Annotated in this window: 110 protein-coding genes, 1 tRNA gene and 4 pseudogenes; 52 read left to right on the top strand and 63 right to left on the bottom strand. The window is 64.2% G+C overall.

What is annotated here, in order from left to right; all coding sequences use genetic code 11:
- Positions 1 to 151: 151 nt before the first annotated feature.
- Positions 152 to 841 carry a YggS family pyridoxal phosphate-dependent enzyme gene (locus tag IVA87_RS03100; protein WP_247294868.1) on the bottom strand — a complete coding sequence of 230 codons (690 nt, stop codon included), beginning with the start codon at positions 839 to 841 and terminating at the stop codon, positions 152 to 154.
- A 108-nt stretch (positions 842 to 949) separates the two neighbouring features.
- Here IVA87_RS03100 and IVA87_RS03105 point away from each other — a divergent pair, with 108 nt between their 5' ends.
- The 4 genes from IVA87_RS03105 (at position 950) to holA (ending at position 7224) form a co-directional block, all read left to right on the top strand.
- Positions 950 to 2647 carry a diguanylate cyclase gene (locus IVA87_RS03105; RefSeq protein WP_247294870.1) on the top strand — a complete coding sequence of 566 codons (1698 nt, stop codon included), beginning with the start codon at positions 950 to 952 and terminating at the stop codon, positions 2645 to 2647.
- A 272-nt stretch (positions 2648 to 2919) separates the two neighbouring features.
- Positions 2920 to 5544 (top strand): leucine--tRNA ligase, encoded by a 2625-nt coding sequence (gene leuS / locus IVA87_RS03110; protein ID WP_247294872.1) that lies wholly within the window; start codon positions 2920 to 2922, stop codon positions 5542 to 5544.
- On the top strand, positions 5531 to 6082 hold the full coding sequence (gene lptE / locus IVA87_RS03115; RefSeq protein ID WP_247294874.1) for an LPS assembly lipoprotein LptE: 552 nt from the start codon (positions 5531 to 5533) through the stop codon (positions 6080 to 6082). The genes leuS and lptE overlap by 14 nt, the downstream gene beginning before the upstream one ends.
- Before the next feature lie 113 nt (positions 6083 to 6195).
- Positions 6196 to 7224: a DNA polymerase III subunit delta gene (holA, locus tag IVA87_RS03120; protein WP_247294879.1), complete on the top strand. Its 1029-nt coding sequence runs from the start codon at positions 6196 to 6198 to the stop codon at positions 7222 to 7224.
- A 211-nt stretch (positions 7225 to 7435) separates the two neighbouring features.
- Here holA and IVA87_RS03125 read toward each other — a convergent pair whose 3' ends face one another.
- From IVA87_RS03125 to hemJ, 7 genes are all read right to left on the bottom strand, one after another.
- Positions 7436 to 8320, bottom strand: a complete 885-nt coding sequence (locus IVA87_RS03125) for a ParB/RepB/Spo0J family partition protein (RefSeq protein ID WP_247294881.1) — start codon at positions 8318 to 8320, stop codon at positions 7436 to 7438.
- A gap of 148 nt (positions 8321 to 8468) precedes the next feature.
- Positions 8469 to 9338 carry a ParA family protein gene (locus tag IVA87_RS03130; protein ID WP_247294883.1) on the bottom strand — a complete coding sequence of 290 codons (870 nt, stop codon included), beginning with the start codon at positions 9336 to 9338 and terminating at the stop codon, positions 8469 to 8471.
- Between the two features lie 30 nt (positions 9339 to 9368).
- A complete protein-coding gene (gene rsmG / locus IVA87_RS03135; RefSeq protein ID WP_247295052.1) occupies positions 9369 to 10010 on the bottom strand; it encodes a 16S rRNA (guanine(527)-N(7))-methyltransferase RsmG in 642 nt (213 codons plus the stop codon).
- Positions 10011 to 10151: 141 nt separating this feature from the next.
- Positions 10152 to 12032 (bottom strand): tRNA uridine-5-carboxymethylaminomethyl(34) synthesis enzyme MnmG, encoded by a 1881-nt coding sequence (mnmG, locus tag IVA87_RS03140; protein ID WP_247294885.1) that lies wholly within the window; start codon positions 12030 to 12032, stop codon positions 10152 to 10154.
- A gap of 349 nt (positions 12033 to 12381) precedes the next feature.
- Positions 12382 to 13740 (bottom strand): tRNA uridine-5-carboxymethylaminomethyl(34) synthesis GTPase MnmE, encoded by a 1359-nt coding sequence (mnmE, locus tag IVA87_RS03145; RefSeq protein WP_247294887.1) that lies wholly within the window; start codon positions 13738 to 13740, stop codon positions 12382 to 12384.
- A 310-nt stretch (positions 13741 to 14050) separates the two neighbouring features.
- Positions 14051 to 15316 carry a transcription termination factor Rho gene (gene rho, locus IVA87_RS03150; protein WP_247276610.1) on the bottom strand — a complete coding sequence of 422 codons (1266 nt, stop codon included), beginning with the start codon at positions 15314 to 15316 and terminating at the stop codon, positions 14051 to 14053.
- Positions 15317 to 15559: 243 nt separating this feature from the next.
- Positions 15560 to 15994: a protoporphyrinogen oxidase HemJ gene (hemJ, locus tag IVA87_RS03155; RefSeq protein ID WP_247294889.1), complete on the bottom strand. Its 435-nt coding sequence runs from the start codon at positions 15992 to 15994 to the stop codon at positions 15560 to 15562.
- Between the two features lie 458 nt (positions 15995 to 16452).
- On the opposite strand from hemJ, the gene IVA87_RS03160 reads away from it, so the two are divergent.
- Genes IVA87_RS03160 through dnaQ form a run of 4 tightly spaced genes read left to right on the top strand, consistent with a single transcriptional unit; the run spans position 16453 to position 19283 of the window.
- A complete protein-coding gene (locus IVA87_RS03160; RefSeq protein WP_247294891.1) occupies positions 16453 to 17292 on the top strand; it encodes a pyruvate, water dikinase regulatory protein in 840 nt (279 codons plus the stop codon).
- Positions 17293 to 17300: 8 nt separating this feature from the next.
- Entirely contained in the window at positions 17301 to 17909 is a 609-nt protein-coding gene (locus IVA87_RS03165) for a Maf family nucleotide pyrophosphatase (RefSeq protein ID WP_247332699.1), read from the top strand.
- A gap of 22 nt (positions 17910 to 17931) precedes the next feature.
- Positions 17932 to 18531 (top strand): dephospho-CoA kinase, encoded by a 600-nt coding sequence (coaE, locus tag IVA87_RS03170; RefSeq protein ID WP_247295054.1) that lies wholly within the window; start codon positions 17932 to 17934, stop codon positions 18529 to 18531.
- A 29-nt stretch (positions 18532 to 18560) separates the two neighbouring features.
- Positions 18561 to 19283 carry a DNA polymerase III subunit epsilon gene (gene dnaQ, locus IVA87_RS03175; RefSeq protein ID WP_247294896.1) on the top strand — a complete coding sequence of 241 codons (723 nt, stop codon included), beginning with the start codon at positions 18561 to 18563 and terminating at the stop codon, positions 19281 to 19283.
- Here dnaQ and secB read toward each other — a convergent pair.
- Positions 19274 to 19759: a protein-export chaperone SecB gene (gene secB / locus IVA87_RS03180; protein WP_247294899.1), complete on the bottom strand. Its 486-nt coding sequence runs from the start codon at positions 19757 to 19759 to the stop codon at positions 19274 to 19276. The two genes, dnaQ and secB, sit on opposite strands and share 10 nt — an antisense overlap.
- Before the next feature lie 401 nt (positions 19760 to 20160).
- Here secB and IVA87_RS03185 point away from each other — a divergent pair, with 401 nt between their 5' ends.
- From IVA87_RS03185 to IVA87_RS03195, 3 genes are read left to right on the top strand one after another with little or no spacing between them, the layout of a single operon-like run.
- On the top strand, positions 20161 to 20856 hold the full coding sequence (locus IVA87_RS03185; RefSeq protein ID WP_247294902.1) for a Tim44/TimA family putative adaptor protein: 696 nt from the start codon (positions 20161 to 20163) through the stop codon (positions 20854 to 20856).
- Complete coding sequence (locus IVA87_RS03190) at positions 20834 to 22375, top strand: MltA domain-containing protein (RefSeq protein WP_247294903.1); 1542 nt, start codon at positions 20834 to 20836, stop codon at positions 22373 to 22375. Before IVA87_RS03185 ends, IVA87_RS03190 begins: the two co-directional genes overlap by 23 nt.
- Entirely contained in the window at positions 22372 to 22962 is a 591-nt protein-coding gene (locus IVA87_RS03195) for a Smr/MutS family protein (protein WP_247294905.1), read from the top strand. Before IVA87_RS03190 ends, IVA87_RS03195 begins: the two co-directional genes overlap by 4 nt.
- A gap of 37 nt (positions 22963 to 22999) precedes the next feature.
- Here the strand turns inward: IVA87_RS03195 and IVA87_RS03200 are convergent, their stop codons facing one another.
- The 5 genes from IVA87_RS03200 to hslV form a co-directional block, all read right to left on the bottom strand.
- Positions 23000 to 24124 (bottom strand): hypothetical protein, encoded by a 1125-nt coding sequence (locus IVA87_RS03200; protein WP_247294907.1) that lies wholly within the window; start codon positions 24122 to 24124, stop codon positions 23000 to 23002.
- Positions 24125 to 24323: 199 nt separating this feature from the next.
- Positions 24324 to 25628, bottom strand: coding sequence for an ATP-dependent protease ATPase subunit HslU (hslU, locus tag IVA87_RS03205; RefSeq protein WP_247294909.1), 1305 nt, complete (start codon positions 25626 to 25628; stop codon positions 24324 to 24326).
- Positions 25629 to 25681: 53 nt separating this feature from the next.
- Positions 25682 to 26299, bottom strand: coding sequence for a DUF2585 domain-containing protein (locus IVA87_RS03210; RefSeq protein WP_247294911.1), 618 nt, complete (start codon positions 26297 to 26299; stop codon positions 25682 to 25684).
- On the bottom strand, positions 26296 to 26781 hold the full coding sequence (locus IVA87_RS03215) for a GNAT family N-acetyltransferase (RefSeq protein WP_247294913.1): 486 nt from the start codon (positions 26779 to 26781) through the stop codon (positions 26296 to 26298). Before IVA87_RS03215 ends, IVA87_RS03210 begins: the two co-directional genes overlap by 4 nt.
- Positions 26782 to 27144: 363 nt before the next feature.
- Complete coding sequence (hslV, locus tag IVA87_RS03220) at positions 27145 to 27705, bottom strand: ATP-dependent protease subunit HslV (RefSeq protein ID WP_247294916.1); 561 nt, start codon at positions 27703 to 27705, stop codon at positions 27145 to 27147.
- 260 nt (positions 27706 to 27965) lie between these two features.
- Between hslV and hisB the strand changes: the two genes are divergently transcribed.
- From hisB to IVA87_RS03260, 8 genes are all read left to right on the top strand, one after another.
- A complete protein-coding gene (gene hisB / locus IVA87_RS03225) occupies positions 27966 to 28559 on the top strand; it encodes an imidazoleglycerol-phosphate dehydratase HisB (RefSeq protein ID WP_091882569.1) in 594 nt (197 codons plus the stop codon).
- 63 nt (positions 28560 to 28622) lie between these two features.
- Positions 28623 to 29153 (top strand): DUF2628 domain-containing protein, encoded by a 531-nt coding sequence (locus tag IVA87_RS03230; protein WP_247276594.1) that lies wholly within the window; start codon positions 28623 to 28625, stop codon positions 29151 to 29153.
- Positions 29150 to 29800 carry an imidazole glycerol phosphate synthase subunit HisH gene (hisH, locus tag IVA87_RS03235; protein ID WP_247276593.1) on the top strand — a complete coding sequence of 217 codons (651 nt, stop codon included), beginning with the start codon at positions 29150 to 29152 and terminating at the stop codon, positions 29798 to 29800. The genes IVA87_RS03230 and hisH overlap by 4 nt, the downstream gene beginning before the upstream one ends.
- Positions 29797 to 30528 carry a 1-(5-phosphoribosyl)-5-[(5-phosphoribosylamino)methylideneamino]imidazole-4-carboxamide isomerase gene (gene hisA / locus IVA87_RS03240; protein ID WP_247295056.1) on the top strand — a complete coding sequence of 244 codons (732 nt, stop codon included), beginning with the start codon at positions 29797 to 29799 and terminating at the stop codon, positions 30526 to 30528. Before hisH ends, hisA begins: the two co-directional genes overlap by 4 nt.
- A gap of 10 nt (positions 30529 to 30538) precedes the next feature.
- Positions 30539 to 31312: an imidazole glycerol phosphate synthase subunit HisF gene (hisF, locus tag IVA87_RS03245; protein ID WP_247294918.1), complete on the top strand. Its 774-nt coding sequence runs from the start codon at positions 30539 to 30541 to the stop codon at positions 31310 to 31312.
- Between the two features lie 81 nt (positions 31313 to 31393).
- Positions 31394 to 31720 (top strand): phosphoribosyl-ATP diphosphatase, encoded by a 327-nt coding sequence (locus IVA87_RS03250; protein WP_247332700.1) that lies wholly within the window; start codon positions 31394 to 31396, stop codon positions 31718 to 31720.
- 22 nt (positions 31721 to 31742) lie between these two features.
- Positions 31743 to 32699 (top strand): type I pantothenate kinase, encoded by a 957-nt coding sequence (coaA, locus tag IVA87_RS03255; RefSeq protein ID WP_200497031.1) that lies wholly within the window; start codon positions 31743 to 31745, stop codon positions 32697 to 32699.
- Positions 32700 to 32803: 104 nt separating this feature from the next.
- Complete coding sequence (locus tag IVA87_RS03260) at positions 32804 to 33157, top strand: hypothetical protein (RefSeq protein ID WP_247332701.1); 354 nt, start codon at positions 32804 to 32806, stop codon at positions 33155 to 33157.
- Here IVA87_RS03260 and IVA87_RS03265 read toward each other — a convergent pair.
- The 4 genes and pseudogenes from IVA87_RS03265 to IVA87_RS03280 all read right to left on the bottom strand — a co-directional run.
- Positions 33125 to 33754, bottom strand: a complete 630-nt coding sequence (locus IVA87_RS03265; RefSeq protein WP_247332738.1) for a histidine phosphatase family protein — start codon at positions 33752 to 33754, stop codon at positions 33125 to 33127. The genes IVA87_RS03260 and IVA87_RS03265 overlap by 33 nt on opposite strands.
- A gap of 108 nt (positions 33755 to 33862) precedes the next feature.
- A complete protein-coding gene (locus IVA87_RS03270; RefSeq protein WP_247332702.1) occupies positions 33863 to 36088 on the bottom strand; it encodes an ATP-binding protein in 2226 nt (741 codons plus the stop codon).
- 210 nt (positions 36089 to 36298) lie between these two features.
- Positions 36299 to 36766: a hypothetical protein gene (locus tag IVA87_RS03275; RefSeq protein WP_247332703.1), complete on the bottom strand. Its 468-nt coding sequence runs from the start codon at positions 36764 to 36766 to the stop codon at positions 36299 to 36301.
- Between the two features lie 108 nt (positions 36767 to 36874).
- A pseudogene (locus tag IVA87_RS03280) lies at positions 36875 to 37783 on the bottom strand (ATP-binding protein); the annotation flags it as partial.
- 141 nt (positions 37784 to 37924) lie between these two features.
- Here IVA87_RS03280 and IVA87_RS03285 point away from each other — a divergent pair.
- A complete protein-coding gene (locus IVA87_RS03285; RefSeq protein ID WP_247332704.1) occupies positions 37925 to 38623 on the top strand; it encodes a YfbU family protein in 699 nt (232 codons plus the stop codon).
- 207 nt (positions 38624 to 38830) lie between these two features.
- On the top strand, positions 38831 to 39229 hold the full coding sequence (locus IVA87_RS03290) for a response regulator (protein WP_247332705.1): 399 nt from the start codon (positions 38831 to 38833) through the stop codon (positions 39227 to 39229).
- 268 nt (positions 39230 to 39497) lie between these two features.
- On the opposite strand, the gene IVA87_RS03295 is transcribed toward IVA87_RS03290, so the two are convergent.
- The 4 genes and pseudogenes from IVA87_RS03295 to IVA87_RS03310 form a co-directional block, all read right to left on the bottom strand.
- Complete coding sequence (locus IVA87_RS03295) at positions 39498 to 40400, bottom strand: ParB N-terminal domain-containing protein (protein WP_247332706.1); 903 nt, start codon at positions 40398 to 40400, stop codon at positions 39498 to 39500.
- Positions 40397 to 41092, bottom strand: a complete 696-nt coding sequence (locus IVA87_RS03300) for a zinc ribbon domain-containing protein (protein ID WP_247332707.1) — start codon at positions 41090 to 41092, stop codon at positions 40397 to 40399. The genes IVA87_RS03295 and IVA87_RS03300 overlap by 4 nt, the downstream gene beginning before the upstream one ends.
- Before the next feature lie 31 nt (positions 41093 to 41123).
- Positions 41124 to 41996 (bottom strand): recombinase family protein, encoded by an 873-nt coding sequence (locus IVA87_RS03305; protein WP_247332709.1) that lies wholly within the window; start codon positions 41994 to 41996, stop codon positions 41124 to 41126.
- Positions 41997 to 42036: 40 nt separating this feature from the next.
- Positions 42037 to 42681, bottom strand: a pseudogene (locus IVA87_RS03310) (magnesium chelatase domain-containing protein); the annotation flags it as partial.
- 228 nt (positions 42682 to 42909) lie between these two features.
- On the opposite strand from IVA87_RS03310, the gene IVA87_RS03315 reads away from it, so the two are divergent.
- Together IVA87_RS03315 and IVA87_RS03320 are read left to right on the top strand one after the other, a co-directional pair.
- The gene (locus IVA87_RS03315) at positions 42910 to 43155 is read left to right on the top strand and encodes a PilZ domain-containing protein (RefSeq protein ID WP_018644993.1); all 246 of its coding nucleotides are present in this window, start codon (positions 42910 to 42912) and stop codon (positions 43153 to 43155) included.
- A gap of 80 nt (positions 43156 to 43235) precedes the next feature.
- Complete coding sequence (locus IVA87_RS03320; protein WP_247294942.1) at positions 43236 to 44009, top strand: tetratricopeptide repeat protein; 774 nt, start codon at positions 43236 to 43238, stop codon at positions 44007 to 44009.
- A 79-nt stretch (positions 44010 to 44088) separates the two neighbouring features.
- Here IVA87_RS03320 and IVA87_RS03325 read toward each other — a convergent pair whose 3' ends face one another.
- The 7 genes and pseudogenes from IVA87_RS03325 to rsmI all read right to left on the bottom strand — a co-directional run bounded on the left by IVA87_RS03325 (position 44089) and on the right by rsmI (position 51160).
- Positions 44089 to 45378 carry an AAA family ATPase gene (locus tag IVA87_RS03325; protein ID WP_247294944.1) on the bottom strand — a complete coding sequence of 430 codons (1290 nt, stop codon included), beginning with the start codon at positions 45376 to 45378 and terminating at the stop codon, positions 44089 to 44091.
- Entirely contained in the window at positions 45375 to 46109 is a 735-nt protein-coding gene (locus IVA87_RS03330) for a CpaD family pilus assembly protein (protein ID WP_247294946.1), read from the bottom strand. The genes IVA87_RS03325 and IVA87_RS03330 overlap by 4 nt, the downstream gene beginning before the upstream one ends.
- A gap of 57 nt (positions 46110 to 46166) precedes the next feature.
- On the bottom strand, positions 46167 to 47684 hold the full coding sequence (locus tag IVA87_RS03335; protein WP_247294949.1) for a type II and III secretion system protein family protein: 1518 nt from the start codon (positions 47682 to 47684) through the stop codon (positions 46167 to 46169).
- A gap of 13 nt (positions 47685 to 47697) precedes the next feature.
- Positions 47698 to 48510, bottom strand: coding sequence for a Flp pilus assembly protein CpaB (gene cpaB / locus IVA87_RS03340; protein ID WP_247294952.1), 813 nt, complete (start codon positions 48508 to 48510; stop codon positions 47698 to 47700).
- Between the two features lie 357 nt (positions 48511 to 48867).
- Complete coding sequence (gene gshB, locus IVA87_RS03345) at positions 48868 to 49812, bottom strand: glutathione synthase (protein ID WP_247294955.1); 945 nt, start codon at positions 49810 to 49812, stop codon at positions 48868 to 48870.
- Between the two features lie 10 nt (positions 49813 to 49822).
- Positions 49823 to 50223, bottom strand: a pseudogene (locus IVA87_RS03350) (YraN family protein).
- A complete protein-coding gene (gene rsmI, locus IVA87_RS03355; RefSeq protein WP_247294959.1) occupies positions 50210 to 51160 on the bottom strand; it encodes a 16S rRNA (cytidine(1402)-2'-O)-methyltransferase in 951 nt (316 codons plus the stop codon). Before rsmI ends, IVA87_RS03350 begins: the two are co-directional and overlap by 14 nt.
- Positions 51161 to 51497: 337 nt before the next feature.
- Between rsmI and IVA87_RS03360 the strand changes: the two genes are divergently transcribed.
- Positions 51498 to 52718: a penicillin-binding protein activator gene (locus IVA87_RS03360; protein ID WP_247332711.1), complete on the top strand. Its 1221-nt coding sequence runs from the start codon at positions 51498 to 51500 to the stop codon at positions 52716 to 52718.
- A 4-nt stretch (positions 52719 to 52722) separates the two neighbouring features.
- Here IVA87_RS03360 and hemW read toward each other — a convergent pair whose 3' ends face one another.
- Genes hemW through rph form a run of 3 tightly spaced genes read right to left on the bottom strand, consistent with a single transcriptional unit; the run spans position 52723 to position 55223 of the window.
- Positions 52723 to 53877: a radical SAM family heme chaperone HemW gene (hemW, locus tag IVA87_RS03365; protein WP_247294964.1), complete on the bottom strand. Its 1155-nt coding sequence runs from the start codon at positions 53875 to 53877 to the stop codon at positions 52723 to 52725.
- Positions 53864 to 54499 carry an RdgB/HAM1 family non-canonical purine NTP pyrophosphatase gene (gene rdgB, locus IVA87_RS03370; protein ID WP_247294966.1) on the bottom strand — a complete coding sequence of 212 codons (636 nt, stop codon included), beginning with the start codon at positions 54497 to 54499 and terminating at the stop codon, positions 53864 to 53866. The genes hemW and rdgB overlap by 14 nt, the downstream gene beginning before the upstream one ends.
- A 10-nt stretch (positions 54500 to 54509) precedes the next feature.
- Positions 54510 to 55223 (bottom strand): ribonuclease PH, encoded by a 714-nt coding sequence (rph, locus tag IVA87_RS03375; RefSeq protein WP_247294968.1) that lies wholly within the window; start codon positions 55221 to 55223, stop codon positions 54510 to 54512.
- 167 nt (positions 55224 to 55390) lie between these two features.
- Here rph and hrcA point away from each other — a divergent pair, with 167 nt between their 5' ends.
- Complete coding sequence (gene hrcA, locus IVA87_RS03380; protein WP_247294970.1) at positions 55391 to 56479, top strand: heat-inducible transcriptional repressor HrcA; 1089 nt, start codon at positions 55391 to 55393, stop codon at positions 56477 to 56479.
- Between the two features lie 95 nt (positions 56480 to 56574).
- Complete coding sequence (grpE, locus tag IVA87_RS03385) at positions 56575 to 57192, top strand: nucleotide exchange factor GrpE (protein ID WP_247276574.1); 618 nt, start codon at positions 56575 to 56577, stop codon at positions 57190 to 57192.
- A gap of 60 nt (positions 57193 to 57252) precedes the next feature.
- Here the strand turns inward: grpE and pncA are convergent, their stop codons facing one another.
- Both pncA and IVA87_RS03395 read right to left on the bottom strand, forming a co-directional pair.
- On the bottom strand, positions 57253 to 57975 hold the full coding sequence (gene pncA, locus IVA87_RS03390) for a bifunctional nicotinamidase/pyrazinamidase (RefSeq protein ID WP_247294973.1): 723 nt from the start codon (positions 57973 to 57975) through the stop codon (positions 57253 to 57255).
- A gap of 143 nt (positions 57976 to 58118) precedes the next feature.
- Positions 58119 to 59060, bottom strand: coding sequence for a hypothetical protein (locus IVA87_RS03395; protein ID WP_247332713.1), 942 nt, complete (start codon positions 59058 to 59060; stop codon positions 58119 to 58121).
- Between the two features lie 394 nt (positions 59061 to 59454).
- On the opposite strand from IVA87_RS03395, the gene dnaK reads away from it, so the two are divergent.
- The 8 genes from dnaK to IVA87_RS03435 all read left to right on the top strand — a co-directional run bounded on the left by dnaK (position 59455) and on the right by IVA87_RS03435 (position 66754).
- Positions 59455 to 61356 (top strand): molecular chaperone DnaK, encoded by a 1902-nt coding sequence (gene dnaK, locus IVA87_RS03400; RefSeq protein ID WP_247276571.1) that lies wholly within the window; start codon positions 59455 to 59457, stop codon positions 61354 to 61356.
- Positions 61357 to 61601: 245 nt separating this feature from the next.
- The gene (gene dnaJ, locus IVA87_RS03405) at positions 61602 to 62741 is read left to right on the top strand and encodes a molecular chaperone DnaJ (RefSeq protein ID WP_247294978.1); all 1140 of its coding nucleotides are present in this window, start codon (positions 61602 to 61604) and stop codon (positions 62739 to 62741) included.
- Between the two features lie 87 nt (positions 62742 to 62828).
- Positions 62829 to 63428, top strand: a complete 600-nt coding sequence (locus IVA87_RS03410; protein ID WP_247294981.1) for an rRNA adenine N-6-methyltransferase family protein — start codon at positions 62829 to 62831, stop codon at positions 63426 to 63428.
- A gap of 57 nt (positions 63429 to 63485) precedes the next feature.
- Positions 63486 to 64064, top strand: a complete 579-nt coding sequence (locus IVA87_RS03415; RefSeq protein ID WP_247294984.1) for an NAD(P)H-dependent oxidoreductase — start codon at positions 63486 to 63488, stop codon at positions 64062 to 64064.
- A 6-nt stretch (positions 64065 to 64070) separates the two neighbouring features.
- Positions 64071 to 64781: an orotidine-5'-phosphate decarboxylase gene (gene pyrF, locus IVA87_RS03420; protein WP_247294988.1), complete on the top strand. Its 711-nt coding sequence runs from the start codon at positions 64071 to 64073 to the stop codon at positions 64779 to 64781.
- Positions 64782 to 64802: 21 nt separating this feature from the next.
- On the top strand, positions 64803 to 65114 hold the full coding sequence (locus IVA87_RS03425; protein WP_247332716.1) for a DUF1330 domain-containing protein: 312 nt from the start codon (positions 64803 to 64805) through the stop codon (positions 65112 to 65114).
- Between the two features lie 181 nt (positions 65115 to 65295).
- Positions 65296 to 66111, top strand: coding sequence for a 4-hydroxy-tetrahydrodipicolinate reductase (gene dapB / locus IVA87_RS03430; RefSeq protein WP_247294994.1), 816 nt, complete (start codon positions 65296 to 65298; stop codon positions 66109 to 66111).
- 19 nt (positions 66112 to 66130) lie between these two features.
- The gene (locus IVA87_RS03435; protein ID WP_247276564.1) at positions 66131 to 66754 is read left to right on the top strand and encodes a 2,3-bisphosphoglycerate-dependent phosphoglycerate mutase; all 624 of its coding nucleotides are present in this window, start codon (positions 66131 to 66133) and stop codon (positions 66752 to 66754) included.
- Between the two features lie 94 nt (positions 66755 to 66848).
- On the opposite strand, the gene IVA87_RS03440 is transcribed toward IVA87_RS03435, so the two are convergent.
- Together IVA87_RS03440 and IVA87_RS03445 are read right to left on the bottom strand one after the other, a co-directional pair.
- Entirely contained in the window at positions 66849 to 67745 is an 897-nt protein-coding gene (locus tag IVA87_RS03440) for a bifunctional helix-turn-helix domain-containing protein/methylated-DNA--[protein]-cysteine S-methyltransferase (RefSeq protein ID WP_247332717.1), read from the bottom strand.
- A 54-nt stretch (positions 67746 to 67799) separates the two neighbouring features.
- Positions 67800 to 68333, bottom strand: a complete 534-nt coding sequence (locus IVA87_RS03445; protein ID WP_247295000.1) for a DUF2244 domain-containing protein — start codon at positions 68331 to 68333, stop codon at positions 67800 to 67802.
- Positions 68334 to 68355: 22 nt separating this feature from the next.
- Here IVA87_RS03445 and nth point away from each other — a divergent pair, with 22 nt between their 5' ends.
- Entirely contained in the window at positions 68356 to 69108 is a 753-nt protein-coding gene (gene nth, locus IVA87_RS03450) for an endonuclease III (RefSeq protein ID WP_247332718.1), read from the top strand.
- Positions 69109 to 69125: 17 nt separating this feature from the next.
- Here the strand turns inward: nth and IVA87_RS03455 are convergent, their stop codons facing one another.
- The 3 genes from IVA87_RS03455 to IVA87_RS03465 all read right to left on the bottom strand — a co-directional run bounded on the left by IVA87_RS03455 (position 69126) and on the right by IVA87_RS03465 (position 73086).
- A complete protein-coding gene (locus tag IVA87_RS03455) occupies positions 69126 to 69866 on the bottom strand; it encodes a sulfate transporter family protein (RefSeq protein WP_247332719.1) in 741 nt (246 codons plus the stop codon).
- A gap of 239 nt (positions 69867 to 70105) precedes the next feature.
- Positions 70106 to 70558 carry a nickel-responsive transcriptional regulator NikR gene (gene nikR, locus IVA87_RS03460; RefSeq protein WP_247295011.1) on the bottom strand — a complete coding sequence of 151 codons (453 nt, stop codon included), beginning with the start codon at positions 70556 to 70558 and terminating at the stop codon, positions 70106 to 70108.
- Between the two features lie 71 nt (positions 70559 to 70629).
- On the bottom strand, positions 70630 to 73086 hold the full coding sequence (locus IVA87_RS03465; protein ID WP_247332720.1) for a heavy metal translocating P-type ATPase: 2457 nt from the start codon (positions 73084 to 73086) through the stop codon (positions 70630 to 70632).
- Between the two features lie 50 nt (positions 73087 to 73136).
- Between IVA87_RS03465 and IVA87_RS03470 the strand changes: the two genes are divergently transcribed.
- A complete protein-coding gene (locus IVA87_RS03470) occupies positions 73137 to 73412 on the top strand; it encodes a metal-sensitive transcriptional regulator (protein ID WP_247295016.1) in 276 nt (91 codons plus the stop codon).
- A 110-nt stretch (positions 73413 to 73522) separates the two neighbouring features.
- On the opposite strand, the gene IVA87_RS03475 is transcribed toward IVA87_RS03470, so the two are convergent.
- Positions 73523 to 74500 (bottom strand): YiiX/YebB-like N1pC/P60 family cysteine hydrolase, encoded by a 978-nt coding sequence (locus IVA87_RS03475; RefSeq protein WP_247295018.1) that lies wholly within the window; start codon positions 74498 to 74500, stop codon positions 73523 to 73525.
- 193 nt (positions 74501 to 74693) lie between these two features.
- Between IVA87_RS03475 and IVA87_RS03480 the strand changes: the two genes are divergently transcribed.
- A complete protein-coding gene (locus IVA87_RS03480) occupies positions 74694 to 76082 on the top strand; it encodes an NAD(P)/FAD-dependent oxidoreductase (RefSeq protein ID WP_247295020.1) in 1389 nt (462 codons plus the stop codon).
- 60 nt (positions 76083 to 76142) lie between these two features.
- On the opposite strand, the gene IVA87_RS03485 is transcribed toward IVA87_RS03480, so the two are convergent.
- From IVA87_RS03485 to infC, 7 genes are all read right to left on the bottom strand, one after another.
- A complete protein-coding gene (locus IVA87_RS03485) occupies positions 76143 to 76913 on the bottom strand; it encodes a sulfite exporter TauE/SafE family protein (protein WP_247295022.1) in 771 nt (256 codons plus the stop codon).
- Positions 76910 to 79318: a phenylalanine--tRNA ligase subunit beta gene (gene pheT, locus IVA87_RS03490; protein ID WP_247295024.1), complete on the bottom strand. Its 2409-nt coding sequence runs from the start codon at positions 79316 to 79318 to the stop codon at positions 76910 to 76912. Before pheT ends, IVA87_RS03485 begins: the two co-directional genes overlap by 4 nt.
- Positions 79319 to 79400: 82 nt before the next feature.
- Complete coding sequence (locus IVA87_RS03495) at positions 79401 to 79784, bottom strand: endonuclease domain-containing protein (RefSeq protein ID WP_247295026.1); 384 nt, start codon at positions 79782 to 79784, stop codon at positions 79401 to 79403.
- An 86-nt stretch (positions 79785 to 79870) separates the two neighbouring features.
- Positions 79871 to 80953, bottom strand: coding sequence for a phenylalanine--tRNA ligase subunit alpha (gene pheS / locus IVA87_RS03500; protein ID WP_247295028.1), 1083 nt, complete (start codon positions 80951 to 80953; stop codon positions 79871 to 79873).
- A gap of 211 nt (positions 80954 to 81164) precedes the next feature.
- A complete protein-coding gene (gene rplT, locus IVA87_RS03505) occupies positions 81165 to 81524 on the bottom strand; it encodes a 50S ribosomal protein L20 (RefSeq protein ID WP_247295030.1) in 360 nt (119 codons plus the stop codon).
- A gap of 80 nt (positions 81525 to 81604) precedes the next feature.
- Entirely contained in the window at positions 81605 to 81805 is a 201-nt protein-coding gene (gene rpmI, locus IVA87_RS03510) for a 50S ribosomal protein L35 (protein WP_008539890.1), read from the bottom strand.
- A 429-nt stretch (positions 81806 to 82234) separates the two neighbouring features.
- Positions 82235 to 82774, bottom strand: a complete 540-nt coding sequence (gene infC, locus IVA87_RS03515; RefSeq protein WP_247276617.1) for a translation initiation factor IF-3 — start codon at positions 82772 to 82774, stop codon at positions 82235 to 82237.
- Positions 82775 to 83024: 250 nt separating this feature from the next.
- Between infC and IVA87_RS03520 the strand changes: the two genes are divergently transcribed.
- Positions 83025 to 83825: an alpha/beta hydrolase gene (locus IVA87_RS03520; protein WP_247295033.1), complete on the top strand. Its 801-nt coding sequence runs from the start codon at positions 83025 to 83027 to the stop codon at positions 83823 to 83825.
- Between the two features lie 193 nt (positions 83826 to 84018).
- Complete coding sequence (locus tag IVA87_RS03525; RefSeq protein ID WP_247295036.1) at positions 84019 to 84486, top strand: nuclear transport factor 2 family protein; 468 nt, start codon at positions 84019 to 84021, stop codon at positions 84484 to 84486.
- Positions 84487 to 84553: 67 nt separating this feature from the next.
- Here IVA87_RS03525 and IVA87_RS03530 read toward each other — a convergent pair whose 3' ends face one another.
- The 3 genes from IVA87_RS03530 to IVA87_RS03540 all read right to left on the bottom strand — a co-directional run bounded on the left by IVA87_RS03530 (position 84554) and on the right by IVA87_RS03540 (position 87327).
- Positions 84554 to 85351 (bottom strand): acyl-CoA thioesterase domain-containing protein, encoded by a 798-nt coding sequence (locus IVA87_RS03530; RefSeq protein WP_247295039.1) that lies wholly within the window; start codon positions 85349 to 85351, stop codon positions 84554 to 84556.
- Positions 85352 to 85492: 141 nt separating this feature from the next.
- Complete coding sequence (gene queG, locus IVA87_RS03535) at positions 85493 to 86686, bottom strand: tRNA epoxyqueuosine(34) reductase QueG (RefSeq protein WP_247332721.1); 1194 nt, start codon at positions 86684 to 86686, stop codon at positions 85493 to 85495.
- On the bottom strand, positions 86635 to 87327 hold the full coding sequence (locus IVA87_RS03540) for a glutathione S-transferase family protein (RefSeq protein WP_247332722.1): 693 nt from the start codon (positions 87325 to 87327) through the stop codon (positions 86635 to 86637). The genes queG and IVA87_RS03540 overlap by 52 nt, the downstream gene beginning before the upstream one ends.
- A gap of 168 nt (positions 87328 to 87495) precedes the next feature.
- On the opposite strand from IVA87_RS03540, the gene IVA87_RS03545 reads away from it, so the two are divergent.
- From IVA87_RS03545 to IVA87_RS03555, 3 genes are all read left to right on the top strand, one after another.
- Positions 87496 to 88302 carry an undecaprenyl-diphosphate phosphatase gene (locus tag IVA87_RS03545; RefSeq protein WP_247332723.1) on the top strand — a complete coding sequence of 269 codons (807 nt, stop codon included), beginning with the start codon at positions 87496 to 87498 and terminating at the stop codon, positions 88300 to 88302.
- A gap of 166 nt (positions 88303 to 88468) precedes the next feature.
- On the top strand, positions 88469 to 89794 hold the full coding sequence (locus tag IVA87_RS03550; RefSeq protein WP_247295048.1) for an FAD-binding oxidoreductase: 1326 nt from the start codon (positions 88469 to 88471) through the stop codon (positions 89792 to 89794).
- A gap of 3 nt (positions 89795 to 89797) precedes the next feature.
- Positions 89798 to 90538 (top strand): SDR family oxidoreductase, encoded by a 741-nt coding sequence (locus IVA87_RS03555; RefSeq protein ID WP_247295050.1) that lies wholly within the window; start codon positions 89798 to 89800, stop codon positions 90536 to 90538.
- Between the two features lie 157 nt (positions 90539 to 90695).
- Here IVA87_RS03555 and IVA87_RS03560 read toward each other — a convergent pair whose 3' ends face one another.
- Positions 90696 to 91661 carry a complex I NDUFA9 subunit family protein gene (locus IVA87_RS03560; RefSeq protein ID WP_247303950.1) on the bottom strand — a complete coding sequence of 322 codons (966 nt, stop codon included), beginning with the start codon at positions 91659 to 91661 and terminating at the stop codon, positions 90696 to 90698.
- A gap of 150 nt (positions 91662 to 91811) precedes the next feature.
- Between IVA87_RS03560 and IVA87_RS03565 the strand changes: the two genes are divergently transcribed.
- Positions 91812 to 91898: transfer RNA gene (locus tag IVA87_RS03565), tRNA-Leu, on the top strand.
- Positions 91899 to 92011: 113 nt separating this feature from the next.
- Here IVA87_RS03565 and IVA87_RS03570 read toward each other — a convergent pair.
- Positions 92012 to 93283, bottom strand: coding sequence for an MFS transporter (locus IVA87_RS03570; RefSeq protein ID WP_247303948.1), 1272 nt, complete (start codon positions 93281 to 93283; stop codon positions 92012 to 92014).
- A gap of 349 nt (positions 93284 to 93632) precedes the next feature.
- On the opposite strand from IVA87_RS03570, the gene IVA87_RS03575 reads away from it, so the two are divergent.
- From IVA87_RS03575 to ptsN, 8 genes are all read left to right on the top strand, one after another.
- Positions 93633 to 94883 (top strand): UbiA family prenyltransferase, encoded by a 1251-nt coding sequence (locus IVA87_RS03575; RefSeq protein WP_247332725.1) that lies wholly within the window; start codon positions 93633 to 93635, stop codon positions 94881 to 94883.
- 113 nt (positions 94884 to 94996) lie between these two features.
- On the top strand, positions 94997 to 95611 hold the full coding sequence (locus IVA87_RS03580; protein ID WP_247276537.1) for a ribonuclease D: 615 nt from the start codon (positions 94997 to 94999) through the stop codon (positions 95609 to 95611).
- Positions 95612 to 95774: 163 nt separating this feature from the next.
- Entirely contained in the window at positions 95775 to 96512 is a 738-nt protein-coding gene (gene lptC / locus IVA87_RS03585; RefSeq protein ID WP_247303943.1) for an LPS export ABC transporter periplasmic protein LptC, read from the top strand.
- 5 nt (positions 96513 to 96517) lie between these two features.
- Entirely contained in the window at positions 96518 to 97231 is a 714-nt protein-coding gene (locus IVA87_RS03590) for an LptA/OstA family protein (protein WP_247332727.1), read from the top strand.
- 247 nt (positions 97232 to 97478) lie between these two features.
- Complete coding sequence (gene lptB / locus IVA87_RS03595) at positions 97479 to 98486, top strand: LPS export ABC transporter ATP-binding protein (protein ID WP_247303939.1); 1008 nt, start codon at positions 97479 to 97481, stop codon at positions 98484 to 98486.
- An 89-nt stretch (positions 98487 to 98575) separates the two neighbouring features.
- The gene (gene rpoN, locus IVA87_RS03600; protein ID WP_247303936.1) at positions 98576 to 100204 is read left to right on the top strand and encodes an RNA polymerase factor sigma-54; all 1629 of its coding nucleotides are present in this window, start codon (positions 98576 to 98578) and stop codon (positions 100202 to 100204) included.
- Positions 100205 to 100287: 83 nt separating this feature from the next.
- Positions 100288 to 100890, top strand: a complete 603-nt coding sequence (gene raiA, locus IVA87_RS03605; protein WP_247332729.1) for a ribosome-associated translation inhibitor RaiA — start codon at positions 100288 to 100290, stop codon at positions 100888 to 100890.
- 220 nt (positions 100891 to 101110) lie between these two features.
- Positions 101111 to 101572 carry a PTS IIA-like nitrogen regulatory protein PtsN gene (ptsN, locus tag IVA87_RS03610; protein ID WP_027514736.1) on the top strand — a complete coding sequence of 154 codons (462 nt, stop codon included), beginning with the start codon at positions 101111 to 101113 and terminating at the stop codon, positions 101570 to 101572.
- A gap of 425 nt (positions 101573 to 101997) precedes the next feature.
- On the opposite strand, the gene IVA87_RS03615 is transcribed toward ptsN, so the two are convergent.
- From IVA87_RS03615 to IVA87_RS03660, 10 genes are all read right to left on the bottom strand, one after another.
- Entirely contained in the window at positions 101998 to 102495 is a 498-nt protein-coding gene (locus tag IVA87_RS03615) for a type II toxin-antitoxin system VapC family toxin (RefSeq protein WP_247332731.1), read from the bottom strand.
- Positions 102492 to 102788 (bottom strand): type II toxin-antitoxin system Phd/YefM family antitoxin, encoded by a 297-nt coding sequence (locus IVA87_RS03620; protein ID WP_247303930.1) that lies wholly within the window; start codon positions 102786 to 102788, stop codon positions 102492 to 102494. Before IVA87_RS03620 ends, IVA87_RS03615 begins: the two co-directional genes overlap by 4 nt.
- A gap of 133 nt (positions 102789 to 102921) precedes the next feature.
- A complete protein-coding gene (locus IVA87_RS03625) occupies positions 102922 to 103194 on the bottom strand; it encodes a DUF1150 domain-containing protein (RefSeq protein ID WP_007598581.1) in 273 nt (90 codons plus the stop codon).
- A 50-nt stretch (positions 103195 to 103244) separates the two neighbouring features.
- Positions 103245 to 103670 (bottom strand): Hsp20 family protein, encoded by a 426-nt coding sequence (locus IVA87_RS03630; RefSeq protein ID WP_014438749.1) that lies wholly within the window; start codon positions 103668 to 103670, stop codon positions 103245 to 103247.
- 381 nt (positions 103671 to 104051) lie between these two features.
- Entirely contained in the window at positions 104052 to 105131 is a 1080-nt protein-coding gene (locus tag IVA87_RS03635; RefSeq protein WP_247332734.1) for a sn-glycerol-3-phosphate import ATP-binding protein UgpC, read from the bottom strand.
- A gap of 119 nt (positions 105132 to 105250) precedes the next feature.
- Positions 105251 to 106099: a sn-glycerol-3-phosphate ABC transporter permease UgpE gene (gene ugpE, locus IVA87_RS03640; protein WP_247303927.1), complete on the bottom strand. Its 849-nt coding sequence runs from the start codon at positions 106097 to 106099 to the stop codon at positions 105251 to 105253.
- Positions 106099 to 106980, bottom strand: a complete 882-nt coding sequence (gene ugpA, locus IVA87_RS03645) for a sn-glycerol-3-phosphate ABC transporter permease UgpA (RefSeq protein WP_247303926.1) — start codon at positions 106978 to 106980, stop codon at positions 106099 to 106101. Before ugpA ends, ugpE begins: the two co-directional genes overlap by 1 nt.
- Before the next feature lie 50 nt (positions 106981 to 107030).
- Positions 107031 to 108347, bottom strand: a complete 1317-nt coding sequence (ugpB, locus tag IVA87_RS03650) for a sn-glycerol-3-phosphate ABC transporter substrate-binding protein UgpB (RefSeq protein ID WP_247303924.1) — start codon at positions 108345 to 108347, stop codon at positions 107031 to 107033.
- Between the two features lie 307 nt (positions 108348 to 108654).
- Entirely contained in the window at positions 108655 to 109875 is a 1221-nt protein-coding gene (locus IVA87_RS03655; protein WP_247332736.1) for a CaiB/BaiF CoA-transferase family protein, read from the bottom strand.
- 177 nt (positions 109876 to 110052) lie between these two features.
- Positions 110053 to 110478 carry an organic hydroperoxide resistance protein gene (locus tag IVA87_RS03660; RefSeq protein WP_247303922.1) on the bottom strand — a complete coding sequence of 142 codons (426 nt, stop codon included), beginning with the start codon at positions 110476 to 110478 and terminating at the stop codon, positions 110053 to 110055.
- A 152-nt stretch (positions 110479 to 110630) separates the two neighbouring features.
- On the opposite strand from IVA87_RS03660, the gene IVA87_RS03665 reads away from it, so the two are divergent.
- A complete protein-coding gene (locus IVA87_RS03665; RefSeq protein WP_247303921.1) occupies positions 110631 to 111092 on the top strand; it encodes a MarR family transcriptional regulator in 462 nt (153 codons plus the stop codon).
- A 16-nt stretch (positions 111093 to 111108) separates the two neighbouring features.
- Here the strand turns inward: IVA87_RS03665 and IVA87_RS03670 are convergent.
- Positions 111109 to 111234 (bottom strand): annotated as a pseudogene (locus tag IVA87_RS03670) (GIY-YIG nuclease family protein); the annotation flags it as partial.
- Positions 111235 to 111328 lie beyond the last annotated feature (94 nt).

Consider the following 111328-nt stretch of genomic DNA (forward strand, 5'->3'; position numbering starts at 1 on the left):
GATGATCGAGCAACATCGTCGTCTCCAGGTTGAATGGATGCAACCTCAGTCTGGCCTCAGACTTGGTCGCTATCCACCCCCATGGAATCTTCGCGGAGCTCGCAATGACGAAATCAAGACCGTTACCCGCACGACGCTTCGCCTACGGCTCTCACCGGTGCCCGAAGATCGCACTTCCCACGCGGACATGGGTGGCGCCGAGCATGATCGCGGTCACAAAATCCGCGCTCATGCCCATCGACAGGTTCTTCAGGCCATTGCGCGCCGCGATCTTGGCGGTGAGAGCAAAGTGCGCCGCCGGCGGTTCGTCGATCGGCGGGATGCACATCAGGCCGGAAATCGTCAGCCCATAGGTGTCGCGGCAGCTCGCCAGGAAGGCATCGGCCTCGCCGGGCGCGACGCCGGCCTTCTGCGGCTCCTCGCCGGTGTTGATCTGGACGAACAGCTGCGGGTGCTTGTTCTGGGATTCGATTTCCTTGGCTAACGCTTGGCAAATGCTCGGACGGTCGACCGAATGGATGGCATCGAACAGCGCGACCGCCTCCTTCGCCTTGTTGGATTGCAGCGGCCCGATCAAATGCAGCGCGACGTCCGAGTAGACAGACATTAACGCGGGCCACTTGCCTTTGGCCTCCTGGACCCGATTCTCGCCGAATACGCGCTGTCCGGCGTCGATCACCGGGGTAATCATATCCGCGGCGAAAGTCTTGGACACGGCGATCAGCGTCACGGAGGCGCGATCGCGCTGCGCATCCTTGCAGGCACGTGCAATTTCGGCCTCAACTGCGGCGAGTCCGTTTGGTGAGTGGCCGGTTGCCGGCGCGGCGTTGGCTTCTGTCATGACGTCGATCAGTTGTGGTCGTAACCGCAGGTAAGTCCAATTTTACCGAGTTCAAGAAAGAGTTTTTGAACCCTTCGCTTTACCTTGCCCATGGGGTGGGTAGCGAAGATGGCAAGCGTCAGTCTCAACCGCAAACGAGCCAAACTCAAGCAGGTTCTCGGAATCCGGGCGCGGCTCGCGTTGCTCGCGGTGATTCTGGTCGCCCCCTTGATGCTCGAGCGCATCCGTTCGCTCGAAGACACGCGCGCGCGGCAGATCGCGCAGGCCGCCGCCGAATTCACCACGGTCGCAAGGCACAGCGCCGATGCGCAGCGCGAGGTGATCTCGTCGGTCGAGACCATCCTGAAATCGGAGGCCTTCATCCGGGCCTCCGCCGGCGGCATCAGCAAGAGCTGCGACGTGCTGCGTGCGAGCCTGCCGTCGAGCCTGCCCTGGATCCGCACGCTTCTGATCGCGGGCCAGGACGGCCGCATCCAGTGCGCCACCAACAACATGTATGTCGGCCTCGATCTCAGTGACCGGCCCTACTTCCTGCAGGCACAGGAAACCGGCCGCTTCGTGCTGAGCGACTTCATCCTGTCCCGGCCCGCGCCGACGCCGACCGTCATGGCGGCTTACCCGGTGTCCGCCTTCAGCGGCGTCCCGGATGCCGTCGTGCTCGCCACCGTCAACCTCGACTGGATGTCGAAGGTTATGAGCAATCTCGGCGGACGCGCCGGCATCACGGCGGTTCTCGTCGACAGCGCCGGCGCCGTACTGGCCGCGCCCGCCGACCAGCACAGCGCGGTCGGCCGTCCCCTCGACAACATGCCGCTGATGTCGGCGATCGCCGACAGGGCGCTGCGGTCCGACCAGGATGAAGGCGCGCTGTCCTTTCTAGCTGCCGACGGCTCCCGCCGCGCGGTCAGCTACATCCGCATCGCCGGCACCAATGCGCGCCTGATCGCGAGCATCGACGAGGACAAGGTGTCCGCGGCGGTGAGCCGCGACATCCGCACCGCCTATCTTCAGCTCGCCTTCGTCGTCGTGTTCGTCCTGCTCGGCGCGCTGATCGCCGCCGAGAAACTGGTGATCAAGCCGATCGAGATGCTGGCCGACATGGCCAAGCGTCTCGGCGAAGGCGATCTGTCGGCGCGGGCGGCGCGTACTCGCCTGCCCGCCGAGTTCGTGCCGCTGGCCCGCGCGTTCAATGCGATGGCCGCGCAATTGAGTCAGCGCGAGCGCGAGCTGATCGCGAGCAACGACCGCCTAACGGTGATGGCATCGATCGACATGCTGTCCGGTCTCGCAAACCGTCGCGGCTTCCAGAGCCGGCTCGATTTCGAATGGATGCGCGCCCAGCAATATGGCAGCGACCTCGCGCTTCTGATGATCGACGTCGACCACTTCAAGCTCTTCAACGATACTTATGGCCATCTCGAAGGCGATTCCTGCCTGACCCGGCTCGGCGAATCGCTGTCCGGCATTGCCGCCGACACGATGGGTTTCGCGGCGCGCTATGGCGGCGAGGAATTCTGTCTGCTGCTGCCGAACACCGACGTGGCCCGCGCCGTCGAAATCGGCGAACTCGTGCGCGCGGCCGTGTTGAAACTCTGCCTGCCGCACATCACCTCCGCGCATATGATCGTCACCGTCTCGATCGGCGTTGCAGCGACGAAGCCAAACGAGACACTGCGCCCCGGTGACCTCATCGAAGCCGCCGACGCCGCGCTCTACGCCGCAAAACACCGCGGCCGCAACAACGTCGTCGAGCACGGCGTGCAGGCGATCGAGACCGGCGCGACTGAGATCGCGATGGCAGGCTAGCCGGCCACCCGCCCCGCTCGAGCGCGCGCTCCGCAACGGCGCGATTGCGGGCGCTGAGCTTTGCAAGATAGAGCGCGCGGTTGCCGCGCGCGAGACTGGCGCTCAGCTCGTTAATTGCACCTCAAACTGGACCTACCTCGGTAGCGAACCGGAAGTTTGAAGCGGAAAACGTGAAATCTGTCGGCGTTCGGCAACCCATTGACCCCTTACAGGCTTTTATGGCCTAGTCCGCCGTCTTTAGCCGGCCGAACCCACGAAAACCCAACGATTCCATGACCTCCGAACGCTACAATGCTCGCGACGCCGAACCGCGCTGGCAACGCCTCTGGGACGAACAGGCGATCTTCGTCTCCCGAAACGACGATCCGCGGCCGAAATATTACGTCCTCGAGATGTTCCCCTACCCCTCCGGGCGCATCCATATCGGTCATGTCCGCAACTATACACTCGGCGACGTACTGGCCCGGTTCATGCGCGCCAAGGGGTTCAACGTGCTGCACCCGATGGGCTGGGACGCCTTCGGCCTGCCGGCCGAGAACGCCGCGATCGAGCGCAAGGTGGCACCCAAGGCCTGGACCTACGACAACATCGCCGCGATGAAGAAGCAGCTCCGCTCGATCGGGCTGTCGCTGGACTGGTCCAGAGAGATCGCGACCTGCGATCCCTCCTACTACAAGCACCAGCAGAAGATGTTTCTCGACTTCCTGCGCGAAGGGCTCGCCGAGCGCGAGAAGCGCAAGGTGAACTGGGACCCCGTCGACATGACCGTGCTCGCCAACGAGCAGGTAATCGACGGCCGTGGCTGGCGTTCCGGCGCCGTCGTCGAGCAGCGCGAGATGAACCAGTGGGTCTTCAAGATCACGAAGTACTCGCAGGAGCTGCTGTCGGCGCTGGACGGGCTCCACCGCTGGCCCGACAAGGTGCGGCTAATGCAGCGCAACTGGATCGGCCGCTCGGAAGGCCTGTTGATCCGCTTTGCGCTGGACGCGGCGACGACGCCGGCCGGCGAAAGCGAGCTGAAGATTTTCACGACGCGCCCGGACACGCTGTTCGGCGCGAGGTTCATGGCGATCTCGGCGGATCATCCGCTGGCGCAGGCGGCCGCCGCGAAGAACCCTGCGCTTGCGGAGTTCATCACCGAGATCAAGAAGATCGGCACCGCGCAGGAGGTCATCGACACCGCGGAGAAGCAGGGCTTCGACACCGGCATCCGCGCGGTGCACCCGTTCGATTCCTCCTGGAAGCTGCCGGTTTATGTCGCCAACTTCGTGCTGATGGAATACGGCACCGGCGCGATCTTCGGCTGCCCCGCGCACGACCAGCGCGACCTCGACTTCGTCAACAAGTACAACCTCGGCAACACGCCGGTGGTGTGCCCCGAGGGGCAGGATCCCAAATCGTTCGTCATCACCGATACCGCCTATGACGGTGACGGCCGCATGATCAATTCCCGCTTCCTCGACGGCATGACGATCGATCAGGCCAAGGAAGAGGTGGCGAAGCGGCTTGAAGGCGAGCTGCGCGGCAACGCGCCGGTCGGCGAGCGGCAGGTTAATTTCCGCCTGCGCGACTGGGGCATTTCGCGCCAGCGCTATTGGGGCTGCCCGATTCCCGTCATCCATTGCCCGAAATGCGATGTGGTGCCGGTGCCGGATGCCGATTTGCCGGTGAAGCTGCCGGATGATGCGACATTCGACAGGCCGGGCAACGCGCTCGATCATCATCCGACCTGGAAACACGTCACCTGCCCGAAATGCGGGGCTAAGGCGCAGCGTGAGACCGACACCATGGACACTTTCGTGGATTCGTCCTGGTACTTCGCGCGCTTCACCGATCCCTGGAACGAGAGCGCGCCGACGACGCCTGCGGTCGCCAACCGGATGCTGCCGGTTGATCAGTATATCGGCGGCGTCGAGCACGCGATCCTGCATCTGCTCTACAGCCGCTTCTTCACTCGCGCGATGAAGGCGACTGGACACATCGCGCTCGACGAGCCGTTTGCCGGCATGTTCACACAAGGCATGGTGGTGCACGAGACCTACCAGAAGGCCGACGGCTCCTATGTGCAGCCGGCCGAGGTCAAGGTCGAGGTTGGCGGCAATGGTCGCCGCGCCACGCTGCTCGCGACCGGCGAAGACATCCAGATCGGTCCGATCGAGAAGATGTCGAAGTCGAAGAAGAACACTGTCGATCCCGACGACATCATCGAGACCTACGGCGCCGACGTCGCCCGCTGGTTCATGCTGTCAGACTCCCCGCCCGATCGCGACGTGATCTGGAGCGACGAGCGCGTCCAGGGCGCATCGCGCTTCGTGCAGCGGCTGTGGCGGCTGGTGAACGATGCGAAGGAACTCGGCAAGGACGCGCCGGCGGCCCGGCCGGCTTCGTTCGGAGCAGATGCCACGGCCTTGCGCAAGGCCGCCCATGGCGCCCTGGACAAGGTCACGACCGGCATCGAGCGACTGCATTTCAATGTCTGCCTGGCCCATATCCGCGAATTCGCCAATGCCCTGTCCGAGGTGCTCCAGCGCCCCGGCCAGCCTGCCGCGGACCTGGCCTGGGCCATCCGGGAGGCCAGCCAGATCCTGGTCCAGCTGTTCTCCCCGATGATGCCGCATCTGGCCGAGGAGTGCTGGCAGGCTTTGGGCCAGAGCGGGCTGGTTTCGGAGGCCAATTGGCCCCAAATCGAACGCGATTTGCTGGTTGAAGACAGCGTGACCCTGGTGGTTCAGGTCAACGGCAAGAAGCGGGGTGAGGTCACAGTTGCAACACTGGCCCAGAATCCGGAAATCGAGGCTGCCGTTTTGGCCCTCGATGCGGTAAAGCTGGCCCTGGACGGCAAGCCCGTCCGCAAGGTGATCATCGTCCCCAAGAGGATCGTGAATGTTGTCGGCTAGGATCCGCATCGCAGCCCGCTTGCTGGCGGTCGCCGCCCTGGCGGCGCTGACGGCCGGCTGCTTCCAGCCGATGTATGCCGAACGCAACGACGGCACCCCTGGGCTGCGCGAGAAGCTGATGGGCGTCGAGCTGCCGCCGATCGCCAAAGCGAACGCCTCCCGCGAGGCGCGCGTTGGCGTCGAGGTCCGCAATGCCCTGGCCTTCAAGCTCTACGGCACGGCGACGGGAATGCCGCCGACCCACCGCCTGGAGATCCGCTTCACCACCTCCCGCTCGTCCCTGATCGTGAGCGCCGCGACGGGACTGCCGACCAGCGAAAATTACGGCATCGATGCGCAATACAATCTGATCGACGTCGCGACCGGAAAATCGGTGATGACCGGGACCACCTTCTCGCGTGTGTCCTACGACATGCCCGGCTCCTATCAGCGCTTCTCCCGCAACCGCGCCGTGCGCGACGCCGAAGATCGTGCCGCCAACGAGATCGCGGAGAACATCAACACCCGGCTCGCCTCGTTCTTCACCGCGGGTACCTGACCCTCGCGGTCATTCCGGGGCATGCGAAGCATGAACCCGGTATCCAGAAACTGCAGATACAGATTCCGGGTTCGGCTCTTCGAGCCGCCCCGGAATGACGCCCTTGAGGCAACATGGTCGCGCTGCGCGGAAAAGAGATCGATGCCTTCCTCGCCCGCCCCGATGCGGGCCGAGCGATCATCCTGCTCTACGGTCCCGACGCGGGCCTCGTGCGCGAGCGCGCCGATGCGCTGATCGCATCCGCCGTCGACGATCCCAACGATCCATTCTCGCTGGTCAAGCTCGACGGCGACGAGCTCTCCGCCGAGCCGTCGCGCCTCGTCGACGAGGCCATGACGGTGCCGCTGTTCGGCGGCCGCCGCGCCATCCGCGTCCGCGCCGGCTCGCGCAGCTTTACCAGCGGCATCGACACCCTGGCCGAGATGAACGTAAAGGATTGCCGCATCGTGATCGAGGCCGGCGAGCTGCGCCCGGAATCGCCGCTGCGCAAGGCTTGCGAGCGCGCCAAGACGGCGGTCGCGATCGGCTGCTATCCCGACACCGAGCGCGACCTTGCCAAGCTGATGGAGGACGAGCTCCGCATCGCCAATCTGCGCATCGCGCCGGACGCCCGCGCGGCGCTGATGTCGTTCCTTGGCGGCGACCGCCAGGCCTCGCGCAACGAGCTGCGCAAGCTCACGCTCTATGCCCACGGCAAGGGCGAGGTCACGCTGGATGATGTGATGTCCGTGGTTGCCGACGCCTCCGAGCTGAAGCTCGATCCCATCGTCGATGGCGCTTTTGCCGGCCGGCCCGACATTGTCGAGACCGAATTCGCCAAGGCGATGATCGCCGGCACCTATCCCGGCGTGATCATCTCCGCCGCGCAGCGCCAGGCCGCGTGGCTGCACAAATCGGCGCTCGCGATTGCCGACGGGACGCCGGCCTCAGCCGTGCTCGACGGCGGCTTTCCACGGCTGCACTTCTCGCGCAAGCCCGCGGTCGAAACGGCGCTGCGCAATTTCAGCCCGGCCCGGCTCGCCGCCATCATCGAGCAGCTCGCGACCGCCGCGCTCGACACCCGCAAGCAATCCACCCTCGCCGCCGCCATCGCCCAGCGCACGCTGATGGCGATCGCCGCGAATGCGAAGCGGCGAGGCTGAGCCGGCTCTCTCCACGCGTCATCGCGACCGTAACTCTCGCAACGCCGTCATTGCGAGGAGCCCTTGCGACGAAGCAATCCAGAATCCCTCCGCGGAAAGATTCTGGATTTGCTTCGCTTCGCTCACAATGACGATGTGGAAGTAGATTCGATCAGAAACTCAGCCTCATTCCGGGATGCCTGACGGAGGCGAACCCGGAACGACGCGCAAGCTACAGCGCGCCCTTCGCGAGCCGCTTCATCACCTCGTCGAGCTGATCGAGGTTGCGATAGTTGATCTGCACGGAGCCGCCAGGATCGCGGTGATTGACCGTGACCTTGAGACCGAGCGCGTCGCTGACGCGCTTTTCGAGATCGACCGTATCGGGGTCCTTTTCCTTCGCCCCAGCGCGCGCCTTCTGCGGCTTGCGCTCCGGCACGCCCTCTTCATGCGCAAGCGCCTCGGTCTGACGGACGTTGAGGCCCTCCTCGACGATGCGCTTGGCGGCCGCGAGCGGATCGGGCACGCCGATCAGTGCGCGAGCATGGCCAGCCGTCAGCTCGCCGGTTGCGATCAAGGCCTGCACCTCGGCCGGCAGCTTCGTCAGACGCATCATGTTGGCGACGTGGCTGCGGCTCTTGCCGACGACTTTTGCGATGTCGTCCTGGCTGCGTTTGAACTCGTTGGCAAGCGCGTGATAGCCCTGCGCCTCTTCCATCGGGTTGAGGTCTTCGCGCTGCACGTTCTCGACGATCGCGAACTCCAGCGCATCGCTGTCGCTGATGTCGACCGGGACGATCGGCACTTCATGCAGGCCAGCCATTTGCGAGGCGCGCCAGCGCCGCTCGCCGGCGATGATCTCGTAGCGATCCTGCGCGCCCTTCACCGGACGCACCACGATCGGCTGGATCACACCGTGCTGCTTGATGGAGTCGGAGAGCTCCTTGAGCTCGGCCTCCGAAAAGGTGCGACGCGGATTGCGCGGATTGGCTTTGATGAATTCGATCGGCACCTTGCGCTGCGCGCGCGGGCGATCGACATGCTGAGCCTCGCCGCCGACATCACCGATCAGACTCGCAAGACCCCGGCCCAGTCGCGAACGCGCTTCGTCGGCCATCGCCAGCTCCCTTGGATTCACTTGAGCGCACTCCAGAACTGAATTTCGAATCGTAGGGTGGGTTAGCGAAGCGTAACCCACCTCTTTTGTTTCCGTGGAGATAGACATGGTGGGTTACGCCTTCGGCTAACCCACCCTACAAGTCAGATCAATGCGTCGTCCGCAGCTCGCGCTCGCGCTGGATCACCTCGGTGGCGAGCCGCAAATACGCTTCGCTGCCGACGCATTTGAGGTCGTAGACCAGCACCGGCTTGCCGTAGGACGGCGCTTCCGAGATGCGCACGTTGCGCGGGATCATTGTCTTGTAGACTTTCTCGCCCATGAACTGGCGGACGTCGGCGACGACCTGGTTCGAGAGGTTGTTACGCGAGTCGAACATGGTCAGCACGATGCCGTGGATCGACAGGTTCGGGTTGAGCGTCGAGCGCACCTGCTCCACGGTCTGCAGCAATTGCGACAGACCTTCGAGCGCGAAGAATTCGCATTGCAGCGGTACCAGGATCGCATCGGACGCCGCCATGGCGTTGACCGTGAGCAGGTTGAGCGAAGGCGGGCAGTCGATCAGCACGTACGTGTAGTCGGCATCCGGCGAGACATTGTTGTTGAGCGCACCGATGGCGTCGCGCAGCTTGAAGGCGCGGCCGGGCGTGGTGCCGAGCTCGAGTTCAAGGCCGGACAGATCCATGGTCGAGGGCGCGATGTGCAGCCGCGGCACCGCGGTCGAGACCACAGCCTCGCGCAAGGCGGCTTCGCCGACCAGCACGTCGTAGGTCGAACAGCTACGGTTGCGGCGATCGATGCCGAGGCCGGTCGAGGCGTTGCCCTGCGGATCGAGATCGACGATCAGGACGCGTTCGCCAATCGCGGCGAGCGCCGTGCCGAGGTTAATCGCTGTGGTTGTTTTTCCGACGCCGCCCTTCTGATTTGCCAGCGCCAGGATGCGCGGGTGGCCATGCGGCACCTCAGCTGCCTGTTCTTGCGCGGTCTTTTCTTGCTGCGGCTCGTCAATCACGGTCATCGCAATTCCCCACTCAAACCCCTTAGCGCCTCAGCTCCGCCGTTCGGCGGTCTCAAGCTCCACGATCCAGCCGTCGCCGGTGCGGCTTGGATGAAGCCGAGGCCGAATATTCCAATGTTTAGCGGCTTCGGTCAATTCAGCCTCTACATCTTGACCCTTGAGAAATAACGCTTTTGCGCCCTGGCGTATCAGCGGCTCCGCAAAGCCGATGAGTTGATGTAGCGGAGCGAGCGCACGCGCGGTGACGCAATCGACGGGGCCGGTGATTCTATCCACATTATCCCCGATTTCAGCGAGATGTACGATCCCCGGAGATGTCGTGACGCGGATCGCTTCGCGCAGGAACGCGGCCTTTTTGGCGATTCGCTCGACAAGATGGACGCGAGCATCGGGCCTCCCGGCCATGGCGCAGGCCAGGACGATGCCCGGAAAGCCACCGCCGCTGCCGAGGTCGGCCCATCGTTTTGCCGCCGGTGCGAGATCCACGAGCTGAAGCGAGTCGGCGATGTGCCGGGTCCAAAGGTGCGGCAGGGTCGATGGCGCAACGAGGTTGGTCTTGGCCTGCCACTCGCGGAGCAAGGCGATGTAGCGATCGAGCCGGTCTTCCGTTTCAACCGAAACAGGCGCGAGCTTGAGCGCCGCAATCTTGTCAGCAGCGATGACGGCGTCCAGCGATTGATCGTTGGTGCCGGCGTTGTCGATCTTCGGTCTGATCAGCCTCGGCTCGGGCCGTCGACCGGCACCCTCGCCCGCCGCAGGTTTTCCTGATGACGATCTGCCGCCCCCCGGCCCGCGCTGTTTCACGTGAAACCTCTATGCAATCGCCTTTGAGGTCTTCCGTGCCTCACGCCGCAGATAGGCTGCGAGAATGCCGAGCGCCGCCGGCGTCATCCCATCGATCCGGCCGGCCTGGCCGACCGTGAACGGTCGGGCCTTCTCCAGCTTGGTCCGCACCTCATTGGAGAGACCGGGGACCTGCTGATAATCGACCTCCGACAGCACCATCCCCTCGTCGCGCCGGAAGGCTTCGACGTCGGCGCTCTGGCGCTCCAGATAGACGTCGTATTTGGCGTCGGTTTCGAGGTGGGTCGCGATGACGGGGTCGATCGCCGACAGCTCCGGCCAGATCGCCCGGACCTGGCTCCAGCCGATATCCGGATAGGCCATCAGTTCGAAGGCGGACCGGCGCTGGCCATCGCGGTTCAGGGAGAGTCCGTGCTTGATCGCCTCGTTCGGGGTGATCGCAAGCGACTTCGAGAGCGCGCGGGCTGCGTTCAGCGCATCCATCTTGGCGCGATGATGCTGCATGCGGGCACTGCCGACACACCCCAAGGCGATGCCCTTCTCGGTCAGACGTTGATCCGCATTGTCGGCCCGCAGCGTCAGCCGGTATTCCGCCCGGGAGGTGAACATCCGATAGGGCTCGCTGATCCCGCGGGTGACGAGATCGTCGATCATCACACCGAGATAGCCATCCGCCCGGTCGAACACCGTTAGCGCCGCCCCGCTCGCGGAGAGCGCTGCGTTGACGCCGGCCACGATGCCCTGCCCGGCGGCTTCTTCGTATCCGGTGGTGCCGTTGATCTGCCCGGCCAGGAACAGACCGCGCAGACGCTTGGTCTGGAGGGTCGGATCGAGCTCGCGGGGATCGATGTGGTCGTATTCGATGGCGTACCCCGGACGGACCATCTTCACCCGCTCCAGGCCGGGGATGCTGGCGAGGATCGCGAGCTGGACCTCCTCAGGGAGCGAGGTCGAGACGCCGTTGGGATAGACAGTCGTATCGTCGAGCCCTTCCGGCTCCAGGAAGATCTGATGGCCGTCACGGTCGCCGAAGCGGACGATCTTATCCTCGATTGACGGACAATAACGCGGACCGGAACTCTTGATCTGGCCGGAATACATCGGGGAGCGATGGACATTGGCGCGGATCACCTCATGCGTCGCCGAGGTGGTCCGGGTGATGCCGCACTGGATCTGCGACGTCGTGATCCGTTCCGTCATCACCGAGAACGGCTCAGGCGGTTCGTCTCCGGGCTGCATTTCGACCGCCGACCAATCGATCGTGGTGCCGTCCAGGCGGGGGGGAGTCCCCGTCTTCAGCCGCCCGAGGGTGAAGCCGGCGCGCTCAAAGGAGCCAGAAAGGCCCATCGCCGGTGCCTCGCCGACGCGACCGGCGGGCCAATTCTTCTCCCCGAGATGGATCAGACCGCGCAGGAAGGTGCCGGTGGTGACGACAATCGCCCCTGCCCGAAGCTTCCGGCCGTCGGTCAGGCGCAGGCCGATGACCCGGCCTTCCACCACGATCAGCTCGTCGGCCTCCCCCCCGAGGACGGAAAGACCCTCGGTCTCCCGGATCGCGGCCTGCATCGCGGCCGCATAGAGCCTTCGGTCGGCCTGAGCGCGAGGACCACGGACCGCCGGGCCCTTGCGGCGATTGAGGACACGAAATTGGATGCCGCCGGCATCGGCGACCCGGCCCATCAGACCATCGAGCGCATCGACTTCGCGGACCAGATGACCCTTGCCGAGACCGCCAATGGCGGGGTTGCAGGACATCGCGCCGACGGTCGAGAAACGATGCGTCACAAGAGCGGTTGTTGCACCCATCCGAGCAGCAGCCGCCGCGGCCTCACAGCCGGCGTGACCGCCGCCAATGACGATGACGTCGTAGTTCTCTCGCTCTGTTCGCATGAGCCAACTTCTAGCTCAGAGGTGTGAAAGCCGGAAGTGGAAACTAGGCGGAGATGTTTCACGTGAAACGGAGCATTCGAGGGGAAAGCGATTCCGCGAAAACAACCCCATGCACAGTAGACGAGCTATTGAACCTGCTGCGTTTCAGGTGAAACAAAATCACTTGATCAAAAGATATCGCCGCGACGCGATCCCAGAATCTTTCGTGGGCAGTCTGGATTATCGTGCAGTGATGCTCGTAAGGGCGGCCGGCGCCCCAACCGTTTCACGAGGCAAAGGAACCACAGCATTTGTTCACGTGAAACGCAAAGAGTGGAACAAAGGCTAGTTCTACAATGAAGAACTAATCCTACTTTCCGATGCAAAATTTCTGGAAAATGGCGCCGAGCACGTCTTCCACGTCCACCCGGCCGAGCAGCCGGCCCAAGGCATAGGCCGCGCCACGCAATTCTTCGGCGGCGAGCTCTTCGCCCTCTTCTACAAGCTCCAAACTCCGGCGCAAGCTGTCTGCCGCTTGGCGCAACAGCTCGCGTTGGCGTGCCCGAGTCACCAATGCACCCTCGCTGCTCCCGAAGAATTCAGAGGCGAATTGCACGAGAGCATCGACCAGCTGAGGGATGCCATCGCCCTGGCTCGCGGAGATCGCGAAGTCGCCGTGCCCCCCCGCTTCCCCGCCCCCACCGAGATCGACCTTGTTGCGCACGATCCAGATCGAGCCGCCAGGCGGACCATTCCCGCCGCCGGCCTTCCGCAGCAACCGCGTCGCGTCCGGATCGATGGTCTGCGATCCCTCCACCAGCCACAGCACGAGATCCGCGTCTTCGGCCCTGGCCCGTGCCCGGCGCACGCCCTCTTGCTCGACAGGATCGTCGGTCTCGCGAATGCCGGCGGTGTCGATCAGCGTGACGGGGTAGCCGTCGAGGTCGAGCTGCACCTCGATCACATCGCGTGTGGTGCCGGCGTACGGCGAGACGATCGCAACCTCGCGGCGTGCGAGCTGATTGATCAGCGTCGACTTGCCGACATTCGGCTCGCCTGCGATCGCGACCACCAGGCCATCGCGCAGCCGTTCAGCTTGGCCCTGTGCCGCAATGACTCCTGCAATTTCGCCATGCAGCGCTCCGATCGCCTTGACGGCGGGCGCCAGAAGCTCGGCAGGCACGTCGCCCTCATCCGAGAAATCGATGCCGGCTTCGATCAAGGCCGAAGCTTCGATGATACGTTCGCGCCAATCGCGTGCACGATTGCCGAGCAGGCCCTGCAACTGGCGCAGCGCTTGACGCCGCTGGCGCTCGGTATCGGCGTGGATGAGATCGTCGAGGCCCTCGGCCTCGGTGAGGTCGAGCTTGCCGTTCTCGAATGCACGCCGCGTGAACTCGCCGGGCTCGGCCGCTCGCGTGTTCGGGATTGCAGAAATTGCAGCGAGGAGCGCCGAGAGCACAGCGCGGCCGCCATGGACGTGGAATTCGGCGACGTCCTCGCCGGTCGCACTTGCCGGCCCCGGAAACCAGAGCACGACCGCATCATCGATCGGCTGGCCCGTGGCGTCACGGAGCAACCTGCGGCTGGCGTGCCTCGGCGCCGGCAGTTCACCGGCCAACGTCGTCAGCGCCAAGCCAGCCCGTGGCCCGGAGACGCGCACCACCGCAATCGCGCTTGGCGGACGGCCGGACGACAGCGCAAAGATGGTCTGGTCTTGCGGATGCATGGCCTATTTGTCCGGCTGCCGGAGAAAAGGCAAACCTCCATTTCGGACGCCAGGTGGCATGATTTTGCTGCGCCACATCCCGCAGCGGAAAGATGATATTGCGGTGCAGCATTAGTACAGCATTTTTGCTGCAGAACGCAGCCGCTCAACTCGGCAGGCTCACCGAATTCAAAACATTATCGTCCTATATCAATGACTTACTAAAATCGGGCTATGTAACAAGCCGCTTGCTATGCTGCAGGTTCACTGCAGCATAGCTGCACAAGAAGGGCGCCCCGAGGGCGCCCTCCAACTTTCCGTTGCACTGCACTCAGGTGTTCATCGAGTCGAAGAACTCCGAATTGCTCTTGGTTGAGCGCAGCTTGTCGAGCAGGAAGTCGATCGCGTCCATGGTGCCCATCGGGTTCAGGATGCGGCGGAGCACGTACATCTTCTTGAGCACCTGCGGATCGGTGATGAGCTCCTCCTTGCGGGTGCCGGAGCGCGAGATGTCGATCGCCGGGAAGGTGCGCTTGTCCGAGACCTTGCGGTCCAGGATCAGCTCCGAGTTGCCGGTGCCCTTGAACTCTTCGAAGATGACTTCGTCCATGCGGCTGCCGGTATCGACCAGCGCCGTCGCGATGATGGTCAGCGAGCCGCCCTCCTCGATGTTGCGGGCCGCGCCGAAGAAGCGCTTCGGGCGCTGCAGCGCGTTGGCGTCGACACCGCCGGTCAGCACCTTGCCGGATGACGGCACCACGGTGTTGTAGGCACGACCCAAGCGCGTGATCGAATCGAGCAGGATCACGACGTCGCGGCCATGCTCGACCAGGCGCTTGGCCTTCTCGATCACCATCTCGGCGACCTGGACGTGGCGCACCGCAGGCTCGTCGAACGTCGAGGACACCACCTCGCCCTTCACCGAACGCTGCATATCCGTGACTTCTTCCGGGCGCTCGTCGATCAGGAGCACGATCAGATAGCATTCGGGATGATTGTGCGTGATCGAATGCGCGATGTTCTGCATCAGCACGGTTTTGCCGGTGCGCGGCGGCGCGACGATCAAGGCGCGCTGGCCCTTGCCGATGGGCGCGACGATGTCGATCACGCGTGCGGAGAGATCCTTTCGCGTGGGATCGTCGATCTCCATGCGGAAGCGCTGATTCGGAAACAGCGGCGTGAGGTTGTCGAAATTGACCTTGTGCTTGGCCTTCTCCGGATCCTCGAAATTGAGCGTGTTGACCTTCAGCAGCGCGAAATAGCGCTCGCCCTCCTTCGGGCTGCGGATATGGCCTTCGAGGGTGTCGCCGGTGCGTAAGCCGAACCGGCGGATCTGCGAGGGCGAAACGTAGATGTCGTCCGGACCCGGCAGATAATTCGCATCGGGCGAGCGGAGGAAGCCGAAGCCGTCGGACAGCACCTCGACGACGCCCTCGCCGACGATGTCGGTCTCGGCCAGCGAAAGCTGCTTGAGGATAGCGAACAACAGCTCCTGCTTGCGCATGGTGCTGGCATTCTCGACCCCGTTCTCTTCCGCGAACGAGACCAGCTCGGCCGGGGTTTTCGACTTGAGGTCCTGAAGTTTAATTTCCCGCATTGGGATGGTCCTGTGGGGTAACCTTGGAAGGGGTGCGAGGAGGCTGAAATGCGGACGTGAGAAGGTAAGGTCCGCAGGTCTGGCAAGGAGAGTGCCGGTGAGGCTTCAAACCTGATGCGGTGTCCGGCCTCTGGAAAGCTCAGACACAACCACATCCGCCTGCGTTGGGTGGGATACGGATAATATAGAAAATCGCTTCCTGCTCCGCAAGCCGAAGCGCCGAGGGATTCGTCGCGCGCGTGCCTAGAACGGCTTCACGATCACCATGATCACGATGAAAATCATCAGGACTGTCGGCACCTCATTGATAATCCGATAGAATTTCTGGGTCCGCGGGCGCCGGTCGCGGGCGAAATCCCTCAGCCAGCGGGAAAAAAAGCCGTGGACCGCGGACATTGCCAGGACCAGTGCCAGTTTTACGTGCAGCCAGCCGGAGGTGAACCAATGGCCGGACCAGGCGAGATAAAGCCCGGCCAGCCAAGTGACCATCATGGCGGGGTTGATGATCGCCTTGAGTAGCCGGCGCTCCATTGTCTTGAACGTTTCGGACTGCTTCGAGCCGATTTCGGTCTCCGAATGGTAGACGAACAGCCGTGGCAGATAGAGCATGCCGGCCATCCAGGCGATGACGGCGATCACGTGCAGCGCCTTGATCCAGAGATAGAGGTCTTCAAACATGTGCCGCCCCGGATTCCTGCCGAGCATTCCAAACGCTGGGGATAGTAAGAACTCGTTAAGGTCTTACCCTGCACACTTATCCGTCCGTAGCGCCTTCCTCAAATCTAGAATCTTAGATTCTTAAGGTTTGAGTCTATGTGACCGTGGATTGGACTCACACAATTCCGTCCGCGGCTTCACGCGCGCTTGTTCACATCCATCAACATATCCTGCGCTAGTCTGGCCTGTCGGAATAATTGACCCGCGCTCAGGGGCTTGCGCCCGCCTGTCGGCAGCTTATCAAGAGGGTTGTTCGCGCAATCCCGTTGCCGTCGCGGAGGACCGGCAAACTTGTCCTGACGGGCAGCGGTGTGAAGAAAATTGGCCGTTGTCCCGCCCCTGCTGTCGCGCAACCCTTTCCGAGGGGTTAAGCTCCACAGAAATCCACAAATCACACCGCCTCCATACAAAGGGTTTTTGTGCCGACCTCGAACAATTATTTCCATCTGCACCTCGTCTCCGACTCCACGGGTGAGACGCTGATCACCGTGGCCCGCGCGGTCGCGGCCCAATACGCCAACGTGACGCCGGTCGAGCACGTCTATCCGCTGGTGCGCAGCCAAAAGCAGCTCGATCGCGTGCTCGATGAGATCGAGGAGGCGCCGGGCATCGTGCTGTTCACGCTGCTGGAGAAGGATCTGGTCTCCAGGCTCGAGAACAAGTGCAAGGCGATCAACGTCCCGAGCCTGTCGATCATCGGCCCGGTGATGCAACTGTTCGAAGCCTATCTCGGCGCCGCGACCACGGGTCGCGTTGGCGCCCAGCACGTGCTCAATGCGGAATATTTCAAGCGCATCGACGCGCTGAACTACACCATGATCCACGACGATGGGCAGCATGTCGAAGGCCTCGACGAGGCCGACGTGGTGCTGGTGGGTGTGTCCCGCACTTCGAAGACGCCGACGTCGATCTATCTCGCTAATCGCGGCATCCGCACCGCCAATGTGCCGCTGGTTCCGGGCATTCCGGTGCCCTCGCAATTGGAAACCCTGACGCGGCCGCTGGTGGTGAGCCTGCATGCGACGCCGGAACGCCTGATTCAGGTGCGCCAGAACCGCCTGCTCTCCATGGGCGCCAATTCCGGCAGTGACACCTATACCGACAAGCAAGCGGTCGCCGAGGAGGTCGCATTCGCACGCAAGCTCAGCGCCAAGCATGACTGGCCACTGCTGGATGTCACAAGGCGCTCGATCGAGGAAACCGCCGCGGCGATCATGAAGCTCTACACCGATCGCCAACGCAACCGGCCTTCGGAATAGTTGTCGCTATGGGTCTGTGGCGCGGCACATCTCCGCTGATCCTGGCCTCGCAGAGCAGCGCGCGGAAAATGCTGTTGGCGAATGCTGGACTCGAATTCGTGGCCGTCACGGCTGATATCGACGAGCGCGGCATCCAGGCGGCCTCGAAACTCTCAAATCCGCGCGAGATCGCCCTGCTGCTGGCGCGTGAGAAAGCCAAGGTGGTCTCGGCTCATCATCCCGGAAGCTATGTGATAGGCGCCGACCAGACGCTGGCCCTTGGCGAGCACCTCTTCAACAAGCCTGCTGGCCGTCCCCAGGCGATGGCGCAATTGTGCGATCTCTCCGGCAACAGCCACGAGCTGAATTCGGCGGTGGCGGTGGTGCATGACGGAAGGATTGTTTTCGAGGATGTTTCCGTGGCCCGTATGACGATGCGGCAAATGACGGAAGCGGAGCTTACGGCCTATCTCGACGCCGCCGGCGCTGCCGTGACCACCAGCGTCGGCGCCTACCAGCTCGAGGGTCTCGGCATCCATCTGTTCGAGCGCATCGAGGGCGACCATTCCACCATTCTCGGCCTGCCGCTGCTGCCGCTGCTTGCGTTCCTGCGCCGCGAGAGGCTAGTTGCGGTGTAAACGACAGACAGGCTGGGCGCTGATGCGGATCCTGGGATTGACCGGCTCGATCGGGATGGGCAAATCCACCACCGCGAAATTGTTCGCGGAGGCTGGTGTTCCCGTCTACGACGCCGATGCCGCAGTTCATCATTTGTATGAGGGCGAAGCGGCTCCCGCGATCGAGGCTGCCTTCCCCGGCACGACCATCAACGGCAAGGTCGACCGGTCCAAACTGTCCGCGCGCGTGGTGCACGATCCCGCCGCGATCAAGCAGCTCGAGCAGATCGTCCATCCGATGCTCGGCGCCTCCCGGCAAAAATTCTTTGCCGATGCGGAAGCGGCCAAGGTCCCCGTCGTGGTCCTGGACATTCCCCTCCTGTTCGAGACCGGTGGCGAGAAACGGGTCGACGCCGTGGTCGTGGTCTCGACCTCACCGGAACTTCAGCGCGAGCGGGTGCTGGCGCGGGGAACGATGGACGAAGCAAAACTCGATGCCATCATCGCCAAGCAGATGCCCGACGCCGAAAAGCGCAAGCGCGCCGATTTCGTAGTGGATACGTCACACGGACTTGAGCCGGTGCGGGCGCAAATCAAGCACATCCTGGCCGAGGTCGTTAAGATGCCGCAGCGGCGAGCCTGATTCGCCGGTTTTACACGGCCATCTCGATCATGCGCGAAATCGTTCTCGATACCGAAACCACCGGCCTCGATCCGCTCCGCGGCGATCGGCTGGTCGAAATCGGCTGTGTCGAGATCTTCAACCGCATGCCGACCGGACAGACCTTCCACCGCTACATGAATCCTGAAAGGGACATGCCGGCCGAGGCCTTTGCAGTGCACGGGCTGTCGGCCGAATTTCTGGCGACCAAGCCGCTATTCCACGAGATCGTCGACGAGTTTCTGGAATTCATCGGCGATGCGCCGCTGGTGATTCACAACGCCTCGTTCGACATCAGCTTCATCAACGCCGAGCTTGACCGGATCAAGCGCGCAGCGATCCCGCGCGAGCGGCTGGTCGACACGCTGCTGCTGGCACGGCGCAAGCATCCCGGCGTGTCCAACCGGCTCGACGATCTCTGCTCGCGTTACGCGATCGACAATTCACACCGCACCAAGCACGGTGCGTTGCTCGATGCCGAGCTTCTGGCCGAGGTCTATGTTGACCTGGTCGGGGCGCGGCAGTCGCAGTTGCTGCTGGCCTCGGAAACCGAGGAAATTCGCGTCAGTGCAAGTGGCGAAGCGCCGCGGCGGCAGCGCCTGGTGCCGCTCGCGCCGCGGGTTTCTGCTGCCGAGCGCGAGGCCCATCGCACCTTCATCGCAACGCTCGGCGACAAGGCGATCTGGAACGAGTACCTGCCCGCACCAGCTGCCGTGGCGGCCGGTCAGGCCTGACCGGCTTGGCCCTGAGCGGCCATCTGCCGCTCCATGTTCTGACGATAGAGGCCGACGAAGTCGACCGGATCCAGCATCAGCGGCGGGAACCCGCCGTCGCGGACCGCGGTCGCGATGATCTCGCGGGCGAACGGGAACAGCAGACGCGGGCACTCGATCATGACCAGCGGATGCAAATTCTCCTTCGGCACATTGGCGATCCGGAACACGCCGGCATAGGCGAGCTCGAACGAGAACATCACCTTGCTCGCAGTCTCGGCCTTACCCTCGACCGACAACGTCACCTCGAACTCATGTTCGCTGAGATTGTTGGCGCTGACATTGATCTGGATGTTGATCTGGGGGGGCTGGCTCTGCTGCTGGAGCGAGCTCGGCGCGTTCGGATTTTCGAACGAGAGGTCCTTGGTATATTGCGCCAGCACGTTGAGCTGGGGAGCCTGGGCCGCCTCGGGAGGGGTGCCGTTACCGTTGGTCATGAAAGTCTCTCCTTACCCGATTTGGGCTGAATTTCGCGGCGGTTGGCTAACATAGGGCCGCCTCATTCCACAAGGACGAACGACCCCAGGCGAGGCATCGGAGTCGCGCCCGCAACTGTGACGTTCACCCCGGTCTTTTGCGCGAAATTGCGCCCTAAACGATTGAAGAAGCGCGATTTCCGGGCAGGATCGGGTTTCCCCTTGAGCATAAAACGCGCTACACTCGGCACTGTGCCAAAAGGCGCCATTGGCCGGGCAAGATTTCGTGCCTACATCCCGGGGACCAGACGCGCGGACCTGAAATGGTGATGTAGACTTGCCGTTCCCCTATGGAACGGTCTACTGGCCGGAACGATTTTCCCGGCAAGGACCCTCGGAAAAGACCAGAAAGCGAATACGACGTGGACATCTACACCATCATCTTCCTGGCGCTGGCGGTCTTCATCTTTCTGCGGCTGCGCAGTGTGCTGGGGCAGCGCACCGGCAGCGAACGGCCGCCGTTCGACCGCAACGCGCTCCAGGGTGCCCAGGACAAGAACGTCGTGACCATGCCGGGCAAGGTGATCGACCAGGCCCCGCTGGCGCCGACGACCGAGCCGACTCCGCCCACCGACCGCTGGAAGGGCCTGGCCGAGCCGGGCACCCCGCTCGCGCAGGGTCTCGACGCCATCGTCGACAAGGATTCCACCTTCGACCCGCGCCATTTCATCTCGGGTGCCCGTGGCGCCTATGAGATGATCGTGCTGGCCTTCGCCAATGGCGACCGCCGCGCGCTGCGCAATTTGTTGTCGCCGGAAGTCTATGAGAGCTTCGACGCCGCGATCAAGGAGCGCGAGAAGAACGAGCAGAAGACCGAGACGCGTTTCGTCTCGATCGACAAGGCCGAGCTCGTCGGCGCCGAGCTGCGCGACCGCACCGCCCAGCTCACCGTGCGCTTCGTCTCGCAGATGATCTCGGTCACCCGCGACAAGGCCGGCAATATCGTCGACGGCAGCGCCGACACGGTCGCCGACATCACCGACATCTGGACTTTCGCCCGCGACACCTCCTCTCGCGATCCGAACTGGAAGCTGGTTGGTACCGGAAGCGCGAATTAAGATCTTCTTGAAGACCAGCGCGACGGCGCTTTGCGCAGGTGTCGTCGTGCTGTCGTCGTTTTCGCTCGGCGCCGAGGCGGCGCGGCGCCACTACCGCAGTCACCACCGTCATCTTCCAACATTGCCTGCCGCTCCGCCGCGCGCCTTGCCCTATCCGCAGCTTTCGCTGCCGTTCGAGATTCCCGGCGCGCAATATCTGCCGCTGGCCTGGGCGGACGTGAAGGGCTGGAGCGACGATAATCATCTCGCCGCCTACAAGACCTTCCGCGCGAGCTGCCGTTCGATCAACACGCAGACCGGCGCGTCCGAGCCGAAAGCCGAAGCCAAAGCACTCGGCGCTTCGCTGGGCGAGCCCTGCCGGGTCGCCAAATCGCTCGAACTCACCGACGACGCCAGAGCCAAGACCTTCTTCGAGGAGAATTTTGCGCCGCTGCGCATCTCCCGTCTCGGTGAGCCCGACGGCTTCGTCACCGGCTATTACGAGCCCGTGCTCGAGGGATCGCGCAGCCAAACCGATGTTTACAACGTTCCGGTCTATCGCCGGCCCTCCAACCTGTTCGTGCGTGGCTACAAGCAGGACTCGGTCAGCCTGCCCAACAAGGGCCCGGTCTATCGCAAGATCGGTCGCCGCAAGCTGGTGCCCTATTACGACCGCGGCGAGATCGAGGACGGCAAGATCGCCGGCCGCGGGCTGGAGATCGCCTGGCTCAAGGACCCGACCGATCTCTTGTTCGCACAGATCCAGGGTTCGGCACGGATCAAGTTCGACGACGGCGGCACGGTCCGGCTCAATTACGACGCCTATAACGGCTATCCTTACACGGCGGTAGGTCGCATCCTGATCGAGCGCGGCATCATTCCGAAGGAGGAGATGTCGATGCAGAAGATCAGGGAATGGATGGCGCAGAATCCGGATGGGGCCAAGGAATTGCGCCGCCAGAACCGCGCCTACATCTTCTTCCGCGAGGTCAATCTCTCCGACAAGGAGGAGGCGGTGGGCGCGCAAGGGATTCCGCTGACGGCCGGCCGCTCGATCGCGGTCGACAAATCGCTGCACGTCTACGGCACGCCGTTCTTCATCGAGGGCGAGCTGCCGATCGAGTCCGAACGCGCCAAGACGCCGTTCCACCGGCTGATGATCGCCCAGGACACCGGCTCGGCCATCATTGGACCTGCGCGCGCCGACCTTTATTTTGGCGCGGGCGCGGATGCCGGCCGCGTCTCCGGGCGGTTGCGCCATCCCATGCATTTCGTGATGCTGGTGCCGAAGAGCCTCGATCCCAGTGTGCGCGGCGCGCGATTGCCGGTGCCGGATCCGCGGCCGTCGGAAAAGATCGCAAAGCTGTTTCCGCAGACCGATCCGGCGAAGCCCGCCTCTCCTGCTGCAGCGGCGACGGTCGGTAAAAACGAAACGGTCGCCACTGCCGGTTCCGTCCCGCTACCGGTGCCGCGTCCGGCGATCGAGCCCGTTCGCGAACCGCAGCGGCCGGTGAAGAATCGCTCGCATCGGCAGCAATGAAGCGATCCTCCCGTCCGCCCGTGCTGGAGCCCCGCCCCGTGCCGCGCCGCCGCGCCCTGAGCGAGGAGGAGCGCGAGCTGTGGGACACGGTTGCAAAGCAGGTGAAGCCGCTGAAGAAGCTTCGGGTGTCGAAGGCGCCGGCGGCGCCGCGCGCTGAATCCTCGCTTGCCGCCCAGGGGGCCAGACCTGCATCACCGTCAAGGCCGGTCGCGGCTGCGCCGGAGCCGCGCCTAGCAAAACCGTCCGTGCCGCCCTTGGCGCCGCTCGGCAAGCGCGAGCGCGCAAAGCTGTCGCGCGGACGACGCGAGATCGAGGCGCGGCTCGACCTGCATGGCATGACCCAGACGCGTGCCCATCGTGCGCTGACCGGCTTCCTGCACCGCGCCCATCACGACGGCCTGACCTTTGTCCTGGTCATCACCGGCAAGGGCCGCAGCGGCGGCGAAAGTGGCGTGCTCCGCCGCCAGGTCCCGGAATGGCTGAGCCTGCCGGAATTCCGTGCCTTCGTCGTCGGCTTCGAGGAGGCCCATATCGGCCACGGCGGCGAAGGTGCGCTGTATGTACGAATTCGGCGGGCAAGGCACTAAACCTCTCCCGCTCGCAGTGGGAGCGGGAGCGCAGCTTCTAAAACGGCCGGATGATTCCGACGCGCGGGATCAGCGTGATGATCAAACCGAAGATGTTGGTGTTGCGATCCTCCGCCTGAATCGGCGGCGCCTTCCGTGCGGCGGGCAGCATCTTCACCGCATGCAGGATCAGGAACATGCAGACCGCCCAGTTCGAGATCCAGCGCGAATAGTCGAACACCATTGCGAACATCACGAGATAAGCGAGGCTGACGCCGATCAGCGCCGCGATCACGAGACGGCGATGCGTTTCGCTGGCGAGCGCGTCGATCAGATTCGCAAAGAAGCGCCATAACGGCGTGTGCAGCCAGATCAAAAGCGCGAAGACCGGCACGCCGAGGATGTTGTGTGGCAGCCGGCCCCAGGTATCGGCAACCTCCTTCGCCAGCGGCTGATACCAGATGTAGCTGAATTGCAGCAGGTCGGTGCGGGATGGATCGGCCATCCGGCTCTTGAGATAGGCGACGAATTCCGCCTCCGGGATCGGCATCGTTCCCAGAAATTGCGCCGCGAAGAACAATGCGGAGACGATCGCGAAAGCGGCGACACCGAACGCGACGTTGGTGCGATGGCAGCCGCAAGCCAGGTAATGTCTGATCACGACGATGGTGATGATCGTCGGCACATACATCAAGAGATGGATGTGGTGGATCAGGACGAGCATGATCGAGAACAGCGCAGCCGTCGCCACGAACAGCAATGAGCCCGCCGGCATCAGCAGCAGGACGGTCGCCAGCGCACAGCCATAGATGTCGAAATGGCCGAGCGTGTGCATGAAGTTCTTGAGGAAGAACGGCGAGCCCGCGGTGAAGACGAACAACGGCAGCGTCTTCGCGGTGAAGCCGAACGTGTTCTGGAACAGTCTTGCGTAAAGGCCCAGCGTGACCAGCCACGTCGCGCCGCCGAGCGCGAACACCAGCCATACCGGTACCTTCGCCGTGAACAGCGCGACGATCGCCCCGATCAGCGCGCGCTTGATGAAGCCGAAATGGTAGTCGACGAGAAGGTGGATATAGGGGACGTAAGGCGGAAGCTGGATCTTGTGGACGAACACGCCGACGAGGACGGCGGCGTTGATCGCGAGCAGCAGGCGCCAGGGGTTTTGCAGGACGCTAGCGCGCATATGGCACTCGAGGCGCGTCAATCTCCGCGGTCCTTCCGGACAAGCGCGCATAGCGAGCGCTGATCCCGGACCCATAACCACAGAAGGTCGTTTGAGCCGAGATCGGAGTCGCCATCTGTTTCAACAAACACCGCCGGGGGGTAATGGGTCCTGGCGTTCGCCAGGACGACAGCGGGATAGATAGCGGACCCCGACCGAATTACAAAATGAACCGGCTCAAATCCGCATTTTTGGCGAGGTCGCCGACGTGCTTCTGCACGTAATCGGCGTCGACCCGGACGGTCTCGCCATTGCGGTCGGGAGCGGTGAACGAGATCTCGTCCAGCACCCGCTCCATCACGGTCTGGAGCCGCCGCGCGCCAATGTTCTCGACGGTGGAATTGACGGCGACCGCGACGTCGGCCAGCGCATCGATCGCGCTGTCGGTGATGTCGAGCGCCACGCCTTCGGTCTGCATCAAGGCGACATATTGCTTGATCAGCGAGGCTTCGGGCTCGGTCAGGATCCGGCGCATGTCGTCGCGGGTCAGCGCCTGCAATTCGACGCGGATCGGCAACCGGCCCTGCAACTCCGGCAACAGGTCGGACGGCTTTGCGACATGGAAGGCGCCGGAGGCGATGAACAGGATGTGGTCGGTCTTGACCGCGCCGTGCTTGGTCGAGACCGAGGTGCCCTCGATCAGCGGCAAGAGATCGCGCTGCACGCCCTCGCGCGAGACGTCGCCGCCGACGCGGCCGTCGCGCGCGCAGATCTTGTCGATCTCGTCCAGGAACACGATGCCGTTGTTCTCGACTGCGCTGATCGCCTCCAGCGTGAGCTGCTCGGTGTCCAAGAGCTTGTCGGATTCCTCGTTGACGAGGATTTCATGCGAGCCCTCCACCGTCAGCCGTCGCGTCTTGCTGCGGCCGCCCAGCTTGCCAAAGATGTCGCCGATCGAGATCGCGCCCATCTGCGCGCCCGGCATGCCGGGGATCTCGAACATAGGCATGCCGCCGCCGGACGACTGCGTCTCGATCTCGATTTCCTTATCATTGAGCTCGCCCGCACGCAGCTTCTTGCGGAACGATTCCCGCGTCGCGGAAGAGGCATTAGCGCCGACCAGCGCATCGAGCACACGCTCCTCGGCAGCGAGCTGCGCCCGCGCATGCACGTCCTTGCGCTTGCGCTCGCGCACCTGGACAATCGCGACCTCGACGAGATCGCGCACGATCTGCTCGACGTCGCGGCCGACATAGCCGACTTCGGTGAACTTGGTCGCTTCCACCTTCAGGAACGGCGCATTCGCGAGCTTGGCGAGCCGCCGCGCGATTTCCGTCTTGCCGACGCCAGTGGGGCCGATCATCAGGATGTTTTTCGGCAGCACCTCCTCGCGCAGGGAGCCTTCGAGCTGCTGCCGCCGCCAGCGGTTGCGCAGCGCGATCGAGACGGCGCGCTTGGCATCGGCCTGGCCGACGATGAAACGGTCGAGTTCAGAAACGATTTCGCGGGGAGAGAAGTCTGTCATGGCACCTTAGCTAGGGTCAGATTCAGGCCGGGACAAGCCGCTTTTTTCGGCCATCAGATGATCGGCGGGCCGGATTGCCATTGCTTCACGGCCTCGATCGGATGGATCAGCATCAGGATATTCAGCGTCAGATTGTCGCGAATGTGGAGCGCCAGCATGATCTCGAAGGCGAGCCCGATCGCCACCGTTGCCGGGACCGGCAGCAGGCGTGCGGCGAGGAAGCCCAGCACCATGAACAGCGTGTCAGAGACCGAATTGACGATGCTGTCGCCGTAATAGTCCAGCGAAATCGTACCAGCACGGTAGCGTTCGATGATGAATGGCGAGTTCTCGACGATCTCCCAGGCGCCTTCGATCAGCATGGCGATGATCAGCCGTGCCGGCCATGACAAAGGCAGCGAGGGCAGTCGCGCGAACAGCAGCCAGGTCAGGCCGTAGAACAGGAAGCCGTGCAGGACGTGGGAGAAACTGTACCAGTCGGCGACCTGTTGCGAATTTTCCGAGCTGTTCACCACGCCATGCCACAACTTCACATAGCCGCAGGTGCAGATCGGCACGCGCCCCGCCGCGAACAGGATGGAGGCTTGCAACGCCAGCAGCAACAGCGCCATGCCGAGCCAGGCTTGCGGGGGTACGGCGAGCTTGCTCGGTTGCGTGTTCGCCAGCGTCACGGTTGGCGCACCATCAACAGCGCCGGTCCGTCCGGCGTCTCGACCAAGCGGTCGCGCACGAAGCCGGCCTTCGCATAGGCGCGTACCGCGCGTGCATTGAGCGGATCAGGATCGGTGACGATCCGCGGCCGACCGGCGCGCAGCTGCGCGTCGACGAATTGGCGAATGAAGGCCGAGCCATGGCCGCGCGCGATCATGTTGCTTTCGCCGATGAACTGGTCGATCCCACGCGTGCCCTCCGGTTGCGGCCCAAAGCCCGTATTCCAGGCCGTCAGCCGGTAACACTGAAGATAGCCGAAGGGCTTGTTGTCGGCCAAGACGATGAACTGGTCCATCGCCGGCTCGTCAAGATCGCCGCTGACCAGCTCAAGCTGCTCGTCCGGATCGCCCCACCATTCCCGCACATGCGCTTCGCCCAGCCACCGCCGGATCAGCGGCAGATCGGCCGTTGTCATCGGTCGAAAGGTGTAGGTGGGCCTCATCTAGTAGCCACGGGTGGGACTGCGCTCCCTCTCCCGCTTGCGCTACCAGATTCACACATCTCGAAAATAGAATCATCTTCAATGAGTGTAGCAAAAGCCAGGTTTTGGACGCTCACGCGCTGCAGAATCGAGACAAGTGACTCGGATGACTCACTTTTTGGGCTTAATCGGCGAATGGCTCCGACAGAGATGTGTGAATACGGTAGCCCGCTTGCGGGAGAGGGTTGGGGAGAGGGTGCTTCCGCAATGGGACAATCCCCCAGAGGAGAGAGCCCCCACCCGGCGCTTCGCGCCGACCTCCCCCGCAAGCGGGAGAGGTTGCACCGAGCATCCGGACAAGCCTTCGGACAAATGACGCTCCGCCTACCCGCTCGCGAGGCTCTCGATCGTCACATTCCGGTTGGTGTAAACGCAGATGTCGGCGGCGATGTCGAGGGAGCGGCGGACGATGGTCTCGGCGTCCTTATCGGTATCGAGCAGGGCGCGCGCCGCCGCCAGCGCATAATTACCGCCGGAGCCGATCGCCATCACGCCGGCCTCAGGCTCGAGCACGTCGCCGGTGCCGGTCAGGACAAGGGAGACGTCCTTGTCGGCCACGATCATCATGGCCTCCAGCCGCCGCAGGTAACGGTCGGTGCGCCAGTCCTTGGCCAGCTCGACCGCGGCCCGGGTCAGCTGTCCCGGATATTGCTCCAGCTTGCTCTCCAGCCGCTCAAAAAGCGTGAAGGCGTCGGCGGTGGCGCCGGCAAAGCCGCCGATAACGTCGCCCTTGCCGAGCTTGCGGACCTTCTTGGCGTTGGACTTGATTACGGTCTGGCCGATCGAGACCTGGCCGTCGCCGCCAACCACCACCTTATCGCCCTTGCGGACCGTCAAAATCGTGGTGCCGTGCCAGCTAGGCGAGCTGTTCTGGAAATCCTGCATAAATGACCCTCGTTGTCCGCCTGATTTAGGCGGTCGGGGCCAAAGGGACAACCGGCGCACAACCGGCGCACAACGGCCGCTCCGGGCCTAATTCGCTCACCATAGGCAGAAGTAGAGGCCCGGCTAGCCGTTCCCGCAGTAGCGAAGGCGTCATTTGGCTGGTAAAAGACCGGCGTTTTCGGCCCCGAACAGCATGATTTTGAAAAGCGGACACCGCTTTTCCGACCGAGATCATGCCGAAATGACAGCGAAAGCCTTCAATGCGCACCGCGACGATCAAGCGCAAGACCAAGGAAACCGACATCGAGGTCACCGTGAACCTCGATGGCACCGGCGTGGCCAATATCGCGACCGGCATCGGCTTTTTCGACCACATGCTCGATCTCCTCGCCCGCCATTCCCGCATCGACCTCACGGTCAAGGCGGTAGGTGACCTGCACATTGATCACCACCATACCACCGAAGACACCGGCATTGCGCTCGGCCAGGCCGTCAAGCAGGCGCTCGGCAACATGGCGGGTATCACCCGCTATGCCGGCGTGCACATGCCCATGGACGAGACGCTGTCGCGCGTGGTCATCGACATCTCGGGCCGCCCGTTTCTGGTGTTCAAGGCCGACTTTCCCCGCGACAAGATCGGCGAGTTCGACACCGAGCTGGTGCGCGAGTGGTTCCAGGCCTTCGCCATCAACGCCGGCGTGACTCTCCACGTTGAGACCCTATATGGCGATAACAGCCACCATATCGCCGAGTCCTGCTTCAAGGGTCTGGCGCGGGCGCTGCGCACCGCTGTCGCGATCGATCCGAAGGCTGTGGGGGAGATCCCGTCCACCAAGGGCTCGCTCGGCGGCTGACATCTCCGGCCGGCGGCACGCGCCGCTTGCGGTATCACTGAATTTAGAGAACGGGGCATCACCATGCCTGTCTACACAGTTCATGCTCCCTCTCCTGCCGGAGCCGATTTGCGCGCGACCGACAAGTTCGTCTTCGTGCGCGACGGCTTCCACTTCTGGGCGATGATCTTCGGCCCGCTCTGGCTGCTGTGGAATCGGCTGTGGCTGGCGCTGATCGGCTGGGTGATCTTTGTGGCCGCGTTCAATGCGGGGCTGTCCAGCCTGGGTGTTGGACGCAGCTCGATCTTCTTCGCCAATATCATCGTCGCGCTGCTGATGGGCTTCGAGGCCTCGAGCCTGCGCCGCTGGACTCTCTCACGCGGCAAATGGCGGCAGCTCGACGTCGTGATTGCCGACAAGGAAGACACTGCCGAGCATCGCTTCTTCGAGCGCTGGAGCCAGAAGCAGCATGGCATCGTCAATGATCAATGGGCCGTCGATCGCGGCGGCCCGCCGCCGACCCGTAGCGTGCCGGGTCAGCAATTCTCGAACCCGCCGCCGTTGCCGGCGGGCGGCATCATTGGGTTGTTTCCAGAACCGGGAGGGTCAAGATGAGCGTCGCCATCATCGATTACGGTTCGGGCAATCTGCATTCCGCCGCCAAGGCCTTCGAACGTGCCGCGCGCAGCCTGGAGGACCCGCAAAAGGTATTCGTTACCAGCGATCCGGACCAGGCCTACAGCGCCGACCGTCTGGTGCTGCCGGGCGTCGGCGCTTTCGCCGATTGCCGGCGCGGACTTGACGCCGTCAACGGCATGGTCGAGGCCATCACCGAAGCGGTGCGCGTCAAGGCGCGGCCGTTCTTCGGCATCTGCGTCGGCATGCAATTGATGGCGAGCCGCGGCAAGGAGCACGTCACGACGGAGGGGCTGAATTGGATCGGCGGCGACGTCGAGAAGATCACGCCGCGCGACGAAAACCTGAAGATCCCGCACATGGGCTGGAACACGCTGGAGGTGCTGCGCGAGCATCCGGTGCTGAACAAGCTGCCGCTTGGCCCCAAGGGCCAGCACGCCTATTTCGTGCACTCCTATCACCTCAACCCCGCCAACGAGGCGGACGTGCTGGCGCGCGCCGATTATGGCGGGCCCGTCACCGCGATCGTCGCAAAGGACACCGCGATCGGCACGCAATTCCACCCCGAGAAGAGCCAGCGGTTCGGGCTGGCCCTGATCTCGAACTTTTTGCGATGGAAACCGTGATTCTCTTCCCCGCCATCGACCTCAAGAACGGCCAGTGCGTGCGTCTCGAGCAAGGCGACATGGCGCGCGCCACCGTGTTCAATCTCGATCCCGCGGCGCAGGCGCAGAGCTTTTCCGCGCAGGGCTTTGAGTATCTCCACGTTGTCGATCTCGACGGCGCCTTTGCCGGCAAGCCGGTCAATGCGCAGGCCGTCGAGGCGATGCTGAAGACGATCAACATTCCGGTACAGCTCGGCGGCGGCATTCGCGATCTCGCGACCGTCGAAGCCTGGCTCGGCAAGGGCATCGCCCGCGTCATCATCGGCACCGCCGCGGTGCGCGACCCTGAATTGGTGAAGGCGGCGGCGAAGCAATTCCCCGGCCGAATCGCGGTCGGGTTAGACGCGCGCGACGGCAAGGTCGCTGTCGAAGGCTGGGCCGAGACCTCGCAGGTCACAGTGCTGGAGATCGCGCAGCGGTTCGAGGACGCCGGCGTTGCCGCCATCATCTTCACCGACATCGCGCGCGACGGTCTGCTCAAGGGCCTGAACCTGGACGCGACCATTGCGCTGGCGGACGCGATTTCGATTCCGGTGATCGCCTCCGGCGGCCTTGCTTCGATCGAGGACGTCAAGGCGATGCTGACGCCGCGCGCCAGGAAGCTCGCCGGCGCGATCGCCGGCCGCGCGCTCTATGATGGCCGGCTTGATCCCGCCGCCGCCCTCGCCCTGATCCGTAACGCGCGCTAGGAGGCATCCAATGTTCAAGGTGCGCGTGATCCCCTGCCTCGACGTCAAGGACGGAAGGGTCGTCAAGGGCGTGAATTTCGTCGATTTGCGCGATGCCGGCGACCCTGTCGAAGCCGCAATCGCCTATGATGCCGCTGGGGCCGACGAGCTTACCTTCCTCGACATCACTGCGACCCATGAGAACCGCGGCATCATGCTCGATGTGGTCCGGCGCACGGCAGAAGCCTGCTTCATGCCTGTCACCGTCGGCGGCGGCGTGCGTGAGGTCAACGACATCAAGACGCTGCTGCGCGCCGGCGCCGACAAGGTCTCGATCAACAGCGCCGCGGTGTCGCGACGGGAGTTCGTCAAGGAAGCGGCCGAAAAGTTCGGCGAGCAATGCGTGGTGGTGGCGATCGATGCCAAGCGCGTCAAGCGTCCGGGCGGCGACCGCTGGGAGATCTTCACCCATGGCGGGCGCAACTCGACCGGCATCGATGCCATCGAATATGCCCAGGAAGTGGTCTCGCTCGGCGCCGGCGAAATCCTGCTTACCTCGATGGACCGCGACGGCACCAGGCAGGGTTTCGACATTCCGCTGACGCGCGCGATTGCCGACAGCGTCTCCGTTCCGGTGATCGCCTCGGGCGGCGTCGGCAATCTCGACCATCTCGTCGAGGGTATCCGCGACGGGCACGCCACCGCCGTGCTGGCGGCCTCGATCTTCCACTTCGGGGAATTCACCATCCGACAAGCCAAGGAGCACATGGCCCGGCGCGGGCTGCCCATGCGCCTCGATGCCTGACGACTCCCGTTCGTAAAAGTGCTACACGAGCCGTGTGGGGACCGGCTCGTTCGGCCGTATCGCGTTTTCCGAGTATTCCGTATGCCGCGTTTCACGATCCATGATCTGGCCGAGACCATCGATGCCCGCGCGGCCGTCGGTGGCGAGGCCTCCTACACCCGCAAGCTCCTGGACAAGGGCGCCGAGCATTGCGCCAAGAAGTTCGGTGAGGAGGCAGTCGAAACCGTAATCGCAGCAGTCGAAAACGATCGCGCGCATCTGATCGCCGAGAGCGCCGACCTGCTCTACCATTTCCTTGTGCTGCTCAAGGCCCGCGGCGTAAAGCTGGAGGAGGTCGAGGCCGCGCTGGACAAGCGGACGTCGATGTCAGGGTTGGAAGAAAAGGCGTCGCGCAAGAGCGGCAACTAGCCGAGGTGGAAAAGATCGCGTCATGGATATCCGCGCACCCGAGCAGCAGTATAATCCGTACCGCGTCTATACGCGCGAAGAATGGGCGCGCTTGCGCGACGACACGCCGATGACGCTGGAGCCGGGCGAGTTCGACCGGCTGCGTTCGCTGCACGACCGCCTCGACCTCCAGGAGGTCGAGGACATTTACCTGCCGCTGTCGCGCCTGCTCTCGATCTACGTCGATGCGATGCAGCGCCTGTATTACGCCGAGCGGCAATTCCTCAACATCCGCGACCGCAAGGTGCCCTACATCATCGGCGTTGCCGGCTCGGTCGCGGTAGGCAAATCCACCACGGCCCGCGTGCTCCAGGCCCTCTTGGCGCGCTGGTCGCCGCGCCCGAAGGTCGAGCTGATCACCACCGACGGGTTTCTCTACCCCAACGCGGTGCTCGACCGGCAGGGCATCATGCAGAAGAAGGGTTTTCCCGAGAGCTACGACCTGCCACTGCTGCTCAGCTTCCTCTCCGACATCAAGTCCGGACGCCGTCATGTGCGCGCGCCGGTCTATTCGCATCTGACCTACGACATCGTGCCGAACCAGTGGGCCGAGATCGACCAGCCCGACATCCTGATCGTCGAAGGCGTCAACGTCCTGCAGACCGGCAAGCTGCCGCGCGACGGCAAGGCGGTGCCTGTGGTCTCCGACTTCTTCGATTTCTCCGTCTATATCGACGCCGACGAGGCGGCGCTGCGGCAATGGTACATCAAGCGCTTCCTGGCGCTGCGTGACACCGCCTTCACCAATCCAAAATCCTACTTCAACCGCTACGCGCTGTTGTCGGACGAGGAAGCCACCGCCACCGCGATCGCGATCTGGGAGCGCACCAACCTCGCCAATCTCGAGGACAACATCTTGCCGACCCGGCCCCGCGCGACGCTGATCCTGAAGAAGGGCGCCGACCACACGGTGGAGAGCGTGGCGCTCAGGCGGTTGTAATCGCGCCGGTGAACATGGCCCCTGGCTGGTTTGGGCTGAGTGTCTTTTGTTGCAGACCTACAATCGGTATTCCGCTATGCGTTCAAGAACGGCGGAGAGGCACTATGGTTGATCGTCTCAGAAGCGCTGCGGAGCAGCTTGAAGCTCCGATCTGCCCGGACTGCCACATCGAGATGAAGTGGTTCCGCTCCGAACTGCTCGCGGACGAGCCGACGCCGATCATCGCGCATCTTTTCGTGTGCCCACATTGCAAGCGCGCGGCAAAAGCGGACACCATCTTCAAAGCCGACCGAGCGCCGCCTGATAAGCTCACTGCGCCGCGCTTTCTTTCACATGCCGACGCACCGAGTCGCGCCGGACGGCACGGGGCATGCTCGGCGCCCGACCTGGCCGTTACCCTAGCTGGCACGCCGCCGCTGGATGGCTCACTTGCCTGTTTTCGTATTCCAGTCCGCTAGCTTGATGCGCCCCGCAAAGATGGAGGGCCCGGAGCTGCTGGCCTTGTAGACGAAGGCTTCGCCTTCCTGCACGTCGCCGGCCTCCTTGCCGAAGGCATCGGCGATGTTCGTCTTGTGGGTGATCAGGAACGTGTTGGTGCCGGCCTTCGGCGGCGTATCGACGAGATGACGCACGGCTTGGCCCGCCTTTGCATTTGCACCCGTCGGGTTGGCCATTCCCGACGCACTGGCGTTGCTGCTGTCCGTTAACGCATCGACCGGCTTGACCTCGCGGCCGGAGATCAGCTTGCCCGCCTCGACCGCGCGGTTCAGCCGGCTGGTGTAGACCTCGCCGATCGGAATCGCGAGATCCTTGACCGCTGTCCCGATCTGACGCGCCATGTCCCTGCCCTTTTCACTGAGCTGGCGCTGCGCGCTCATGTCGTCGAATTTGAAAGGGTAGACGTCCCTTTGGCTGTCGTCGGTGGCGGTGTGCCGAAACACCAGCACGTAACCGCCCTGCCTGAGGGATGTGATGAGTTCCGGCGTATCCGCCGCGGTGTGTCCAGAAATTCCAGCGAAAAGGACAATGAGTGCGAGGCGGCAAAGCACGTTCATGCGCAAAGTCCCCTATTGCAAACGTCCCCTCAGGGGATGGTGACGCGCAACGAGGCCGATTTCAATTATCGATTGCCGGTCGGGCCGAGGTTTTCGTGAGATTCTGGATCAGACTGTCAGGTGGCGGGACGTGGCCAGCCCGGCCAGCGCCTGATCCAGCTTCTCGCGGTCGAGCGGCTTGATCAGGAATCCATTCATGCCTGCCTCGAAGCAGGCGTAGCGGTCCTCGACCAGCGTATTGGCGGTGAGTGCCAGGATGGGCACGCGCTGGCGACCCATGGCCGCCTCATGCGCGCGAATGCGCTTTGTCGTCTCAATGCCGTCGAGCTGCGGCATCTGGATATCCATCAGCACGAGGTCATAGGGCGTGCCGGCCGATGAGGCGGCGAGCCAGGATTCCAGCGCCGCTTCGCCGTGGATAGCGATGACGACGCGGTGGCCGAGTTTGGTGAGCAGCGAGCGCATCAACAGCGCATTGATCTCGTTGTCCTCGGCAACGAGGATCGACAGGCCTTTCGCCGGCGTTGCACTTTTGGATTCTGCCAATGGCTCCGGCGCGAGCTCGGGCGAGGCGACCTCCGGCGTCAGCGAAAGGCGTGTGGCGAGCGAGGCGGCGCGCAGCGGCTTCACCAGGAATCCGGTGAAGGCCGGGGACAGTTCCTCATGGCGCGAGCTCGACGTCAGCAGCACCAGGCGCTGTATCGCATGCGCCCGCGCCGTTTCGCCGAGATGGTCGGCAGCGGCGGGACCGATCGCGCGATCGACCAGCATGGCGTGCCATGAACGCTCCGGCAGCAGCGCTTGAGCCACGGCGGCGTCCGCCACCATGCAGGTCTGACCGCCCCAGCGCTCCAGGCGCCGCGCGATCAGCGACGCCTCGATGCCCTCGGCGACGAGGAGAATCGGCTTGCCGGCGAGTTCGGGGCTGGGGAATGCCGTCTGTCCGCTACCTGCTTGTGACGGGGCTAGCGGCACCGCGACCTCGAAGGTTGACCCTTTGCCCGGTTCGCTCTCGAGCGTGATCCGGCCGCCCATGCGCTTGACGATGCGCTCGCTGATGGACAGGCCTAGCCCGGTGCCGCCATAGGTGCGCGCGACGCGCTCGTCCGCCTGCTCGAACTCCCGGAAGATGCGCGATTGCGCTTCCGACGCGATGCCGATGCCGGTGTCGCGGACCAGGAAGCTGATCTCGTTCGGCCGCATGCCGGGCTCGACGATCAGCGCGACGCCGCCGCTCGCGGTGAACTTGATGGCGTTGCCGGCGAGGTTGAGCAGCACCTGGCGCAGCCGCGCGGCGTCCCCCACGACCTCGAGCGGCAGGCGCTCGTCGATATAGGACGCGATCTCGAGACTCTTGGCCTGCGCACGCGGCGCGAGAAGCTCGGTGATCTCCTCGACCAGCGTGGACAAGGCGAAAGGACGCTGCTCGAGATCGAGCTTGCCGGCTTCGATCTTGGAATAATCGAGCAGCTCCTCGATCAGCGCCATCAGTGCTTCGCCCGAGGTTTTCACCGCCCTGGCATAGGTCGTCTGCTCCGGCGTCAGCATGGTGTCGAGCAAGAGGCTGCCCATGCCGATGATGCCGTTGAGGGGCGTGCGGATTTCGTGCGAGGCCATCGCGAGGAAACGCGATTTCGCGCGGTTGGCGGCATCGGCCTGATCGCGCGCGTCGGATAAAGCGCGCTCGGTCTCGGTGCGGTCGGTGACGTCGCGTCCGACGCTCTGCAATTCGGCGGGCTGGCCGGCATCGCGGCGCACATAGCCCTCGCGCCAGGCGATCCAGCGCGCACCGAGCGGGGTTGCGATTTTCTGGTCGTGAACGCGCGTGCCGCTGCTCTCGCGCGCGCTGTCGCCCTGCTCCAGCACGTCGAAGTCGAAGCGTGTGCCGACCAGCGCGCTCCGGGCCTGTCCCGCCAGCGCGCAATAGGCGTCGTTGGCAAAGGTGATGCGGCCGCTCGTGTCGCGCAGCACGATCAGGTCGCCCTGCTGCTCGAACAGGCTGCGGGCGCGCTCTTCGGCTTCCTTGAGCTCCCAATTGCGATCGATCAGCGCCTCGTTGTGGGCGGCGAGCGAACGCAGCCGCTTGTTGACGAAGCGCAGCCGCATGCTCAGCGTCGCAAGACCAAGGCACGCCAGCGCGAACAGAAAGCTCGCGCCGATCGCAAAGGCGTTGGGATCGTAGCCGGAATTCTCGGACCGGCTGCCGGAGACGAAGCCGTAGGCGGCGCCGAACGTCGCCGAGAAGATAATGAACGAGCGCAGCGCGAAAGCGATACGGGGATGCTGTCGCCTGAAGCGGCGCATGCGCACCTTGATCCGGAACGTCCGACCCATCGCCACCGACCCTTGTCCGAAACCCCGTGCCCGCCGTGTGCGACGATGTCGCGTCGACCTTGCGAACAGCTTGAGGCTTTGGCGCCGCCTCCCAACAGGGTTGACGAGGTGTTAACGCTTCAGAGCATGATCCGCAAAAGTGTGCAGCGATTTTCCGAAAAGATCATGCTCAAGCAAGAAGCTAAAGCGCGATCGTGATCTCAGCGCGCTTTAGAGCGAGGCGGCCTGCAGGTGGCCATGGCCGCCGCGGGCGCCGACGATCAGCGCCGCGGCCTCGCGCTGCGAGAACGTCTTCGAGCGCACATAGATGCGGTAATCGGCCGGTCCTTCGGTGGAGAGATAGATCACCTGGCCGCCGTCGACGGGCTGCGCGGCGATCGAGACCAGGCGTGTCGACGGATTGCCCTGGCAGGAATCCGATTCCGAGCCGAGGCCATCGTCGACCACCGCGAAGTCCGCAGCGTCCGCATTGTCGGTGACCTGGACCCGTACCGTGGCCTGCGCGGGATCATCGGTGAAGGCGACATGCACGCCGGCGGTCCAGAACACGGAGGTGAGCTCGACCGAGGTCTCGCCCAGGGCAATGCAGGGATGCGAGACCGATCCGATCTCGGCGCGGGCGAACACCGCCGCCGCCAACAGGGGAACAACCGACGCCAGGATCTTGAAACGCAACATGACACTCTACTCGCCCGCCCCGCGGGAACTCGTGTTGGAAACACATGCGGCTTATGGTTTGCAGAGCGTAAAGGAAACTCGTTACCGCCGGGTTGATGCGTGCGGGCTTCACGCCATCTGCCGTACATCCTCCGCGAGTGCGCGGTAGGACAGCGCTTCGGCGAGGTGCAGCCGGCCGATCTTGTCCGCGTTATCGAGATCGGCCAGCGTGCGCGCGACCCGCAGCACGCGGTGATAGCCGCGCGCCGACAGCCGCATGGTCTCCGCCGCGTCCCGCAATAGCTTGGCGCCTTGCGCATCCGGTTTTGCGATCTCTTCGAGGACCGAGGCCGGCGCCTCGGCATTGGTGCGGACGTTGGGCAGGCCGGCATCCGCATAACGCGCGAGCTGGATGTCGCGTGCCGCCGCCACGCGCGCGGCGACTTCGGCGGAGCCTTCCGCTGGCGGCGGCAGAATCAAATCGGCCGCGGTCACCGCCGGCACCTCGATGCGCAGATCAATGCGATCCATCAAGGGACCCGAGATGCGCGCCTGGTAGTCGCCGGTGCAGCGGTCGATGCGGCCGCGCTTGCAGGCATAGCCCGGCTCGAACGCGTTGCCGCAGCGGCAGGGATTCATTGCGGCCACCAGCATGAAGCGGGCAGGGTAGGTGACGCGATGATTGGCGCGCGACACCGCGACCTCGCCGTTCTCGAGGGGCTGGCGCAGCGAATCCAGCACGCGCGGATCGAACTCCGGCAGCTCGTCGAGGAACAGCACGCCCTGATGCGCCAGCGAGATCTCGCCGGGCTTGGCGCGCACGCCGCCGCCGGTGAGCGCGGCCATGCTGGCGGAATGATGCGGCGAGCGGAACGGCCGCCGCGCGGTTAGCGCGCCGCCCTCGATCTCGCCGGCGACGGAGGCGATCATCGAGACTTCGAGCAGTTCGCCTGGCGACAGCGGCGGCAGGATCGAGGGCAGGCGGGCCGCCAGCATCGATTTGCCGGCGCCAGGCGCGCCGATCATCAGAAGATGATTTCGTCAATGACAATAACGTCTGCGACGGCCTGCATATCTGCTATGCAGCAGCGCCCTTGCACAGTTCCATATACCGTACATACTTACGGATAATACGAGCGATGTACGGTATCGCCGGAAACACTTACGGAGAATGAACACATGGTGCCCAAGACGGAGCGCTTCGAGATGCGGCTTGATCCTTTGACATTGGAGCGGGTGGACAACTGGAGGTCCGATCAGGCCGACCTGCCGTCGCGTGCGGAAGCGGTACGCCGCCTCGTTGAGCAGGGGCTTGGCTTGGGGTCACGGAAGCAGCCCTTCGTGCTCGACAACCAACAGAAGCTGATCGTCTGGCTCCTCACGGAAATCCTTGGCCAGCAGAAGAACTATGAGAACAAGGACACGCTGCACTTGATCCAAGAGGCAATCTACGGCGGCCACTTCTGGGCTCTACAGTGGCAACTGACCGGCATCATTCACGACAGCGTTGACAAGCCGGACGCGGTGTCGCTCGTCGTCGATGTCCTCGACATGTGGTGGTTTGTCGAACACGCTTACAGGAAGCTCCCGCAGTCTGAGAAGGACCGCATCGAGGCGGAGGTTGGCCCTTGGGCGAAGGACCCCAAGTTTGCAGGCTTCGATGGCAATAACGAAACCGAGTACATGAGCATCGCGCGCTTCTTGGTGGAGGAGCTTGGTCGCTTCGAAGAGTTCAAGGGGCGTAGCTTCAACTCCCACCATCCTACGGTCGCACGGTACGGCCAGATGGCGAAGCGCTTCGACGCCATGCGGGTAGGCTTGGGACACGGACGCAGCTTGTCCGCAGATCAGATCATCGAGCTTCTCAAGTTGAGTTAGCTGCCTGCGGAGCGCCGGGACCTGTCGAAAAAAAGGGTCCCATCTCGGCCCCGGGTCCCATTTTCAGATCGACCCCGGCTCCCGGCTTCAAATAGTTCGAGTTGAAGGGCCGGCCGCCGCCAAGCTTACGGCTGCAGTGCGGGCTCCGTGGAACAAGTGTGCACTTTTGCGCTTAAGTACATTCGAGTTCCCCGTCGGTGTGCCCCCGTGACCCAGTCGAACAATCAACCGCTGATCCTCGTCGTTGAAGACGAAGAGGGCATTCAGAGCCTCATTGAAGACGCGCTTACCGAAGCAGGTTTCGCTTCCGACATCCTCTCCTCAGCCGAGGAAGCCCTGACACTCTTCCGCAGCGGAACGAAGCCCTATGTGGCCCTCGTGACCGATGTGAACCTCAAGGGCCGCTTGGACGGGTGGCACGTCGCTCGGGAGGTCCGGGAGAAAGAGCCTACATTCCCAGTCGTGTACATGACCGGGGCCGCCGCAGGTCACTGGGCCGCGCAGGGCGTCCCCAATAGCATCCTGCTGGCGAAGCCGTTCGCTCCTGCGCAGGTCGTGACGGCTCTCTCCAACCTCCTGAACACCGGCACACCGCCCACAGCGTAGACCGCGGTGATGATCCGCTGGCGGCTCGAACTCCAGATGCGGTCAGATGGTGGCGTGCAGAGCCCCGCTTCCCACATACTGGAGGAGGCCCGACCCGACCTGTTATATTGTTACGGCCGATACGGCCCTAAGTATCGAGCGGCGGGCCTGAAACCCAGATCTACCTTGTAACTCAGGGACTTGCTATATAGTCATAAACTATACGGCCGTTCCGGCCCTATCGGTTCCACTGCCCAAATGGGCATCCCCGTGTTTGGGCACCAAGGGCCTAAAAGTTCTCCTCCTCCGGGGTTAGCGGGGCATTGAGGTCAATCTCTGGAGGTGGTGCCCATTCCGCCATGAGCGCGTTGGGCAAGTCAGGGCTTAGCTTGGCCAAGGCGAGCGCTGTGATGTCGGTGTGCTTGAGGAGCCGCGAGGCGAGCTTGGCGTTCAAAATCGCATCGACCAGCTTCTGTGCTTCTGCCTCAATCCAGTCTTCGTGCTCTTGGTTCTCAGGGCTTCCGTTCGCCACCTGCCTCGCTCTGTTCCAAGATGACGCTCTGATTTCCTCGGGCGAGTAGCCCGCTGCTTCCAACTTCTTGAGCACGTCGCGCATGTTGTTCACCGTTCCATGGGAAACTCCAGCGTCTGCCATGATGCTCTTGATGGTGTCTCCGGGGTCCTTCTGTCGAACCAAGCGCCAAGCCGCCGCCGTTCGATCATCTCGCTGGAATGGCAGCTTATTCTTGCTGTTGATGCGAAGGGCGGCACGCTCGGCTTCCCTGAGGCTCCCAGTGAACACCTTAGCCGGGATTGGCTTGGCCCACCTCGCCATGTCGTAAGCCGCAAGCCGGTGGTGCCCGTCCATCACGTAGGCGTCTTGCCCCAAGGGGAACACGATGATCGGCGGCATCTGCTCACCGCGCTGGATCGCGTGCGCCAGCTCCAAGATGTGGTCATCGCTTGGTATCTGGTTTCGCCCCGGCACTCTCCATTGAAACACCTTCGCAGCCACCTTGATGTGCTTGCGGTCGATCTGAACAGTAGCGCCTGCCTTCACCGGCAGCATCGCCGTTCCCTCGGTCGCAAGCCTCGCTTCCAAGGCTTCGGTGGTTTCCCCGGTGTCACTCGGCCTCGTCACGTTCCCTCGCGTGAGGGTCCGCCGTGTTCGCACTGTCTTCTTCCGGCTCATTGCTGCTCTTGCTTCTCGTCTTCCATCTGATTGGCGTCCCAGTCGAAGCGGCTCGTCAAGAACACCGTCTCCTGTATCTGCTCAGCATGGTGCCACCGGATGTTCAAACGTCCTTCCTGCGGTCTCATCACCATCTTGCTCACCGCTCCTCTAAGGGCCTTGTTCGCCTCCTCGGTGTTCATTGGTTCCGCTGAGAGTGCTTGCTCCACCGCGGCCAACCGCTTCTCCACGTTGGCGCCCGTGAGCATCTCGCGGCGTTCGACTGCGGACCTCAGGTCATCCCTGACAGCCTCCAGTTCCTGTTCGTACTGCAGCAGCCTGTCTCGTGCTGTCGTGCTCTTGTCAGAGATGGCCATCTCCAGCAGTTCGTTAACGGCGTCCTCACCCGCGTCAATCTCGACTTTCAACTGTTCAATCTCGGCGTCTATATCTGCGGTGTCATTGCCCCGTGGAGCAGTGTCGAGTGTCTTCCTCAGGTTTGCTTTGAATGTGCTCACCGCCTGATCGTAAGGCACGCTCTCGTAGGGGTGTGTTCCCGCCTTGGCGTGGGCCGCCGAGCACACGAGATACACATGGTCACCTTTGTTCACCCGTGTAACGGTGCCATCGCAGTGCTGGCATTTCATTAGGCCTGCGAAGATGGACCTAACGGGACCGGTGGCGTTCCTGCCCCTTGCCTCAGTGGTGCTCATGCGGGCATTCACTCGGTCGAACAGCTCCCGGTCAATCGCAGCCGGAAAGCGGTGCAAGATGGGTTCCTGTGGCTTGCGTTACCTTTCGCACGGTGTGTGGCACGAAGATGCCGATAGCAGCCTTGTTGGTCAGGAGCTTGCGCACGTAGCTGCGATGCCAGTATTTCGCCTTCCATCCACCAGCGCCCCATGTGGGTTCCTTGGCATCGTTGAGCTGTGTCGCAATGCTGTGCGCACCCACGCCCTCATCAGCCATTTCAAACATCCAGCGCAGTCGCGCCGCTCGTTCTTCGATCAGCTCGTAGCTGGCGTTCTCGTCGCTCCACCGTATCCAAGCAGGTAGCCTCTTGGTGTACGGCTTGGTGAGCTTCTGCTCGCTGGCAAACACCGCCCTCTTGTTCGCGTACGCCTCGCCTACACGACGCGCCTTCTGAGCGCTTTCCTGATTGCCCCGTGCGAACGAGAGCAGCATAGCCATGAGATGGTACAGGCCTTCAGGGCTCCGCAGGGTCTCCATGTTGTACTCGCGGCCGAGCCCGTCCGAGAGGTCAACCACAGTGACACCTTGGCGAATGATGCCTTGCATGTAGTAGGAGGCGTCAAACGCGGGCTCTCGGCTCAACCTGTCGAGATTTTCAACCAGCAGATACGCGCCTGCGGGCACCGAGCCGTCCTCAACGGCTTTGAGGAACGCTCCCAGTGCTCCAACGTCGCGATTGGCGCCCGTGTATGCCGAAACGCCTCTGTCAGTGAGGTTTAGCTCCGTGTCGAGAGGGACGCCCATGCGCTTTGCCCAGTCCTCGGCCATCTTGGTCTGGCGGCGCAAGCTGTCTCCCTGCTCCTGTGCGGGCGTAGAGAAGCGCTTGTAGCTGTAGGCCTTTGGTTTCCGCTGGGCGTCCATCATGCTCGTCTCCAGTAGCCCGTCGTGGGCACTGAAGCAATCACATGAGCAGGTGATGTCCGCCCGCGGCTGCGATCTCGAGCGCCCGCTTGGCGCTCTCCTGGCCCTTGATATCGCGCAGGTCGAGGGACGAGGCGGCGGCCTCATGCACCTTCGGCGAGGGCCGCGACAGCACCTGCGTGCCCTTGAAATGGTTGGCGATCTGAATGAGTGATTGTGCGGCGATGATCTGGATGTCCGGGCTCGCCCAGGCCGCCTCCGAGCCGCAGGCTGCCGGGCAGATCAGGCCCTCCTCGCGCGCATTGGCGCCGATCGCGGCGGGCAGGACACCTGCGACCGGCGCAATCGATCCGTCGAGGCCGAGCTCGCCGAGAACGGTGAAGCCAGCCAGTGCATCGGGCGGGATCGCGCCGATCGCCGCCATCAGCCCGAGCGCGATCGGCAGGTCGTAATGGCTGCCCTCCTTGGGCAGGTCGGCCGGGGCCAGATTGACGATGATCCGCCGCGCCGGCAGCGCCAGCCCCGAGGCGATCAGGGCCGAACGCACCCGCTCGCGTGCCTCCGACACCGCCTTGTCCGGCAGGCCGACGATGGCGAAGGCCGGCAGCCCTGGGGCGACCTGCACCTGCACGTCGACCGCACGGGCCTCAATCCCCTCAAAGGCGACGGTAGAAACCCGCTGAACCATGCTCGAACCAGCCTGCCCTTTCGCGCAATTAGGGGTAGCAGAGCCGGGCGCCTTGCGCAAGAACAATACAGGAACATGTCCAAGGACCGACAAAAGTACTATCCGATCGTAAACGTGAAGCGGACACTACGCCTCGAATGCGAGCGGCTCCCCTCAGCACATTCCAACGAATGTCCGCTACTCCTACGCTTGCGGGATGGGCCGTGGTCTAACGGGTGAAGAATTCAAATGCTTGCAAATCGCCGGAGAAGCGAACGTCGGGTATGCAGCCGGCTCGCCAAAATCCATTTTGGCGCGGGCTCGCTGCCGCGCGACTGCACGATCACGGATATCTCGGATGGCGGCGTGAAAGTGGTGGCGGAATTCCTGGAAGTGCCGCCGCAATTCACCATCATCTTCGCGCCCGATTATTCCCGCCAATGCCGCCTGCGCTGGCGCATCGGCTGCGAGTTCGGCGCGGAGTTCGTCGATTAGACCTTAATGGTCGCGCCTCCTTAACGGGGCTTTAGCGTTAATGGGTAAGCATCTCTGATCAGTCGCCGAGTGATCAGAGTATGTCCAAGCGTCCGTCTCCCGCCTCTCCTTCGGCGAAATTCCTGCTTCCCGCGTTGATGGTGCTTGTCCTCGCCGGCTGCCAGACCAATGGCATCGAGGATGTCACCGGCGCGCTCGGCGTCAGATCTGAAGCCAGTGTGAAGGCCGACGCCAAGCCGGACATGGACACCTTGCGCGAACGCTATCGCGCCACGCCCGGTGATCCCGGCGTTGTGCTCGCCTATGGCAAGGCGCTGCGCGATAGCGGCCAGCGGGCGCAGGCGGTCGCGGTGATGGAGCAGGCCGTGCTCGGCCATCCCAGCAACAAGGCATTGCTCGCCGGCTATGGCCGCGCGCTCGCTGACAACGGCAATTTCCAGCAGGCCTTCGACGTCCTCGGCCGAGCGCATACGCCCGAGGATCCGGACTGGCGCATCCTGTCGGCGCAGGGCGCGGCGCTCGATCAGCTCGGCCGCAATGAGGAGGCGCAGCAATATTATGCGACCGCCTTGAAGATCGTGCCCGACGAGCCGCAGGTTTTGTCCAATCTCGGCCTGTCTTACATGCTCCAGAACAATCTGCCGCGGGCGGAGGAAACGATGCGCCGCGCGCACGAGCGCAATCCCGCCGATTCCCGCGTGCGCGCCAATCTCGCGCTGGTGCTGGGACTGGAAGGAAAGCAGGCCGAGGCCGAGGCTATCGTGAGGACCGACCTGCCGCCGGATCAGGCGGCGGCAAAGGTCACGGCGCTGCGGCAATTGCTGGCGAAGAAGCAGCAGCGGGCGGACAAATAGCCCGCGCCGTTTAGATCTCGTTTTTGGCGCGCTTTCTTGACGCGAACCCGGATCCGTCGCTCGAAAACGCGTCCAGCCCCTACGACGCCTTGCGATGCGGGGCGGATCCGCGGCCCGACCTGCCCTTCAGCTTCTTCAGCAACGGGCCGAGCAGCGAGCGCCTCGGCTTCTTCACCTCGCCGCGGCCGGCGAGGCGGTTGGCCATGTTCTGGAACAGAAGGGTGGTGCGGTGGCTCTTGGAGATCTCCGCGATCATCTGGCCGTTGTTGGCGGCGGTCGAGAACAGCTTCGAATCGAACGGGATCACCGCGAGCGGCTGGCTCTCCATGGTTTTGGCGAAAGCCTTGACCTCGATCTCCGCGCGCTTGTGCATGCCGACCTGGTTGAGACAGTACAGCGGCGGCCGGTCGTTCGGGCGCGCCGCCTTGAGCACGCTCAGCATGTTCTTGGTGTTGCGCAAATTGGCGAGATCGGGCTCGGCCACGATCACGATGTCGTCGGCGTTGACCAGCGCCCGCCGCGTCCAGCCCGACCATTGGTGGGGTACGTCGAGCACGATGCAGGGCGTGGTCATGCGCAGCGTGTCGAACACCGCATCAAAAGCTTCGGCGCCGAAATCGTAGACGCGGTCGAGCGTCGCGGGGGCCGCCAGCAGGCTGAGGCGCTCGGTGCATTTGGCAAGCAGGCGCTCCATCAGCGCCGTGTCGGGCCGGTCCTGCGATAGCACCGCGTTGGCGATGCCCTGCAGCGGATCCTGATTGTAGTCGAGGCTCGCAGTACCGAAGGCGAGGTCGAGATCGATCACGACGGAATCGAGCGCGAGGTCGCGGGCGATGGTCCAGGCCACATTGTGCGCAACGGTGGACGCGCCGACGCCGCCCTTGGCGCCGACCACCGCGATGACGCGGCCGGTGATGATGGCTTCGGATGCCGAGAACAGGCTACAGATCGAGCGGACGACGTCGAGGGTTTCGACTGGCCCGACCACGTAGTCGTTGACGCCGCGGCGGACCAGCTCGCGATAGGGCGCGGTGTCGTTGGGATTGCCGATCACCACGACGCGGGTGCCGGGGTCGCAGACGCCGGCGAGGTCGTCGAGCCCCTCCAGGATGTCACGCGTGCCGTCGGATTCGATCACGATCACGTTCGGCGTCGGCATCGTTTCATAGACTTCGATTGCCGCAGCGAGACCACCGTCCCTGGCGGTGAGATGCGCCTTGGCGAGCCGCCGATCCTCCCCCGCCGCGGTCACCGCGGCGAGCGTCTGCTCGGTCTCGCAAAAGGCCTGCACCGAGATGCGAGGAACCGGTGCAATGTGTTCGTCGGGGTGCCGCGGATCGTCCGCTTCTTCGTCGTGGATGCCAGTCATTTGCCGGTGTCGCTAAGTTTGGCCTTGTCGGCCTCGGGATAGGAAGTCGCGGTCGTCGAGCCCTTGCGATAGCGGTCGAAGGCGATGTCGCGCCGTGCGGTGTAGGCGGGCGTCTCGGCGCGCGGCTGCTCGAGGTCGGCGGGATTGTCGATCATGGCCGCGAGGTTGCGCTGGCTGGCGCAGCCCAGATTGAAATACGGCCGGTTCTCATTGTAGCCGGGGTCGAGGATGTTCGGACCAACGTCTTCCGGCCACAACCCGCAGGGTCCGGCCACCGCGCTGAGTTTGGAATAGCTCAGCCGGATCGTCGGCAGGAGGCCGGGGTCTTCGGGACGATAGGGATGCTGGAGGATGGCGTGCGAGGGCACGCCGCCGGATGCGAGCGCGGAACGAATTTCTCGATAAGTCGCCGCCGCGGCACGCGAATTCGCGGTGTCGACGGGCACGTCGACGACGACGGAGCCGGTGCCTTCGCGCATCCAATCCCGGGCAATGCCAGCGACATCGGCGTGCTGCGCGGCCGAGAGGCCGCCGCGCGCCTTGCCGACGAAGATCACGATCGAGCGCCTACCCTCCTGCACCGCGATCGGGTGGCGCTGGCGATAGTCGGTCGGCACTGTCTGAGTGACGATTTCACCGGTGGTGTTGCACGCGCCCAGCATGACGGACAGCCCCGTCAGCACCAGCGCGACGCTCAAAGGGCGGCGTCGGTCGGCTATCGTCCTCGTCATCGCTTGATTCCCCTCTTGCCCCGTTTCTGCTCCGGTCCCCAGGCCGTCCGCTCGTCGTCAATCGATGATGAAGCCGAAATCGCCGGGCGTGCCGTTGATGGGATCGACGCGGCGCGTGATGCCATAAAGGCGGTTCATGCGGCCGAGCAGCGCCGTCTGCGCGTCGGAAGCCGGCGCGAAACCGTCGTCGGGCCGCGACAATTCCTTCTGGGCGACGGCGCGCACCACATAGGGCGTCACGATCACCATCAACTCGGTTTCGTTGTTGACGAAGTCCTGGCTGCGGAACAGCGCGCCGATGATCGGCACCTGGTCCACGCCGGGCAGGCCGTTGATCGCCTGCTTGGTCTGCTGCTGGATCAGGCCGGCCATCGCCATCGAGCCGCCGGAGGGAATTTCCAGTGTCGTTTCGGCGCGGCGGGTCTGAACCGAGGGAATGGTGATCGAGCTAGTCTGGCCCGCGGACACCGCCTGCGTCACCGAGATGGCGTTCTGATTCGACAGCTCCGAGACTTCGGTCATCACGCGCAGGCTGATACGTCCTTCGCTCAGCACGACCGGCGTGAAGTTCAGGGAGATGCCGAACTTCTTATAGGTGATCTGGGTGGTACAGACGTGGGTGACCGGATCGCAGGAATAGCCGGCCGGAATCGGGAATTCACCGCCGGCGATGAAGGTGGCGGACTCGCCGGAGATCGCGGTTAGGCTCGGCTCGGCGAGCGTGCGCATGACGCCGGCGCTTTCCATCGCGCGCATCGTGGCGTTGACGGTGGCCACGCCTTTTGCGAGTCCGGTAACACCGAGCCCGTTGCTGCTGACGAGAGGGCCGCCTGAGACCGAGAACGGGTTGGAATTGTTGAAATTCACCACCGCGGTGCCGGCGTTCAGGCTGGCGCTGAGATCGACGCCCAGCTGCTTGACGATATCGCGGCGCACTTCGCCGACCACGACCTTGAGCATCACCTGGTCGCGGCCGCGAACGACGATGTTGTTGACGACCTTGTCCGAGCCGCCGACGAGCTTTGCGGCGACGTCGCCCGCCTGCTGTGCCTCGACCGGGCTCGAGACCGAGCCGGTCAGCATCACGCTGTCGCCGATGCCTTCGATCTGCACGCCCGGCAGCGACTGGCGCAGCGCGGTGCGCATGCCGTTGAGGTCGCGCTTCACCGCGATGTCGTAGGAGGCGACCTGCTGGCCGTCGGCGGTGAAGAACACCACGTTGGTCTGGCCGACCTGGCCGCCGATGATATAGGCGCGCTGCGCCGAGCGGATTACGGCATTGGCGATCTTGGGATCGGCCACCAGCACGTCCTTGACCTCGCGCGGCAGGTCGATGACGACGGACTTGCCGACGCCGAGCGACAGAAAGCGCGTCCGCGCCGGCGCGATCGTCGCGACCGAGGACACACCGAGATCAGGCGCCTGCATCGGTGCCTGATCGCCGACCGGGGCATCCGCGGCACTGAGCCGGTCGGAGGCTGCGAGCAGCCCCAGCAGCAGCATCGTCCCCGCCAAGAACGAGCGCGCGCGCTTCCCCCGAATGCGCAGGCCCGTCCGATCATCCCCGTAGTTCATACTGTCCCCATCATCACTTCTGTGACGTCAGTTGGCGCGCCTGCACGCCATAACGAATTACGTTCACGCCACCGGGACGCTTGACCGCCTGGTCCTCGGGCGACCCGTCGACTGCGTTGGCATCGACGATGCTCCGCAGCGCGAGCTGGAGCGTGCCGCCCTGGCGCGCAGCCGACAGCGTGGCGACCTGGTCGGGCTTGAGCTCGAGCGTGACGGTCTTGCCGATCACGGCGGTCTGGCCGTCCTTTTCCTTCGGCGCCTGGTCGATCGCGAGCACGCGGATGTTGGTCAGGATGACCTCGGACACGATCAGATCGTTGCCGCCGGTCGATCCGTTGGTGTCGGGATTCTTCAGGCGGCGGGTCAGCACGATGTCGACGCGGTCGTTCGGCAGGATGAAGCCGCCGGCGCCGGTCTCGGCTGAAATTTCGGTGGATACGGCCCGCATGCCGGAGGGCAGGATCGCAGCCATGAAGCCGGAGCCTTCGGCCCTGACCAGCTTCTGCTCGCGGATCGGCTCGCCCTGCATCAACGGCACGCGCGCGATCGAGCCGGCGATCTGGGTCTGCGCCTCGGGCCTGCTGTCGCGGCGAATGAACGCATTGCTCGCCGTCGCTGCCGGCCAGACCTGCCATTGCAGGTCCTCGGGCTTCACGGCCTGGCCGAGCCCGATGTCGGTTTTCGCGACGAGAACCTCGACGGTCGGCAGTTTCTCGGTGACGGGCAGAACGGGCGCGGGCGCATTCTGATAGCCGCTCGCCAGATACGCAGCGACGCCGCCGGCAGCGAGCGCGATGACGAGAACGACAAGGCGTGCGGTATTCATACGCTTCTACTCATACGCGGGGCACTCGAACCGCACGTGGCGGGTCCCCCCTGTCGATGAGTAGGGAGTAAAAGTATAAGGGGTGTTGCGAGGCCGGATGTGATGGCCAGTGACGGTGCTGGTTTTCGGCTGATGGTGAACGTGGCGTTATTCAACCGGCCAGCGGCCCCGTAGATTTACGCAAGCCAGCCTATTCGTTCGCATGACCGGTGCGGCGTCATGGTGAACGGGTGGTTAGTGATGTGAGCACGTGCAGCGGCGGGGCTGTCAATGAGGTGGGCCGCGCGCAACACCAAAGGATGTCGTCCGTCCTTCGCCTGGACGAGCTAGCTCGGGGAGATTGCGCGTCCACAGCCCTTACTTCGCCCGCTTCGCTTCGATCGCGTCCCATATCTTCGCCGCCACGTCCGGCCCACCGAGCCGCGCGATGGCGCGGATGCCGGTCGGCGAGGTGACGTTGATCTCGGTGAGATTGCCGTTGATGACGTCGATGCCGACGAACAGGAGGCCGCGCTCGCGCAGCGCCGGACCGACGGTGGCGCAGATCTCGCGCTCGCGCGGGGTGAGCTCGGTCTCCTGCGCCGCGCCGCCGCGCACCATGTTGGAGCGGAGGTCGTCCGCGGCCGGCACACGGTTTACGGCGCCGGCGAACTCGCCGTTGACGAGGATGATGCGCTTGTCGCCGTGCTTCACCTCGGGAATGAACTGCTGGATCACCCAGGGCTCTCTGAACGTCACCGAGAACATGTCGAACAGCGAGCCGAAATTCATGTCCTGCGGCATCACGCGGAACACCGCGGCGCCGCCATGGCCGTGCAGCGGCTTCATCACGACGGCGCCGTGCTTGTCGCGAAACGCATTGATCTCATCTAAGTCGCGCGAGATCAGGGTCGGCGGCATCAGCTGCGGAAAGTTCATCACGAACAACTTTTCCGGCGCGTTCCGCACCGAGGCGGGATCGTTGACGACCAGCGTCTTCGGATGGATGCGCTCCAAAAAATGCGTCGAGGTGATGTAGGCGAGATCGAACGGCGGGTCCTGGCGGAGCAGCACCACGTCAAAGCCGTTGAGCGCTTCGCGCCTGGGCTCGCCGAGCGTGAAATGATCGCCCGGCTCGTCGCGCACGGTGAGGAGCTGAACCGGAGCGACGATCTCCTCGCCCACCATCGAGAGCTTGTCGGGGGTGTAATAGGACAGGCCATGGCCGCGCTTCTGTGCCTCCAGGAGCAGCGCAAAGGTGGAATCGCCCTTGATGTTGATGCGGGCGATGGGGTCCATCTGGACGGCGACGTTGAGTTTCATGGTCTGCCTTTCAGGTCGAGGCGTCGAATGCCGCCAACAAATGGCGTGGAAGTGATCGCGGCGCAATCAGCATGGCGTCGAATCGCAATTCCAATTCGGCATGCTCGGGATGCGCTACGAGCCAGCCTTGCGCGGCGTCGATGATGCGCTGCTGCTGGCGCGGCGTCACCGCGAAGGCGGCGTCATCCAGCGTCGCGCGCGCCTTGACCTCGACGAAGGCGTCAAATTACGGCGGCGCGCCACGATGTCGATCTCGCCATGCGGGGTGCGATAACGTTTGGCGAGGATGCGGTAGCCCTTGGCCATCAGATAGGCGGCGGCGCGGCTCTCGGCGGAGATGCCGGTTCGGAACGCGGCGATGCGCTCGGGCGAGGCGACTTTCGGTTCCGCCGGGACCTCAGTCTTCGCCATCGCCGCCCCGCAGGTCTTTTGCGAGCTCGAGCGCGCGGGCATAGACCTCGCGCCGCGGGCGGCCCGAGAGTGCGACCGCATGCGCCACGGCATCCTTGACGCTGTGCGCGGCCAGCTGCTCGCGCAGGAGCTGGTCCAGCGCATCCGACGTCAGCACCTCGGCGTCGACCGCAGGTGGGGCGATCACCAGCACGAACTCGCCGCGCGTCTCCAGCGTATCCGCCTCGCGAGCCAGCTCGCTCAATGTTGCGCGCGAAATCTCCTCATGCAGTTTGGTCAGCTCGCGGCAGATCGCGGCTTGGCGCGTCCCCATAATCTCGGCGAGATCGGCGAGCGCGTCCTGCACGCGGTTGCCGGATTCGAACATCACCAGTGTCGCATCGATGCGAGCCAGCTCAACAAGGCGCGACCTGCGCGCCGCCGATTTCGACGGCAAGAAGCCCTCGAAGAAAAAGCGGTCGGTCGGCAGCGCCGCGACCGACAGCGCCGCCAGCACCGAGGAGGGACCGGGCAGCGCATAGACCGCATGGCCGGCGGCGCAGACCTCGCGCACCAGCTTGAAGCCGGGATCGGAGATCAGCGGCGTCCCGGCATCGGACACCAGCGCGACCGAGCCGCCTGCGGCAAGCGCCTCCAGGATCTTCGGACGCGCGGCTTCCGCGTTGTGCTCATGATATTGTTTGAGCTGCGCTGCGATGGCGTAACGCTCGGTCAGGCGCCGCGTGATGCGGGTGTCCTCGCAGGCGATGACGTCGACGCCGGCGAGCGTCTGAAGCGCACGCAGGGTGATGTCACCGAGATTGCCGATGGGGGTCGCGACCAGATGCAGGCCCGGCGCGGCCTTCGCCACCGCAAGCCGATGGGCGTCGATGGAGAAGCCGCGCAAGGTGGCGTCTTGAGCTTCAGGCGTATTTATCGGGGCCGGCTTTGCGCGCATAATGAAGTCAACTTAGGCACGATCCGCAGGGCTGGGAACCAGCTCTTCGAAAAAGATCGTGCCGAGGTGAGGGGCGAGGAACGGACGGGAATGTGATCAATGCGGGGTCACGTTGCGCGGGAGCAAGGCCCTCGCGCCATATTCGCGACGGAAACCTCCCTTGATGCTGCGTAAGTGACGGCCAGCGGTTGGCCAGCATAGGAGGGCGGTCGCGTTAAGTGGCGATTATCCTTTTGTTTTGGTTAACTGTTTGCCGACAATATGCCTGAATCCGCGGCTTGCGTCGTGGAGCAATGTGGTGACCGGCTGGCAACGGCCGGTCGGAAGAGAAACTGCGATGGTGGGCCCGTCTAGTTCGAAGTCTTCCGGTCCGGCGCCCCGATGGCCCGGGGCAACCCGCCGGAGCGCGCTTGGCCTGTTGCTCGGCGCCCCCCTGCTGTCGGCCTGCGCCGGCGTGCAGCAGAGTCTCAGCCAGTTCTCCAGCTCCGCGCCACCGGCGCAGCCGGCTGGTCCGCCCCAACAGGGCACGACCGCTGGCACCAGCGGGGTCAAGGTCGCCGTGATCCTGCCGCTCTCGGCGGCCGGCAATGCAGGCCTCGCGGCGCAATCCATGCGCAACGCCGCCGAGATGGCGCTGGCCGAGTTCCAGAACCCGAACATCCAGCTCCTGATCAAGGACGACAATGGCAGCCCGCAAGGCGCGCAAGCCGGCGCGCAGCAGGCGGTCGACGAGGGCGCCGAAATCATCCTGGGACCATTGTTCGCACAATCGGTGCCGGCGGTGGCGCAGGTCGCGCGCACGCGCGGCATCTCGGTGATGGCATTCTCGACCGATTCCAGCATCGCCGGACGCGGCGTCTATCTGCTCAGCTTCCTGCCGGAGTCCGACGTCAACCGCATCGTCGAATATTCTGCCAGCATCGGAAAGCGCTCCGTCGCCGTGCTCGTGCCCGACAACGCCTATGGCAATGTGGTCGAAGCCGCCGTGAAGGCGGCAGTGCCGCGGCGTGGTGGGCGCATCGTCGCCTTCGAGAAATACGGCGCCGACCGCGCCACCCCAGCTCGAACCGTGGCGCAGCAGCTCGGAAGTGCGGACGCGCTGTTCATTGCCGACGACGGCGATGCCGTGGTTTCAGTGGCGGATGCGATGACCGCGGCGGGTGCGAATTTGCGCAACATCCAGCTGCTCGGCACCGGGCTGTGGGACAATCCGCGCGTCTATGCCAGCGCCGCGTTGCAAGGCGGTCTCTACGCCGCGCCGGATCCGGCCGGCTTCCGCGCCTTCTCCGGCCGTTACCGCACCAAATACGGCGCCGAGCCGGTGCGCACCGCAACGCTCGCCTATGACGCGGTCGCCCTCGTCGCCGCACTCGCGCGCACGCAAGGCACGGCGCGCTTCTCGCCCGACGTGCTCACCAACCCCTCCGGCTTTGCCGGCATCGACGGCCTGTTCCGCTTCCGCCCCGACGGCACCAACGAGCGAGGACTTGCGGTGATGAAGGTGACGACCGGCGGCGGGGTTGCGGTGGCAGGCTCGCCGAAGAGTTTTGGGGCGTAGCGCGTTACGCTGCCAGATCCGCAACCACCGCATCCAGCACGGGGAAGCCACTGCTTGTCACGCGCAGCCGGCCCGTGGCGTCCACCGTGATTGCGCCTTCCTCGCGCAATAGAGCGATGCGCTTTGGGTCGAGCGGGCGGCCGGAGAGAGCCTTGTAGCGCTGAGGGTCGATTCCCTCGGCCAGCCGCAATCCCATCAGCAAAAATTCGTCGGCGCGCTCCTCGCTGTTGAGGAGCTCGTCGGTGACCACGCCGTCGCCGTTGGTCTCGACCCGCAGCAGCCAGGCTTCGGGGCGCTTTTCGGTGGCGGTGGCGTGCCTGATGCCATCGATGTCGAGGCGGCCATGCGCGCCGGGACCGATGCCGGCATATTCCTCGCCGCGCCAATAGACCAGATTGTGCCGGCACTCGGCACCGCGGCGCGCGTGATTTGAAATCTCGTAGGCGGGCAGGCCGAGCTTGTCGCAGGTCTCCTGCGTCACGTCGTAAAGCGCGCGCGCGACCGCTTCGTCCGGCGTCTTCAATTTGCCGGCCTGGTGCAGGCCGAAGAACGGCGTGCCTTCCTCGATCGTCAATTGGTAGAGCGACAGATGTTCGGCCGCTTCGTCGATCGCGAGACGCAGCTCGTCCGCCCACATCGCCGGCGTCTGGTCGGGGCGGGCGTAGATCAGGTCGAACGAATACCGGTCGAACGAACGGCGCGCGATGGCGACGGCATCGAGGGCCTCGCGCGCACTGTGCATGCGGCCGAGCGCCTTCAAGGAGGCATCGTCGAGCGCCTGGACGCCGAGCGAGACGCGGTTAACGCCGGCGGTACGATAACCGGCGAAGCGTGTGGCTTCGACGCTGGTCGGGTTTGCCTCCAGCGTCACTTCGACGTCGCCTGCGACATGCCAGTGCTTGCCGATCGCATCGAGCACCGCGCCGACGGTTGCGGGCTGCATCAGCGATGGCGTGCCCCCGCCGAGGAAGATCGAGGTCACTTCACGGCCGGGTGCGCGCTCAGCCGTGGTTGCGATCTCGCGGGCGAAGGCGGATGCAAAGCGCGCCTCGTCGATCGCGACGTGGCGGACATGGCTGTTGAAGTCGCAATAGGGGCATTTCGACAGGCAGAACGGCCAGTGCACGTAGACGCCGAAGGCTTCCTTAGCGCGGCTCAAGGCAGATCTCCGCCAGTTTCACGAAGGCGCGGGCGCGATGCGACAGGCCGAGGCCGAGCGGCGGCAGGCCGTGCTTCTCGATGCTCTCCATCTCGCCGAAGGTGCGGCTGTGGCCATCGGGCAGAAACATCGGATCGTAGCCGAAGCCGGCGGTGCCGCGCGGCGGCCAGACCAGCGTGCCGTCGACGCGCGCCTCGACCTCTTCGCGATGATCGTCGGGCCAGGCGACGCAGAGCGCGGAGACGAAATGGGCCTTGCGCTTGTCGGGCGTGGTCGCGCCGCGCTCCTGGAGCAGGCGCTCGATCTGCGCCATCGCCGCTGCGAAGTCTTTGTTTGGCCCGGCCCAGCGCGCCGAGAAAATGCCGGGCGCGCCGTCGAGCGCATCGACCACGATGCCGGAATCGTCGGCGAAAGCGGCAAGCTTGGTCGCCTGCGCCGCCGCGACCGCCTTGATCGCGGCGTTGCTGCGGAAATCGTTACCGGTCTCTTCGGGCTCGGCCAAGCCGAGCTCACCAGCCGACACCGCCTCGATGCCGTACGGCGCAAGCAGCTCCCGCATCTCGGCGAGCTTGCCGGGATTGTGGGTGGCGATAACGAGCTTGTCCGTGATTCGGCGGTGCATGGCCTATTGACTACGCCACAGCCAGTTTCTGCAAGTCCACCAGACGCGCGACGCCCTTGCGGGCCAGCGCCATCAGCGCCAGGAACTCGGTTTCGCTGAACGGCTCGCGTTCCGCGGTGCCCTGCACCTCGATGATGCGCCCATCGCCGGTCATGACGAAATTGGCATCGGTTTGGGCTTCCGAATCCTCGGCATAGTCGAGATCGAGCACCGGCGTGCCATTATAGATGCCGCAGGAGATCGCGGCGACGTTGTCGCGCAGCACATTGGACTTGATCATGTTGCGCGCCTTCATCCAGTTGATGCAATCGGCAAGTGCGACCCAAGCGCCGGTGATCGCGGCTGTGCGGGTGCCACCGTCGGCCTGGAGCACGTCGCAATCGACCGTGATCTGCCGCTCGCCGAGCGCTTCGAGATCGACGATGGTACGTAGGCTGCGGCCGATCAGGCGCTGGATCTCGACGGTACGGCCGCTCTGCTTGCCGGCGGAGGCCTCGCGGCGGGTGCGTTCCGAGGTCGCGCGCGGCAGCATGCCGTATTCGGCGGTGACCCAGCCGCGCCCCTGGCCCTTCAGCCACGGCGGCAGGCGGTCTTCCAGCGTGGCGGTGACCAGCACATGAGTGTCGCCGAATTTCACCAGGCACGAGCCTTCCGCATATTTGACCACGCCGCGCTCCAGCGTCACGGGGCGCAATTCGTCGGGCGCACGGCGGCTTGGCCGCATGGGAAGTCCTCCAAAAACTCACGGGAAAGGCTGTTCGCGGTGCTTGTAGGTGGGGTGAGGGTGGGCGGCAAGGTTTTTTCACCCCTGATTTCGGGCCCGCAAACGCCACGCTTGTCAGAAGCGTCCGGGATGGACAAATTACGAGTATCTGAGAGGAGTTACCGTCCGTGGCCCATCACGATCCGATCCATCTGATCGCGCCGCGCGCAGGCCTTGCCCAGCTCAACGAGCGTTCCCGCGACATCTTTCGTCAAATTGTCGAAAGCTATCTCGCGACCGGTGAGCCGGTGGGCTCGCGCAATATCTCGCGCCTGATCGCGATGCCGCTGTCGCCGGCCTCGGTCCGCAACGTCATGGCCGACCTGGAACAGCTCGGCCTGATCTATGCGCCCCATACCTCCGCCGGCCGGCTGCCGACGGAACTCGGCCTGCGCTTCTTCGTAGACGCCCTGATGCAGGTCGGCGACCTCACCGAGGCCGAGCGGCAATCCATCCAGAGTCAGCTTTCGTCGGTCGGCCAGGCACAATCGGTCGAAGCAGCGCTGGACCAGGCCTTGATGCGGCTGTCGGGCCTGACCCGTGCCGCCGCGGTCGTGCTGACGCCAAAATCCAACGCACGGCTCAAGCACATCGAGTTCGTCCGTCTGGAACCAGAGAAAGCGCTGGTGATCCTGGTCGGCGAGGATGGCCAGGTCGAAAACCGCGTGCTGACGCTGCCGCCCGGAGTTCCCTCCTCGGCGCTGACCGAAGCCGGCAATTTCCTCAATGCACGGATTCGCGGCCGCACGCTGGCCGAGGCGCGGCTCGAGCTTGAGACCGCGCTCGGCGAGGCCCGGGCCGAGCTCGATCAGCTGACGCAAAAGGTGATCGCGGCCGGCATCGCGAGCTGGTCCGGGGGCGAGAACGAGGACCGCCAGCTCATCGTCCGCGGCCACGCCAATCTGCTGGAAGATCTGCACGCGCTGGAGGACCTCGAGCGGGTGCGCCTGTTGTTCGATGATCTCGAGACCAAGCGCGGCGTGATCGACCTGCTCGGCCGGGCCGAAACCGCGGAAGGCGTGCGAATTTTCATCGGGAGTGAGAACAAGCTGTTCTCGCTGTCAGGCTCCTCCACCATCATCTCGCCCTATCGGGATGCCGCCGGCCATATCGTCGGCGTTCTCGGCGTGATCGGCCCGACGCGGCTGAATTATGCCCGTGTGATCCCGACGGTGGACTACGCCGCCCGCATCGTCAGTCGGCTTTTGGGGGGCTGATCGGCGTTCCTCCGATCACGGGCGCTTGATTTTCGCAAGCTTAGGCACGATATCCGGGCCAACAATCCCTGGAAACGAGTTCGAGATTAGAGCCGATGACCGATCAAGACCGGCAACCCGAAGACACGACCGCGCCGACCGGCGAGCCGGTGGTGTCGAAGCCTTACATCATGCCCGACGATCCCGAGCCGGGCTCGGTCGAGACGTTGCAGAAGGAAGCCGCCGAGGCGCGCGACCGCATGCTGCGGACGCTGGCCGAGATGGAGAATTTGCGCAAGCGCACCAGCAAGGAGGTCGCCGACGCCCGTCTCTACGGCATTACGGGCTTTGCCCGCGACGTGCTGGACATCGCCGACAACCTCCAGCGGGCGCTCGATGCCGTACCGGCCGAGGCGCGGGCCGCAGCCGATCCCGGCCTGATCTCGCTGATCGAAGGCGTCGAACTCACCGAGCGCTCGCTGCTCAACGCGCTGGAAAAGCACGGCGTGAAGAAGTTCGATCCGCAGGGCCAGAAGTTCGATCCTAATTTCCAGCAGGCGATGTTCGAAGTCCCCGATGCGTCGGTGCCGTCGGGCACCGTGGTGCAGGTCGTGCAGGCCGGCTACACCATCGGCGAGCGCGTGCTGCGTCCCGCCCTGGTCGGCGTCGCCAAAGGCGGCGCGAAGGCCGCACCCGCGGCCAACACCAACGAGCCGAACAGCGCGGCAAACTGAGTTTTAGCCTCGTTCCGGGTTCGGCTCTTCGCATCGCCCCGGAATGACTGCGCGAAGTGCTTACGCGGTCACCGCGATATCCGCAGACTGAATCCGCTTCACGCCGGCCTTGGCCATATCGGCCCAGGCCTTTGCCAGCGAGCCCTGCGTGTCGATGCCGCGGCAGGCGTCCTCCACCACATAGACCTCGAAGCCCGCCTTGCGCGCATCGAGCGCGGTCCAGGCGACGCAGAAATCTGTGGCGAGACCGGCGACGAAGACGCGCTTGATCCTGCGGCCCTTGAGATAGCCGGCGAGGCCCGTCGAGGTCTTGCCGTCGGCTTCGACAAAGGCCGAGTAGCTGTCGACGTCCTTGTGAAAACCCTTGCGGATGATCAGTTCGGCGTGCGGGATCGCAAGATCCTTTGACAGCGCGGCGCCGTCGGTGCCCTGCACGCAATGGTCCGGCCACAACACCTGCTTGCCGTAGGGAAGATCGACGGTCTCGAACGGCTTCTTGCCGGCATGCACCGAAGCGAATGAGATGTGCCCGGGCGTATGCCAGTCCTGCGTCATCACCACGTTCGCAAACGCTTTTGCGATCTTGTTGATGACGGGCACCACCTGCTCGCCTTCCTTCACCGCGAGGCTGCCGCCGGGCAGGAAGCAATTCTGCACGTCGATCACGAGCAGCGCGGAGGCTTCGTCAGGCTTGATTGACGCGGCCGCAAACAGCGCGGTTGGTGCGAGGCCCGCGAGCGCCGTGGTCGCAAGCGCCGCCAACATGTGTCGCCGATCCAGCATCGTTCGTCTCCCCTCCAGGAATGAACCCAATGGAGGCCAAGCCTAGTTCCGCTTGTGTGCGAACAGAAGCCCGAAAATGCAGCCGGTCTTATCGAGTGGTTGGGCTTGGGTCGGCGGATCCTCACCGCTCCCGCGTACCGGAGCTACCCCTTCGGCTGGATGCCGTCGCGCACGGCGCGGAAGCGGGTGAACGCGCTTGGCCATTGGTCGCGCGGGGCGCTGGCGATGATGCGCAGCGAGGTGCCGCCGCTTGAGAAGCGGATCCACTGCACCACCGTCACCGGAACCTTGTCCTTGCCGCTGACGCCGTCGATCCGGGTCTCGAAACCCTGCTGGCCGTTGATGCGGATCGGCTCAGACATGGTGACGCGCGACTCGCGCACGCCGGGGATCTGGAGCGCCGCTTCCTGGGCGAAGCGGGCGCGGTCGTCGGCCTGCTGCGGAGTGGCGCCAATCAGGCCGAGGATCATGAACGGCTTCGACTCATAGCCCGTGCTCTCGTCGCCGTCGGCCAGGATGATGCTCGAGCCCGGCGCCAGCGTACGGATGTCCTTGAAGTCGGCGAGATCGGTGATCTTGAACGGCATCAGCGCGATCTGCTCTTCGGCCGAGACCTGCTTGCGGGTGACGGCGGTCGCAAACATCTGGCGCACCGCTTCATCGCTGTAGATCTTGGTCGCATTCTCCGGGATCTGCACCGCGACATAGCCGGAGAAGCCGGCGCCCGGCACGATCATCGAATAGCGCCTCACCGGGGTATCGCCGGCCTTGCCGCTTTCGGTGGTGAAATAGGCAAGGCCCGCGGGGGTTTCGATCTTGTCCTGCTTGACGCCGTTCGCACCGGCCGGATTGGAATTGAAGGCGCTCACGACCTCGCCATAGGCCGCCGGCGGCAGCTCGGTGATCAGCACCTTGACGTTGCCGTCCTCGCTCTCGAAGCCCGGAAAGGACTTGGCCGTGCTCAGCCCGATCAGCGGCACCATGCCGAGGCGCAAGCCGGGCGGGTAAACGGCGTCGGCGGCAAGGGCCGGAAGCGCGGAGGCAATGAGGACGGCGAGCGCGGCGAGGGGGCGGGTCAGCTTCATGGGCACTCTGATTGGTTCACATTGAGGCCGTTCGATGGTCGGCCACCGGGCCGCTTTGTCGCGCGGAGCGGCTGTGCTGCGGCTGCCCGGCCGGTCCGCCTTTTAGCGGGTTTGGCCCTGTCGTAACAGGGTGGGGCAGATTGCGCGGGCGGGGCTTGCTGAGGCCCGAACCTGTTAATATTTCCTCACCCGCAAGGGCGGTTGAGCCCGGATATGATCTTCCAAAACCCAATGTTTTCACGGCCGAAACTTGCGTTCGGTCCTTGCGGGCCCCTGCCCCCCTCCTATATGAGCCTCAATCATCGCAATATCGCGGATGTTTGATCTTAGGGGGTTTGGATCGGGTGCCTTCTGGGCCCAACCAACCTGCCGCAAAAAGAAGGATATCAGGACCATGGGAAAGGTCATTGGGATCGACCTCGGCACCACGAACTCGTGCGTCGCCGTGATGGATGGCAAGAACGCCAAAGTCATCGAGAATTCCGAAGGCATGCGCACGACGCCTTCGATCGTCGCCGTCACGGATGACGGCGAGCGCCTCGTCGGGCAGCCGGCCAAGCGCCAGGCCGTCACCAATCCCGAGCGCACCTTCTTCGCAGTGAAGCGCCTCATTGGCCGCCGCTACGACGACCCGATGGTCGAGAAGGACAAGAAGCTCGTTCCGTACAAGATCGTGAAGGCTTCCAACGGCGACGCCTGGGTCGAGGCCGACGGCCAGACCTACTCGCCCTCGCAGGTTTCGGCGTTCATCTTGCAGAAGATGAAGGAGACCGCGGAAGCCCATCTCGGCCAGAAGGTCGATCAGGCCGTCATCACCGTTCCCGCCTACTTCAACGACGCCCAGCGCCAGGCGACCAAGGACGCCGGCAAGATCGCGGGCCTTGAAGTGCTGCGCATCATCAACGAGCCGACTGCGGCCGCGCTCGCTTATGGCCTCGACAAGACCAAGGCCGGCACCATCGCGGTGTACGACCTCGGCGGCGGCACCTTCGATATCTCCATTCTCGAAATCGGCGACGGCGTGTTCGAGGTGAAGTCAACCAACGGCGACACCTTCCTCGGCGGCGAAGATTTCGACATGCGCCTCGTGGGTTATTTGGCCGACGAGTTCCAGAAGGAGCAGGGCATCAATCTGCGCAACGACAAGCTCGCTTTGCAGCGCCTGAAGGAAGCCGCTGAAAAGGCCAAGATCGAGCTGTCCTCGACGACGCAGACCGAGATCAACTTGCCCTTCATCACCGCGGACCAGACCGGGCCGAAGCATTTGACGATGAAGCTCACCCGCGCCAAGTTCGAGGCGTTGGTTGACGACCTCGTGCAGAAGACCATCGAGCCCTGCCGCAAAGCGCTGAAGGACGCCGGCATCACCGCCGGTGAGATCGGCGAAGTCGTGCTGGTCGGCGGCATGACCCGCATGCCGAAGGTCCAGGAGGTCGTGAAGCAGCTGTTCGGCAAGGAGCCGCACAAGGGCGTCAATCCGGACGAGGTCGTGGCGATCGGTGCTGCGATCCAGGCCGGCGTGCTCCAGGGCGACGTGAAGGACGTGCTGCTGCTCGACGTCACCCCGCTGTCGCTGGGCATCGAGACGCTGGGTGGCGTGTTCACCCGCATCATCGACCGCAACACCACGATCCCGACCAAGAAGAGCCAGGTGTTCTCGACCGCCGAGGACAACCAGAACGCGGTCACCATCCGCGTCTTCCAGGGCGAGCGTGAAATGGCGGCCGATAACAAGATGCTCGGCCAGTTCGACCTGATGGGCATTCCGCCGGCGCCGCGCGGCATGCCGCAGATCGAGGTGACCTTCGACATCGACGCCAACGGCATCGTCAACGTCTCGGCCAAGGACAAGGCCACCGGCAAGGAGCAGCAGATTCGCATCCAGGCCTCGGGCGGCCTGTCGGAAGCCGACATCGAGAAGATGGTCAAGGACGCCGAGGCCAATGCCGAGGCGGACAAGAAGCGCCGCGAGGCGGTGACCGCCAAGAACGAGGCGGATGGCCTCGTGCATTCGACCGAGAAGGCGCTGGCCGAGCACGGTTCGAAGGTCGCCGAGAGCGAGCGCCGCGCCATCGAGGATGCCGTCAGCGATCTCAAGGAAGCGCTGAAGGGCGACGATGCCGAGGCGATCAAGGCCAAGACCCAAACGCTGGCCCAGGTGTCGATGAAGCTCGGCGAGGCCATGTACAAACAGCAGGCCGAGGCCGACGCCAAGAAGGATGCGGCCAAGGACGACGTCGTCGATGCGGAATTCACCGAGGTCGACGACGACAAGAACAACAAGAAGTCCGCCTGAACCCCGAGAGGGTAACGATGCGGACGGCTTGGACCCCACACGCGCTACCGACCTCCCCCCTCGCGGGGGAGGCCGCCGTGTCGGGACGGGCGGGCAAGGCGCCCGTTACGATCGATCAATTTCCAGCCGTTATGCTGAACGCCGCTGTGCCGTCTTCCGCCGCAACGCGGAGGGACGCTCATGTCGTCGCGCAGCGGCGTCGTTTCGCTCCGACTTGATACGCGATTGGATAGACCGAGCTCATCATGTCCACGTCCACCAAGCGCTGCTACTACGAGACCCTCGAGGTCGATCGCGACGCCGACGAATCCAAGCTGAAATCGTCGTTTCGCAAGCTGGCGATGAAATTCCATCCCGACCGCAATCCGGGGGATCAAACCAGCGAGGTCAAGTTCAAGGAAATCAACGAGGCCTACGAGATCCTCAAGGACAAGGACAAGCGCGCCGCGTACGATCGCTACGGCCATGCAGCGTTCGAGCAGGGCGGCGGTTTCGGCGGCGGCGGTGCCGGTTTCGGCGCGGGCTTCGCGTCCTCCTTCTCTGACATTTTCGAAGACCTGTTCGGCATGGCCGGACAGCGCGGCCGCGGCGGCCGCGAGCGTGGCGCCGACCTGCGCTACAACATGGAGATCACACTCGAGGAAGCCTTTAGCGGCAAGACCGCGCAGATCGAAATTCCGGTTTCGGTCACCTGCGAGGCCTGCTCGGGGATCGGCGCCAAGGCCGGGACCAAGCCGAAGACCTGCTCGACCTGCGGCGGCGCCGGCCGCGTGCGGCAGTCGCAGGGATTCTTCACGCTCGAGCGCACCTGTCCCGGCTGCCAGGGACGCGGCCAGATGATCGAGGAAGCCTGCCCGTCCTGCTCGGGACAGGGCCGGGTCACCCGCGAGCGCACGCTGTCAGTCAACATTCCGCAAGGCGTCGAGGACGGCACGAGGATCAGGCTCGCCGGCGAGGGCGAGGCCGGGGTCCGCGGCGGCCCGCCCGGCGACCTCTACATCTTCCTGTCGCTGGCCCAGCACCAGTTCTTCCAGCGCGACGGCGCCGATCTGCATTGCCGCGTGCCGATCTCGATGGTGACGGCCGCCCTTGGCGGCGAGTTCGAGGTGCCGACGATCGAGAAGAGCAAGGCCAAAGTGAAGGTGCCCGCCGGAACTCAATCGGGCCGCCGATTCCGCATCGCATCGAAGGGCATGCCGGTGCTGCGCTCGCGCCAGATGGGCGACATGTACGTCCAGGTCGTGGTCGAGACCCCGCAGAACCTCACCAGGAAGCAGCAGGAATTGCTGGCCGAGTTCGAAAAGCTGTCCTCCGGCAATACGCAGCCGGAATCAGAGGGCTTCTTCGCCAAGGTCAAGGATTTCTTCGGTAATCGGGCGAGTTGACGCGTCTTGACCGTGCCGCCTTCGGCCTATACGTCTTTATGACCATTTTCTGACACGCCGCGTCCTGCGGTCCCGTCCGGTCCTGACATGCCATTGCCATCGTCCGCGCGTGCGTTGAAGAAGCCTCGTCTCGATGATGAGGTACGCTTTCTCAGATCGTGGATCGAAAAGCCGCTGCACATGGGCGCGGTAATGCCGTCGGGCAAGCTGCTGGCCCGGACCATGGCCCATTACGTTGATATCGACTCCGACGCTCCGGTGGTCGAGCTCGGGCCCGGCACGGGTGCCATCACCTCAGCTCTGATCGAGCGCGGCATCGACCAGAAGCGTCTTGTCCTGGTCGAATACAATCCTGGCTTCTGTGCGCTGCTGCGCGACCGCTACCCGCAGGCCAAGGTGGTGCAGGGCGATGCCTATCGCTTGCGCGATACGCTCTGGAACATCTTGAGCGAGCCGGCCTCCGCGGTCGTCTCCGGCCTGCCGCTCGTCACAAAACCGATGCTGACGCGGCTGCGGCTCATCCGCGACTCCTTCGCGGCGCTGGCGCCCGGTGCGCCCTTCATTCAGTTCACCTATGCGGTGGTGCCGCCGATCCCGAAATCACTGCCCGGCGTGTCCACAGAGGCCTCGGAACGGATCTGGATGAACCTTCCGCCGGCCCGCGTCTGGGTGTATCGCAAGGATTAATTCCGCCGGCTCCTCGTTTTGCGCGGCGGGCTCGTTTCGCCGAACGCATTGGATTGGATGTCAGCTCCCAAGATCCTGATCATTCCCGGCTCGCTGCGCACCGGCTCGCATAACGCGAAGCTGGCGGCGGTCGCAGCGTATGAATTCGCCCAAGCCGGCGTCGAAATCACCCGCATCTCGCTCGCCGATTTTCCGCTGCCGATCTATGACGGCGACCTCCAGGCCAAATCCGGCGTGCCCAAGCACGCAATCAATCTCAAGCGCATGATCGGCGCGCATCACGGCGTGCTGATCGTCACGCCCGAATATAATGCTTCGGTGCCGCCGCTGCTGAAGAACGCGATCGACTGGGTCAGCCGCGTACACGATCTGCACGAGGCGCGCGGCGACGTGTTCCGCAATCGCGTCTTCGCGCTCGCCGGCGCCTCACAGAACCGGCTGGGCGCGGCCCGTGCGCTGCAGGCGTTGCGGCTGATCCTGACCTCCTGCCATGCCAATGTGATTGCCAACCAGCTCACGCTTGCCTTTGCCGACCAGGCCTATGACGATATGGACAGGCTGAAGAACGAGGGCGATATCGCCGCGTTGCAGGCCTTGGTGCGGCAGTTGATCGACATTTCCCAACGCATGATGTGAGGTGACATGACGCCCGCCGAGATCGCCCCGAAGGACCGCTTGATCGTTGCGCTCGATGTGCCGAGCGTCGATGTCGCGGAAGCGATGGTCAACAGGCTCGGCGACAGCGTCAATTTCTACAAGATCGGCTACCGGCTCGCCTATGCCGGCGGCTTGCCGCTGGTCGGCCGGCTCGCCGACAAGGGCAAGAAGGTCTTTCTCGATCTCAAGCTGCACGACATCGGGAACACCGTGACGCAAGGGGTCGAGAGCATCACCAAGCTCGGCGCAACCTTCCTCACCGTGCATGCCTATCCACAGACCATGAAGGGCGCCGTCGAAGGCCGCGCCAGTTCGAACCTGAAGATCCTCGCCGTCACCGTGCTGACGTCCTACAATGACGACGATCTGCACGCGGCCGGCTACCGGCTCGGCGTCTCCGAACTGGTCGAAGCGCGCGCGCAGCAGGCGCAGGTGCTCGGCGTCGATGGTCTCGTCTGCTCGCCGGAAGAGGTGGGTGCCTTGCGCAAGATTGTTGGCCATCAGATGAGCCTCGTCACGCCCGGCATCCGCCCGGCTGGTTCGGCAAGCGGCGATCAGAAGCGCATCATGGCGCCCGGCCGCGCCATCGTTGCCGGCGCCGATTACCTCGTCGTCGGGCGGCCGGTGGTGGAAGCCACCGAGCCCAAGGCAATCGCGGAAGCCATTCAAGCCGAGATCGCGCAGGCGCTCGGCTAATCAACAAGAGGGAGAACAACAATGGCAAAAGGCTACTGGATCGGACGCGTCGATGTGAGCAATGACGAGGGCTACAAGCCCTATGTCGTCGCCAACGGTCCGATCTTCAAGAAATGGGGTGGCCGCTTCGTCGTTCGCGGCGGCAAGTTCACCACCGTCGAAGGTGCCAGCCGCAACCGCAACGTCGTGATCGAATTCCCGGACTACGAGACCGCGCTCGCCTGCTACAACTCGCCGGAATACCAGGCCAACATCAAGGTGCGCCAGCCGCACTCCATCGCCGATCTCATCATCATCGAGGGCTATGACGGCCCGCAGCCGTCGGACGGCTGAAGCACGCAGTCATTCCGGGATGGTCCGAAGGACCAGACCTCAGGTGCGCAATTGCGCACCGGGAAATCTCAAGATCCCGGGTTCGATGCTGCGCATCGCCCCGGAATGACGATGGTGCTCATGCCTCTCGGTTGCCGGAACTGTCTGCCCCCGCTACAACGGCAGCGAAGAGGATCACACCATGTCCGACATGCGCTTGATTGTTGCTGGGGCCGGCGGCCGGATGGGGCGCGCGCTGACGCGGGCGATTGCCGAGAGCAAAGGCGCGGTGCTGGCCGGCGCGCTGGAGGCGCCGGGCTCGGAGTTGCTCGGCAAGGATGCCGGCGTGCTCGCAGGCCTGCCGGCCAACGGCATCAAGCTCTCCGCCGACCTTTGGGCGATGTCCAAGGATGCCGACGGAATCCTCGATTTTACCGTGCCGGCCGCGACCATCGCCAATGTCGCGATCGCCGCCGAGCGCGGCCTCGTCCACGTCATCGGCACGACCGGGCTGTCGGGCTCCGATAACGCCGTGATCAAGAGCGTGACCAACCGCGCTGTCGTGGTGCAATCCGGCAATATGAGTCTCGGCGTCAACCTGCTCGCGGCCGTGGTCAAGCGCGTCGCCAAAGCGCTCGACCAGAGTTTTGACATCGAGATCGTCGAGACCCATCATCGCATGAAGATCGACGCGCCCTCGGGTACGGCACTGATGCTGGGCCAGGCGGCCGCGAGTGGCCGCGGCATCCCGCTCGATGAGCACGCCGCGCGCGGCCGTGACGGCCTCACCGGCGCGCGCCGCCCGGGCGACATCGGGTTTGCCTCCCTGCGGGGCGGCACCGCGGCCGGCGATCACAGTGTCAGCTTCCTCGGCCCGTTCGAGCGCCTGACGCTGTCGCATCACGCCGAGGACCGCATGCTGTTCGCCCATGGCGCGCTCAAGGCGGCGCTGTGGGCGCATGGCAAGAAGCCGGGGCATTACTCCATGGCCGACGTGCTTGGCCTGTCTGACATCTGAACGAAACGGAAAGCAGTGAATGAGCGAACGTCTTCTCGTGCTCGTACGGCACGGCCAGAGCGAATGGAATCTGAAGAACCTGTTCACGGGCTGGAAGGACCCTGATCTCACCGAGCTCGGCGTGACCGAAGCGAAGGAAGCTGGCCGTAAGCTGAAGGCGCAGGGCCTGGTGTTCGACGTCGCCTACACCTCGGTGCTGACGCGCGCGCAGCACACGCTCGACCTCATCCTCGGTGAGCTCGGGCAGGAAGGCCTGCCGACCTCGAAGAATCTCGCGTTGAACGAACGCGACTATGGCGATCTCTCCGGCCTCAACAAGGATGATGCCCGCAAGAAATGGGGCGAGGATCAGGTGCTGATCTGGCGCCGCTCCTACGACGTGCCGCCGCCCGGCGGCGAAAGCCTGAAGGACACCCTCGCGCGCGCGCTGCCGTACTATGTGCAGGAGATTCTGCCCAGCGTGCTCAATGGCAAGCGCACGCTGGTCGCCGCCCACGGCAACTCGCTGCGCGCGCTGATCATGGTGCTTGAAAAGCTTTCACCCGAAGGCATTTTGAAGCGCGAGCTCGCGACCGGCGTGCCGATCATCTATCGCCTCAATGCGGATTCAACCGTGGCCTCGAAACTGGATCTGGCGGGGTAGGCCGCGATCGCGCGAGGTGCGGTGAGACCGCGCCCTCACATTCGGTGTCGTCCCGACCTTTCGCGATTGCCGACCAAGGCGGGGATGACAATAGCTACTGCATCCCCAGCCGCCCCGCCTCCCAGCCCAGCATCGCCTGCTTACGGGTGATGCCCCAGTGATAGCCGGTGAGCGTGCCGCTCTTGCCGAGGGCGCGGTGGCAGGGCACCACGAACGAGACCGGGTTCTTGCCGACCGCGGCCCCGACGGCGCGTGAGGCCTTCGGGCTGTTGATGTTGCAGGCGATGTCGGAATAGGACACCGCGCGTCCCATCGGAATCTTCAGCAGCGTCTCCCACACCCGCACCTCGAAATCAGTGCCGATCAGGACCACGCGTAACGGCTGATCCGGCCGCCACAGCTTCGTGTCGAAGATGCGCTGCGCCAACGGCGCGGTGCCTTCGTGATCTTCCACATAAGTCGCTTTCGGCCAGCGTCGCGTCATGTCGGCGAGCGCGATCTTCTCCTCGCCATGGTCGGCGAAGGCCAGCCCCGACAAGCCGCGGTCGGTCGCGATCACGATCGCGGTGCCGAATGGCGAGGGATGGAAGCCGTAGCGCAGCGTCAATCCCGCGCCGCCGTTCTTCCATTCGCCCGGCGACATCGCTTCGTGGGTGACGAAGAGATCGTGCAGGCGGCCGGGGCCTGACAGGCCGGAGTCGAGCGCCGCATCGAGGACGCTCGCCGAATCCCGCAGGAGCCCCTTGGCATGGTCGAGGGTGAGCGCCTGCATGAAAGCCTTCGGCGTGATCGAGGCCCAGCGGCGGAACAGGTGGTGCAGCTCGTCGGGCGTGACGCCGGCCGCATCTGCCATCGCCTCGATGGTCGGCTGCGTCCGCCAGTTTTCGGAGATGAACGCGATCGCCCGGCGCACGGAATCATAGTCGCGCAGCGCGGCGTTCTGGGGGCCCGGCTTGGCCAGGCGGTGGTCATGTATGGCGAGTGTCATCATGACCGAAATGTAGGAGAGGGAAGGGTGCGAAACCACCCGATTTCCGATCTGGAATCAGCTGACCGGATTGTAGGTCGGGCCGCGTTTGGCGGCGTTCAGCGCCTCTACCAAGCCTTTGTAAAAACTTGCCTTTTCGTCCGGCCCGAGAAAGCGGGCGATCTGGATCTGGTGGCCGCGCGAGATCAGGTAGAGATGCTCGATGCCAAAGTCCTCGTCGATTTCCATGTCGAGCCGGACCCAGAGCGGATTGAACGTCCATTCGGCGACCTGGCCGCGATCGCTGACGCGACGCACGCGCAATTCGGAAGGGGTGACCATGATCTCCTCGCTGGCCCGCGCGGCGCGGAAATTGACCTTGAAGGCCCACCAGATCACGAGGACGTCGAGCCCGAAGAAGCCGAACACCGGCCAGGCGCCCATCATCAGAAAGGCGAGCCCAGTGACGAAGCTGACCACGCTCAGGAACAGCATCACGGCGAGGAAGCCGGTGCGATTCAGCGAGCGATGTGGCGTCAGCAGCGCGGAGAAGATCTGCACTTCGCGCGGATCTTCAGAAGGCTTGCGCTCAATTTCGTTGCCTGTGCTCATCGTCGCTCAGTATATCCCAATCATGGCGAAAATCACCCGCAAGCCGGTCCCACGCAAAACTCCCGCGCCGAAGAAAAGGCCGAAGCCGGCCGTTGCGAAGCCGAGGGCCCCCGCGAAGAAATCACTCAAAGCTACAAAACCCTGGACGCCCGCCGAAATTCACGAGGCCTTCAGCCGTTTCCGCAAAGCCAATCCGGAGCCGAAGGGCGAGCTCGAGCACGTCAATCCGTTCACGCTGCTGGTCGCCGTGGTGCTGTCGGCGCAGGCCACTGACGCCGGCGTAAACAAGGCGACGCGCGCGTTGTTCGAGGTGGCCGACACCCCGCAGAAGATGCTCGATCTCGGCGAGGAGCGCCTACGCGAGTACATCAAGACGATCGGCCTCTATCGCACCAAGGCGAAAAACGTCATTGCGCTATCGGCAAAGGTGCTCAGCGAATTCGGTGGCGAGGTGCCGCGGACCCGCGCGGGGATCGAGTCGCTGCCCGGCGCCGGACGCAAGACCGCGAATGTCGTGCTCAACATGGCCTTTGGCGAGCACACCATGGCGGTCGACACGCATGTCTTCCGCGTCGGCAACCGCACCGGGCTTGCGCCCGGCAAGACGCCGCTCGAGGTCGAGCTCGGCCTCGAAAAGGCGATCCCGGCCGAGTTCATGCTGCACGCCCATCATTGGCTGATCCTGCACGGCCGCTACACCTGTCTCGCGCGCAAGCCGCGCTGCGAGGTTTGCCTGATCAACGATCTCTGCCGCTGGCCGGAGAAGACGGTCTGAGTGCCGCGCCGGGCGCGTCACCGCATCTGCCGCGCCGGCTCGATCAGTTCGGGCCGCGGACCGGATAGCCGCTTGTGCATGTGGACCATAAAGGCCATGCCGAAGATCGGCGTCGCCAAGTTCACGATCGGAATCGAGACGAAGGCGGCGATGAAGAGGCCGGCGGTGAAGATGGTCGCGGCGTTGTCGCGCCGCATCGCCTTGGCTTGCTCCGGCGGGCGGAAGCGCATGGCCGCGAGCTCGAAATATTCTCGGCCGAGCAGCCAGGCGGCAGCGAGGAAGAAGATCAGGAAGCCGGCGCCGGCGAAGAGTACCAGCGGCAACGCGATCAGATAAACCACAATGGTCAGCAGCGCGGTCTTGATGCCCTCGAGGATTGCCTGGCCGAATGGCAGCGCAACGCCCGGCCGCTCGGCGGGATAATGCTCACGCTCGACGATGTCGGCGACGTCGTCGACGAACAGGCTCGCCACCAGCGAGGTGATCGCGGGCATCAGGAAGACGCCGCCGAACACGACGCCGAGGCCCGCTGCAATCGAAACGATCCAGGAAAGGACTTCAAGCGAGGAATGCCAGCCGGGCCCGAGCAGGCCCTCTAGCCAGACCTCGCCAGAGGTCGCAAACCAGCTGAGAAGCCGTTGCAGGCCGATCGCCAGCACGGTGATCAGCACCAGCGCAAGCCCGATCGATCGCCATAGGATCGAGCGCATCGGCGGCGAGATCATTTGCGACAACGCCTTCACGGCGGCATCCAGCATGGGGACCCTCTGAATAAACAACACGCGAGAGGTAGACACCCAATGTGGCTTCGGCAAGGGCGGCTTCATTCTTACCTTCTCCCCTTGTGGGAGGGTGGCGCGAAGCGCCGGATGAGGGGTTGTATCCTCGCATTCAAATGAGAGTTGGATGTGCGGAGACATACCCCTCACCCGTCTCACCGCTCCGCGGTGAGCCACCGCAAGGGGAGAGGGGTCGGCACCGCGTGTGCGGCTAGTTGCTACTCATGGCGATGGCCATGCCCGTGCTTGCGCGCCTTCACCTGCTTGGCTTCGCCGGTCGGGATCATCACGACGCGCCCGTAGCGCACGCCGCGTTCGGCGATGATGTGATCCGCAAAATGCTTGACCTCGGAGGCGGCGCCGCGCAGCGCCGTCATCTCCATGCAATTGTCGTCGTCGAGATGGACGTGCAGGGTCGCCAGCGCGAGGTCGTGATGGCCGTGGAATTCCTGCACCAGGCGTTTCGAGAGATCTCGGGCGGCGTGGTCGTAGACGTAGACGAGGCCCGCGACGCAGGAGCCGGTCTGCGTGGCGTCTTCGCTGCTCTGCTGCAGGCCGGCGCGGGCGAGATCGCGGATGATCTCGCTGCGGTTCTGGTAGCCGCGCGCTTCCGCCGCCGCGTCGATCTCCGCCAGCAGATCGTCCTCGATCGTGATCGTAATTCGCTGCATCAGGTATCTCTCCCCGCGTGCCAGCTTGGCCTGTTCGGGCTATGTATATATTGCCTGGCCGCGCAAGCGATTCACAGCCTGGTCGCACGCAGCCGCAGCGCATTTCCGACCACGCTCACCGAGGACAGCGCCATCGCCGCCGCAGCGATGATCGGCGAGAGCAGCAGGCCGAACGCCGGATAGAGGATGCCGGCTGCGATCGGGATGCCGGCGGCGTTGTAGACGAAGGCGAAGAACAGGTTCTGGCGGATGTTGCTCATCGTCGCCTGCGACAGTCTTCGCGCCCGCACGATGCCGACGAGATCGCCCTTGAGCAGCGTCACCCCGGCGCTCTCCATCGCCACATCGGTGCCAGTGCCCATGGCGATGCCGACCTCGGCGGCCGCCAGCGCCGGCGCGTCATTGACGCCGTCGCCGGCCATCGCGACGCTGCGGCCGGCCTTTTGCAGCCTGGTGACCACCGCGCTCTTCTGTTCCGGCAGCACCTCAGCCTCGACCTCGGCGATGCCGAGCCGGCGCGCCACCGCTTGCGCCGTCGTGCGGTTGTCGCCGGTCAGCATGATGACCTTGATGCCTTCGGCCGCGAGTGCCTTCAGCGCCTCCGGGGTCGACGCCTTGACCGGATCGGCGATCGCGAACAGGCCGGCGAGCCGGCCGTCCACGGCCATGTTGATCACGGTCGCACCGTCGCCGCGCAGCCGCTCGGCTTCGGCGTCGAGCAGCTGGGTGTCGATGCCGATCGACGACAGATATCCGGCATTGCCGAGCACGATGCTTTTGCCCTTGACCTTGCCGGTCGCGCCCTTGCCGGTCGGTGAGTCAAAATGCTCGACTTGACTAAGAGTGAGCTGCTTCTCGTTTGCCGCGCGCACGATCGCGTCGGCCAGGGGATGCTCGCTGGCACGCTCGACGCTGGCGGCGAGGCGAAGGACGTTATCCTCGGCAAAACCGGCAGCCGGCACGATCGCCACCACCTTGGGCTTGCCCTCGGTCAGCGTGCCGGTCTTGTCGACCACCAGCGTGTCGATCTTCTCCATCCGCTCCAGCGCCTCGGCGTTCTTGATCAGCACGCCTCCTTGTGCGCCGCGGCCGACACCGACCATGATCGACATCGGGGTCGCAAGCCCGAGCGCACAGGGGCAGGCGATGATCAGAACGCTGACGGCTGCGACGAGACCGAAGGCGAGACGCGGCTCCGGTCCAAACCAAGCCCAGGCAGCGAAGGCCGCCAGCGCGACAACGATCACGGCCGGCACGAACCAGCCGGCGACCTGGTCGGCCAAGCGCTGGATCGGCGCGCGCGAGCGCTGTGCGTCGGCGACCATCTGCACGATCTGCGACAGCAGCGTCTCTCGCCCCACCTTGTCGGCACGCATGATGAAGCTGCCGGACTGATTCAGCGTGCCGGCGATCACCTTGGCTCCGCTCTCCTTGGTGACCGGCATGGATTCGCCCGTGACGAGTGATTCGTCGAGCGAAGAGCGGCCTTCGAGAAGGATGCCGTCGACCGGCACCTTCTCGCCGGGGCGGACGCGCAGACGGTCGCCAGCATGCAGCGTATCGATCTCGACCTCGTGCTCGCTGCCATCGGGCTCGACGCGGCGTGCGGTCTTCGGCGCGAGCTGGAGCAGCGCCTTGATCGCGCCCGAGGTCGCGTCACGTGCGCGCAGCTCCAGCACCTGGCCGAGCAGCACCAGCACCGTGATCACGGCAGCCGCCTCGAAATAAACGGCGACCGCACCCTCATGGCCACGGAAGGTGTCAGGGAATATCTGCGGCGCGACGGTGCCGAGCACGCTGTAGACATAGGCCACTCCTGTGCCCATCGCGATCAGCGTGAACATGTTGAGGTTGCGCGTCCGCAGCGACTGCCAGCCGCGGACGAAGAATGGCCAGCCGGCCCACAGCACCACCGGCGTGGCGAAGAAGAGCTGGATCCAGTTCGACAATATCGGATCGATCCAACTGTGCGGGCCGGCGAGGTGGCCGCCCATCTCCAGCACCACGGCCGGCAGTGCCAGCGCCCCGCCGATCCAGAACCGCCGTGTCATGTCGGCGAGCTCGGGATTGGGACCGGCCTCCAGACTCGCGACTTCCGGCTCCAACGCCATGCCGCAGATCGGGCAGCTGCCGGGGCCGACTTGGCGGATCTCGGGGTGCATCGGGCAGGTGTAGATCGTGCCCGCGGGCATCTCAGGCTTGGGCGCCCCGTCCTTGGCGAGGTACTTGGCGGGGTCGGTAGCGAACTTTGTGCGGCAGCCGGCCGAGCAGAAATGGAACGTCTCGCCGTGATGTGTGAGGTGGTGCTGCGACGTCGTGGGGTCGACCGTCATGCCGCAGACGGGATCGAGGACCTTCGTCGCGCCACCGCCATGGTCATGCCCATGATGATGATCGGCGTGGCCGGCGTGATCGCCGCGGCCGCCGCAGCAGGAGGATGCCGGCTTTGCGGCCGGCGCGGCTTTGCTGGAACAGCCGCATCCGGCATGTGTTTCCTGCTTATGATGGTGCCTGTGGGGGTCGTTCATGGCGATGCTCCGCCCTTGCAATTGATACCCTACGGGGGTATATAAGCCCCATGCGTATGGACATCAAGGCATCAGTCGGAAAACGTCTCGGCCGGATCGAGGGCCAGGTTCGTGGCCTCGCGAAAATGGTGGAGGAAGATCGCTACTGCATCGACATCGTCACGCAAATCTCGGCGGTGCGCGCCGCGCTGCGCCGGGTCGAGGAGGAGATCCTGAAGGATCACGTCGCCCATTGCGTCGAGCACGCCATCGCCAGTGGCGACAAGGCCGATCAGCGCGAGAAGATCGCGGAGCTGATGGCGGTGATCGGACGGGCGGAACGGTAGGTCCGGCTCTCGTCATTGCAATGACGGTGGGTGGGAGCCGTGGTGTTTCCTTTAGCGTCGTCCTGGCAAAAGCCCATGGACTTTCGCCAGGGGACATCGGGTAGGCCAGTTTACGCCACCCTCTCCCTTGCCCGTCCCCGCCGCCGCGGGCGGTACATCGCCAATCTCTTCAGCAGCGGGAAATGCTCCGACATTCGTTCGGCCATCTCGGCAGGTTGCTTGCTCACTTCTTCAGCCGAAATTTCAGCCGGCGTCGCTTCGTCAGACGCCTCAGGAACGAGCGGCGGCGCACGGAGCGTTTCTGGAAACACACTGAATGTGCCCGCCACCTCCTCGAGCGGCTTTTGCTTGTCGGCCCAGTGCAAGGCTGTGTAGTCGAAGCCGTGCACGATGGTGGGTTTGACGACTTCGAAATAGGGCGAGATGTCGAAGTCGCGGGGCATGTAGAGCGAGGAATCGCGGATGTGCAGAATTTCGCGGCGAGCGGCGCGGCTGCCGGCCTTGGTGATCTTCGGCAGGATCGGGTAGCGCACGGCGTCGAATGCCTGCGCGATCAAGGCCGAGCAGATGATCTTGGTGGGATCGCCCGATCCCAGCGCGATCATGCGCCGCCGCCAGCGCTGCGGTATCGGCAACGGGAACAGGAAGCGCATGAGGTCGACGATGTTCTTGGTATCGTAGCCGAAGCCGATGCGGTTGATCGCATAGCGGCAGACGGTGGTACGGTCCTCATAGGACAGCCCGACCGGGCGGCAGACGCGGGTGTGATAGGGAAAATATTTCGACAAAGGCGCAGAGGTGACGCCCTCGCCGATATTGGCCTCGATCAGCACATGCGGCTCGCCGTCAGCCTCTTCCGCGCCCTCGATCGGACCGACATAGAGCGCAGCATGCGACCAGGTCGATTGCGTCAGATATTTGATGATACCAGAGATGCGGTTGTTGCCTTCGACCAGCAGCACGTCGCCAGGCTCGATGACGCCGCGCAGGTGCTCCGGGTCGCTCGGCGTGAACGGCTCGTAGCCCGGCACCTCCTTCGAGAGGTACGCGGCAATCAGCTTGCCGACCGAGTCCAGGACCGTCCCCATCTCAAACTCCCCCCAGGGCCTTTTCCGGCCGTCTTTTTCCCTTCTCTATCATGGTCCAAACGTGTTGCAATTCGGTTCATCACTCTGTGAGATCAAGCACGATTGATTCACCATGATGGTTGCTGCGCAACATCAGATACGGCAAGGTTCGCGGGCTGTTCCCATACGTCGCAAGTCCCCGGAAACCATGACAATGACTATCACGCGCCGCGGCTTCCTTTCGGCGTCGGCGGGCCTTGCCGCGATGCCTGTGCTGCGCGCGACCGCCGCGACCCCGCAGCGGGAGGCCGATGTCGTCGTGATCGGCGCGGGGGCTGCGGGGATTGCCGCAGCGCGGCGCATCATGGCCGCCAACCGCAGGGTTGTGGTGGTGGAAGCGGCGGCCCAGATCGGCGGCCGTTGCATCACGGATAGCACGATTTTCGGCACGCCGTTCGACCGCGGCGCGCGCTGGATGCACAATCCCGACACCAATCCGATGATCCGGCTGGCGCGCAGCGCCGGGCTCGACGTGCTGCCGGCGCCATCGGGCCAGAAAATGCGCATCGGCCGCCGCAATGCGCGCGCCGGCGAGACCGAGGAGTTCCTGGCCGCGCTGGTCCGCACCAAGCGTGCCATCGACGACGCCGCGCGCGGCAAGCTGGACACCTCTTGCGCCTCCGTGCTGCCGAAGGATCTCGGCGACTGGGCCGGCGCGACCGAGTTCATGCTGGGCGCGGGCTTCGCGGGCAAGGATCTGAAGGAGCTTTCGGCGATCGACAAGGCCCGCGCGCAGGACCGCAATGGCGCGATCGCCTGCCGCCAGGGTCTGGGGACGCTGATCGCAAAACTCGGCGAGCAGGCGCCGGTGGTGCTGTCGACGCCGGTGAGCCGGATAGTCTGGAGCAATCGGGATGTCGGAGTGGAGACCCCAAGCGGCAAGATCGCGGCCCGCGCCGCCATCATCACCGTCTCGACCAACGTGCTGACGTCTGGCGCGATCAAGTTCGCGCCTGACATTCCGAAACGCACGCTGGACGCGGCATCGAAGCTCACCCTCGGCAGCTACGATCGCATCGTGCTGCAACTGCCGGGCAACCCGCTCGGACTGTCGCGCGACGACACCCTGATCGAACAGAGCAATTCGACGCGGACGGCGCTGATGTTCGCCAATATCGGCGGCTCCGCGCTGTGCTCGATCGACGTCGGCGGCTCGTTCGGCCGCGATCTCTCCGGACAGGGCGAGCAGGCGATGACGGCTTTCGCGAAGGAGTGGATCACCAAACTGTTCGGCAGCGAAGCTGCGGCCGCCGTGCAGAAGACCACCGCGACGCGCTGGAATGCCTCGCCTTATGTCATGGGCGCGATGTCGGCGGCTGCGCCCGGCGGTCACCTCTCGCGGAAGGTTTTGACGGAGCCGATCGGCAACATGTTCCTTGCCGGCGAAGCCACGCATGAGACGCTGTGGGGCACCGTCGACGGAGCCTGGGAAAGCGGCGAACGCGCCGCGGACGCCGCGCTGCGCAAGATCGGCGCGCTGAGAGACGAGCCGGCGGATGTCCCGACGCAGTCGACCAAGAAGCGACGCGTGCCGCGGCAGTGAGGCAATCAACCCCCAACACTCCGCTGTCGTCCCTGCGAACGCAGGGACCACAGCATCGGTTTACCGCAATACCCCATCCAGCACCGGCAGCCCGGCAATCACCGCCAGCGCGATCAGCGCGTAGCAGATGCCGCGAAACACCTTCTCACTCGCGCGGCCGAACAGTGATGCACCGAACGCGACGCCGATCGCATAGACCGGGCCGACGATGAGCGAAAGCGCGAGCGACTCGCGCGAGATCAGGCCCGTGCTCGCGTAACTCACCATCGAGAAGAAATCCGATGCGCCGAAGAACAGCACGATGTTGGCGCGCGCGACGATCGGCGCAATCGGACGGCCGAGCCAATACCCGACGATCGGTGGACCGCCGGTCTGCGCCAGCCCGCTACAGAAGCCGGAAAGGCCGCCGATGCCGACCGAGAGCCAGGTGTGGTCCTTGCCGCGATAGCGCCAGCCCGACAGCAGCAGGAGCAGCAGCGCGGCGACGAAGCAGGAGATGATCCAGCGCGTGGTGACGGGCTCGAGCACGCTGAGAAAATAGGTCCCAAGGGGCACGCCGATCAACGCGCCCAGCACGATCACGGCCGTGGCCTTGCGGTCCGCCTTGCGCCAGGCGTCGGGCAGGAGCGGCGCGGCCGCGACGAAATCGATCACGAGCAGCAAGGCAGCCACGAGCCGCGGCGCAGCGATGCTGCTCGCCAGCGGCATGAAGATCAGCGCCGAACCGAAGCCGGAGAAGCCGCGGGCGGTGCCCGAAACGAACGCGACGGCGCAAAGCGCCATCGCAATGGTGAGGCTGACGTCCTTCGGCAGAAAGTCCGTCAGGCTCATCCGCGAAGAGTGCCGTCGGTCTTCTTCGCGACCTCGGCCACGACCTTCGCGGCCACAGCCTCGATCTCCTGGTCAGTCAGCGTCTTCTCGCGCGGCTGGATCGTGACCGCGATCGCGATCGACTTCTTGCCGTCATCGATGCCCTTGCCCTCGTAGACGTCGAAGACGTTGACCCCGGTGATCAGCTTCTTGTCGACGCCTTGCGCCGCGCGCACGATATCGCCGGCCTTGACTGTGCGATCGACGATAAAGGCGAAGTCGCGCGTAACAGGCTGGAACGCCGACAGCTCGATCGCAGGCTTGGCGCGGGTCGGCTTCTTCTTCGACTCCGGAATGCGGTCGAGGATCACCTCGAACACGATCAGCGGGCCATCGGCGCCGAGCGCCTCGAGCGCGCGCGGGTGCATCTCGCCGAAATAGCCGAGCACGTTCTGCGGACCGATCTGGATCGTGCCCGAACGCCCCGGATGCAGCCAGCCGGGGCCACCGGCGACGATCTGAAGCGCCTGCATCGGCGCGCCGGCAGCGGCGAGCACCGCCAGCGCATCGGCTTTGGCGTCGAACACATCAGCCTGCGCCGAGCCGGACCAGTGCCGGCCGAGACCTTCCGAGGACGCAAACCCGCGGCGTACGCCGCTCGCCGCCATGAACTGATCTTGCGGGCGGTCTCCCCTGAACAGCTGCCCGACCTCGAACAGCGCGACATCGCCAAAGCCGCGATCGGCATTGGCCTGCGCCGCCGCGATCAGCCCCGCGAGCAGCGTCGGGCGCATGTCGGAAAGGTCGGATGCGATCGGGTTCGCCACCTCGAGCTCGCGCTGCCCGCCGCCGAACAATTTTGCCGCAGGTTTTGCGATGAACGACCACGTCACGGCCTCGACCATGCCGCGGCTCGCCAGCGCGCGCCGCGCGCGCCGGGTGCGCAGCTGAAGCGGGGTCAGCACAGGTTTGCGTGCGTCTTCGCCGCGCTCGAACGCTGTCATCGGCACCTTGTCGACGCCGAAGATGCGCACGATCTCTTCGACGATGTCGGCCTTGCCGTGCACGTCGGTGCGCCAGGAGGGGACTGCGACCTTCACTACCGGGCCCGGGCCCGCCATCATGAAGCCGAGATGGGTCAGGATGCGCTTCATCTCCGGCTGCGGCACCTCGATGCCGGACAGACGCTTGACTTCGCTGACCGGGAAATCGATCACGCGGTCATCGCCGAAGGCCTTGCCGACCACGGCGGTCTCGGACGGCGTGCCGCCGCACAAGTCCATCACCAGCTTGGTCGCGAGCTCGAGCCCCGGCACCATGAAGGCCGGATCGACGCCACGCTCGAAGCGGTAGCGCGCATCCGAATTCACACCGAGCTTGCGGCCGGTCTGGGCGATGTTGATCTCGTTCCAGAGCGCCGATTCGATCAGAACGTCGGTGGTGTTCTCGTCGCAGCCCGAGGCCTCGCCGCCCATGATGCCGGCGAGCGATTCGACGCCGTGCTCATCCGCGATCACGCAGATATTGGGATCGAGATTGTAGGTGCGGCCGTCGAGCGCCAGCAGGCTCTCGCCCTCGCGGGCGCGCCGTACGACGAGATTGCCGCTCACTTTCTTGGCGTCGAACACATGTAGCGGCCGCGCGCGATCGAACGTCATGAAATTGGTGATATCGACCAGCGCGTTGATCGGGCGCAGCCCGATCGCGGTCAGCCGCGCCTGGAGCCATTCCGGCGAGGGGCCGTTCTTGACGCCGCGCACGAGGCGCAGCGCGAAGCCCGGGCACAGCGTGGCGTCTTCGACCGTCACTTTCACCGGGCAGGGGAATTCGCCCTTGATCGGCTTGATCGTGGGGTCCTTGAACTTGCCCATGTCGGCAGCGGCAAGATCGCGCGCGATTCCGTGCACGCCTGTGCAGTCCTGCCGGTTCGGGGTCAGGTTGATCTCGATCACGGGATCGCCAAGCGCGGCCCATTCGGCGTAAGCGGCGCCGATCGGCGCGTCCGCAGGCAATTCCATGATGCCGTCATGGTCGTTGGATATCTGCAGCTCGGCCGCCGAGCACAGCATGCCGCGGCTCTCGACGCCGCGGATGGTGCCGACCCCGAGCGTGATGTCCTTGCCGGGAATGTAGGTGCCGGGCGGCGAGAACACGCTGACGAGCCCGGCCCGCGCATTCGGCGCGCCGCACACGACCTGCACCGGCGCGCCACCGTCACCGGTGTCGACCATGCAGACCCGCAGGCGATCCGCATTCGGATGCTGCTCGGCCGAGATCACCTTCGCAATGGTGAAGGGCTTCAGCGCCTTTGCCTTGTCCTCGATGTTCTCGACCTCGAGCCCGATCATGGTGAGCTTGTCGGCGAGCTTTTCCAGGGGCTCGTCGGTGTCGAGATGATCCTTCAGCCAGGAGAGGGTGAATTTCATGGCTGTGTGCCTCGGCTCTTGTCGGTGTTTACGAATTGATCTTGGTCGGTGCCAGTGTTCCCTCCCCCCTTGTGGGGGAGGGTCAGGGAGGGGGTAAGCCGCGCGCTCTGACGGAAGCTGCCTGGCGGATTGCCTCGACAACTCCCTCAAGGTTTGACATCACCTGCTCATTCGTGAAACGCAGAACCTGAAATCCTTCCGCGGCGAAGAACGCGTCGCGGCGCTGATCTGCCTTCTGCCGTTCCTCGAAATTGTGAGATTCTCCATCGAGCTCGATAATTAGCTTCGATGAGAAGCACACGAAATCGGCGATGTAACGCCCGATCGGTGTCTGACGTCGGATGCCCACGCCATCCATGCGATTAGCTTTCAAATATCGCCATAGCAGTGTCTCAGCGTGCGTCATCGTGCGGCGAAGTTGCTTCGCTCGGCTGCGCTGACGGTCGCTCACCACTGTGTGCGGCATCTGCGGCTACCCCCCTCCCTGACCCTCCCCCACAAGGGGGGAGGGAACGGAAAGGGTCTTTGTGGAATTGCTCCCAGCGCTGATCATCACGAACTCAATCCCCCCGCCAACGTCGGTACCTCCAGCGGCTTGAAGCCGTAATGGGACAGCCAGCGGACGTCGCTGTCGAACAGCTGGCGCAGATCGGCGATGCCGTATTTCAGCATGGCGATGCGGTCGATGCCCATGCCCCAGGCAAAGCCCTGGTACTCGTCGGGATCGATGCCGCAGGCGCGCAGCACGTTCGGATGCACCATGCCGCAGCCGAGAATCTCCAGCCAGTCCTCGCCCTCGCCGAAGCGGATCTCGCCCTTGTCGCGACGGCACTGGATGTCGACTTCCAGCGATGGCTCGGTGAACGGGAAGAACGAGGGACGGAAGCGCATGTTGATGTGGTCGACCTCGAAGAACGCCTTGCAGAACTCGTGCAGGATCCATTTGAGGTGGCCGAGATGCGAGTGCTTGTCGATGACGAGGCCTTCGACCTGGTGGAATTGCGGCGTGTGGGTCGCGTCCGAATCGATGCGGTAAGTGCGACCCGGGCAGATCACGCGAATGGGCGGCTTCTGGCCCAGCATGGTGCGCACCTGCACCGGCGAGGTGTGGGTCCGCAGCAGCATGCGCGAGCCGTCTTCCTTCGGATGAAAGAAGAAGGTGTCGTGCATTTCGCGCGCGGGATGGCCTTCCGGAAAATTCAGCTTGGTGAAGTTGTAATCGTCGGTCTCGATATCAGGGCCTTCGGCGACCGAGAATCCCATATCGGCGAAGATCGTGGTCAGCTCGTCCCAGACCTGGCTCAGCGGGTGGATTCGGCCGGCTTCCGCCGGTGCCTCGCGCAGCGGCAGGGTGACGTCGACGGTCTCGGATGCGAGCCGCGCATCGAGCGCCGCCGACTTCAGCACGTCGCGCCGCGCCGCAAGCGCCTGGCTGACTTCGTCCTTGGCCTGGTTGATCGCCGCGCCTTGCGTCTTGCGCTCGTCCGGCGACATCTTGCCGAGCGTGGCGAGCAGCGCCGAGATCGAACCCTTTTTGCCGAGGGCTGCAACACGCACGGCTTCGAGCGCAGCCTCATCGGCAGCCGCGGCGATGTCGGCGATGATCTGGTTCTGGAGCTGGACAAGATCGGTCATGGCAATCCCTTTTGGCCAGGATGCTGAGCCGATGATCCTAGCCCGTCACACCCGGCGCGCTGCCGGGCATCCACGTCTGAGAAGTATGCGCAAGAGATGACGGCCGGGGCAGTAAGGCGGCAAGACGCGCCTCTGCCCGGGCCATCACAAGCTGAACGCTGTGCAGAGCACAGTGGAGGACCGCTACGCCGCCAGCGCGGCGTTGGCCCTGTTACGCCGCAAGGGCAGCCTTAGCCTTCTCGGCGATCGCCTGGAACGAGGCGGGCTCGTTGATCGCGAGATCCGACAGCACCTTGCGGTCCACGGTGATGCCAGATTTGGCGAGGCCGTCGATAAATCGGCTGTAGGTCAGGCCGAACGGACGGACTGCGGCGTTGAGGCGCTGGATCCAGAGCGCGCGGAATGTCCGCTTTTTGCGCTTGCGGTCACGGAAGGCATATTGCATGGCCTTCTCGACCGCCGGCTTGGCGGCGCGGATGGTGTTCTTGCGGCGGCCATAGAAGCCCTTGGCGGCCTTGTAGACTTTCTTGTGCTTGGCGTGGGCGGTCACACCGCGTTTGACGCGAGACATGACAAAAATCCTTCAGAGATGACTTCGGTTTCGGATCGCCGCGCGAACGCGGCGCGAGGTGGCAGTGATCGTGGACGCGGTCAAGCGTTCGGCAAGAAGTACTTCTTGACGTTGTCGCCGTCGGTCTTGAACAGCACGCGGGTGCCGCGGAGCTGACGGATCTGCTTCTTCGTCCGCTTGATCATGCCGTGACGCTTGCCGCGCTGGGCGTGCATCACTTTGCCGGTGGCAGTCACCTTGAAGCGCTTTTTAGCGCCCGATTTGGTCTTCAGCTTGGGCATTTGGCTCTCCTATGGCCGCAACAGAAATCCGCCCGTGAAGGCGGCTGGCCGTCTAAAATGCTCGTTAGAGCGTTGATTGTGCTCAGGTTTTGCGAACGAGCGCGAAACCCGCACGAAACACCGCCACGGCAGCCCTTAATCAGCCGGGCGATGAAGGCTGGGCTTATGACAGAGCGGGAGCCAAATGGCAACGATGAACCGCCGGAACTCTAGCCGCCGACTATTTGGGGTTGCTACCCCAATGTCCACGCCTCATGTCCGGAGCAGGACCCAATGGCCCATTCCCGCGATCGATTTCCTCTTTCTCGAGCTTTGCGCGCCCGCGCCGCCTGGCGCTGCTCGCAACTGGCAGGCGAGGAGAAGCTGACAAACCAAACGGCCCGCCGGAGATCCGGACGGGCCGTTGAAGTCTCAGTCCCAAAGAGCCGGTCAGCGCGGCGCCAGAACCATCACGACCTGGCGACCCTCGAACCTTGCGTCCTGCTCGACCTTGGCGAGCTCGGCGACGTCGGTTTTGATCTTGTCCAGAAGCTTGGTGCCGATCTCCTGGTGCGCCATTTCGCGACCACGATAGCGCAGCGTGATCTTGACCTTGTCGCCCTCTTCGAAGAACCGCTGCATCGCGCGCATCTTCACGTCGTAATCGTGATCGTCGATCATCGGACGGAGCTTGATCTCCTTGATCTCGACGGTCTTCTGCCGCTTGCGGGCTTCGGCGGCTTTCTTCTGAGCGGAATACTTGTACTTCCCGTAGTCCATGATCTTGCAGACGGGAGGGCTGGTATTCGGCGAAATCTCGACCAGATCCATGCCGGCTTCCTGAGCCATCTTGATGGCCAGGACCGTCTCGACCGTGCCTTTGTTGTCACCGGTTTGATCGATCAGCTGGATCTGCGCATTGCGGATATCATCATTGATGCGCGGCCCGTCTTTGCTGGCAGCGGGCGGAGCTTTATTAGGACGGCGAATGGGTGGTTCTCCAAAGTTGTGAAGGAAGCGGCTATCTTGAAGGAAGATGCGTTTGCCGGCAAGCAAGTCGCTCGTGCGAGAGGCGAAAAACCCTCAAATGCGAGGCATTTTGGCCACGCCCGTTGGCACGCAGACGACATAGACACCTTGGTTCTGTTCCGCAAGCGTCCCAAACGGCCAATGCCGAGGTCGGATTGTGCTGGCGGACGTGTCCAAACAGCTCAAACCGCACAGCCAGAGTAAACGTTCCATGACCGATGCAATTTCCGATATCGTGCTCGACTTCATCACTGTGGGCGACGGACCGTTGGCGCGCAGGATTGCGGTGCGCCGCCGCGCCGGAAAAGGCCCCGGGCTGGTCTGGCTCGGCGGATTCAAATCGGACATGCAGGGCAGCAAGGCCGTGGCGCTAGATGCCTGGGCCGGGGAGCACGGCCGCGCAATGGTCCGGTTCGACTATTCCGGTCACGGCGAATCCGGCGGCGATTTCGCCGATGGAACCATCGGACGCTGGCTGGAGGAGAGCCTAGCAGTGTTCGAGCGCTTCTGCGCCGGCCCGCAAATCCTGATCGGCTCGTCCATGGGCGGCTGGATGGCACTGCTGCTCGCGCGCGAGATCAAGAAGCGCCAAGAGACGCAACAGGCCGTGGCCTCGCTGTCCGGTCTCGTCCTGATCGCGCCGGCGCCCGACTTCACCGAGGAGCTGATGTGGAAGAACTTCTCGCCGGCGGTGAAGAAAGAGATCGAGACCAAGGGCCTCTGGCTGCGGCCGTCGGACTATGGCGACGGCTCGCCCTATCCGATTACGCGAAATCTGATCGAGGAGGGGCGCAATCACCTGGTGCTCGGCAGCGCCATCGATCTCGGCTGCTCGATCCGCATCCTGCAGGGCGCGAAAGATCCCGACGTGCCATGGCAGCACGCCTTCGCGCTGACACATCGCCTGCCGGCTGACGACGTCGTGCTGACCATGATCCAGGACGGCGATCACCGCCTCTCCCGCCCGCAGGACATCGCGCGCATTCTTGCGGCGGTCGCGGAGATCGGGTGAAGATGTTCTTTCTTCCTTCTCCCCTTGTGGGAGAAGGTGGCGCGAAGCGCCGGATGAGGGGTTGTTGCCGCGAGTCCGAATGCGAATTGGACTCGCGGAAGCAACCCCTCACCCGTATCAATCGCGCAAAGCGCGATTGATACACCCTCTCCCACAGGGGGCGAGGGGAAGAAAAACATCGGGAGCAACGCCAATGTCCATCACCGCCATGCTGCGCGCCTTCTGCGACGCTGTTGAACAGCGCAACGGCAAGGCGTTCGTCGAACTGTTCACCGAGGACGGCATCTACCACGACGTCTTCTACGGTGTCTTCACCGGTCGCGAGAAGATCGCCGAGCTGATCGACGACTGGTTCTATCGCACGGCGGCCGATTTCCGCTGGGACATGCACGATCCCGTCACCGACGGCACCACGCTCTATGCGCGCTACACCTTCAGCTATCGTTCGACCCTGCCGGAAGCGAATGGCGCGCGGGCGATGTTCGAGGGCGTGGCGATAATGACGCTGCGTGAGGGCAAGATTGCCAGCTATCACGAAGTTGCCAACACTGCGCCGGCGTTCGTCGACCTGAAGTTTGCGCCGGAGCGGATTGCAAAGATCGTGGCCAAGCAGGGCGCCGAGCTGAAGGCGCGCCCGGAAATGCAGCGGCATTTGGCGTAACTGTCTCCATTCGTCATTCCGGGGCGCGCCCCTTGGCGCGAACCCGGAACGACGAGTAGAGAGAGCGCTACCGCTTCGACGGATTCGCCATCGGCTTGCGCTGCGCCAGTGCGGCGACCGTGGCGGTGCCGATCGGTCCCTGTTCGTCATAGAGCCAGCATTCGCCGATCGCGACGCCATCGGTAGCGTGATGGTTCACCACCTCGAATCCGATCCAGTTTGTGATCGGCAGGCGATGCAGATAGATCGTGACGTCGCTGTTGATGTAGCCGAGCCCCCTGTCGCCGGCATTGGCAAACGGGCTGGCGAAATCGGCACCAACAGCGACATGGACGAACGGCGTCATCGCCACGCCCGCGACGAGCTCGCGCACCTCGCTCATCCAGAGCCGGCGCGGGCCGAGCGAGCCCATATGGCCGACGATCGGGCGCGTCGTCCATTTGCCGTTCATGCCGAGCCTGGGATCGGTGGGCTTGGGAATGTCGGCCGGTTTCGGCACGTCCCAGTTCGGCGGTGACCAGACATTGCCTTCGGGATTTTGTGTCTTGCGCAGCAGCTGGCAAGACGCCCGCGCCATGCTGACGCCGCCAGAAACAAACTCCGCCTCGACCACGCGGATGCGCAGGCCGTCGCGCACCAGGCGCGTCGTCACTTGAATGGGCTTGTCGATGGTCGGTAGCCGAAACATATCGACGGTGAGCCGCGCCGGCACGAATTCGGGGCCGGAATGACGCTCCTCGATGACGAAGCCGAGCAGGCCGATGATGACCCGTCCGTGCAGCGATTTCGGATCCCAGGGACCGTTGGAGACTTCCGTCGGATGGAATGTGTCGCCGTCGCGGGTAAAGAAAGGCATGCTTGTCATGGCGCGCGAGATTGAAGAAACGCGCGGGGAAATCAAGATCCCGATCCTCATGGTGAGGAGGCGCGAAGCGCCGTCTCGAACCATGCAGGCCCCGCTGCGGCAGCTCGGCCTTGATCCTTCGAGATGCCGCTGCGCGGCTCCTCAGGATGAGGAGCTAACCGTGCTTTCTGCGCGCCACTCCTCACGAACACTCTCGTCGGGCTCGCGATCGAGAACCTGCAGCCTCATCTCGGCAAACGCCTCCCGCTCCACCAACTGCCCCAGCGCCCACGCCGCCGCCCCACGCACCAGCGGGCTCGGATCGTCGAGCAATCGCCGCGCCTCCGCAGACAGCGCCGGCTTCCCGGAATTGCCAATCGCAATCAGCACATTCCGCAAGAACCGGTCGCGCCCGATGCGCTTGACCGGCGACTTCGTGAACAGCGTGCGGAATGAAGCATCGTCGAGCCGTGCGAGTTCGGCGAGCGACGGCGCGCGCAGCTCGTCACGCGCCGCGAGCTTGGCCTCGCGACCCTCCTGCGCGAACTTGTTCCAGGGGCAGGCGGCAAGACAATCATCGCAGCCATAGATTCGATTGGCCATGGCTTTGCGAAATTCGCGCGGGATCGGACCCTTGTTCTCGATGGTGAGGTACGAGATGCAGCGCCGCGCATCGAGCTTGTAGGGTGCAGGGAACGACGCGGTCGGACAGATGTCGAGACAGGCCCGGCACGAGCCGCAATGGTCGATCTCTGCGTCGTCGCGCGGCAGCTCGAGCGTGGTGTAGATCGCGCCGAGGAACAGCCAGGAGCCGAACTCGCGCGAGACGAGATTGGTGTGCTTGCCCTGCCAGCCCAGATGCGCGGCTTGCGCCAAGGGCTTCTCCATCACGGCCGCGGTGTCGACGAACACCTTTACGTCCGACGGCGCGGTCGCAACCAGCCAGCGCGCCAGCGCCTTCAGCCGCTTCTTGATCAGATCGTGATAATCGTCGCCTTGCGCATAGACCGAGATCGCCGCATGCGTGCGCTGCTTGAGGATCGCAAGCGGATCCTGGTCGGGGCCGTAATTGACGCCGAGCATGATCACCGAGCGCACATCCTGCCACAGCCCGCGCGGATCGACGCGGCGCTCAGGGCTCGCGGCCAGCCAATCCATGTCGCCATGGCCGCCGGAGGCGATGAATTCAAGGAAGTATTTTCCGGCGCTCTCGATCGTGCCGGGTGCAGTGATGCCGATGCAGTCGAAGCCGAGCGCGCGTGCTTTGTGCGCCAGCTGTGTCTTCAGTGCAGTCGGATCGGAATTCAGAAATCCAGGTCCACGTAAGTCCGCGACGCCGGCACCCCGGCCAGCCATTCGCTGAGGAGCGGACGGAACGACGGGCGGGATTTCACCCGCGCGTACCACGCCTTTGCTGCGTCGTCCTCGCTCCATGGCACGTCGCCCAGATAGTCGATCGCCGAGAGATGCGCCGCGGCGGCGAGATCCGCGTAGGTGAGCCGGTCGCCCGCGAGGAAGTTACGCGTCTGCGCCAGCCAGCCGATATAGGCCAGATGATAGCGCACGTTTGCCTTGGCCGCGCGCATCACGTCGGCCGAAGGCGGGCCGCCGCCGTCCTCCTCGCTCATGAACCGCTTGTAGATGCGCTCGGTGACGAGAGGGTGCGAGACCTCCTCGAAGAATTTTTCGTTGAACCAGGCCATCAGCCGGCGCACCTCGACACGCTCGGTGATGCTTTCCGGCATCAGGCGCTTGGCGCCCATCGCGGCGCCATAGGCCTCGTCGACATATTCGGCGATGATCGCCGCGCCCGGTATGGGCGGCTGCTCGTCGTCCACCAGAACCGGTGTCGTGCCGGCCGCATTGAGCAGCAGAAACGCCTCGCGCCGCTCCCAGCTGCGCTCTTCGACCAGCTTCAGGTCGAGCCCGTATTCGCCCACGATCAAGCGAATGAAGCGCGAGTGCGGACAGAACGGATGATGAAACAGCGTAAACATGAAGCCTTTGACTATTTGATGGTGCTTAAGAATCCATCAATATTTGTGCGGCGCCACACTAGTCCTTCAAAACCGCGAAGCAAGGGCGTGACGTCGCATTTTGCGATTGCGGCATGGGGGCGAATAGGCGAGAAGAGCCCCGCTTTTCCAGCGGAAATGGACCGTAATATGTCAGACGCAATACGGGCAGTGATCCTCGGCATCATCGAGGGGGTGACCGAGTTCCTTCCCGTGTCCTCGACCGGCCACCTCTTGCTCGCGGAGCGCTTCTTCCATCTTGGTGAAGGTGCCTTCTGGGATTCGTTTACGGTTCTGATCCAGCTGGGTGCGATCCTCGCGATCGTCGGGCTCTATTTCAGGAAGCTGTGGGACGTCGCGATTGGCCTGTTTACGGGCGATGCCTATGCGCGCCGCTTCGTGATCGGCGTGCTGGTCGCGTTCCTGCCGGCCGTGATCGTCGGCCTCCTCGCCGGCAAGTACATCAAGAGCGTGCTGTTCAATCCGTGGGTCGTCTGCTTCACGCTGATCGTCGGCGGCGCCATCCTGCTCTGGGTCGACAAGCTCGCGCTCAAGCCGCGCGAGCATGAAGCCACCAAGTTTCCGCTGCTGATGTATCTCTATATCGGCATCGCGCAGTGCGTGGCGATGATCCCGGGCGTGTCGCGCTCCGGCGCCAGCATTTTGGCCGCCATGCTGCTCGGTGCGGACAAGCGCGCGGCGGCGGAGTTCTCGTTCTTCCTCGCCATCCCCACCATGATCGGCGCGTTCGCCTACGACTTCTACAAGAACCGCGCCGAGATGACGATGGATCATATGAACATCGTCGCGATCGGCTTCGTGGTGTCGTTCATCACCGCGATCATCGTGGTCAAGACGTTTTTGAGCTACGTCACCCGACACGGTTTCGTGCTGTTCGCCTGGTGGCGCGTCATCATCGGCACGCTCGGCCTGATCGCGCTGGCGCTGGGGCACTAAGTTCGAGGTACCCCTAGCCCGGATCGAGCGTTCCGCTTCACCTCTCCCGTAGGGAGAGGTGGGCACTGAGACGCTTGGTTGGGCCGGCGTTCTCAACGCAATATAAGCTTTTGGCCGGTAGTCAGTCTCCAGCCCAGGGCCGCGCGCCCGGCACAGGAGCTGAACCATGACCCTCGTCAGCGGCTGGGGGCGTTTTCCGGTCGTCGATAGCGACGTGCTGCGGCCGTGCTCGTTCGCGGCCGTCGGCGAGGCTGTCTCGGCCGGCACCGTCGCGCGCGGCAATGGCCGCGCCTATGGCGATGCCGCGATCGGCGCCGCCAGGACCGTCGCGATGACGGGGTTCGACAGGGTCAGGTGGTTCGATCCCGCGAGCGGGCGCATCCGCCTCGAGGCCGGCGTGCTGCTGTCGGACCTGATCGAGACATTCGGCCCACGCGGCTTCCTGCCCTTCGTCGTGCCCGGCACGCGCTTCGTGTCGATCGGCGGCGCAATCGCGGCCGACGTGCACGGCAAGAACCACCATTGCGAGGGCGGCTTCGGCCGCTACGTCGACAGCATTTTGCTGCGCACCGGGCAGGGCGAGGTGATCGAAGCCTCGCGCGAGCAGAATTCCGATGCGTTTTTCGCGACCGTCGGCGGCATGGGCCTGACCGGAATCATCCTCGAGGCGACGATGCGGTTGCGGCCGGTCGAAACCGGATGGATCCGCGAGCGGGTGATCTCAGCGTCCGACCTCGATGCCGCGATGCGCGCACTCGACGCGGGCGATGCCGCGACCTATTCGGTGGCCTGGATCGATTGCGCGGCGCGAGGACGCGATCTCGGCCGCGCGCTGATCTTTCTCGGCGAACACGCCGGCAGAGACGAACTCGCCGCTGGCGCCGCTGCGTTTCCGGTCGGCAAAGATCCCAGCCTCGGCGTGCCCGTCGATCTGCCCTCGATCACGCTGAACCGCCACAGCATCCGCGCCTTCAACGAGCTGTACTATCGCATGGGCGCGCGGCGCGCCGGCGGCAGCCAAGTGGTCTCGCTCTATCCGTATTTCTTTCCGCTCGACAGCCTCAAAGACTGGAATCGCATCTATGGCAAGCGCGGCTTCGTCCAGCATCAATGCGTGATTCCGGAGCAGGGCGCGCGCGAGGTGCTCGACGACATCCTCCAGCGCGTCGCGCGTCGCGGCGATGCCTCCTTCCTCGCCGTGCTCAAGAAGCTCGGCCAGGGCGACGGCATCCTGTCGTTTCCGCTGCCCGGCTACACGCTGGCGCTGGATTTCCCGCTGAAGGGCGACATCCTGAATTTCCTCGACGAGATCGATCGGCTGGTCGTCGCTGCCGGCGGGCGGCTGTACCTCGCCAAGGATGCGCGCCAGTCGCGCGCGACGTTCGCGGCCGGCTATCCCGCCTTGCAGCGGTTCAACGCGATCCGCAGATCGCTCGATCCCACAGGCAACATCCGCTCGAAGCTTTCACAACGCCTGTTTGATGAGGTTTAGTCCGTGACGTCACGCAAGTCCGCAATTGTGCTGGGTGGCTCCTCCGATGTCGGCCGCGCCGCGGCGCGCGCTTTCGCCAAGGCGGGATACGACGTCGCGCTCGCCGGCCGCGACGTCGCCGCGCTGGAGCGGGATGCCGCCGATCTGCGCGCGCGTTACAATATCGAGGTCGGTCTTCACAAATTCGATGTGCTCGACACCGCGTCATTCGAAAGCTTTGTCGCCGGCCTGCCGGCGTTGCCTGATGTCGTGGTCTCGATCGTCGGCCTTTTGGGCGTGCAGGAGAACGCGCAATCCGATCTCGCCCACGCCACCACGATCATGCGCTCCAACTACGAAGGCCCGTCGCTGATCCTCGGCCTATTCGCCGAAAAATTTCTGGGCCGCGGCACTGGCACGATCGTCGGAGTATCCTCCGTTGCCGGCGATCGCGGCCGCGCCTCGAACTATGTCTACGGCTCGGCCAAAGCGGGCTTCTCCGCCTTCCTGTCCGGCCTGCGTGCCCGCGCCAGCCGCGGCGGCGTGCATGTCGTCACCGTCAAGCCCGGCTTCGTCCGCACCAAGATGACGGAAGGCATGAAGCTGATCGGCCCGCTCACGGTGGAGGCGCCGGTGGTCGGCGATGCGATCCTTCAGGCGGTCGAGAGGAAAATCGACGTCGTTTATGTCAGCGGCAAATGGCGCCTCGTGATGCTGATCATCAAGACGCTGCCGGAAGCGGTGTTCAAGAAGCTGAAGTTTTGACGTGTAGCCGCACCGGCGGTGCGCTCCCTCCCCCGCTTGCGGGGGAGGGTTGGGGAGAGGGTGCTTCCACAGAGAGACTCTCCCCAAGAGGAGAAAGCCCTGACCCGGATTGGTTCGCAATCCGACCTCACCCGCAAGCGGGAGAGGCAACCAAACCTCACGCGCTCTTGCGCTGGAACTGGCCGGCCGCGCGGAAGCGCCAGAGATATTGCGGGGCGATCGCCTCCAGCGAATCCGGCGTGATGCCGAGCCCTTCCAGCGTCAGGCCAGCGGCCTTCGCTGCATCCGACACGACATTGTCGCGTTCGAGCATCGTGACCTGGTCCGGCGTCAGCTTCAGCGCACCCGGCGCGAATTGCAGGAAGGCAGCCTTGAAGCGGGCGAGCCCAAACGGCAGCGGAATCAGCATTCGCTCGCGGTCCGTGATCTCGAGGATGGTCTCGATGATCTCGCGCATGCTCAGCACCTCCGGCCCGCCGAGCTCATAGGTCGCGCCGGCCTTGGCCTTGCCATCGACGGCATCGGCGATCGCGGTGGCGACGTCGCCGACATAGACCGGTTGCATCCTGGTCTCGCCGCCGATCAGCGGCAGCACCGGCAACATTCGCCCCAGCGCGGCAAAGCGGTTGGTGAACTGGTCCTCGGGCCCGAACATCACGGAGGGGCGGAAGATCGTCGCCGACGGCGCGGCGGCCAAGACCGCGACTTCGCCGGCCGCCTTGGCCTTGGCATAGCGCGACGGCGATTCCGCGTCGGCGCCGATCGCGGAGACATGCACCAGGCTGGCGCCGGCGGCGGCCGCCGCCTTGGCGACGGTCTCGGCGCCCTTGGCCTGGACGGCGTCAAAGGTCTGCTCGCCGCTCTCGGTGAGGACGCCCACGAGGTTGATCACGACATGCGAATCGCGCAGCGCCGCCTCGACCGAGGCCGGGTAGCGCAAATTGGCCTGCACGGTGTGGACCTGCCCGACCTTGCCGGAGGGCTGGAGATATCCGGCGAGTTCCGGCCGCCGCACCGCGACCCGGATCCGGTAATCGCGCTTGCACAGGGCGCGGACGACATTCCGGCCCAAAAACCCCGATCCGCCGAAAACCGTGACGAGCGTGTCCAGATTCGATGCCATGGGGTCGGTTCCTGCAGGTGGGTAAGGGGTTGTCAGGCTTGTATCGGGCCGGTTTGCGATGCGCAATCGGCATCCCGCAACAGGCTTCACGCATGAATTGACAACGGCGTCACCGAACCGTAGTAACCGCCTCCGTGCCCCAAACGGCATGCCCAGGTGGTGGAATTGGTAGACGCGCTGGCTTCAGGTGCCAGTGGCTTAACGGCCGTGAAGGTTCGAGTCCTTTCCTGGGCACCATTTGCAAGATTTGACGCAAAATGGGGCTGCTTCCGATCAGTCGCGATGGTAGCCGACGATCCAAGCACCGACTTGGCCTCGTCCCTTGCTGGGACAGATCAGCCCGTCCGCCCTCACACCACCCGCTTTCCCGCCCGCTCCGCCACCGCCTTCTGCACAAAGTACATCGCGCCCAGCGCGACGATCGTGGTCGCGACCACGACGTAGCCGAGCCGGTCGAAATGGATCAGCGAGCCGTCCGCCGCTTGGGCGATGATGGCGGCGGCGAGCACTGAGCCGAGCCCGCCGGAGAGTTGCTGAAGCGAGGCGCTGACCGCGCTGAACGAGCCGCGCTGGCTCGGATCGGGAATCGCCGACATCAGCGCCTGTGACGGGATCATGCGCGAGAAAATGCCGACGAACATCAGGACGTTGACGAGGATCGCGGTCGCCAGCGAGACGTGGCCGAGATGGGTGTAGGTCAGCACCATGATCACCGACACCACGCTGCCGAACACGAAGGTCGGGTATTTGCCGAACGCGTCGCTCGCCCTGCCGACCAGAGGCCCCGTGACGATGCTGAACAGGCCGGAGACGAGATAGATCGTCGGCAGATGCGCAATGTCGATGCCGAGATTGTGCACGGTGAAGGCGCTGGAGAACGGCATCAGCATGTACCCGCCCGTCGCCAGCAGCGTCGTGACGGCGAAGGCCAGCGTATAGCGCTTCTGTCCGACGGTGGCGATCAAATGCCGGAACGGGTTTCTGTCCTGCTTCAATTTCAGATGCGCATCGACCGGCTCCATGGCGAAGGCGATGACCGCGATCGCTGCGATCGACACCACGACGATCGCAGCGAAGCAGACATGCCAGCTCCAGTGATTGGCCAGAAACAGCCCGGCGGGAATGCCGAGCACCTGGCTTGCGGCAAACGCCGTCTGGATGAAGCCCATCACGCGGCCGCGCAGCTGCAGCGGAAACAGGTCGGTGATGATGGCGAGCACGACCGAGCCGATCACGCCGCCGAACAAACCGGTGACGATCCTGCCGAGCAGCAGCACATGGTAGTTCGGCGCGGCGGCGCAGAGCATGGTCCCGAGCGTGAAGCCGACATAGAAGAACAGCAGCAGGCGCTTGCGATCGAATCGATCGGCAAAGCCGGCGGCCAGGATGCCCGAGATCCCCGCGCTGAACGCGTAGGCCGACACCGCGACGCCGAACTGCCCGGCCGTGATGTCGAGCGCAGGCATCAGGATGGCGCCGAGCGGCGACATGATGACGAAGTCGAGGATGATCGTGAATTGCGTGAACGCGAGCAGCGCGATGAGGAGCGCCTGATAGCGCGAAAAGCCGCGTTGGCGTTCCTGGGGGTCGTTGACGGCCGCGGCGAGCGTCTGTTCGGTCATGGCACCTGATTCAGCGTAAGCGCGGCGGGGCGCGCGAAACTGGCAGATAGGGTGGACGGCGACGATGTCCACGGGTGCAGGCAAAAGCTCTGCCGTAAGGGGAGGCGCGGAGCAGGTTGTGGGATCCGGGCAACAGGGCGCCCGCGCGAACCGCCCGCTCCTGTCTGGGGGAATTAAGCCGCCCTTAGCGAATGCTCCTCTAGGCTCGCGAGCATCCATTTCCCCTGCTCCCCGGCCTTTGGGCCGGTCATTTTGCGGCAAGTAAGAGCGTTTCCGGATGGAGCAGCCTGCCTGGCAAGATTCTGGCGCCCCAACACCGTCCGCAATTGCGGCGGCTGGGCCGACGCTTGTGATCGATCTGGAAGGCGCGCTGCTGCGTTCCGAACTGCTGATGGAAGCGCTGTTCAGTGCGCCCGGCCGCATGATGGCCCGCTTCGGCGCCGGCGGACGCCCGGGTATGGCCGCGCTCACGGACATCCTGGCGCAGGCCGAGATCGACTATGCCCATCTGCCCTATGATTCCGATGTGCTGAATCAGGCGCTGGCGGCGCGGGCGCAGGGCGCGAAGATCTATCTTGTCGCCGGACGCTTCGCCGATCATGCGGCGGGCATTGCCGCACATCTTGGCTTTGACGGCGTCGTGCCGCCGGCCGATCTGGCTGCGGGCCATACGCTGCCGCTCGATCGCGGCGCGATCGAGCGGATCGAGAGCCGCGGCCACAGCCACGTCAGCTGGAAAACCTGGGCCAAGGCCCTGCGCGTCTATCAATACGCCAAGAACACGCTGGTGTTCGTGCCGGCGCTCACCGCGCATCAGATGAACCTTGCAACGCTCGGCTATGCATTGCTGGCGTTCATGGCGTTCTCCGCCTGCGCGTCGGGCGCCTATCTGATGAACGATCTCCTGGATCTTTCGGCCGACCGGCAGCATCCGACCAAGCGCCATCGCCCGCTCGCGGCCGGCGATTTGCCGATCTCCGCGGCGCTAGCAGCGATTCCTGCGCTGTGGCTGTTCGCGCTCGTCGCCAGCCTCTGCATCTCGCCTCTCTTCCTGGGCGTGCTCGGCGCCTATCTCGTCACCACGATCGCTTATTCGCTCGCGCTCAAGCGCAAGATGCTGGTCGACGTCGTGACGCTGTCTGGCCTCTACAGCTTGCGCATCATTGCCGGCGCCGTCGGTGTCGGGGTGGTGCTGTCGGAATGGCTTTTGATCTTCTCGCTGTTCGTGTTCACCTCGCTGGCGCTCATCAAGCGTTTCAGCGAGCTCAGCATGCGCGAGAGCGCGGGCCTCGCCGATCCTTCCAACCGCGATTACAGGATCACTGATCTGCATGTCATCGCCGCGATGGCGGCGGCGAGCGCGATGAACGCGGCAACCGTGTTCTCGCTTTACGTCTCCTCCTCCGCGGTGACGCCGCTCTACAGCCGTCCCTGGATGCTGTGGCTGCTCAACCCGCTGCTGCTGTACTGGTTCGGCCGCGCCCTGATGATGGCGCACCGCCGCGAGATGCCTGACGATCCGATCATCTACGCTTTCCGCGACGGCCCCAGCCGCATCGCGGTGGCGGCGATGATCTGCATCATGCTGGCGGCGATCTGACCGGACCCGTAAGGTCACGGCCGGCGCTTGCGCGGCCCGCCGTGAGTGGATACATCGCGGGTAATCCCGATTAGCCTATTCTGCCGACAGACCATTCGAGGTTTTGAAACGCCATGACCGTACGCCTGCATCGCGGCGACCTGCCCGACCTGTCCCGCTACACCGCAGCGGTGGCGATCGACACCGAGACCATGGGCCTCAACCCGCACCGCGACCGGCTCTGCGTGGTGCAGCTCTCGCCCGGCGACGGCAGCGCCGACGTGGTGCAGATCCCCAAGGGGCACACCGACGCGCCGAATTTGAAGGCGCTGCTGGCCGATCCCGCCATCACGAAGATCTTCCATTTCGCGCGGTTCGATATCGCGGTGCTGTATCAGACCTTCGGCGTCATGACCGGGCCGATCTACTGCACCAAGATCGCCTCCCGCCTGACCCGCACCTATACCGACCGCCACGGTCTGAAGGACCTGGTGCGCGAGGTGCTCAACATCGACCTCTCCAAGCAGCAGCAGTCCAGCGACTGGGGGTCCGACAGCCTGAGCGAGCCGCAACTCGCCTATGCCGCCTCCGATGTGCTGCATCTGCACGGCCTGCGCGAGCGGCTCGATGCCATGCTGGTGCGGGAAGGCCGCTCCGCGCTGGCGCAAGCTTGTTTCGACTTCCTGCCGACCCGCGCCCTGCTCGACCTCCAGGGCTGGGCGGAAGAGGACATTTTCGCGCATTCCTGATGCCGCTCGTGGCCGCTAGGGTCAGGGCTGCCGCCCCGTTTCGGACACTTTCGTAACGGCCTGTCGCCGGCTGCATATTTTGGCGGCGCCGGGTACAATGGGGCGTCGTTCCACCGGACAAGGCGAGCGCCACTTCAGGAGCCCAGGTGAATCAGGAGTCCAGGTGAATTCGGCCCAGAATCCCACCTACGACGCCGCGCTTGCGGCGAAGTTTGCCAGCGCGGCGCGCCACAGCCGCTTGGTGCGGATTCTGCGCGTCGCGGTGCCGGGCGCGGTGCTGCTGTCCATGGCCGCCATCGTCGGCGTGTCGGTCTTCAATCCGTTCCGCATGCTGATGCCGAAGCTGCCGCTCGACTCCGGAAACCTGGTGGTGTCGGGCACCAAGATCACCATGGAAACGCCGCACCTCGCCGGCTTCACGCCGGACCAGCGGCCCTACGAGCTCTGGGCCAAGACCGCGACGCAGGACATCACCGACCCTGATCATGTCGACCTTTCGGATCTGCGCGCGAAGGTGCTGATGGAGGATCAATCCACCCTGTTCCTCGACGCCCGCACCGGCCGTTTCGACAACAAGCAGCAGCAGCTCGAACTGCACAAGGACATCTTGCTGCGCACCTCGACCGGCTACGAGGCGCGGCTGAACTCGGCCTTCGTCGACATGAACAAGGGCACGGTCACCTCCGACGAGCGCGTCGACGTCAAGCTGACCAACGGCACGCTGACTGCGGACCGGCTGCGGATCACCGAGGGCGGCGATCTCATCCGCTTCGAAGGCAATGTGGTGATGCACCTGGATAAGCTGGACGATCCCGCCGCCGCACAGCCTGCGCCCCCGGCCGAGCCTGCGCCACCTGCAAAGACGCGTATGCCTCAGAACAAGTCTGCCAATTCAAAGTGATTTCAATGATCAGTTTTTTTTCGCGCAGCGACAAGAAGCGGAGCGCCGTCCTCGGCACAGCCGTGCTTGTCGCCGCCGTCATAGCGGTGGTCGCTGGCGGGGCCGCCATTGCACAGAGCACGATGCAAGGCGTGCCCAACGCGATGCAGGGCTTTTCGCAAAACCGCGACCAGCCAATCCAGATCGAGGCCGCCTCGCTCGAGATGCGCGACAAGAAGAAGGAGGCGACCTTCGCCGGCAATGTGAAGGTCGTGCAGGGCGACACCACCATGACCTCGAAGACGCTGGTGGTGTTTTACGAATCGGGCGGCGGCGACAAGCCGGCCGCGCCGCAGCCGGCGGCGAAGGGCGCGAAGGCGGCACCGATGCAGTCGGCAACGCCCGGCCCAGGCGGCAGCTCCGCGATCAAGCGGCTGGAGGCGCGCGGCAATGTCGTGGTCACTCAGAAGGACCAGGTGGTAACGGGCGAGACCGCCGTGTTCGACACCAAGACCAACCTCATCACCATGCTCGGAGGCGTGGTCTTGACGCAATGCAAGAACGTGCTGCGCGGCGACCGCCTGATGGTCGACATGACCACGGGCGTGTCGCGCGTGGAATCCGAGAGCGGCCGGGTCCAGGCCCTGCTGCCGCAGGGCGGCGGCAATGATTGCGGCCAGGGCGCCAAACCCGGCAACGCGCCGCCTCTGCAGTTGCCAGGCGCAAGTAAACAAAAGTAAATTCAATCACTTGTCTCGGATGCTCTCGAGACGAGGTTGAAGCTTGCCCAGCAAGACTGTATCTAGCGCGAAGGGCTTTCGAAGCGGGGTTCGCCGCTTTTCGGGCGTGTTTCACTGGGCATGAGACATCCCTCACTCAGGCTGCAGCGGCGGATCGCAAAGGCCGGTGCGGCAGATCGCGGGATCACGCGCGGATCATCGTGCAGGATTGTCGTGCAGGATCGTCGTGAAAGGCTAGAAGGCGGGGATGGTCGATCTCTTCAGCATGTTCCGTCGGCGACCCGCCAAACGCGGCCGGCCAGGATTTGCGCGTCAGGACATCACCGCGCTCGGTGACAATGTCGGCGGTCTCGTCACCAGCCCGGTGCGGGATGCGCCGCCGACCGCCCGGAGCCAGCCGATGCGTGCGCCCGACCAGTTCCAAGGAGACCATCAAGCCGACTATCAAGCCGAGCCGCCGCGTCCACAGGCGGTTCACCCGGTCACGGCTGGCAGCAGATCCACTGGTACAGGCGGGCAGCTGCTGCGGCGGCCTGGCTTCCTGGCTGTGCACAGTGTGGAAAAGGCCTTCGGCAGCCGTCAGGTGGTGCGCGGCGTCAGCATCTACGTGCGCCGCGGCGAAGCGGTCGGCCTGCTCGGCCCGAACGGCGCCGGCAAGACCACCGTGTTCTACATGATCACCGGCCTGATCAAGGCCGATCGCGGCGCGATCGAGCTCGACGGGCACGATGTCACCAAGCTGCCGATGTATCAGCGCGCGCGGCTCGGCATCGGCTATCTGCCGCAGGAGGCCTCGATCTTCCGCGGCCTCACCGTCGAGCAGAACATCCGCGCGGTGCTCGAAGTGGTCGAGCCCTCGCGCAAGAAACGCGAACACCAGCTCGATTCGCTGCTCGACGAGTTCAACATCACGCGCCTCAGGAAATCTCCGTCGATCGCGCTGTCAGGCGGTGAGCGCCGGCGCGTCGAGATCGCGCGCGCGTTGGCGACGCGGCCAAACTACATGCTGCTCGACGAGCCCTTCGCCGGCATCGATCCGATCGCGGTCGGCGATATCCAGGACCTCGTCCGCCATCTCACCAATCGCGGCATCGGGGTCTTGATCACCGACCACAATGTGCGCGAAACGCTCGGCCTCACCGATCGTGCCTACATCGTCTATGCCGGTGAAATCCTGACCGAGGGTACCCCGGATGAGATCGTCGCCGATCCGGACGTGCGCCGGCTTTACCTTGGCGAGGAATTCCGCCTCTAGTTTGTTTTTGCGCGGCGTCAAGGCGTGTACATCGGGCCCGGACTAGGATAAGCAAAAATCGGACCAATTTTGGGAACGGTTCTTGCTTCATGGCGCTTACGCAGAGATTAGAGTTCCGGCAATCGCAGTCGCTGGTCATGACGCCGCAGCTGATGCAGGCGATCAAGCTGCTGCAATTGTCCAATCTCGATCTCACGACCTTCGTGGAGGAGGAACTCGAGCGTAACCCCCTGCTGGAGCGGGCCAATGACGAGGCCGGCGGCGCTGAAGCGCCCGCGGAGGTCAGCCAGTTCGGCGATGGCGACGAAGGCGGCCAAGGTGAAGGAGTTGGTGACGACGGCTTTGGCGGCAGCGCGGAGGCGTTCGAGCCTGGGCAGGAAGAATGGATGAGCAAGGATCTCGGCACCCGCGCCGAGATCGAGCAGACCCTGGACACCGGCCTCGACAACGTCTTCTCCGAGGAGCCGGCCGAGGCGGCCGCGCGCAATGCCCAAGATGCCGCGCCGACCACTTACACCGAGTGGGGCGGTGGTGCCTCCGGCGATGAACCCTACAATCTCGAAGCGTTCGTCGCGGCAGAGAGGACCCTGTCGGACCATCTTGCCGAGCAGCTCTCGGTTGCCTTCACCGCGCCGGCGCAGCGCATGATCGGCCAGTACCTGATCGACCTCGTCGACGAGGCCGGCTATCTGCCGGGCGATCTCGGCCAGGCCGCCGAGCGTCTCGGCGCATCGCAACAGGACGTCGAGGAAGTCCTTGCCGTGCTGCAAAAATTCGATCCACCCGGCGTCTGCGCGCGCAATTTGAGCGAATGCCTGGCGATCCAGCTCCGCGAGCTCGACCGCTACGATCCGGCGATGCAGGCCCTGGTCGAGCATCTCGATCTTCTCGCCAAGCGCGACATCGCGTCCTTGCGCAAAGTCTGCGGCGTCGACGACGAGGACATCGCCGACATGATCGGCGAGATCCGCCGCCTCAATCCCAAGCCCGGCATGAAGTTCGGCTCGGCGCGGCTGCAGACCATGGTGCCCGATGTCTATGTCCGCCCCGGTCCCGACGGTGGCTGGCATGTCGAGCTCAACAGCGACACCCTTCCGCGCGTGCTTGTCAACCAGACCTACTATTCCGAGCTGTCGAAGAAGATCGGCAAGGACGGCGACAAATCCTACTTCACCGATGCGCTCCAGAACGCGACCTGGCTCGTGCGCGCACTCGACCAGCGCGCCCGCACCATCCTGAAAGTTGCAACCGAGATCGTGCGCCAGCAGGACGGCTTCTTCACCCATGGCGTGGCACATTTGCGGCCGCTCAATCTGAAGGCCGTCGCGGACGCCATCCAGATGCATGAATCCACGGTGTCGCGCGTTACCGCCAACAAATACATGGCGACCAATCGCGGCACGTTCGAGCTGAAATATTTCTTTACGGCCTCGATCGCCTCGGCTGACGGCGGCGAGGCGCATTCCGCCGAAGCGGTGCGGCACCACATCAAGCAGCTGATCGATTCGGAAGCGCCTACGGCAATCCTGTCGGATGACACCATCGTGGAACGCTTGCGCGCTTCGGGCATTGATATTGCCCGCCGCACGGTCGCGAAGTACCGCGAAGCCATGCGCATTCCCTCTTCGGTGCAACGCCGCCGCGACAAGCAGAGCGCTCTTGGTAACGTCCTCGCCACCGCAATGTCCGATCGCCCCCGCAACACCGAGCCGGCCTGATTGCGCTGGCGCGAAATCGCGCTACTCTCGATGTCCCATCGAGACCGATCCAAGCTAGGCACTTGAACCAAGCGAGGCATCACATGACTCTTCGAATTTCGGGAAAGAGCATCAGCGTCGGCGAGGCCCTGCGCGGCCGCGTTGCCGAGCGCACGGATGAGGTGCTGCGCAAATATTTCGACGGCAATTATTCCGGTCACATCACGCTGAGCAAGGACGGCTTCGGCTTCCGCACCGATTGCGCGCTGCATCTCGATTCGGGAATCACGCTGGAGGCCGATTCGAACGCGCCGGATGCCTATGCCAGCGCCGACCAGGCGCTGGTGATGATCGAGAAGCGGCTGCGCCGCTACAAGAATCGCCTCAAGGACCGTTCCGCCCGCAAGGCCCATGCCGCCTCCGAGGCGATGGCGGCGCTCGATGCCACGAGCTATGTGCTCGAGGCGCCCGAGGGCGAGGACGAGGTCGCCGGCTACTGCCCCGTCATCATCGCCGAGCAAACCACCTCGCTGAAGCGCCTCTCGGTCAGCGAGGCCGTCATGGAACTCGACCTGAGCGGGGCACCCTGCCTGGTCTTCCAGCACGGCTCCTCGGGCCGGGTGAACATCATTTACCGCCGGGCGGATGGCAATGTCGGCTGGATCGACCCGCCGGGGGCCAAGGGGGACGGTAAGTCCGATGTTTAGGGCCGAGACCCGGGCTCCGTACCATCCCGGGCCTTTAACAATGTCCGTGGCAAAGCCGCACGCGGGAGTTGGCACCGGGATTGCGTTGGAGTAGAAGCGCCCCACATCAGGACCGGGGCTAAGTCCGCCTCCTGCTTCATGTTATTGACGTCGGCGCAGCTTGGTCTATCAAGCTGGCCAAATCGGAACCTGACGGCTTAATTCACCTCGGAAAGCTTCCATGCCGATTACCGATCTGGTCGCACCCGAGGCGATTCTCCCGGCATTGAAAGTCAACAGCAAGAAGCAGGCCTTGCAGGAACTCGCGGCCAAGGCCGCCGAGCTGACCGGGCAGAACGAACGCTCCGTGTTCGAGGTGCTGCTTCAGCGCGAAAAGCTCGGCACCACCGCAGTCGGCTACGGCGTCGCCATTCCCCACGGCAAGCTGCCCAAGCTCGAAAAGATCTTTGGTCTGTTCGCGCGCCTCGATCGCCCGATCGATTTCGAATCGATGGACGGCCAGCCGGTCGATCTCGTCTTCCTGCTACTCGCCCCCGAAGGCGCCGGCGCCGACCATCTCAAGGCACTCGCCCGCATCGCTCGCCTCTTGCGCGACCAGGACATCGCCAAAAAACTCCGCGCCTCGCGCGACGCCCAGGCGATCTATTCGGTGCTGGCCCTGCCGCCGGCGACGGCGGCGTAACAGACCGAGTGTTCAAGTTGTCCCGCACCTGCCGACGTAAGTGCGAGTCTAGCTGGGCGAATACGCCCGCGATCTGCCCCGTGGTGATCTTGAGCGGATCGCCCCTCTCTGTGAGATCGTCGCCGGAGCTGGTAAGCACCCGGGCCCCGCGCTCGATCAGCGCGATGATGCCGACCTCTTGGACGATCAGCTGGCCCAAACCTTGACGCTTCCTCGACCACAACGGTCCGCACGCCATTTGACTCAATCCGGTCCAGCAAGGCGGAAAACCCCCCGGCCGACTCTCGATCGGGTCCGCCCTGCTGACGCCCTGGCCGCTGCTCTTGTTTCGATTTCTTGAGCGTGATCGGCTGCCTCTGCTGCAGCCAGCTGGCCTGGTCTTGCTCGAAACGCAAAACGGGCACCTCTTCGCGTGAAGCCATATTTCAGAGAAGGGCGACGATCTTTTCGAGGGTGATGGGCGATGCCACTGATGCGTTCTTGTCTCGGTGGTGAAACGTGCTCGTCCACGGATCGAACGTAGGCACTCCTGCTTCGACAAACTCGCTTACATCGCGCGTCACGACAGCCAGATCTTGCAAGGCTGCAATTGTCGCGATGAACAAGTCCGGTTGACCGAAAGTGCGTCCGCGTTTCCGTCCATCGGCGACGATCGTCTTCCATCGAATGATCACTTCTTCGGTGATACCAAGAACTCGTCCACTGAAGAACGGTCGAAGAGAGTTATCGAGCCACGAGCGAAGATCGGCCCGTCGGGCCGGATCACCCAGCTGCTCGATGCCGTAGACGATCTCGGCAAAGGTGACGTCCGTGACGAACAGCGTTTCGCCTCGTTGAGCATTGATGAAGCCTACAACGGCGGGGTTGGCATTGGGCTTGCGCAGCTCAGAAACGACATTGGTGTCGAGCAGCCAACCTCTCAAAGTTCGATGTCCCGAACCCTGGACTTCACGGTAAGCCGGTCAAATTCGATGTCCGCCAAGGGAGAGTCCGCGAGCATCTTCACGAGATCGCGGCCGCTCGGGGGATTCTGAAGACGGTCAAAATCGTCGGCCCCGACGATTACCGCTGCGTCCTTGCCATGCAGGGTAACCCGCTGCGGTCCCGTGCGTTGAGCTTCCCTCACGACCTCGCTGAAATGCGCTTTCGCGTCCTGAAGGCTCCATCGCCCAGATCGGGAGCCCCTCTTGGAGGCGTTGCGCTTGACTGGGGGCATGTGGCTCTCGCATCTAGTCAGAACGACCAGAATCTAAAAGGTTTGAATTCATCCGTCAAAGCGAAATGGGCATGCTCTCGTGCGAGAGCATGCCCATTCGAATCTCTGCTGCTGTGCTTGGTCAGCTCACCGCTCAGTGCACGCTCACCGCTTGCAGCTCGTTGCTCCAGGCATTGGCGATCGCGGCTTCGCGGCTGTCGGTCAGCATGATCGGCGTGCCGTCGGCGGCGTGAAGCGCGAACAGCTTGAGGCCCGGCGCGATTTTCGGCGCTTCGGGAAACAGGCCCGGCACGTCCTCGGAGCGGATCTGCTTCACATAGGCGATATGGCCTTCGCCGAGGGTTGCCAGCGTCTCCGGCGAGACATTCTTGGCTTCGTATTCGAACGCAACGTGACCTTCACTCATGGTCTCGACTCCTCTGGAACACTAAGCGGTCGAGTCCGCTACTCGTTCCATTATTCGTGCTCATTGATAGCGATTGTCTTAACGATCCGCTCCGGCTCAGGCCGGGCCAGATCGACCGACAACAGCCCGTTCTTCAGATCCGCACCCAGCACCAGCATCCCCTCCGCCAGCACGAAGGTGCGCTGGAAGTGGCGCGCGGCGATCCCGCGGTGGATGTATTGCCGGGTCTTGTCGTCCTGCTGCCGCCCGCGGATCACGAGCTGGTTTTCCTCAATGGTTACATCGAGTTGGTCGCGGGTGAAGCCGGCGACCGCCAGCGTGATGCGCAAACGCTCGGGCTGGCCGTCCGACCGGTCGCACCTCTCGATATTGTAGGGAGGATAACCGTCGGCGCCTTTGACGACGCGATCGAGCACGCGCTCGATCTCGTCGAAGCCCAGCAGGAAGGGACTGGAGAGCGTTGGAACACGAGACATAGTTTACAAAGTCCTCGCAGAAGCGACTTTGGTGTGTCGGAGCCCGCAAGCGGCACCCCTTGGTCAGCAATATGGGCATATCCCCGTGTGGGTTCAAGCAGGTAGCACGAGCCCTGCACAGGTGGCATTCCCGCATGTGGTGCGGTTTGCTTCGCGTAGAGCGTTTGCGCATTGTCATGGCTGGGGCATGGCCGTCCGTAAGACGGCGCCGCTTCCGCTCGCCGATATTCCCACGACCGTTCTCTCGACACCAGGAGCAATGCCCGGGACAAGTTCGGGGACGGCAAAATGCAGGGCGATTTATGTCAATGAAAACAAGCCCCTTCTACTGTGCATGGGGTTGTTTTCGCACTTTTTGTTAGCTGTCCCTTCGGAACCCGGTCAGGCTTCCAACCGCTTCCGCCCATCGCCGCTGAACAAATGCAGCTTTTGGCGAACCGCTGCGACGCGGATCTGCTGACCGATGGCTGGCGCCTCGGCTCCGGGAAGGCGGACGATGACCTCGCCGGGCGGCAGCTCGCCGGGCGTGGCGGCGACGCGCTGGTCTTCCTGAGCCCGCGAGCCGTAGACGAAGGTTTCGGCGCCGACGCGTTCGATCGCTTCAACGGTGAGGGGCAGCGCGACGCCGCCGGCGGGCGCCTGCTCGGTGATGACGAAGTCTTCCGGGCGGATGCCGAGGATGCCGGCCTCGCTGCCGCCGAGCTGCGACTTGATCTCGTCGGGACGGGTGGACATCAGGTTCATCGGCGGCGCGCCGATGAAAGAGGCGACGAAGGTCGTAGCCGGCTGCTGGTAGATCGCGAGGGGATTGCCGACCTGCTCGACCTGGCCGCCATTCATCACGACCAAAATGTCGGCGAGCGTCATCGCCTCGAGCTGATCATGGGTGACGTAGATCGACGTCGTGTTGAGCCGGCGCTGCAATCTGCGGATCTCGACGCGCATCGCGATGCGCAGCTTGGCATCGAGGTTGGAGAGCGGCTCGTCGAACAGAAACACCTTCGGCTGGCGCACGATGGCGCGGCCCATGGCGACGCGCTGGCGCTGGCCGCCGGAAAGCTGGCGCGGCTTGCGCTCCAGCATGGCGGAGAGCTCGAGCACGCGCGCCGCTTCCCCGACGCGGGTCTTGATCTCGGCTTCCGCCATTCCGCGGTTGCGCAGACCATAGGCCATGTTGTTGTAGACGCTCATATGCGGATAGAGCGCGTAGTTCTGAAACACCATCGCGATGTCGCGATCGGCGGGCTCGACCTGGTTGACGATGCGGCCGCCGATGTCGATCTCGCCGCCGGTGACGGTCTCCAGCCCCGCGACCATGCGCAGCAAGGTCGACTTGCCGCAGCCGGAGGGGCCGACCAGCACGCAGAACTGGCCGTCGCCGACATCGACGTCGATGCCCTTGATGGCTTCGAAGCCGCCGGGATAGGTCTTGCGAACGTTGCGCAGGGTGACGTTAGCCATTGCTCGCTCCGCTCGCGCGAATGGCGAATCGTGAGTGGCGAGTAGTGGGGCTGTGTGGAATGCCGCAGCCATTCAATCGTCGGCGGACCATTCGCCATTCACTATTCGCCATTCGCCCCTCACTTTTCCGTCTCGACTAGGCCGCGCACGAACAGCTTCTGCATGGCGACGACGACGAACACCGGCGGCAGCATGGCCAGCACGGCAGTTGCCATCACGATCGGCCATTCGGTCAGCGCGTCGGTGGTGGTGATCATCTTGCGGATGCCGATCTGGATCGTCTGCATGTCGTCGCGGGTGGTGATCAGCAGCGGCCAGAGGTATTGGTTCCAGCCGAGGATGAACAGGATCACGAACAGCGCCGCCATGTTGGTGCGCGACAGCGGCAGCAGCGTATCCCAGAAGAAGCGCAAGGGGCCGGCGCCGTCGATCCGCGAAGCTTCCAAAAGCTCGTCCGGCACGGTCATGAAGAACTGGCGGAACAGCAGCGTTGCGGTGGCCGACGCGATCAGTGGCAGCGACAGGCCGGCATAGCTGTCGAGCATGTGCAGATCGGCGACGATCTTGTAGGTCGGATAGATGCGCACCTCGACCGGCAGCATCAGGGTGATGAAGATCAGCCAGAAGATCGGCATCCGGAACGGAAAGCGGAAATACACGATCGCATAGGCCGAGATGATCGAGATCGCGATCTTGCCGACCGCGATCAAGAGCGCCATCACCAGCGAGTTCAGCATCATGTTGCCGACCGGTTCGCGAGTCGAGCCGCTCGTGCCGATGAAGATCGTCTGGTAGTAAGTTTTGAAGAACTGACCGCCGGGCAGCAGCGACATCTGTCCGTTCGCGATCAGCGCGTTGTCCTGGGTCGAGGCGACGATCGCGATGTAGACGGGGAAGGCGACGATCGCGATCCCGATCCAGAGGATGATATGAGCGACGTAGCGCCGAAAGCCTTCTTCCTCGACCATCAGTAGGTCACCTTGCGTTCGACGAAGCGGAACTGGATTCCCGTCAGCACGATCACCATGATCATCAGGATCACCGATTGCGCCGCGGAGCTGCCGAGATTGCCGCCGAGCAGGCCGTCGGAATAAACCTTGTAGACCAGCGTCTCCGTCGACTTGCCGGGACCGCCGCGGGTCATGGTGTCGATGATGCCGAACGTGTCGAAGAAGGCGTAGACGATGTTGACGACCAAAAGGAAGAAGATGGTCGGCGACAGCAGCGGGAAGGTCACGGTCCAGAACCTGCGCATCGGGCGCGCGCCGTCGATCGCGGCGGCCTCCAGCACGCTTCGCGGGATGCTCTGCAGGCCCGCGAGGAAGAACAGGAAATTATAGGAGATCTGCTTCCAGGCGGCGGCGAGGATGATCAGCGTTGCTGCCTGGTCGCCGTCGAGCAGCGGATTCCAGTCGATGCCGAGGACGCGCAAATAGCGCGAGAGCACGCCCAGCGAGGGATGCAGCATGAAAATCCAGAGCACGCCGACGACCGGCGGCGCCACCGCATAGGGCCAGATCAGCAGCGTGCGGTAGAGCATCGAGCCGCGCAGCGGCTTGTCCGCCATCACGGCAAGGAGCAGCGCAAACGAGAGCGACGAGACCGCGATGGCGAACGAGAAGAAGAAGGTCCGCACGATCGCTTCGAAATAGGCGCGGTCCTGCAGAAGCTCGAGATAGTTGTCGAACCAGACGAAGCTCGTCGAAAGACCGAAGGCGTCCTGGAGCAGGAAGGACTGGATCACTGCCTGCAACGCCGGCCAGTAGAAGAAAATCAGGACGATCGCGAGCTGCGGCGCAACCAGCGCGTAGGGCAATAGCTTCGATTGGAAAATGGCTTGTTTTTGCATGATGCGCGCAGGAGCGGCAGGCCGGGTAACCGGCCTGCCGCCGATCGCCTTCACTTCACGGCGGTCTTTTCGAACTGCCGCAGCATCGTGTTGCCGCGTTCGACGGCGGCATCGAGCGCCTGCTTGGCGGTCTTCTTGCCGGCGAGCGCCTGCTCGATCTCTTCCGACCAGACGTCACGGAGCTGCACCATGTTGCCAAGGCGCAGGCCGCGGGAATTCTCGGTCGGCTCCTTGTTGGTCAGCTCGAGCAGCGGGGTCTCGAGATAGGGCTGATCCTTGTAGAAGCCTTCCGCCTTGGCCTTCTCATAGGCCGCTTTGGTGATCGGCAGATAGCCGGAGGCCTTGTGGATATAGACCTGGCGGTCGGTGTCGGAGAGGAAGCCCAGGAACTTCGCGACGCCCTTGTACTCGTCGGCCGACTTGCCGCCCATCACCCAGAGCGAGGCGCCGCCGATGATCGAATTTTGCGGTGCGCCCTTCACGTCGGGATAATAGGGCATCGGCACGGCGGTGAAGGCGAACTTGGCCTGCGCCTTGACGTTGCCGAAGAACGCCGAGGAGGTCAGATAGAGCGGGCATTCACCCGACGTGAAGCGGCCTTCGCCGGTGTTGGTGCGGCCGGCATAATCGTAAGTCTTGTCCTTCTGGAGCTCGACCAGCTTCTCGAGGTGCTTGACCTGAAGCGGGCCGTTGAATTCAAGCACGGTGTCGAAGCCGTCGAGGCCATTGGCCTTGGTCGATAGCGGCACGTTGTGCCAGGCGGAGAGCTGTTCGAGATTGACCCAGGTGACCCAGGAATTGGAGAAGCCGCAGGTGGGGTGGCCGTTGTCGTGCAGCTTCTTGGCGGCGTCGAACACTTCAGGCCAGGTCTTCGGGATTGCGACGTTCGCCTTCTTCAGCTCGTCGAGGTTGACCCACATCACCGTCGACGACGAGTTGAACGGGAAGGACAGCATCTCGCCCTTCGAGGTCGAGTAATAGCCGGTGATCGCGGGCAGGTAGGCCTTGGGATCGAACTTCTCGCCGGTCTCGGCCATCAGCTTGTAGACCGGCTTCACCGCGCCGGTCGCCGCCATCATGGTGGCGGTGCCGACCTCGAACACCTGCATGATGTGCGGCGCATTGCCGGCGCGGAAGGCCGCGATGCCTGCGTTCATCGTGTCGGGGTAGTTGCCCTTGTAGGTCGGGATCACCTTGTAGTCGCTCTGCGACGCGTTGAAGTCGGTGGCGAGCTTGACGATGACGTCGTTGTTGGCGCCGGTCATCGCGTGCCACCACTGGATCTCGGTCACGGCCAGGGCCGGCGAGGCCATCATGCCAACCGTGGCCGCGACAGCCGCAGCCGCACCAAAATGTCGAAGAGCCATCAAGAAAACCTCCCTTGCCCGTCAATAAAGAAGCGCTTGCGCTAGCAGTGCCATATGACGTTCACATGACTGTGTAAGCGGCCGAAACGAAAGCGGCAAGCGCTGGAAAAGGGAAGCCGGAAAATAGGCGAAGGCGTGCGGGAGACCGCGCCGTGCGTTCGCGCTGCACACGCGTGCTCGCGCCGCAGTGCGGCATTGGATGACGTGAGTTGTCTATCAGGCGGCGGTCTCGAACACCTCTCCCGCTTGCAAGCGGGGAGGGTGCGCACCGCCGTTGCGGCAACGCTGAGGTCTATTTCACGAGGCCTCAGCGCTTGCGCTCGGGGCCGCAGACCACGCCCTTTTCGACCATCGCGTCGATCTCCGCCCTGGAGTAGCCGAACTCGCCCAGCACCTCCGCCGCGTGCTGGCTGAATTTCGGCGGCAGGCGGCGCAGGCTCGGCTTGCTGCGGTCGAGCCGGATCGGCGAGGCGACGCCCTTGTACCAATCCTTCTCGATGATATCGCCGCGCGCGATCGTGTGGGGATTCGTGAGTGCCTGGTCGATTTTCTGCACCGGGCCAGCGGGCAGGCCCGCCGCGAGCAGGCGGTTGCACAGCGGTTCGGCCTCGTGCTGGCTGAACACCGCGGCGAGCTCGGCGCGCAGCGCCTCGCGATTGGCGATGCGGTCCTTGTTGCGGGCAAAGCGCGGATCGGTGCCGAGCTCGGGCTTGCCGATCTCCTTGGCGAGCTTGCGGAAAGTGCCGTCATTGCCGACGCCGATGAAGATGTTGTCGGTTTTCGTCGGGAAGATCGCGTAAGGCACGAGGTTGGGATGCTCGTTGCCGGTGAGCGCAGGTGGCTTGCCATGCATGAAATAATTGGCGGTGTGCGGATGCATGATGGCAAGGCCGGTCTCGTACAGCGTCGTCTCCAGGAACTGGCCCTTGCCGGAGCGCTGGCGCTCCGATAGCGCCATCAGGATGCCGATCGCCGCGTACAGGCCAGTGGTGATGTCGACCAGCGGCACGCCGATCCGCATCGGGCCGCTCTCCGGAGAGCCGGTCGCCGCGATCATGCCGGTCATGGCCTGGATGATGGCGTCATAGCCGGGATTGCCGCCGCGCGGACCGTCGGCGCCGAAGCCGCAGATCCGGCAGTGCACGAGGCGCGGGAATTTTGCGCGCAGCACCTCGTTGCCGATGCCCCATTTCTCCAATGTGCCCGGCTTGAAGTTCTCGATCAGGACGTCGGCCGTCTCCAGCATCTTCAGCAGCACGGCGCGGCCCCCTTCGGAGGCGAGGTCGAGGCCGATCGAGCGCTTGTTGCGGTTGATGCCGACGAAATAGGCCGCATCCTCCTCATGGAAGGGAGGGCCCCATTCGCGCACCTCGTCGCCCGCCGGCGGCTCGACCTTGATCACGTCGGCGCCGTGGTCGGCGAGGATCTGGGTGCAGTAGGGACCGCCGAGCACGCGCGTGAGATCGATGACGCGCAATCCACTCATGGCACCCAGACCGGCTTCAGAACCCGCGGCTTCAGAATTCATGCCTTCGCTTCCCCTGTGTCGATGCTTGATCACAGGCCTAGCGAGGTTCGTGCATCCCAGCAATGGCTCCGCCCGTGGGGCCGTATGCGCCGCCGCAGCGCAATCCCGCGGAACGGCAAACCAATGGAAAGCAGCCAGCCCGAGGGGGATCTCGGGCCAGCCAATCCGCAATTGCGGTCAGACGACCGTCAGGCGAACGTCGACATTGCCGCGCGTGGCGTTGGAGTACGGGCACACCTGGTGCGCCTTCTCGACCAGCGCCTCAGCCTCGGCGCGAGCCAGGCCCGGCAGCGAGACGGCGAGATCAATGTCGAGACCAAAACCGCCCTCGGAGCGCGGGCCGATGCCGACGATCGAGGTGACGGACGCGTCATTGGGAACCTTGGGGCCGCCCTGCGACGCCACGAACTTCATCGCGCCGATGAAGCAGGCGGCATAGCCCGCCGCAAACAGCTGCTCGGGGTTGTTGCCGGCGCCGCCTCCGCCGCCGAGCTCCTTCGGCGTGGTCAGCTTGACGTCGAACGCGCCGTCGAGCGTTGCAGCATGGCCGTCGCGGCCGCCGGTCGCCTTGGCACTGGTCTTGTAGAGGACGTTCACGGACATTTTCATCTCCCTCGGGTTCGGGTGGACGCGATCTGTATCGCAGACAATTAGATTGCGCGCAACTCAAATTGCAATGCCTCACATTTAATTGTTTGCAATTGAATTTACGGCCGCCCGGCCCCACAATACGGGCAAATCCCGCGAGAGTCCCCATGGCCCGGAAACCATCGGCAGCGGACGCGCCGCTGCGGCTCGACAATCAGATCTGCTTCGCGGTCTATTCGGCCGCGCATGCTTTCAATCGTGTCTACAAGCCGCTGCTCGACCGGCTCGGCCTGACCTATCCGCAATATCTGGTGATGCTGGTGCTATGGGAGCGCGACGACGTACCGGTCAGGGATATCGGCGAGAAGCTGTTCCTGGATTCCGGCACGCTGACGCCGCTGCTCAAGCGGCTCGAGGCCGCCCATCTCGTGAGGCGCACCCGCTCGAGCGAGGACGAGCGTCAGGTGCTGATCGCCCTGACGCCGCAGGGCCACGCGCTGAAGGACAAGGCACGCAGCGTGCCGCAATCCATTCTGGCGGCGTCGGATTGCTCGGCGTCGGAACTGGTCGCAATGAAGGACGAGATCGTCGCATTGCGCGACCGGCTCAATGCGGTGATCGGGGAGTAGGGAAGTTCGTCAGAGCCTAGGAAAGCCGCTTCTTCGTGAAGGCGCGGCCGGAATGAGACTTCAGGTACTTTTCAAACGCCAGAGCTTTGTACTTGTCGGGGAAGGCGCAGTACCAGATCAGTTTCCAAGGCTTATACTTAGCCCGCATTTCTCACACGGCCGATAGCTGTGCGACAGAGGATAGAAGGTCTAGCGAAGGCGATGAGGAGCCGTTGCGCTGGAGGCGCGGGTGGCGA

It is taken from the genome of Bradyrhizobium sp. 147 (genome assembly GCF_023073935.1).
Lineage (GTDB): Bacteria > Pseudomonadota > Alphaproteobacteria > Rhizobiales > Xanthobacteraceae > Bradyrhizobium.

Bases quoted from the DNA above. Each gene is read 5' to 3' on its own strand.
- IVA87_RS03100 (WP_247294868.1), bottom strand. From the start codon at position 841: ATGACAGAAGCCAACGCCGCGCCGGCAACCGGCCACTCACCAAACGGA.
- IVA87_RS03105 (WP_247294870.1), top strand. From the start codon at position 950: ATGGCAAGCGTCAGTCTCAACCGCAAACGAGCCAAACTCAAGCAGGTT.
- leuS (WP_247294872.1), top strand. From the start codon at position 2,920: ATGACCTCCGAACGCTACAATGCTCGCGACGCCGAACCGCGCTGGCAA.
- lptE (WP_247294874.1), top strand. From the start codon at position 5,531: ATGTTGTCGGCTAGGATCCGCATCGCAGCCCGCTTGCTGGCGGTCGCC.
- holA (WP_247294879.1), top strand. From the start codon at position 6,196: ATGGTCGCGCTGCGCGGAAAAGAGATCGATGCCTTCCTCGCCCGCCCC.
- IVA87_RS03125 (WP_247294881.1), bottom strand. From the start codon at position 8,320: ATGGCCGACGAAGCGCGTTCGCGACTGGGCCGGGGTCTTGCGAGTCTG.
- IVA87_RS03130 (WP_247294883.1), bottom strand. From the start codon at position 9,338: ATGACCGTGATTGACGAGCCGCAGCAAGAAAAGACCGCGCAAGAACAG.
- mnmG (WP_247294885.1), bottom strand. From the start codon at position 12,032: ATGCGAACAGAGCGAGAGAACTACGACGTCATCGTCATTGGCGGCGGT.
- mnmE (WP_247294887.1), bottom strand. From the start codon at position 13,740: ATGCATCCGCAAGACCAGACCATCTTTGCGCTGTCGTCCGGCCGTCCG.
- rho (WP_247276610.1), bottom strand. From the start codon at position 15,316: ATGCGGGAAATTAAACTTCAGGACCTCAAGTCGAAAACCCCGGCCGAG.
- hemJ (WP_247294889.1), bottom strand. From the start codon at position 15,994: ATGTTTGAAGACCTCTATCTCTGGATCAAGGCGCTGCACGTGATCGCC.
- IVA87_RS03165 (WP_247332699.1), top strand. From the start codon at position 17,301: ATGGGTCTGTGGCGCGGCACATCTCCGCTGATCCTGGCCTCGCAGAGC.
- coaE (WP_247295054.1), top strand. From the start codon at position 17,932: ATGCGGATCCTGGGATTGACCGGCTCGATCGGGATGGGCAAATCCACC.
- dnaQ (WP_247294896.1), top strand. From the start codon at position 18,561: ATGCGCGAAATCGTTCTCGATACCGAAACCACCGGCCTCGATCCGCTC.
- secB (WP_247294899.1), bottom strand. From the start codon at position 19,759: ATGACCAACGGTAACGGCACCCCTCCCGAGGCGGCCCAGGCTCCCCAG.
- IVA87_RS03195 (WP_247294905.1), top strand. From the start codon at position 22,372: ATGAAGCGATCCTCCCGTCCGCCCGTGCTGGAGCCCCGCCCCGTGCCG.
- IVA87_RS03200 (WP_247294907.1), bottom strand. From the start codon at position 24,124: ATGCGCGCTAGCGTCCTGCAAAACCCCTGGCGCCTGCTGCTCGCGATC.
- hslU (WP_247294909.1), bottom strand. From the start codon at position 25,628: ATGACAGACTTCTCTCCCCGCGAAATCGTTTCTGAACTCGACCGTTTC.
- IVA87_RS03215 (WP_247294913.1), bottom strand. From the start codon at position 26,781: ATGAGGCCCACCTACACCTTTCGACCGATGACAACGGCCGATCTGCCG.
- hslV (WP_247294916.1), bottom strand. From the start codon at position 27,705: ATGCAGGATTTCCAGAACAGCTCGCCTAGCTGGCACGGCACCACGATT.
- hisB (WP_091882569.1), top strand. From the start codon at position 27,966: ATGCGCACCGCGACGATCAAGCGCAAGACCAAGGAAACCGACATCGAG.
- IVA87_RS03230 (WP_247276594.1), top strand. From the start codon at position 28,623: ATGCCTGTCTACACAGTTCATGCTCCCTCTCCTGCCGGAGCCGATTTG.
- hisH (WP_247276593.1), top strand. From the start codon at position 29,150: ATGAGCGTCGCCATCATCGATTACGGTTCGGGCAATCTGCATTCCGCC.
- hisF (WP_247294918.1), top strand. From the start codon at position 30,539: ATGTTCAAGGTGCGCGTGATCCCCTGCCTCGACGTCAAGGACGGAAGG.
- IVA87_RS03250 (WP_247332700.1), top strand. From the start codon at position 31,394: ATGCCGCGTTTCACGATCCATGATCTGGCCGAGACCATCGATGCCCGC.
- coaA (WP_200497031.1), top strand. From the start codon at position 31,743: ATGGATATCCGCGCACCCGAGCAGCAGTATAATCCGTACCGCGTCTAT.
- IVA87_RS03260 (WP_247332701.1), top strand. From the start codon at position 32,804: ATGGTTGATCGTCTCAGAAGCGCTGCGGAGCAGCTTGAAGCTCCGATC.
- IVA87_RS03265 (WP_247332738.1), bottom strand. From the start codon at position 33,754: ATGAACGTGCTTTGCCGCCTCGCACTCATTGTCCTTTTCGCTGGAATT.
- IVA87_RS03270 (WP_247332702.1), bottom strand. From the start codon at position 36,088: ATGGGTCGGACGTTCCGGATCAAGGTGCGCATGCGCCGCTTCAGGCGA.
- IVA87_RS03275 (WP_247332703.1), bottom strand. From the start codon at position 36,766: ATGTTGCGTTTCAAGATCCTGGCGTCGGTTGTTCCCCTGTTGGCGGCG.
- IVA87_RS03285 (WP_247332704.1), top strand. From the start codon at position 37,925: ATGGTGCCCAAGACGGAGCGCTTCGAGATGCGGCTTGATCCTTTGACA.
- IVA87_RS03295 (WP_247332706.1), bottom strand. From the start codon at position 40,400: ATGAGCCGGAAGAAGACAGTGCGAACACGGCGGACCCTCACGCGAGGG.
- IVA87_RS03300 (WP_247332707.1), bottom strand. From the start codon at position 41,092: ATGAGCACCACTGAGGCAAGGGGCAGGAACGCCACCGGTCCCGTTAGG.
- IVA87_RS03305 (WP_247332709.1), bottom strand. From the start codon at position 41,996: ATGATGGACGCCCAGCGGAAACCAAAGGCCTACAGCTACAAGCGCTTC.
- IVA87_RS03315 (WP_018644993.1), top strand. From the start codon at position 42,910: ATGCTTGCAAATCGCCGGAGAAGCGAACGTCGGGTATGCAGCCGGCTC.
- IVA87_RS03320 (WP_247294942.1), top strand. From the start codon at position 43,236: ATGTCCAAGCGTCCGTCTCCCGCCTCTCCTTCGGCGAAATTCCTGCTT.
- IVA87_RS03325 (WP_247294944.1), bottom strand. From the start codon at position 45,378: ATGACTGGCATCCACGACGAAGAAGCGGACGATCCGCGGCACCCCGAC.
- IVA87_RS03330 (WP_247294946.1), bottom strand. From the start codon at position 46,109: ATGACGAGGACGATAGCCGACCGACGCCGCCCTTTGAGCGTCGCGCTG.
- IVA87_RS03335 (WP_247294949.1), bottom strand. From the start codon at position 47,684: ATGAACTACGGGGATGATCGGACGGGCCTGCGCATTCGGGGGAAGCGC.
- cpaB (WP_247294952.1), bottom strand. From the start codon at position 48,510: ATGAATACCGCACGCCTTGTCGTTCTCGTCATCGCGCTCGCTGCCGGC.
- gshB (WP_247294955.1), bottom strand. From the start codon at position 49,812: ATGAAACTCAACGTCGCCGTCCAGATGGACCCCATCGCCCGCATCAAC.
- rsmI (WP_247294959.1), bottom strand. From the start codon at position 51,160: ATGCGCGCAAAGCCGGCCCCGATAAATACGCCTGAAGCTCAAGACGCC.
- IVA87_RS03360 (WP_247332711.1), top strand. From the start codon at position 51,498: ATGGTGGGCCCGTCTAGTTCGAAGTCTTCCGGTCCGGCGCCCCGATGG.
- rdgB (WP_247294966.1), bottom strand. From the start codon at position 54,499: ATGCACCGCCGAATCACGGACAAGCTCGTTATCGCCACCCACAATCCC.
- rph (WP_247294968.1), bottom strand. From the start codon at position 55,223: ATGCGGCCAAGCCGCCGTGCGCCCGACGAATTGCGCCCCGTGACGCTG.
- grpE (WP_247276574.1), top strand. From the start codon at position 56,575: ATGACCGATCAAGACCGGCAACCCGAAGACACGACCGCGCCGACCGGC.
- pncA (WP_247294973.1), bottom strand. From the start codon at position 57,975: ATGCTGGATCGGCGACACATGTTGGCGGCGCTTGCGACCACGGCGCTC.
- IVA87_RS03395 (WP_247332713.1), bottom strand. From the start codon at position 59,060: ATGAAGCTGACCCGCCCCCTCGCCGCGCTCGCCGTCCTCATTGCCTCC.
- dnaK (WP_247276571.1), top strand. From the start codon at position 59,455: ATGGGAAAGGTCATTGGGATCGACCTCGGCACCACGAACTCGTGCGTC.
- dnaJ (WP_247294978.1), top strand. From the start codon at position 61,602: ATGTCCACGTCCACCAAGCGCTGCTACTACGAGACCCTCGAGGTCGAT.
- IVA87_RS03410 (WP_247294981.1), top strand. From the start codon at position 62,829: ATGCCATTGCCATCGTCCGCGCGTGCGTTGAAGAAGCCTCGTCTCGAT.
- IVA87_RS03415 (WP_247294984.1), top strand. From the start codon at position 63,486: ATGTCAGCTCCCAAGATCCTGATCATTCCCGGCTCGCTGCGCACCGGC.
- pyrF (WP_247294988.1), top strand. From the start codon at position 64,071: ATGACGCCCGCCGAGATCGCCCCGAAGGACCGCTTGATCGTTGCGCTC.
- IVA87_RS03425 (WP_247332716.1), top strand. From the start codon at position 64,803: ATGGCAAAAGGCTACTGGATCGGACGCGTCGATGTGAGCAATGACGAG.
- dapB (WP_247294994.1), top strand. From the start codon at position 65,296: ATGTCCGACATGCGCTTGATTGTTGCTGGGGCCGGCGGCCGGATGGGG.
- IVA87_RS03435 (WP_247276564.1), top strand. From the start codon at position 66,131: ATGAGCGAACGTCTTCTCGTGCTCGTACGGCACGGCCAGAGCGAATGG.
- IVA87_RS03440 (WP_247332717.1), bottom strand. From the start codon at position 67,745: ATGATGACACTCGCCATACATGACCACCGCCTGGCCAAGCCGGGCCCC.
- IVA87_RS03445 (WP_247295000.1), bottom strand. From the start codon at position 68,333: ATGAGCACAGGCAACGAAATTGAGCGCAAGCCTTCTGAAGATCCGCGC.
- nth (WP_247332718.1), top strand. From the start codon at position 68,356: ATGGCGAAAATCACCCGCAAGCCGGTCCCACGCAAAACTCCCGCGCCG.
- IVA87_RS03455 (WP_247332719.1), bottom strand. From the start codon at position 69,866: ATGCTGGATGCCGCCGTGAAGGCGTTGTCGCAAATGATCTCGCCGCCG.
- nikR (WP_247295011.1), bottom strand. From the start codon at position 70,558: ATGCAGCGAATTACGATCACGATCGAGGACGATCTGCTGGCGGAGATC.
- IVA87_RS03465 (WP_247332720.1), bottom strand. From the start codon at position 73,086: ATGAACGACCCCCACAGGCACCATCATAAGCAGGAAACACATGCCGGA.
- IVA87_RS03470 (WP_247295016.1), top strand. From the start codon at position 73,137: ATGCGTATGGACATCAAGGCATCAGTCGGAAAACGTCTCGGCCGGATC.
- IVA87_RS03475 (WP_247295018.1), bottom strand. From the start codon at position 74,500: ATGGGGACGGTCCTGGACTCGGTCGGCAAGCTGATTGCCGCGTACCTC.
- IVA87_RS03480 (WP_247295020.1), top strand. From the start codon at position 74,694: ATGACTATCACGCGCCGCGGCTTCCTTTCGGCGTCGGCGGGCCTTGCC.
- IVA87_RS03485 (WP_247295022.1), bottom strand. From the start codon at position 76,913: ATGAGCCTGACGGACTTTCTGCCGAAGGACGTCAGCCTCACCATTGCG.
- pheT (WP_247295024.1), bottom strand. From the start codon at position 79,318: ATGAAATTCACCCTCTCCTGGCTGAAGGATCATCTCGACACCGACGAG.
- IVA87_RS03495 (WP_247295026.1), bottom strand. From the start codon at position 79,784: ATGCCGCACACAGTGGTGAGCGACCGTCAGCGCAGCCGAGCGAAGCAA.
- pheS (WP_247295028.1), bottom strand. From the start codon at position 80,953: ATGACCGATCTTGTCCAGCTCCAGAACCAGATCATCGCCGACATCGCC.
- rplT (WP_247295030.1), bottom strand. From the start codon at position 81,524: ATGTCTCGCGTCAAACGCGGTGTGACCGCCCACGCCAAGCACAAGAAA.
- rpmI (WP_008539890.1), bottom strand. From the start codon at position 81,805: ATGCCCAAGCTGAAGACCAAATCGGGCGCTAAAAAGCGCTTCAAGGTG.
- IVA87_RS03520 (WP_247295033.1), top strand. From the start codon at position 83,025: ATGACCGATGCAATTTCCGATATCGTGCTCGACTTCATCACTGTGGGC.
- IVA87_RS03525 (WP_247295036.1), top strand. From the start codon at position 84,019: ATGTCCATCACCGCCATGCTGCGCGCCTTCTGCGACGCTGTTGAACAG.
- IVA87_RS03530 (WP_247295039.1), bottom strand. From the start codon at position 85,351: ATGACAAGCATGCCTTTCTTTACCCGCGACGGCGACACATTCCATCCG.
- queG (WP_247332721.1), bottom strand. From the start codon at position 86,686: ATGGCTGGCCGGGGTGCCGGCGTCGCGGACTTACGTGGACCTGGATTT.
- IVA87_RS03540 (WP_247332722.1), bottom strand. From the start codon at position 87,327: ATGTTTACGCTGTTTCATCATCCGTTCTGTCCGCACTCGCGCTTCATT.
- IVA87_RS03545 (WP_247332723.1), top strand. From the start codon at position 87,496: ATGTCAGACGCAATACGGGCAGTGATCCTCGGCATCATCGAGGGGGTG.
- IVA87_RS03550 (WP_247295048.1), top strand. From the start codon at position 88,469: ATGACCCTCGTCAGCGGCTGGGGGCGTTTTCCGGTCGTCGATAGCGAC.
- IVA87_RS03560 (WP_247303950.1), bottom strand. From the start codon at position 91,661: ATGGCATCGAATCTGGACACGCTCGTCACGGTTTTCGGCGGATCGGGG.
- IVA87_RS03570 (WP_247303948.1), bottom strand. From the start codon at position 93,283: ATGACCGAACAGACGCTCGCCGCGGCCGTCAACGACCCCCAGGAACGC.
- IVA87_RS03580 (WP_247276537.1), top strand. From the start codon at position 94,997: ATGACCGTACGCCTGCATCGCGGCGACCTGCCCGACCTGTCCCGCTAC.
- IVA87_RS03590 (WP_247332727.1), top strand. From the start codon at position 96,518: ATGATCAGTTTTTTTTCGCGCAGCGACAAGAAGCGGAGCGCCGTCCTC.
- lptB (WP_247303939.1), top strand. From the start codon at position 97,479: ATGGTCGATCTCTTCAGCATGTTCCGTCGGCGACCCGCCAAACGCGGC.
- rpoN (WP_247303936.1), top strand. From the start codon at position 98,576: ATGGCGCTTACGCAGAGATTAGAGTTCCGGCAATCGCAGTCGCTGGTC.
- raiA (WP_247332729.1), top strand. From the start codon at position 100,288: ATGACTCTTCGAATTTCGGGAAAGAGCATCAGCGTCGGCGAGGCCCTG.
- ptsN (WP_027514736.1), top strand. From the start codon at position 101,111: ATGCCGATTACCGATCTGGTCGCACCCGAGGCGATTCTCCCGGCATTG.
- IVA87_RS03620 (WP_247303930.1), bottom strand. From the start codon at position 102,788: ATGCCCCCAGTCAAGCGCAACGCCTCCAAGAGGGGCTCCCGATCTGGG.
- IVA87_RS03625 (WP_007598581.1), bottom strand. From the start codon at position 103,194: ATGAGTGAAGGTCACGTTGCGTTCGAATACGAAGCCAAGAATGTCTCG.
- IVA87_RS03630 (WP_014438749.1), bottom strand. From the start codon at position 103,670: ATGTCTCGTGTTCCAACGCTCTCCAGTCCCTTCCTGCTGGGCTTCGAC.
- IVA87_RS03635 (WP_247332734.1), bottom strand. From the start codon at position 105,131: ATGGCTAACGTCACCCTGCGCAACGTTCGCAAGACCTATCCCGGCGGC.
- ugpE (WP_247303927.1), bottom strand. From the start codon at position 106,099: ATGGTCGAGGAAGAAGGCTTTCGGCGCTACGTCGCTCATATCATCCTC.
- ugpA (WP_247303926.1), bottom strand. From the start codon at position 106,980: ATGCAAAAACAAGCCATTTTCCAATCGAAGCTATTGCCCTACGCGCTG.
- ugpB (WP_247303924.1), bottom strand. From the start codon at position 108,347: ATGGCTCTTCGACATTTTGGTGCGGCTGCGGCTGTCGCGGCCACGGTT.
- IVA87_RS03655 (WP_247332736.1), bottom strand. From the start codon at position 109,875: ATGAATTCTGAAGCCGCGGGTTCTGAAGCCGGTCTGGGTGCCATGAGT.
- IVA87_RS03660 (WP_247303922.1), bottom strand. From the start codon at position 110,478: ATGTCCGTGAACGTCCTCTACAAGACCAGTGCCAAGGCGACCGGCGGC.
- IVA87_RS03665 (WP_247303921.1), top strand. From the start codon at position 110,631: ATGGCCCGGAAACCATCGGCAGCGGACGCGCCGCTGCGGCTCGACAAT.